General features: G+C 70.0%; 106 protein-coding genes and 2 tRNA genes (2 of these 108 running past the window's edge). 88 read left to right on the top strand and 20 right to left on the bottom strand.

Translation table 11 applies throughout. From position 1 onward, the window contains the following. Positions 1-1,673, top strand: the 3' portion of a protein-coding gene (locus OR600_RS07995; RefSeq protein WP_265590967.1) for an ABC transporter family substrate-binding protein. It extends 91 nt beyond the left edge of the window; 1,673 of the gene's 1,764 nt are visible here — the last part of the coding sequence; the start codon falls outside the window, past its left edge; the stop codon is at positions 1,671-1,673. Between the two features lie 68 nt (positions 1,674-1,741). Then, on the top strand, positions 1,742-2,224 hold the full coding sequence (locus tag OR600_RS07990) for a hypothetical protein (RefSeq protein WP_135978238.1): 483 nt from the start codon (positions 1,742-1,744) through the stop codon (positions 2,222-2,224). 508 nt (positions 2,225-2,732) lie between these two features. Here OR600_RS07990 and OR600_RS07985 read toward each other — a convergent pair. Next, on the bottom strand, positions 2,733-3,053 hold the full coding sequence (locus OR600_RS07985; RefSeq protein WP_135978239.1) for a hypothetical protein: 321 nt from the start codon (positions 3,051-3,053) through the stop codon (positions 2,733-2,735). 227 nt (positions 3,054-3,280) lie between these two features. On the opposite strand from OR600_RS07985, the gene OR600_RS07980 reads away from it, so the two are divergent. Next, complete coding sequence (locus tag OR600_RS07980) at positions 3,281-3,814, top strand: DNA-3-methyladenine glycosylase family protein (RefSeq protein ID WP_265590966.1); 534 nt, start codon at positions 3,281-3,283, stop codon at positions 3,812-3,814. Beyond that, positions 3,811-4,308, top strand: a complete 498-nt coding sequence (locus tag OR600_RS07975) for a methylated-DNA--[protein]-cysteine S-methyltransferase (protein WP_135978241.1) — start codon at positions 3,811-3,813, stop codon at positions 4,306-4,308. The genes OR600_RS07980 and OR600_RS07975 overlap by 4 nt, the downstream gene beginning before the upstream one ends. Positions 4,309-4,310: 2 nt before the next feature. Here the strand turns inward: OR600_RS07975 and dcm are convergent, their stop codons facing one another. Beyond that, positions 4,311-5,447, bottom strand: a complete 1,137-nt coding sequence (gene dcm, locus OR600_RS07970) for a DNA (cytosine-5-)-methyltransferase (RefSeq protein ID WP_265590964.1) — start codon at positions 5,445-5,447, stop codon at positions 4,311-4,313. A 4-nt stretch (positions 5,448-5,451) separates the two neighbouring features. Between dcm and glsA the strand changes: the two genes are divergently transcribed. The 5 genes from glsA to OR600_RS07945 all read left to right on the top strand — a co-directional run bounded on the left by glsA (position 5,452) and on the right by OR600_RS07945 (position 10,228). Continuing rightward, positions 5,452-6,330 carry a glutaminase A gene (gene glsA, locus OR600_RS07965; protein ID WP_265590963.1) on the top strand — a complete coding sequence of 293 codons (879 nt, stop codon included), beginning with the start codon at positions 5,452-5,454 and terminating at the stop codon, positions 6,328-6,330. Between the two features lie 89 nt (positions 6,331-6,419). Continuing rightward, positions 6,420-7,577 (top strand): hypothetical protein, encoded by a 1,158-nt coding sequence (locus OR600_RS07960; RefSeq protein WP_265590962.1) that lies wholly within the window; start codon positions 6,420-6,422, stop codon positions 7,575-7,577. 61 nt (positions 7,578-7,638) lie between these two features. After that, on the top strand, positions 7,639-8,787 hold the full coding sequence (gene nagA / locus OR600_RS07955) for an N-acetylglucosamine-6-phosphate deacetylase (protein ID WP_251173753.1): 1,149 nt from the start codon (positions 7,639-7,641) through the stop codon (positions 8,785-8,787). A 182-nt stretch (positions 8,788-8,969) separates the two neighbouring features. Then, positions 8,970-9,194 carry a hypothetical protein gene (locus OR600_RS07950; protein WP_135978246.1) on the top strand — a complete coding sequence of 75 codons (225 nt, stop codon included), beginning with the start codon at positions 8,970-8,972 and terminating at the stop codon, positions 9,192-9,194. 167 nt (positions 9,195-9,361) lie between these two features. After that, positions 9,362-10,228, top strand: a complete 867-nt coding sequence (locus tag OR600_RS07945) for an alpha/beta hydrolase (protein ID WP_135978247.1) — start codon at positions 9,362-9,364, stop codon at positions 10,226-10,228. Between the two features lie 32 nt (positions 10,229-10,260). On the opposite strand, the gene OR600_RS07940 is transcribed toward OR600_RS07945, so the two are convergent. Beyond that, a complete protein-coding gene (locus tag OR600_RS07940) occupies positions 10,261-12,075 on the bottom strand; it encodes an elongator complex protein 3 (RefSeq protein ID WP_265590961.1) in 1,815 nt (604 codons plus the stop codon). A 165-nt stretch (positions 12,076-12,240) separates the two neighbouring features. Here OR600_RS07940 and OR600_RS07935 point away from each other — a divergent pair, with 165 nt between their 5' ends. Further along, complete coding sequence (locus OR600_RS07935) at positions 12,241-13,050, top strand: class I SAM-dependent methyltransferase (protein ID WP_135978248.1); 810 nt, start codon at positions 12,241-12,243, stop codon at positions 13,048-13,050. Positions 13,051-13,447: 397 nt separating this feature from the next. Here OR600_RS07935 and OR600_RS07930 read toward each other — a convergent pair whose 3' ends face one another. Further along, a complete protein-coding gene (locus tag OR600_RS07930) occupies positions 13,448-14,848 on the bottom strand; it encodes an ATP-dependent DNA helicase (protein WP_265590960.1) in 1,401 nt (466 codons plus the stop codon). A 668-nt stretch (positions 14,849-15,516) separates the two neighbouring features. Between OR600_RS07930 and OR600_RS07925 the strand changes: the two genes are divergently transcribed. After that, entirely contained in the window at positions 15,517-16,158 is a 642-nt protein-coding gene (locus OR600_RS07925) for a MerR family transcriptional regulator (RefSeq protein ID WP_265590959.1), read from the top strand. Continuing rightward, positions 16,142-16,999 carry a hypothetical protein gene (locus tag OR600_RS07920; RefSeq protein WP_265590958.1) on the top strand — a complete coding sequence of 286 codons (858 nt, stop codon included), beginning with the start codon at positions 16,142-16,144 and terminating at the stop codon, positions 16,997-16,999. The genes OR600_RS07925 and OR600_RS07920 overlap by 17 nt, the downstream gene beginning before the upstream one ends. 77 nt (positions 17,000-17,076) lie before the next feature. On the opposite strand, the gene OR600_RS07915 is transcribed toward OR600_RS07920, so the two are convergent. Together OR600_RS07915 and OR600_RS07910 are read right to left on the bottom strand one after the other, a co-directional pair. Beyond that, positions 17,077-17,928, bottom strand: coding sequence for a class II fructose-bisphosphate aldolase (locus OR600_RS07915; protein ID WP_265590957.1), 852 nt, complete (start codon positions 17,926-17,928; stop codon positions 17,077-17,079). Positions 17,929-17,990: 62 nt separating this feature from the next. Continuing rightward, positions 17,991-18,932 (bottom strand): 1-phosphofructokinase family hexose kinase, encoded by a 942-nt coding sequence (locus tag OR600_RS07910; protein ID WP_135978253.1) that lies wholly within the window; start codon positions 18,930-18,932, stop codon positions 17,991-17,993. 258 nt (positions 18,933-19,190) lie between these two features. Between OR600_RS07910 and OR600_RS07905 the strand changes: the two genes are divergently transcribed. The 7 genes from OR600_RS07905 to lacB all read left to right on the top strand — a co-directional run bounded on the left by OR600_RS07905 (position 19,191) and on the right by lacB (position 25,149). Continuing rightward, positions 19,191-20,000, top strand: a complete 810-nt coding sequence (locus OR600_RS07905; RefSeq protein ID WP_135978254.1) for a DeoR/GlpR family DNA-binding transcription regulator — start codon at positions 19,191-19,193, stop codon at positions 19,998-20,000. A 638-nt stretch (positions 20,001-20,638) separates the two neighbouring features. Then, positions 20,639-21,139: a PTS sugar transporter subunit IIA gene (locus OR600_RS07900; protein ID WP_135978255.1), complete on the top strand. Its 501-nt coding sequence runs from the start codon at positions 20,639-20,641 to the stop codon at positions 21,137-21,139. Between the two features lie 128 nt (positions 21,140-21,267). After that, positions 21,268-21,573, top strand: coding sequence for a PTS sugar transporter subunit IIB (locus OR600_RS07895; protein WP_135978256.1), 306 nt, complete (start codon positions 21,268-21,270; stop codon positions 21,571-21,573). A gap of 40 nt (positions 21,574-21,613) precedes the next feature. Next, positions 21,614-23,134, top strand: coding sequence for a PTS transporter subunit IIC (locus OR600_RS07890; protein WP_135978257.1), 1,521 nt, complete (start codon positions 21,614-21,616; stop codon positions 23,132-23,134). A gap of 235 nt (positions 23,135-23,369) precedes the next feature. Further along, the gene (locus OR600_RS07885) at positions 23,370-24,134 is read left to right on the top strand and encodes a DeoR/GlpR family DNA-binding transcription regulator (protein ID WP_135978258.1); all 765 of its coding nucleotides are present in this window, start codon (positions 23,370-23,372) and stop codon (positions 24,132-24,134) included. Positions 24,135-24,174: 40 nt separating this feature from the next. Then, positions 24,175-24,603: a galactose-6-phosphate isomerase subunit LacA gene (gene lacA / locus OR600_RS07880; RefSeq protein ID WP_135978259.1), complete on the top strand. Its 429-nt coding sequence runs from the start codon at positions 24,175-24,177 to the stop codon at positions 24,601-24,603. A gap of 27 nt (positions 24,604-24,630) precedes the next feature. Then, complete coding sequence (gene lacB / locus OR600_RS07875; RefSeq protein ID WP_135978260.1) at positions 24,631-25,149, top strand: galactose-6-phosphate isomerase subunit LacB; 519 nt, start codon at positions 24,631-24,633, stop codon at positions 25,147-25,149. Positions 25,150-25,289: 140 nt separating this feature from the next. Here the strand turns inward: lacB and OR600_RS07870 are convergent, their stop codons facing one another. Next, entirely contained in the window at positions 25,290-26,303 is a 1,014-nt protein-coding gene (locus tag OR600_RS07870) for a LacI family DNA-binding transcriptional regulator (RefSeq protein WP_251173748.1), read from the bottom strand. 262 nt (positions 26,304-26,565) lie between these two features. Here OR600_RS07870 and OR600_RS07865 point away from each other — a divergent pair, with 262 nt between their 5' ends. From OR600_RS07865 to OR600_RS07840, 6 genes are read left to right on the top strand one after another with little or no spacing between them, the layout of a single operon-like run. Further along, positions 26,566-26,871 carry a PTS sugar transporter subunit IIA gene (locus tag OR600_RS07865; protein ID WP_265590956.1) on the top strand — a complete coding sequence of 102 codons (306 nt, stop codon included), beginning with the start codon at positions 26,566-26,568 and terminating at the stop codon, positions 26,869-26,871. 35 nt (positions 26,872-26,906) lie between these two features. Then, positions 26,907-28,700 carry a lactose/cellobiose PTS transporter subunit IIB gene (locus tag OR600_RS07860; protein WP_265590954.1) on the top strand — a complete coding sequence of 598 codons (1,794 nt, stop codon included), beginning with the start codon at positions 26,907-26,909 and terminating at the stop codon, positions 28,698-28,700. Beyond that, positions 28,700-30,109, top strand: coding sequence for a 6-phospho-beta-galactosidase (gene lacG / locus OR600_RS07855; RefSeq protein WP_204406696.1), 1,410 nt, complete (start codon positions 28,700-28,702; stop codon positions 30,107-30,109). The genes OR600_RS07860 and lacG overlap by 1 nt, the downstream gene beginning before the upstream one ends. A 33-nt stretch (positions 30,110-30,142) precedes the next feature. After that, complete coding sequence (locus tag OR600_RS07850; protein WP_251164313.1) at positions 30,143-31,195, top strand: aldose epimerase family protein; 1,053 nt, start codon at positions 30,143-30,145, stop codon at positions 31,193-31,195. A 13-nt stretch (positions 31,196-31,208) separates the two neighbouring features. Next, positions 31,209-32,402 (top strand): galactokinase, encoded by a 1,194-nt coding sequence (locus OR600_RS07845; RefSeq protein WP_265590953.1) that lies wholly within the window; start codon positions 31,209-31,211, stop codon positions 32,400-32,402. Beyond that, positions 32,393-33,943, top strand: coding sequence for a UDP-glucose--hexose-1-phosphate uridylyltransferase (locus OR600_RS07840; RefSeq protein ID WP_135978267.1), 1,551 nt, complete (start codon positions 32,393-32,395; stop codon positions 33,941-33,943). The genes OR600_RS07845 and OR600_RS07840 overlap by 10 nt, the downstream gene beginning before the upstream one ends. Before the next feature lie 175 nt (positions 33,944-34,118). Here OR600_RS07840 and OR600_RS07835 read toward each other — a convergent pair whose 3' ends face one another. After that, on the bottom strand, positions 34,119-34,883 hold the full coding sequence (locus tag OR600_RS07835) for a DeoR/GlpR family DNA-binding transcription regulator (RefSeq protein ID WP_135978268.1): 765 nt from the start codon (positions 34,881-34,883) through the stop codon (positions 34,119-34,121). A 348-nt stretch (positions 34,884-35,231) separates the two neighbouring features. On the opposite strand from OR600_RS07835, the gene OR600_RS07830 reads away from it, so the two are divergent. The 8 genes from OR600_RS07830 to OR600_RS07795 are packed head-to-tail and all read left to right on the top strand — an operon-like array spanning position 35,232 to position 42,290. After that, positions 35,232-35,663, top strand: coding sequence for a PTS sugar transporter subunit IIA (locus OR600_RS07830; RefSeq protein ID WP_135978269.1), 432 nt, complete (start codon positions 35,232-35,234; stop codon positions 35,661-35,663). Between the two features lie 46 nt (positions 35,664-35,709). After that, a complete protein-coding gene (locus tag OR600_RS07825) occupies positions 35,710-36,192 on the top strand; it encodes a PTS sugar transporter subunit IIB (RefSeq protein ID WP_135978270.1) in 483 nt (160 codons plus the stop codon). A gap of 51 nt (positions 36,193-36,243) precedes the next feature. Further along, entirely contained in the window at positions 36,244-37,086 is an 843-nt protein-coding gene (locus tag OR600_RS07820) for a PTS mannose/fructose/sorbose/N-acetylgalactosamine transporter subunit IIC (RefSeq protein ID WP_135978271.1), read from the top strand. Then, positions 37,086-37,967 (top strand): PTS system mannose/fructose/sorbose family transporter subunit IID, encoded by an 882-nt coding sequence (locus OR600_RS07815; protein WP_135978272.1) that lies wholly within the window; start codon positions 37,086-37,088, stop codon positions 37,965-37,967. The genes OR600_RS07820 and OR600_RS07815 overlap by 1 nt, the downstream gene beginning before the upstream one ends. 35 nt (positions 37,968-38,002) lie before the next feature. Then, on the top strand, positions 38,003-39,523 hold the full coding sequence (locus tag OR600_RS07810; protein ID WP_135978273.1) for a sulfatase: 1,521 nt from the start codon (positions 38,003-38,005) through the stop codon (positions 39,521-39,523). Continuing rightward, entirely contained in the window at positions 39,520-40,656 is a 1,137-nt protein-coding gene (locus OR600_RS07805) for a radical SAM/SPASM domain-containing protein (protein ID WP_265590952.1), read from the top strand. The genes OR600_RS07810 and OR600_RS07805 overlap by 4 nt, the downstream gene beginning before the upstream one ends. Further along, entirely contained in the window at positions 40,647-41,456 is an 810-nt protein-coding gene (locus OR600_RS07800; RefSeq protein ID WP_135978275.1) for a sulfite exporter TauE/SafE family protein, read from the top strand. The genes OR600_RS07805 and OR600_RS07800 overlap by 10 nt, the downstream gene beginning before the upstream one ends. Before the next feature lie 39 nt (positions 41,457-41,495). Then, positions 41,496-42,290, top strand: coding sequence for a sulfite exporter TauE/SafE family protein (locus OR600_RS07795; RefSeq protein ID WP_135978276.1), 795 nt, complete (start codon positions 41,496-41,498; stop codon positions 42,288-42,290). Positions 42,291-42,652: 362 nt separating this feature from the next. On the opposite strand, the gene OR600_RS07790 is transcribed toward OR600_RS07795, so the two are convergent. Further along, the gene (locus tag OR600_RS07790) at positions 42,653-43,648 is read right to left on the bottom strand and encodes a hypothetical protein (RefSeq protein WP_251164311.1); all 996 of its coding nucleotides are present in this window, start codon (positions 43,646-43,648) and stop codon (positions 42,653-42,655) included. A gap of 1,030 nt (positions 43,649-44,678) precedes the next feature. On the opposite strand from OR600_RS07790, the gene OR600_RS07785 reads away from it, so the two are divergent. From OR600_RS07785 to nagA (OR600_RS07755), 7 genes are all read left to right on the top strand, one after another. Further along, the gene (locus tag OR600_RS07785; RefSeq protein ID WP_135978278.1) at positions 44,679-46,463 is read left to right on the top strand and encodes a glycoside hydrolase family 35 protein; all 1,785 of its coding nucleotides are present in this window, start codon (positions 44,679-44,681) and stop codon (positions 46,461-46,463) included. 98 nt (positions 46,464-46,561) lie between these two features. Then, on the top strand, positions 46,562-47,053 hold the full coding sequence (locus OR600_RS07780) for a PTS sugar transporter subunit IIB (protein ID WP_135978279.1): 492 nt from the start codon (positions 46,562-46,564) through the stop codon (positions 47,051-47,053). After that, positions 47,050-47,955: a PTS mannose/fructose/sorbose/N-acetylgalactosamine transporter subunit IIC gene (locus OR600_RS07775; protein WP_135978280.1), complete on the top strand. Its 906-nt coding sequence runs from the start codon at positions 47,050-47,052 to the stop codon at positions 47,953-47,955. Before OR600_RS07780 ends, OR600_RS07775 begins: the two co-directional genes overlap by 4 nt. Further along, positions 47,942-48,796, top strand: coding sequence for a PTS system mannose/fructose/sorbose family transporter subunit IID (locus tag OR600_RS07770; RefSeq protein WP_135978281.1), 855 nt, complete (start codon positions 47,942-47,944; stop codon positions 48,794-48,796). Before OR600_RS07775 ends, OR600_RS07770 begins: the two co-directional genes overlap by 14 nt. A 117-nt stretch (positions 48,797-48,913) precedes the next feature. Next, positions 48,914-49,639, top strand: a complete 726-nt coding sequence (locus tag OR600_RS07765) for a GntR family transcriptional regulator (RefSeq protein ID WP_135978282.1) — start codon at positions 48,914-48,916, stop codon at positions 49,637-49,639. Between the two features lie 32 nt (positions 49,640-49,671). After that, positions 49,672-50,838, top strand: a complete 1,167-nt coding sequence (locus OR600_RS07760; protein ID WP_265590951.1) for an SIS domain-containing protein — start codon at positions 49,672-49,674, stop codon at positions 50,836-50,838. Then, positions 50,822-52,021: an N-acetylglucosamine-6-phosphate deacetylase gene (gene nagA, locus OR600_RS07755; protein WP_265590950.1), complete on the top strand. Its 1,200-nt coding sequence runs from the start codon at positions 50,822-50,824 to the stop codon at positions 52,019-52,021. The genes OR600_RS07760 and nagA (OR600_RS07755) overlap by 17 nt, the downstream gene beginning before the upstream one ends. Positions 52,022-52,074: 53 nt before the next feature. On the opposite strand, the gene OR600_RS07750 is transcribed toward nagA (OR600_RS07755), so the two are convergent. Next, entirely contained in the window at positions 52,075-54,510 is a 2,436-nt protein-coding gene (locus OR600_RS07750) for a glycyl radical protein (protein ID WP_265590949.1), read from the bottom strand. 118 nt (positions 54,511-54,628) lie between these two features. Between OR600_RS07750 and OR600_RS07745 the strand changes: the two genes are divergently transcribed. Beyond that, positions 54,629-55,597 (top strand): glycyl-radical enzyme activating protein, encoded by a 969-nt coding sequence (locus tag OR600_RS07745; protein ID WP_265590948.1) that lies wholly within the window; start codon positions 54,629-54,631, stop codon positions 55,595-55,597. Positions 55,598-55,670: 73 nt separating this feature from the next. Here the strand turns inward: OR600_RS07745 and OR600_RS07740 are convergent, their stop codons facing one another. Further along, a complete protein-coding gene (locus OR600_RS07740) occupies positions 55,671-55,793 on the bottom strand; it encodes a hypothetical protein (RefSeq protein WP_255533467.1) in 123 nt (40 codons plus the stop codon). A gap of 95 nt (positions 55,794-55,888) precedes the next feature. Then, on the bottom strand, positions 55,889-56,656 hold the full coding sequence (locus OR600_RS07735) for a GntR family transcriptional regulator (RefSeq protein WP_265590947.1): 768 nt from the start codon (positions 56,654-56,656) through the stop codon (positions 55,889-55,891). A 144-nt stretch (positions 56,657-56,800) separates the two neighbouring features. Between OR600_RS07735 and OR600_RS07730 the strand changes: the two genes are divergently transcribed. Together OR600_RS07730 and OR600_RS07725 are read left to right on the top strand one after the other, a co-directional pair. Then, a complete protein-coding gene (locus tag OR600_RS07730; protein WP_135978287.1) occupies positions 56,801-57,553 on the top strand; it encodes an N-acetylmannosamine-6-phosphate 2-epimerase in 753 nt (250 codons plus the stop codon). 54 nt (positions 57,554-57,607) lie between these two features. Beyond that, complete coding sequence (locus OR600_RS07725) at positions 57,608-59,914, top strand: pyruvate formate lyase family protein (RefSeq protein ID WP_251164309.1); 2,307 nt, start codon at positions 57,608-57,610, stop codon at positions 59,912-59,914. 50 nt (positions 59,915-59,964) lie between these two features. Here OR600_RS07725 and OR600_RS07720 read toward each other — a convergent pair whose 3' ends face one another. Next, positions 59,965-60,747, bottom strand: coding sequence for a GntR family transcriptional regulator (locus OR600_RS07720; protein WP_168354050.1), 783 nt, complete (start codon positions 60,745-60,747; stop codon positions 59,965-59,967). A 174-nt stretch (positions 60,748-60,921) separates the two neighbouring features. Here OR600_RS07720 and OR600_RS07715 point away from each other — a divergent pair, with 174 nt between their 5' ends. From OR600_RS07715 to pheT, 3 genes are all read left to right on the top strand, one after another. After that, positions 60,922-61,680 (top strand): DeoR/GlpR family DNA-binding transcription regulator, encoded by a 759-nt coding sequence (locus tag OR600_RS07715; RefSeq protein WP_265590946.1) that lies wholly within the window; start codon positions 60,922-60,924, stop codon positions 61,678-61,680. A gap of 338 nt (positions 61,681-62,018) precedes the next feature. Continuing rightward, positions 62,019-63,077 carry a phenylalanine--tRNA ligase subunit alpha gene (gene pheS, locus OR600_RS07710; RefSeq protein WP_265590945.1) on the top strand — a complete coding sequence of 353 codons (1,059 nt, stop codon included), beginning with the start codon at positions 62,019-62,021 and terminating at the stop codon, positions 63,075-63,077. Positions 63,078-63,126: 49 nt separating this feature from the next. Beyond that, positions 63,127-65,589 carry a phenylalanine--tRNA ligase subunit beta gene (gene pheT / locus OR600_RS07705; RefSeq protein WP_251173732.1) on the top strand — a complete coding sequence of 821 codons (2,463 nt, stop codon included), beginning with the start codon at positions 63,127-63,129 and terminating at the stop codon, positions 65,587-65,589. Between the two features lie 71 nt (positions 65,590-65,660). On the opposite strand, the gene OR600_RS07700 is transcribed toward pheT, so the two are convergent. Next, complete coding sequence (locus OR600_RS07700) at positions 65,661-65,819, bottom strand: hypothetical protein (RefSeq protein WP_265590944.1); 159 nt, start codon at positions 65,817-65,819, stop codon at positions 65,661-65,663. Between the two features lie 649 nt (positions 65,820-66,468). Here OR600_RS07700 and OR600_RS07695 point away from each other — a divergent pair. Together OR600_RS07695 and OR600_RS07690 are read left to right on the top strand one after the other, a co-directional pair. After that, entirely contained in the window at positions 66,469-67,173 is a 705-nt protein-coding gene (locus OR600_RS07695) for an ATP-binding cassette domain-containing protein (RefSeq protein WP_265590943.1), read from the top strand. Positions 67,174-67,175: 2 nt separating this feature from the next. Continuing rightward, the gene (locus OR600_RS07690) at positions 67,176-67,844 is read left to right on the top strand and encodes a hypothetical protein (protein WP_265590942.1); all 669 of its coding nucleotides are present in this window, start codon (positions 67,176-67,178) and stop codon (positions 67,842-67,844) included. Positions 67,845-68,467: 623 nt separating this feature from the next. Here the strand turns inward: OR600_RS07690 and OR600_RS07685 are convergent. Then, the gene (locus OR600_RS07685; RefSeq protein ID WP_135978295.1) at positions 68,468-68,929 is read right to left on the bottom strand and encodes a NanQ anomerase/TabA/YiaL family protein; all 462 of its coding nucleotides are present in this window, start codon (positions 68,927-68,929) and stop codon (positions 68,468-68,470) included. 240 nt (positions 68,930-69,169) lie between these two features. Here OR600_RS07685 and OR600_RS07680 point away from each other — a divergent pair, with 240 nt between their 5' ends. Further along, on the top strand, positions 69,170-69,994 hold the full coding sequence (locus OR600_RS07680; protein WP_135978296.1) for a hypothetical protein: 825 nt from the start codon (positions 69,170-69,172) through the stop codon (positions 69,992-69,994). Positions 69,995-70,085: 91 nt separating this feature from the next. Next, positions 70,086-70,823 (top strand): GntR family transcriptional regulator, encoded by a 738-nt coding sequence (locus OR600_RS07675; protein ID WP_135978297.1) that lies wholly within the window; start codon positions 70,086-70,088, stop codon positions 70,821-70,823. On the opposite strand, the gene OR600_RS07670 is transcribed toward OR600_RS07675, so the two are convergent. Further along, positions 70,820-71,926 carry a hypothetical protein gene (locus OR600_RS07670; RefSeq protein WP_265590941.1) on the bottom strand — a complete coding sequence of 369 codons (1,107 nt, stop codon included), beginning with the start codon at positions 71,924-71,926 and terminating at the stop codon, positions 70,820-70,822. The two genes, OR600_RS07675 and OR600_RS07670, sit on opposite strands and share 4 nt — an antisense overlap. A gap of 351 nt (positions 71,927-72,277) precedes the next feature. Next, positions 72,278-73,117 carry a DegV family protein gene (locus tag OR600_RS07665; protein ID WP_135978299.1) on the bottom strand — a complete coding sequence of 280 codons (840 nt, stop codon included), beginning with the start codon at positions 73,115-73,117 and terminating at the stop codon, positions 72,278-72,280. Positions 73,118-73,414: 297 nt separating this feature from the next. Here OR600_RS07665 and OR600_RS07660 point away from each other — a divergent pair, with 297 nt between their 5' ends. Next, a complete protein-coding gene (locus OR600_RS07660) occupies positions 73,415-74,614 on the top strand; it encodes an iron-containing alcohol dehydrogenase family protein (RefSeq protein ID WP_135978300.1) in 1,200 nt (399 codons plus the stop codon). A 204-nt stretch (positions 74,615-74,818) separates the two neighbouring features. On the opposite strand, the gene pyk is transcribed toward OR600_RS07660, so the two are convergent. Together pyk and OR600_RS07650 are read right to left on the bottom strand one after the other, a co-directional pair. Next, positions 74,819-76,264, bottom strand: coding sequence for a pyruvate kinase (gene pyk, locus OR600_RS07655; RefSeq protein WP_135978301.1), 1,446 nt, complete (start codon positions 76,262-76,264; stop codon positions 74,819-74,821). 111 nt (positions 76,265-76,375) lie between these two features. Beyond that, complete coding sequence (locus tag OR600_RS07650) at positions 76,376-77,374, bottom strand: 2-hydroxyacid dehydrogenase (protein WP_135978302.1); 999 nt, start codon at positions 77,372-77,374, stop codon at positions 76,376-76,378. Positions 77,375-77,735: 361 nt separating this feature from the next. Between OR600_RS07650 and OR600_RS07645 the strand changes: the two genes are divergently transcribed. From OR600_RS07645 to OR600_RS07465, 37 genes are all read left to right on the top strand, one after another. Continuing rightward, positions 77,736-80,411, top strand: a complete 2,676-nt coding sequence (locus tag OR600_RS07645; protein WP_251164306.1) for a cation-translocating P-type ATPase — start codon at positions 77,736-77,738, stop codon at positions 80,409-80,411. A 189-nt stretch (positions 80,412-80,600) separates the two neighbouring features. Then, positions 80,601-81,797: a ribosome small subunit-dependent GTPase A gene (gene rsgA, locus OR600_RS07640; RefSeq protein ID WP_251164305.1), complete on the top strand. Its 1,197-nt coding sequence runs from the start codon at positions 80,601-80,603 to the stop codon at positions 81,795-81,797. Between the two features lie 286 nt (positions 81,798-82,083). Further along, positions 82,084-82,803 (top strand): SAF domain-containing protein, encoded by a 720-nt coding sequence (locus OR600_RS07635; RefSeq protein WP_168354052.1) that lies wholly within the window; start codon positions 82,084-82,086, stop codon positions 82,801-82,803. Positions 82,804-82,817: 14 nt separating this feature from the next. Then, positions 82,818-84,128, top strand: a complete 1,311-nt coding sequence (locus tag OR600_RS07630) for a CpaE/TadZ family protein (protein ID WP_168354053.1) — start codon at positions 82,818-82,820, stop codon at positions 84,126-84,128. Next, the gene (locus OR600_RS07625; protein ID WP_135978307.1) at positions 84,128-85,438 is read left to right on the top strand and encodes a TadA family conjugal transfer-associated ATPase; all 1,311 of its coding nucleotides are present in this window, start codon (positions 84,128-84,130) and stop codon (positions 85,436-85,438) included. The genes OR600_RS07630 and OR600_RS07625 overlap by 1 nt, the downstream gene beginning before the upstream one ends. Further along, entirely contained in the window at positions 85,417-86,328 is a 912-nt protein-coding gene (locus OR600_RS07620) for a type II secretion system F family protein (RefSeq protein ID WP_135978308.1), read from the top strand. The genes OR600_RS07625 and OR600_RS07620 overlap by 22 nt, the downstream gene beginning before the upstream one ends. Then, entirely contained in the window at positions 86,325-86,960 is a 636-nt protein-coding gene (locus OR600_RS07615) for a type II secretion system F family protein (RefSeq protein WP_265590940.1), read from the top strand. The genes OR600_RS07620 and OR600_RS07615 overlap by 4 nt, the downstream gene beginning before the upstream one ends. A 48-nt stretch (positions 86,961-87,008) precedes the next feature. Beyond that, on the top strand, positions 87,009-87,224 hold the full coding sequence (locus tag OR600_RS07610) for a Flp family type IVb pilin (RefSeq protein WP_135978310.1): 216 nt from the start codon (positions 87,009-87,011) through the stop codon (positions 87,222-87,224). Beyond that, the gene (locus OR600_RS07605) at positions 87,188-87,706 is read left to right on the top strand and encodes a hypothetical protein (RefSeq protein ID WP_135978311.1); all 519 of its coding nucleotides are present in this window, start codon (positions 87,188-87,190) and stop codon (positions 87,704-87,706) included. The genes OR600_RS07610 and OR600_RS07605 overlap by 37 nt, the downstream gene beginning before the upstream one ends. Continuing rightward, on the top strand, positions 87,699-87,920 hold the full coding sequence (locus OR600_RS07600; protein WP_135978312.1) for a hypothetical protein: 222 nt from the start codon (positions 87,699-87,701) through the stop codon (positions 87,918-87,920). The genes OR600_RS07605 and OR600_RS07600 overlap by 8 nt, the downstream gene beginning before the upstream one ends. A gap of 64 nt (positions 87,921-87,984) precedes the next feature. Then, positions 87,985-88,395 carry a hypothetical protein gene (locus OR600_RS07595; protein ID WP_204408245.1) on the top strand — a complete coding sequence of 137 codons (411 nt, stop codon included), beginning with the start codon at positions 87,985-87,987 and terminating at the stop codon, positions 88,393-88,395. Further along, positions 88,367-90,421 carry a hypothetical protein gene (locus OR600_RS07590; protein WP_135978314.1) on the top strand — a complete coding sequence of 685 codons (2,055 nt, stop codon included), beginning with the start codon at positions 88,367-88,369 and terminating at the stop codon, positions 90,419-90,421. The genes OR600_RS07595 and OR600_RS07590 overlap by 29 nt, the downstream gene beginning before the upstream one ends. Further along, complete coding sequence (locus OR600_RS07585) at positions 90,418-90,894, top strand: TadE/TadG family type IV pilus assembly protein (protein WP_135978315.1); 477 nt, start codon at positions 90,418-90,420, stop codon at positions 90,892-90,894. Before OR600_RS07590 ends, OR600_RS07585 begins: the two co-directional genes overlap by 4 nt. A gap of 1 nt (position 90,895) precedes the next feature. Beyond that, complete coding sequence (locus tag OR600_RS07580) at positions 90,896-91,279, top strand: DUF192 domain-containing protein (protein WP_135978316.1); 384 nt, start codon at positions 90,896-90,898, stop codon at positions 91,277-91,279. After that, positions 91,276-91,950: an FHA domain-containing protein gene (locus OR600_RS07575; protein WP_135978317.1), complete on the top strand. Its 675-nt coding sequence runs from the start codon at positions 91,276-91,278 to the stop codon at positions 91,948-91,950. The genes OR600_RS07580 and OR600_RS07575 overlap by 4 nt, the downstream gene beginning before the upstream one ends. A 34-nt stretch (positions 91,951-91,984) precedes the next feature. Beyond that, positions 91,985-92,060, top strand: a tRNA-Phe gene (locus OR600_RS07570). A 539-nt stretch (positions 92,061-92,599) separates the two neighbouring features. Further along, on the top strand, positions 92,600-93,643 hold the full coding sequence (locus tag OR600_RS07565) for a glycoside hydrolase family 5 protein (RefSeq protein ID WP_251164071.1): 1,044 nt from the start codon (positions 92,600-92,602) through the stop codon (positions 93,641-93,643). Then, positions 93,643-94,524 (top strand): 16S rRNA (cytidine(1402)-2'-O)-methyltransferase, encoded by an 882-nt coding sequence (gene rsmI / locus OR600_RS07560; protein ID WP_135978318.1) that lies wholly within the window; start codon positions 93,643-93,645, stop codon positions 94,522-94,524. Before OR600_RS07565 ends, rsmI begins: the two co-directional genes overlap by 1 nt. A gap of 80 nt (positions 94,525-94,604) precedes the next feature. Next, the gene (metG, locus tag OR600_RS07555; RefSeq protein WP_135978319.1) at positions 94,605-96,248 is read left to right on the top strand and encodes a methionine--tRNA ligase; all 1,644 of its coding nucleotides are present in this window, start codon (positions 94,605-94,607) and stop codon (positions 96,246-96,248) included. Continuing rightward, the gene (gene rsmA, locus OR600_RS07550; protein ID WP_135978320.1) at positions 96,245-97,150 is read left to right on the top strand and encodes a 16S rRNA (adenine(1518)-N(6)/adenine(1519)-N(6))-dimethyltransferase RsmA; all 906 of its coding nucleotides are present in this window, start codon (positions 96,245-96,247) and stop codon (positions 97,148-97,150) included. Before metG ends, rsmA begins: the two co-directional genes overlap by 4 nt. Beyond that, positions 97,147-98,121, top strand: a complete 975-nt coding sequence (locus OR600_RS07545; RefSeq protein WP_135978321.1) for a TatD family hydrolase — start codon at positions 97,147-97,149, stop codon at positions 98,119-98,121. Before rsmA ends, OR600_RS07545 begins: the two co-directional genes overlap by 4 nt. 64 nt (positions 98,122-98,185) lie before the next feature. Beyond that, positions 98,186-98,905, top strand: coding sequence for a ComFC family protein (locus OR600_RS07540; RefSeq protein ID WP_135978322.1), 720 nt, complete (start codon positions 98,186-98,188; stop codon positions 98,903-98,905). 350 nt (positions 98,906-99,255) lie between these two features. Beyond that, positions 99,256-100,242 (top strand): substrate-binding periplasmic protein, encoded by a 987-nt coding sequence (locus OR600_RS07535; RefSeq protein WP_135978323.1) that lies wholly within the window; start codon positions 99,256-99,258, stop codon positions 100,240-100,242. 150 nt (positions 100,243-100,392) lie between these two features. Continuing rightward, the gene (gene hpf / locus OR600_RS07530) at positions 100,393-100,980 is read left to right on the top strand and encodes a ribosome hibernation-promoting factor, HPF/YfiA family (RefSeq protein WP_135978324.1); all 588 of its coding nucleotides are present in this window, start codon (positions 100,393-100,395) and stop codon (positions 100,978-100,980) included. A gap of 146 nt (positions 100,981-101,126) precedes the next feature. Further along, on the top strand, positions 101,127-102,242 hold the full coding sequence (locus OR600_RS07525) for a DegV family protein (RefSeq protein WP_204407703.1): 1,116 nt from the start codon (positions 101,127-101,129) through the stop codon (positions 102,240-102,242). Positions 102,243-102,301: 59 nt separating this feature from the next. Beyond that, complete coding sequence (locus tag OR600_RS07520; RefSeq protein ID WP_135978325.1) at positions 102,302-103,339, top strand: NAD(P)-dependent oxidoreductase; 1,038 nt, start codon at positions 102,302-102,304, stop codon at positions 103,337-103,339. Next, a complete protein-coding gene (locus OR600_RS07515) occupies positions 103,329-103,793 on the top strand; it encodes a ZIP family transporter (protein ID WP_265590939.1) in 465 nt (154 codons plus the stop codon). Before OR600_RS07520 ends, OR600_RS07515 begins: the two co-directional genes overlap by 11 nt. A gap of 49 nt (positions 103,794-103,842) precedes the next feature. Next, positions 103,843-104,409: a hypothetical protein gene (locus OR600_RS07510; RefSeq protein ID WP_135978327.1), complete on the top strand. Its 567-nt coding sequence runs from the start codon at positions 103,843-103,845 to the stop codon at positions 104,407-104,409. 33 nt (positions 104,410-104,442) lie between these two features. Continuing rightward, entirely contained in the window at positions 104,443-105,537 is a 1,095-nt protein-coding gene (locus OR600_RS07505; RefSeq protein WP_265590938.1) for an isocitrate/isopropylmalate dehydrogenase family protein, read from the top strand. A gap of 109 nt (positions 105,538-105,646) precedes the next feature. After that, positions 105,647-106,561 carry a SurA N-terminal domain-containing protein gene (locus tag OR600_RS07500; RefSeq protein ID WP_265590937.1) on the top strand — a complete coding sequence of 305 codons (915 nt, stop codon included), beginning with the start codon at positions 105,647-105,649 and terminating at the stop codon, positions 106,559-106,561. A gap of 25 nt (positions 106,562-106,586) precedes the next feature. Continuing rightward, positions 106,587-107,783, top strand: coding sequence for a 2-thiouracil desulfurase family protein (locus tag OR600_RS07495; RefSeq protein ID WP_444979514.1), 1,197 nt, complete (start codon positions 106,587-106,589; stop codon positions 107,781-107,783). 48 nt (positions 107,784-107,831) lie between these two features. Then, positions 107,832-107,907 (top strand) — tRNA-Thr (locus tag OR600_RS07490). Positions 107,908-108,199: 292 nt separating this feature from the next. Next, positions 108,200-109,252, top strand: a complete 1,053-nt coding sequence (locus tag OR600_RS07485; protein ID WP_265590935.1) for a macro domain-containing protein — start codon at positions 108,200-108,202, stop codon at positions 109,250-109,252. Positions 109,253-109,429: 177 nt separating this feature from the next. Next, positions 109,430-110,110, top strand: a complete 681-nt coding sequence (locus OR600_RS07480) for a vWA domain-containing protein (RefSeq protein WP_135978331.1) — start codon at positions 109,430-109,432, stop codon at positions 110,108-110,110. Positions 110,111-110,178: 68 nt separating this feature from the next. Then, on the top strand, positions 110,179-110,946 hold the full coding sequence (locus tag OR600_RS07475) for a copper homeostasis protein CutC (protein WP_168354055.1): 768 nt from the start codon (positions 110,179-110,181) through the stop codon (positions 110,944-110,946). A gap of 464 nt (positions 110,947-111,410) precedes the next feature. Then, positions 111,411-112,373, top strand: a complete 963-nt coding sequence (locus tag OR600_RS07470; RefSeq protein ID WP_265590934.1) for a DMT family transporter — start codon at positions 111,411-111,413, stop codon at positions 112,371-112,373. Further along, positions 112,363-113,007, top strand: coding sequence for an HAD family hydrolase (locus OR600_RS07465; protein WP_135978334.1), 645 nt, complete (start codon positions 112,363-112,365; stop codon positions 113,005-113,007). The genes OR600_RS07470 and OR600_RS07465 overlap by 11 nt, the downstream gene beginning before the upstream one ends. Here OR600_RS07465 and OR600_RS07460 read toward each other — a convergent pair. Beyond that, positions 113,004-113,038 carry the 3' end of a nucleoside/nucleotide kinase family protein gene (locus OR600_RS07460; protein ID WP_135978335.1) on the bottom strand. The gene runs 670 nt beyond the window's last position, so only the last 35 of its 705 coding nucleotides appear in the window; its start codon lies off the right edge, out of view — the gene reads right to left on this strand; the stop codon is at positions 113,004-113,006. The two genes, OR600_RS07465 and OR600_RS07460, sit on opposite strands and share 4 nt — an antisense overlap.

Here is a 113,038-nt window from a genome sequence, read left to right as displayed (position 1 = left end):
ACGCGGCCGGCGGCGGCAACGGCTCGGGCAACAGCGAGTCCTCGGCGGGCGTGCCCGCCACCACCCCCGCGGACAAGCTGCCCCTGCCCGAGAAGGGCAAGGTCTACATCAACGAGCAGCCCCGCGACAACATCAAGGACGGCGGCACGCTCACCTTGGCCATCTCCGAGATCGGCCCCGACTGGAACAAGGCCAGCGTGAACGGCAACACCGCCTATATGAGCACCCTGTGGAACAAGATGGCCCCACTTCTATGGCTCTGGTCCCCCGATGGCTCGGAGATCAAGCCCAACCCCGACTATGTGGAGTCGTGCGACGTCTCCGAGGAGTCGGGCAAGGAGGTCGTCACCATCAAGGTGAACCCCAAGGCGGTCTTTAACGACGGCACCCCCATGGACGTGGAGGCCTTCAAGACCGCGTGGATGACGGGCAACGGCAAGGACGAGCGCTTCACGCCCGCCTCCACCGACGGCGTGGAGCTCATCGAGAGCGTGGAGAAGGGCGCCGGCGACCACGAGGTGGTGATCACCTTCTCCACTCCCGCCTACCCGCCCCAGGCATTCATCGACGTCATGCACCCTGCCAACCAGGATCCCGAGGTGTATACCAAGGGGTGGGTCAACAACCCCCACAACGAGTGGCAGGCAGGCCCCTTCGTGGTGGACTCCTTTGACGATGCCCATGTGACCTTCAAGCCCAACCCCCAGTGGTGGGGCGACTCTCCCAAGCTCGACGAGGTCACCTACAAGCAGATGGACGCCCAGGCGGCCATCAACGCCTTCAAGAACGGGGAGACGGATGCCGCTGCCGCTGCTTATCTGGAGCAGTTGCAGAACTACAGCACCATGGAGGACGCCGAGATTCGCCGTGCCTTCGCTGACTCTTTGGCCTGCTACGAGCTGAACACTACCCGCGGCGCCCTGCAGGACATCGTCGTGCGCAAGGCCTTCTGCCAGTGCTTCGACCCCAAGATCGACCTCTCCATCTCCTACAAGGGCGTGAGCTGGGATGAGGACAGGCTCGGCTCCATCGTCATGTACCCGTGGCAGGCCGGCTACGAGAACAACCTGCCCGACGACGTCAAGAAGCTCGACGGCGCCTCTTCCGAGGACCGTGCCAAGGCCGCGCGCAAGACCCTCGAGGACGCCGGCTACGCCTTGGACGGCGACTACTACGCCAAGGACGGTGTGCAGGCGGCCTTCTCCTTGGACTCCTTTGGCGACTCCGCCACGGGCAAGAGCCTGGATGCCGCCGTGCAGAAGATGGCCAAGGATGCCGGCATCAAGATCGACATCAAGACCCACCCGGCCTCTGATTTCTCCAAGGTGGTGAACAGCGGCGACTTTGACATGATCGGCATCCGCTGGGGCGGCTCTCCCACGGGCTACGATTTTGGCTACCAGCTGTACGGCTCCGACTCACCGTCCAACTTCACCCATGCTGGCAGCCCCGAGGCGGACAAGCTGTTCAACCAGGTCCTCGGCGAGTCCGACAACAAGAAGCAGGTCGAGCTGTGCAACGAGGCCGAGAAGAAGGCCCTCGAGCTCTACGCCATCGTCCCCAACCAGAACGGCCCGGATGGCGTGGTGGTGAAGAAGGGGCTCGCCAACTACGGCCCTTGCCTGCTCCAAACGCTGCTGCCGCAGAACATCGGCTGGCAGAAGGAGAACTGACCGGCTCGCGCGGGGCGCCCGGCAGCTGGGCGCCCCGCGCGGGGGCTTTGCTTGAGAGGAGTTCCTTCGTGAGCCTCATAGACACTATCTGGGAGCTGATTCATCCCGATGAGCCGGAGCCGACCGGGGTCAAGTTTCCCTATCTGGACTCCTGCGACAGGATTTGGAAGGAGTACGTGCCCGAGAGGGGCCGCTCCAGCGCCCTGCAGGGCGAGCTTCTGCGCCAGGTGGAGCTCTTGCGCACCGAGGCCCGGGAAAACGGCAACCTCAACTGGGACGAGAGCTACACCGCGTCGTGCGACTTTATCGCGGAGCACTTGGTGGAGCAGAAAGGGCTGCCTCTTTCCATGCGAAACGACGTTTCCGGGGCCGTCAAGACCATCATGCGCTGCGGCTTCTACGCGGAGCGCTGCTTTACCGGGGAGGTTCCGCAGGAGGAGGTTGACGTTGCGCGGGCGTCGTGCGCCAGCGACGAGCCTTTCGACGTGATTTGCAACGCCATCGGAAAGCTCGACGAGTGGGCGGGAGACTCCATCGCCTACGAGGCCTGAGGGCTCGCGGGTCGTGCGGTTGTGCAGGGGAGGCGGCTGCGGCTGCCTCCCCTTTTGCATGCGGCGGCGGGCGACGGGCCGGCTGCGGGCGATAGGCCGGCTGCGGGCCTCTCCCCACCTGCGGTCCCAGCGTGACCCCTCTCTGCGCCTGAAAGCGATTGAGGGCGCCCTCAATCGCTTTCAGGCGGAAAGGGGCGGGCGGGAGAGGCGCGGTGTGGCGCGAAGGGCGTCGAGTGTGCGATTCTCTCGACCTGAAACGCGCTGGGTGCGTGATCCGGCCGCCCCTTGGCGCGAACCGCCCCCGATGCGCGACTTTCCTGGCACTAAAGGCCTCCAATGCGCGAGAAGGCCCCCAAATCGTGCATTGGAGGCCCTTTGCGCCAGGTTTGGCCGCGCATCCGTCGCCCTTTGCGCTAACGGCCTCCAATGCGCGATGGCCACGCCGCGAACCGCCCCCGATGCGCGACTTCTTGTCGACAAGGGGCCAAAACCGCGCATCGAGACCCCTTCACGCCTCAACGGTCGCGCATCCGAGGGCCTTCGTGCCAACGCTACCCGCCATCGCGCATTTGGGGCTCCTTGCGGCGGCTTTCCGCTTGTCGCAAGGAGCCCCATTGCTTGGAAGCGTCAAAAAAGGAGGGCGACCGTGGCCGCCCTCCTCGTTAAGGATGCGTTTGAGCTTTGCCTTCTCCTTGCGGCGGTTGTACGCCGTGTCCCCATGGGGGCCGCCGCGGCACACCCAGCCGTTGTGCTTGGGCATGTGGGCCCGCGTGACGTCCAGGGCACTGATGGTGCCCACAGGGATGGGCTTGCGCTTCTTCCTTGTCATGGTGACCACCTCCTCTCCTCGCCTGCTCCGAAACCCCCCTAGTATATACAGAACAGATGTTCTATACTAACCACAAAAGGAGGGAGTCATGTGCTTTGCCTATGGTGAGCAGGAGATAAACTACCTTCGCAAACGGGACAAGCGGCTTGGCCGCGTCATAGACCAGGTGGGGATTGTGCGTCGGGAGGTCGATCCAGACCTTTTTCGCTGCAGTGGTTCACCATATTGTGGGCCAGCAGATTTCCACCAAGGCGCAGGCAACGGTGTGGCGGCGGGTGCGCGAGAACCTCGGCGTCGTGAGCGCGGCAACCGTTCTCGGTGCGGGCGAAGAGCGCTTGCGGGGGCTTGGCCTCTCCGGGCGCAAGGTGTCTTATATCACGGACTTCGCCCGCCGTGTGCGTGATGGGTCGTTTGACATCGATGCAGTGAGCGCCATGGAAGACGGCGATGCCGTGGCGGCCCTTAGCTCCCTCAAGGGCGTAGGGGTGTGGACGGCCGAGATGATCTTGCTGTTCTGCCTGCAGCGTCCAGATGTGTTCAGCTACGGAGACCTGGCCATTCATCGGGGCATTTGCATGGTGTATCGGCATCGTGAGGTGGGACCGGAGAGGTTCGAGCGGTATAGGCGTCGCTTCAGCCCCTACGGGAGCGTGGCCAGCTTGTATCTCTGGGCTGTGGCCGGAGGGGAAGTGCCAGGGCTGTCCGATCCGGCCGTGTCGGCGGCAGTCAAGAGCGGGCGTGCAGAAAGGGGTGCATCATGATTTATGGGCACAGGTACGAGTCTCCGCTGGGAACCGTATGCATGGAGAGCGACGGCGAGGCGCTGTGCGGCCTGTGGTTTGCGGACCAAGAGGAAGCTGCGGCCAAGGGGGCAGATGAGGCGGCGAGGGAGGAGGAGACCCTGCCCGTCTTTGCTCAGGCAGACAGCTGGCTCGATGCTTATTTTACCGGGGAAGAGCCGGGCCCTGTGCCTAAACTCAGGCTGGAGGGTACGCCCTTCCGTCGGCGCGTGTGGGAAATCCTGCAAACCATTCCCTATGGACAGACCGTGACCTATGGGCAGATTGCGCGACAGCTGGCCGAGGAGCGCGGTATCGAGCGGATGAGCGCCCAGGCGGTCGGTGCCGCCGTGGGACACAACCCTGTCTCACTCATGATGCCGTGCCATCGTGTGGTGGGCGTTGGGGGAGAGCTCACGGGCTATGCAGGAGGCATCGAGCGCAAAGCGGCGCTGCTGGCGTTGGAGAGGGAGTAGGGCTACAGCCGCTTTGCCAGCTCCTCGCCCAGACGGTGCGGGATACCCACCACGAGCGCATTCCCCATGCAGAAGGCTCGATGCCCGTCTGTCATCCCGGTGTTGGTCCAACCCTTGGGAAACATTTGAATTTGGTCGAGTTCGTCCGGCACCAGCCTGCGGATGCGGCCGGAGTCGCCTCGCACAGCGTGCTTCATGCGACTGGCCCCCTTGCCACCTTCGCTTGTGAGAATGGTGCGGGCGGGCTTGTCCGTCGGGTCGGGCCAGGGCATGGAGCCCTCGGTATAGACGTAGGGGTGGCCGCTCTTGGACACACGGTCGATACGCTTGGCAGCGCGCCCGGCTTCCCATGCGGGGATCTTGTCCTCCTCGATAAAAAACTCTGCCGGGACCTCGGCGTCAGGAACGAGAAGGTCACCAAGGGTCATTCGATTGCCCTCATAGGTAGCGAACGTTTTGGCGGTGAACACCGTGCCGTTCTGCATGGCCCCGGCGTTCATGAATGGCGAGACGGTGAGGCCCCTTCCAAAGGTCTTGCTCACCTCATAGGGATCCTTGTCCACTGAGAACGACCCGCGACCGCCCACTGCGGGGAGAACCGGGAAGGCTTTGGCAAAGAGACCGCTGTCCATGACGCGGTCAGGGAGGTCCCAGGTCCTGTCGGCGAGCTCTCCAAAGATGTAGACGCGGCGGCGCTTCTGGGGCATTCCGTAGTCTGCGGCGTTAATCACCCGCCATTCAACGGAGTACCCCTCTTCGGCAAGGCACGAGAGCATGATGGCAAAATCGCGGCCACGTTGGTTGCCCGGGCTTTTGAGGAGGCGGTCGACGTTCTCGAGGAGGAGGTACCGGGGCTTCCTGAGATGCAGAAGCCGGTAAATGGACCACCAGAGCACGCCCTTCTTGCCCTCTATTCCCGAGGCTTGGTTCTTTGGGCGGGCAACGGAGTAGTCCTGGCAGGGAAACCCACCGACAAGCATGTCGAAGTCGGGAATCTCGGTTTTTCCTTCCTCAAGGTCGTTGAGTACCTGCTCGATGTCCCGGTTGACGCAGCTGCCCGTACCGAACCGCTCCTCGTAGCAACGCCAGGCAAATTGCTTCCGCTCCGTTCCCGGTGGCTCCCATTGGTTTGCCCACACGGTCTTGAAGGGACCGGACGAGGGGAGGGACTACATCCCCTATCTCGCCAACATCGACTCGTCCCTGTTCGGCCTCTCGGTGTGCCTGGTCGACGGCACCTGCTTCTCCCTTGGCGATGCGGCCCATCCCTTTGGCGTCGAGTCCATATCCAAGGTCTTCACGGCCGCCCTCATCCTCAAGCAGCTGGGGCCCGAGGCCGTGCGCGAGAAGATCGGTGCTGATGCCACGGGCCTTCCTTTCAACTCCATCATGGCCATCATCCTGGAAAACCACAGCCCCTCAACGCCGCTGGTGAACGCCGGGGCCATCTCGGCCTGCTCCCTCGTCGAGCCGACCGGCAACTTCGATGCCAAATGGGCGGCCATCCTGCAGAACTTCGAAGATCTCTGCGGGTCGCCCGTCTCTCTCATCGACGAGCTCTACCGCTCGGAGAGCGCCACCAACTTTGACAACCGCTCCATCGCCTGGCTGCTCAGGGACTACGGCCGCATCTACGACGACGTGGACCTCTCGCTCGACCTCTACACACGTCAGTGCTCCCTCGCCGTGACGGCCGAGCAGCTGGCCCATGCGGCCGCCACCATCGCCAACGGCGGCGTGTCGCCGACAGGAGGCAAGGAGGTCCTCTCGGCGGACCTCGCCCGCAAGCTCACGTCGCTCATCTGCACCGTGGGCTTCTACCAGTCCACGGGCGACTGGCTCTACCGCACCGGCATCCCGGCCAAGTCCGGCGTGGGCGGCGGCATCCTCGCCGTGGTGCCCGGCGTCATGGGCATCGGAGCCTTCGCCCCGCCCCTGGACGCGGCGGGCAACTCCGTGCGCGGCCAGGAGGCCGTGGCGGCGCTGGGGGAGGAGCTGGGCCTCAACGTGTTCCAAGGGTAGGGGCCTCTGTCGTGTCCGTGGGCCGTGACAAGGGCCCGCGCGGTCCGGGTATCTGCCCTGCAGTCAACCGTGCCCAGAGGAGGAACCCCATGCTCGAGAACGACATCGCCCAGCTCGTGCGCGAGAACGCGCCCACCGTCGCTTCCCAGATCCGCCGCCAGCCCAAGCTCTGGGAGAAGGTGCTCGACCTCTACCGCGAGGTGGAGCCCGACGTCAACGCCCTCGTGGGCCGCGCCCGCGCCGCCGCGGGCGTCCTCGGGGGAGACACCCCCGAGGACGGCGTGGACGGCACCCTGACCGTCGTCCTCACGGGCAGCGGCTCGGCCCTGGACGCCGCTGTGTCGGCCGCCGAGGGCCTGTCCGTGAGCGGCGTGGGCGGCTGCGACTACCTCTGCGCCGCCGCCGAGGACCTCGCCCGCGCTCCCAAGGACACCCTGCGCGATGCCGAGCATGTGCTGCTCGTGGCCCTCTCCTGCGGCGACGACGCCGCGCTCGGGCAGGCCGTGGCAGCGGTGCGCGCCAACGTCAAGGGCCTCTTCGTGCTGGGCCTCACCTGCGACCCGGCCGACGGCATCGCCAGCGCCGTGGTACCCGACGAGGACGGCCTCGTGATCGCCCTCCCCGACGTCGCCTCCGCCGCCGACGGGAGGGCCACCGCCGAGGCCTCCCTGGAGCCTGCGGACCTCGCCGGCTTCACCTGCCTCACCCTCATGGCCAATCTCTGCCTGGGCGCCGACGACCTGCGCGCCAAGGACAACTGGACCCGGATCGCCGTGCGCATGGGCGAGATGGTGGTCATGCGCGAGACCGCCCTCTCCTCCCTCGTGCTGGAGCCCTTCGACTCCCTGGTCTTCCTCGCCAGTGGCACCCACTTCCAGGGCGTCGCCCGCGAGGCCGTGGTGCAGGCCGCCAACTTCGCCGGCCTCGGCCGCGGCGGCGTCTCGCCCCAGGTGTCCCGCGGCGACCTCGTGAGCGCCGCCGGCGACGGCGACGTCACCCACGACGCCCTGGCCGTGGCCTTCATCGGCGGCTCCGACGACGAGAAGGCGTCCCAGGTGGCCTCCCTCAAGTCGCTCGACGGTGCCGAGAACGGCTGCACCCCCGTGGCCGTGCAGCAGGACGTGGCCCCCGTCTACCCCGGCCGCGCCTTCTCCTTCGACGGCTTCGCGGCCATCCCCGCCGCCTACCTTGCGCTGCCGTACCTCATGGCGGCCCAGGTGCTGCTCCTCATGGCCTCGGTGAAGTAACGTGGGGTGCGGGGCCCAGCGCCCCGCTCAGCGTCCGGCATCCCAGACCCAAGGAGACCCCATGGTAACCTACGCCATCCACGCCAACTCGTTCTTCCTGCCCGGCGGCCCCACCGGCCCCGGCTACCTCACCGTCACCGACGGCGTCTTCGGCGCCTTCTCCACCGACGCCCCCTCGGGCGTGGAGCGCATCGACGAGCGCGACCTCGTGGCCCCCGGCCTCGTGGACACGCACATCCACGGTTTCGACGGTCACGACGTCATGGACCTCTCCGCCGACGGTCTCGACGCCATGGCGGCCGGCCTCGTGCGCAACGGCTGCACGAGCTTCTTCCCCACCACCCTCACGGCGCCCACGGAGCGCATCGCCGAGGCCTGTTCCATCGCCGCTGCCCACGTGAACAAGCCCGGGTGTGCCAAGGTCCAGGGCATCTACCTCGAGGGACCGTGGTTCTCCGAGACGTACAAGGGCGCCCAGAACCCCGCCTACATGGGCAACCCCGACCTCCACGTGCTCGAGCACTGGATGGACTGCGCCGACGGCTTGGCCTTCAAGATCGCCCTCGCCCCCGAGAACGACGGCGCCGCCGAGTTCGTGGCCAAGGCCACGGCCATGGGCGCCGTGGTCGCCCTGGGTCACTCTAACGCCACCTACGAGGAGGCCCGTCGCGCCGTGGACGCCGGCGCCACGGTGTTCGTGCACACCTACAACGCCATGAGCCCGCTGCACCACCGCGAGCCCGGCATGGTGGGCGCCGCCCTCACCTGCCCCGGCGTCTACGACGAGATCATCTGCGACGGCAACCACGTGAACCCGGTGTCGGTGAACGTGGTCATGCGCGCCCGCGGCAAGGACCAGGTGTGCCTCATCACCGACTGCCTGGCCGCCGGCGGCATGCCCGAGGGCGACTACGTGATGGAGGGCCTGCCCATCACCGTCAAGGACGGCCAGGCGCGCCTCAAGGACGGCGGCAACCTCGCTGGTTCCATCGTGGGCCTCTGCCAGTGCGTGAGGAACGTGGTGGACTGGGGGCTCGCCACCCCGGCCGAGGCCGTGGCCATGGCCACCGTCAACCCGGCTAGGAGCGCGGGCGTGGACGACGTCTGCGGCTCCATCAAGCCGGGCCGCGCGGCCGACATGGCGTGCTTCACCTCCTCCATGGATCTGGAGGCCACCTACGTGGACGGCGAGGTGGCCTGGGAGGCCTAGGCGCCGTCCGGACCCCCGTTCCACCGTGGCGCCCCGACCTTCCCGGCCGGGGCGCTTTTCTTCTTTGATGGATGGGCCCTTGGGGCGAAAGACGCCCTTCTCGGCGGGTACCAAAGGCAGAACCGGGACCGCCGCAGGCGGACCACCACGAGCCCCGAGGGCTCCGACCGAAAGGACCTGTCATGGACTTCAAGGAGATGGCCGACAAGGTGGCCGACGGCGCCAAGGACCTGGCCGAGAAGGCCGCCGACGCCGCCAAGGACTTGGGCGAGGGCGCCAAGGACGTGGCCGGCAAGGCCGCCGACGGCGCCAAGGAGGGTGCCGACAAGGCCGCCGACGTCGCCAAGGACCTCGCCGACAAGGCCGGCGACGTGGCCAAGGGCCTGGGCGACAAGCTCAAGCACTAACCCCCGTGCCCCGACCTCATCATGGGCATGCGGCGCCGGACCCCCAGGGCCCGGCGCCTTTTTCATGGGCGGCGAGGGTGCCACTTGACGGTTCTGTGCGCCGTGCAACGCCGCCCCCGACAGGGCTACGAACCCCGTGGGCCATGGTTGCGAGGGAGATGACCGCGATGGAACGGGAGCACGGACGGACGGCGGGGGAGCGGCCCCCGGTGGGGCAGGGGCGGCACGACTGCCCGGTGGTCCTCGTCCACGGCATCGCCGCCCACGACCGCGGCATCCACCGCTCGCCCCTGTGGGGCCGCGTGCCCGACGCCTTGCGCGAGCACGGGTACGCGGTGTTCTTCGGTGACACGGACGCCTGGGGCTCCGTGCGCTCCAACGGCAGGAGGCTGGTCCGCACCGTCGAGGAGGTCCTGGCTGAGACCGGTGCCCCTCAGGTGGTCCTCGTCGCCCACTCCAAGGGCGGCCTCGACGTTCGCTCGGCCCTACTCGAGCCCGGCATGGCCGCCAAGGTGCGCGGGGTGGCGACGCTCTCGAGCCCCCACCGGGGCATGCGCTTCTGCAGCCTTCTCAACCGGTCGCGCTTCTTGCTGCCCCATGTGGTGTCGCATCTCGTCAACGGCTGGAGCCGCCTGCGGGGCGACCGCGCCCCCGACTCCATCCAGGCCCTGCGCGACCTCACCGTGGAGGGTGCCCGGGCCTTGGCCGACCTCGAGCTCGACGAGGGGCGCCGCGCCCTCCTCGAGGCCGTGCCCTTCCGCTCCTTCGGGTTCCGCAGCCGCCAGCGCCGCTACCCCAGGAACCACGTGGCGGCCGTGGTGCGCCACCTCGACGGCGAGAACGACGGCCTCGTGCCCCTCGGGGCCACGGCCCACGGGCGCCACGGGGTGATGACGGCCCAGGGGCGCATCGACCATGACGACTGCACCGACCGGGCCGGCCGGGACCTCGAGCTGATGGACGAGGAGGGGTCGACCTTCCGGTCGCCGGCGGAGTTCGTGGCAGCGGTGGTGGACGACCTCGAGGCGTCGTAGGGGAGAGACGGGGCCTGCCTGCAGCGGGAGGCCTATCCCCGCAGCCGCCGCCGTTGGTAGAGGCCGTGGTCCGAGAAGCCGATCCTCCGGTAGTAGGGGCGTGTCCCCACGGCGCTGATGACGTCCACGGCCCCGTACCCCTCTCGTGCCGCCTGGGCGCAGGCCTCCTCGACAAGGGCACGCCCCAGGCCGCGGTGCTGGGCGCCCGGCTGCACCTGGCCCAGCTCCGAGACCCGGCCGTATACGTGGAGCTCGCGGATCATGGCAACCCCGCCGCCATGGGGCAGCGACAGGCGGCAGAACCCGGCGATGCGCCCGTCCGGCGCCTGCCACGAGAGGAAGCGCTCCTCGGTGTCGGCCGTGGCGTAGGGGAAGGTGGCCAGCGAGAGCGAGTCTGGGTCCTGCTCGGCGCCTGCGATCTCGCGCTGGCGGATCTCGGCTACGGGGCGCCCCTCGGCGGCGAGGCGGTCCTCCACGGCCTGGCGGAGGTTGGCCTCGCGGCTGCCGGCCACGATGTCCTTGGCGGAGAAGTCGCGGATCATGCGGGAGATGCGCAGGTAGGGAGGGCAGGAGGCGACGTCGGCGGCCATGACGTCGATGAGCTCGTCGCGGGTGTAGGGGCGCCAGAGCCCGGCCCGCCAGTCGCGCTCCAGGGCGGTGCCGGCGATGAGGGTGCAGGGGTAGAGCTTCACCTCGTCGGGACGGAAGCGCCGGTCGCCCATCAGGCGGGCGAAGTCGGCCTTGTCCGCCTCGGGCGTGGCGCCGGGTAGGTTGGCCATCATGTGGGCGTGGACCTTGAACCCGTGGCGCCGGGTCAGGGAGAAGGCGCGGGCCACGCAGTCGGCGTCGGCGGAGCGGTCGCTGGCAAAGAGCCGGTCGCCGTCCAGGCTCTGCACGCCCAGCTGCACCTTTGTGGCGCCCAGCCAGCGCATGGCATAGAGGCTCTGCTCGCTCACCGCGTCGGGCCGCGTTTCCAGCGAGAGCCCCACGCAGCGGCAGGCGGCGTCCTCGTTGGCTCGATGGGCCGCCTCCACGCGGTCCCAGCCGGCCCGGTGCTCCTCGGCCAAGGCGCGCCAGCGCGAATCGGTGCCGTAGAGGCGCTTCCATGCGGCGTTGTAGGAGAGCTCGCCGGCAGCGACAGGAGCCTGCACGCCTGCGCACTCCTCGGCCCGGCGCTCCCCGACGGCCGAGAAGCCCCGCTCCCGGTAGAGGTCGCGCAGTCGCTGGCGCTCGGACTGGGCCGCCGCGCCGCAGCCATCGTTCAGGGCCTCGAAAAGCCGCGCGACAAACCAGCGGCGCCAGGGCAGCGGGTAGTCGTCCCACGTGCCGCCCAACACGATGAGCTCCACTTTGTCCACGGGGTGCCCCATGGAGTGCAGCGTGGCGATGCGGCCGGAAACCTGCAGGTAGGGGTCGAAAAATGCCTGTTCGGCCCGCTGGCAGGCCGGCTCGTTGGCAAGGTAGCTCTTGGGCATGCGCATGTCGCAGGGGCAGTAGCGGCAGCGGCCGGCGCAGGGCCACGGCTTGCAGATCACCGTGACCGTTGCCACACCCGATGCCGTGCGGCGGGGCTTTGCCCGCAGCAGCCTCACCAGGCGCTCCCGGCAGACGTCGTCCACGCCCAGGCGCTCCCAGTGGCCGGGGTCGGCCTCCTCCCGGGCTAGGAGGTAGGGGAGGAGCCGACGTTTGCTCAGGTGGCGCGAGGTGTCGGTCACGCCGGCGTTGCGGGAGCGGATGAAGCGCAGGAGCCAGCGCTCGTCGGGCAGGTCGTCGCGGCCCCGGAGCTCGGCGGCAAGGTCGAGGATGGCGGCCTCGGGGGAGGGGGCGTCCGGGTGTCTTCGGTCCAAGGCGGACGGCTCCTCTCAGGTGGGGGCGGGGTGGCGCCGGACCGGGCGCCGCGGCAGCGTGCCGGGTCCCGGTGCTGGTACGGTGGTGCGCAGAGCAGTGTATAGCAACGGGGCCCGGGAGCGGGCCATGGAGCGGGCCATGGGGCGGCGACGGCGGGAGGCGCGGTGGACGAGAGGGCGGCACGGCTGGCGGACCGGCTCACGGCCGGGTTCTACGCCCGGTACGGCGAGAGCTTCTCGACGACGCGCACGGGCGGCTGGCCGGGGTGGTCGCGGCTGGAGGGGCCGCTGCGTGCCGTGGCGCGTCGGGCGGCCGACGAGGGCCGGGCGCTCCGGGTGCTCGACCTCGGCTGCGGCAACCTGCGCTTCGAGCGCTGGTTGGAGGGCCTGCTGCCCTGCGCGGCCGTGGAGACCGTGGGCCTGGACCGCGAGCCGGGGCTGGCGGCGGGCGCTGCCGGCGACGGGGCGGGTGCCGGGTCGGATGGGCCGGCCGCGGGTCTCTCGGCGGAGGTCGTGGCGGCCGAGTTCGGCGACGGATGGGGGCTGCCGGCGGCGCTCGAGGGGGCCTTCGACATGGCGGTGGCCTTCGGGCTGCTGCACCATCTCACCGGCTTCCGCGGGCGCCGTGCCGTGATGGAGGGCCTGGCCCGGGCGCTGGCACCGGGCGGCGTCGCTGCGGCGTCGTGCTGGAGGTTCCTCGACGACCGGCGCCTGGCGGAGAAGGCCCGGGGGGCCACGGCCGACGCGCTGGCCCGGTGGCCGGGGCTCGCGGGGCGGCTGGGCCCGGGCGACGCGTTCCTCGGATGGCAGGGCGAGGAGGGCGTGTTCCGGTTCTGCCACGCCGTGGACGAGGCCGAGCTGGACCGCCTGGTCGCCGCCGCCACGGCCGCGGCCCCCGGCGTGCGCGAGGCGGGGCGCTTCTCGGCGGACGGTCGGTCGGGCGAGCTCAACCGCTACACGGTGCTGGCCCGCTGACAGACCGACAAACCACTCGGACACTTTTGTCCCAATGGTCGGGCACTTTTGTCCCACTGCCCGGGTTCTGGAGGGGTTTCGGGCGGTACCGCGGGGTGCTGCTGCCAAACGCGCGTCAATCGTTTGGTGGTTTCTCTCCTCCTCAAACGGCAAAAACCACCAAACGGCGTGCTGTTTGGTGGTTTAAATCAACTTATGCACCAAAAAGTACCAAACGACCGAGGGTCCCGGTGCCCGGGCGCCCGCTGCATCCGCCAGGCAGCGGGCGCCCGGATGCAACGGAGCCGCGAGCGGAGCGCGGGCGGTGACCGGGGGGGGGTGCGCCGTTGCCTCCCTCGACTGTGGGGCCGCCCTATGCTCCGGGCCCTGTCGGACGCATGATGCCGCGGGGCGCCGCTCAGCCCGGGAACGGCCCGCGCCGCGGCTTGGGCTTGGGACGCACCCGGGCGCATACCCGGCGCCGGCCCTTGGGGCGCCACTCGGTCTTGACCGTGTGCTCCGAGGGGTCCCATGCCTGGGAGGTCTCCCAGACCTGCCGGTGGAAGGCGCGCACCTCGGGGTCGACCTTGAGCCAGAGGGGGTCCACCGGCTGCGTGAGCGCGAGGTCGCCCACGGACCGCACCCGTGAGAGGGCCACGTAGAGCTGGCCGTTCTCAAAGCACACCGGGTCCAGGTTCATGGCGTCCAGCGTGAGGCCCTGGGTCTTGTGGATGGTCATGGCCCAGGCCAGCCGCAGGGGCATCTGGGTGAAGGTGCCGCGCTCCACCTCGCGGAGCTCGCCCTCGTCCTCGTCGTACTCGTAGTCCACGGCGCTCCAGGTGACGGGCTCCACGGCCACGGTGGCTCCGGAGTCCAGGCGCACCCGCACCGTTTTGGATCCCGAGAAGCCCACCACCTCGCCGCACGACCCGTTGACGAAGCGGTCCTGCGGGTCGTTCTTGCAGCACACCACGCGGGCGCCGCGCTTGAGGACCACGGTCTCGTCCACGGGGTTGCCGCACCCGAACTCGCCGCTGCGCTCGGAGCGGTACACGTGCTCCTGGCCGGTGAGGGCGGCGAGGCGCTCTTGGTTCACGCGGTCCACCACGCGGTTGGTGGCGGCCACGAAGGGCGCGCCGGGGATGGGGTCGTGGCGCGCCTGCTCCCAGATCCAGCGGCACGTGGCGCGGTCGCCCTTGCGCAGGTTGGTGAGGGCGTCGAGGAAGGCGGCGTCCTGCTGGCGGTGGCACTGGGTGAGCACGAAGGGGTGGAAGTCCCAGGAGGCCCAGGTGCGCCCCTGGAAGGCGAAGGGCCCGCGCCAGAGGAGGCCGTACTCGTCGCGCAGGGCGTCGAGGTCGTTGCCGGCGGTGACGGGCGGGAGCTGCGAGAAGTCGCCCACCACCACGAGCTGGGGCCGGGGCCGCACCTTGCGGAGAATCGCCGTGACGGCGTCGAAGACGTCGCACCGCAGCATGGAGACCTCGTCGATGACGACGACGTCCGCCTCCGAGACGGGCTCGCGCACCCTGAGGCGGCTGTCCCTGCCGAGGACCCCGATGCCCAGGTGGAAGGCCCGGTGCACGGTGGTGCCGCCGACGTTGACGGCGGCGATGCCGGTGGGGGCGCACACCACGACGTTGCGGCGGAGCTCCTTGAGGCGGCGTCGGGCCTCCTGGATCACGAATGACTTGCCGCAGCCGGCGCCGCCGGTGAGAAAGACGTTCTCGCCGGCCACGATGGCCTCGATGGCGGCCCGCTGGCACGGGTCGGCCGCGTCCGTCTCCGGTTCGTCGCGGGTGTTATCGGGCTCTGGCGCCATGGTTCCTCCGTCTCCCCTGGGCACGGCCGTTCCATCATAGCGCCAAAACGGAACAGGTGTTCTAACGACCGCGAGGTGGGCGCCCCGTGGCGGGGCCTTGGCGCCCCGGCCGATCCCGTGCGGCGAGGCAGCGCCGATGCGCGATGGCCCTGCGTCGAAAGGGGCCCGATGCGCGATGGCTCGGTGAGGCGGCTCCGATGCGTGACGGTTTCTCGTCGATGGGGCCCCGATGCGCGAAAAACGCCGGAAATCGCGCACTGGGTCCTTTTCGGGGTGTCCGGACCGCGCATCCGACATGTTTCGCGGAGTCGTCGCGCATCGGAGGCCCTTCGCCGCGCCCCGCCGGACCGGTGCGGGCCCGCGATGGACAGGGCGGCGCACCGGGATCCTCTCGGCCGTGTCTCCTCGCTCCGGAACCCGGTGGCGGCGTCGCGACGGCTGGGGAGCCGCGCCCCCCAACGCCCCCCAAGCCCCTGCTCATAGCCGCATCTACCTGCGAAAACGGTCCGCAGTTTTTACACAGCCCCTAATGAAGGGGGCACCGGGCCCCCGCCGAGAAGGAAGGGGCCGACATGGCTTCCAACGGAAGGAGGGGGCGCCCCACCCCCATGGACCCGGCTTGCTGTTCACGGATTGAACAGCTTGGCTGGGACCTGGGAGGCGTTGGCATGGACCAGGGCACGGTGCGGGGAGGATGGAGGATCTCGGAGGTCGAGCGGCTGCTCGGCCTCGGTCGCCGCGACATCCAGCGGGCCTGCTACGGGGGCCGCGGCGGCGTGGCCATCCTCGACCCCACCGACACCGCCTGGGGCAGGCGCACCTACGACGGGCACGACCTCGCGCAGCTCTTTCTCGTGGGGCAGCTGCGCCGTCGGGGGCTCAGCCTCCCGGAGGTCAAGGCGGAGTTCGAGGACAGCCGCGCCGCCGGCCGCACGGTGGAGGACATGCTCGCCGTGCAGGTGGCGCGTCTGCGCGAGCAGGCCGAGGAGGTCGCGGGGCGGTTGCTCCAGGCCGAGGCCCTCCTCGCCGCGGTGGGCGGGGATGTCGGGGCGGTGGAGGGCATCGTGGCCCGCCACGTGCGCGTGCAGGAGGCCCTGGACCCGGACCTGCCCTCCGGCGACGACGGTGGCCGTGTGCCGTCGCCGTTGGCGGTCCTCCTCGCCGCGCCGGGGCTCGTGGACGGGCCGGGCATGGCGTTGGCTGTGGACCTCTGGCTTGGGCCGGGTTCGTCGGAGGCGGTGCGAAAGGCGGCGGAGGCCGCCGCTACGAGAGAAGAGACGATTGGAGAGAGCGATGAGAAGAAACGTTGAGACACCGGTGGGGCGTCGGGCTTTCCTGGGGGCCCTGTGTCTCTCGGCCCTGGGTATCGCAGGGTGCGGGCGCGGCGGCTCCCCGGCAGGCGGCGACGCCTCCGGTGGTGGGCAGCCTGCGACCTCGGCCCCTGCCGAGGAGGAGCCCAAGACCTCCTCGGACCCCCATGTGCAGTACATCAAGAACTACAAGGGCAAGAACGCGGCGTCCGTGGGCTACACCGCGCTCAACACCTTTCGCATGGACACGCTGGGCGGCGCCTACATCCGCCTCGTCTATGTGGACCCGACGGGTGTCTTCGTCGACCCGGAGAACGAGGACCAGCTCAAGGAGTATGTGGTGTTCGACCAGAACCTGCCGCAGAACACCCAGGTGGACATCGTCTTCGAGACCGACGAGGAAGGCAGGGAATACGAGCACGTGGTCGACTGGCAGACCCATGAGCAGGTGGTGCTCGCCGTCAAGAAGGTGGGGGAGCCCGACCCCCAGCCGGTGAACATGACGCCCATCGACCCCGCCCCCGACGAGTACACCGCCTTCGTGCGCGATTATGTGGGCCGCAACCTGGCCGAATGCGGCTACGAGTCACTGGCGGGCAAGCTGACCGACGCCTACGGCCCCGGCTACGTCACGCTTGTGCCCGCGAGCGACGACGGCTCCTACATCGACGCCTCGGTAAAGGAGTCGCTCGCCCAGTACGTGGTGGTCTCCCAGGACGTGGCGCCCAACACGCAGTTCACCATGGAGCCCACCACGGCCACCAACGGCGAGGTCTACGACCTCATCAGCTCCCAGTCCCTCGAGACCGTGAGCCTGTCGGTGCGCCGCCTGGAGCAGTGAGCGCCTGAAGACACCGGTGGCCCGGTCGCGAACCGTCGCGACCGGGCCACCTTTCTCGGCGACTTTTCCCGCCCGTCTTAGGCGCGGCCGGTGGAGCCGAGGTTGTCCATGTGGGACTTCACGATGGCGCAGATGTTGGCCATGCCGTCCACGGCCGGCTTCTTGGGGTCGAAGACGTCGGGGTTCTTGCCCATGTAGTCCATGAAGCCCTTCATGTACACCTGGCGCAGCTCGGTGGCGTAGTTCACCTTGCACACGCCGTTGCGGATGGCCTCGGCAACCTGGTCGTCGGGCACGCCGGAGGTGCCGTGGAGCACCAGCGGCACGTCCACGCGCTCGCGGATGGCCTTGAGGATGTCCTGCTCGATGTGGGGCGTGCCGTGGTAGACGCCGTGGGCCGTGCCCACGCCCACGGCCAGGGAGGTGCAGCCGGTGTGGCGCACGAACTCCTCGGCCTCGTCGGGGTCGGTGAAGGGGTTGCCCTGGCCGGCGTCGGGGCCGTCGTCCTCCTTGCCGCCCACCTTGCCGAGCTCGGCCTCCACGGGGATGCCGATGGAGGCGCCCACGCGGGCCACGGCCTCGGTCTTGCGGATGTTGTCCTCGAAGGTGTCGTGGCTGCCGTCGATCATGACGGAGGTGTAGCCGGCGTGCATGGCGTTCATGCAGAGGTCGAAGTCGCTGCCGTGGTCCAGGTGCAGGGCCACGGGCACGTCGGCGTTCTCGGCGGCGGCGTAGACGAGGCCCACGAAGTAGTCGAGGCCGGCGTACTTTACGGTGCTGGGGGTGGTCTGCATGATCACGGGGGAGTTCTGCTCCTCGGCGGCCTTGATCACGGCCATGACGAACTCGAGGCTCTCCACGTTGAAGGCGCCCACGGCGTAGTGGTTCTCCTGGGCGTCGAGCAGCATCTCACGGGTGGTGACGAGCATGGCGGTTCCTTTCCGGTGCAGGGTGTCTGTCTTGTCTCGGCGGGTGGCCCGCCGTCGTTCTGTCACTCGCCGTCGGCGATCCGTTCGACGACGGTCCGGCCGCGGAGCTCCTCGGCCACGGCGGGGTCGAAGTTGCCGGTGGCGGGGGAGAGGCAGTTGGCCGTGGCGGCGGCCATGGCGAACTCGAGGGCCTGGGCCGCCCCCATGGAGCGCTCCATGGCCACGGCGAAGGCGCCCACGAGGGTGTCGCCGGAGCCGACGGGGTTCACGACGTCGATGCTGGGCGCGATGCCGCGGAAGGTGCCCTCGGGACAGGCCATGACGGCGCCGTCGGCGCCCAGGCTCACCACGACGAACTCGATGCCGGTGCCGTGGAGGGCGCGGGCGGCGGCCACCACCTGGGACAGGTCGTCGCAGGGACGGCCCGTGAGCTGGGCGAGCTCGTCGGCGTTGGGCTTGACCATGGTGGGCAGCGCGCGGACGCCCTCCTCGAGGAGGAGGCCCGAGGTGTCGAGGATGACGGGCCTGTCCTCGGCCTTCACGGCCGAGACGATGCGGGCGCAGGCATTGGCGCCGAGCCCGGCCGGCACCGAGCCGTCGACGGTGACCACGGCCGCCTTGCGGGCGAGGCGGCGCACCCTCACGAGAAGCTCCTCGAACTCCGTCTCGGTGACGGGGCGGCCGGGCTCCAGGAACTCGGTGGAGGTGCCGCTCGGGTCGAGGGCGTTGATGCAGGAGCGGGTCTCGCCGGCCACCTCCACGAAGTCGTGGGGCACGCCGTCGCGGTCGAGGAGGTCGCGCAGCAGGGCGCCCGCGTGACCGCCGGCGAACCCGCTGGCCACGACGGACGAGCCGCAGGCGGCGACGGCGCGGGCGGCGTTGAGCCCCTTGCCGCCGGCCACGTCGATGACCTCGGTCACGCGCTGGACCTCGCCCACGGCCACGGGCGCCGCGATGCGGTAGGCCTTGTCGATGGACGCGTTGGGTGTGACGGTGACGATCATGGGCTTCCTCCCGGTGCCTTGGGGGCCACGGCCTCTGTGCTTGTCGGCTGGAATGTACCGCGGCCCTGGGCGGGGGAGCCGGCGGCGCGCGGGGGCCGCGTCGCAACCAAACGAAATGCACCGGGGTTTCAGGGCCAGCAAAGCTTGGGTGGGTGCGGTCGTCTGCTTGCTTAGGAAGCAAAAAGCAAGTCGATTTCTTGCTAAAATGCAAGGCAAGGAAAGGAAAACGTCCACAGAACCTGCGCAAAGGAAAGAACCATGGCCCACCAGGAGTCGCAGCACGGCCGTTCGTTCGGAGAGGAGCGCCGTGCCGCCATCATGGAGCTGCTCGACCGCGAGGCCTCGGTCCAGGTGGCCGACCTCGCCGCGCTCTTCGGCGTGTCGCGGGTGACCGTGCGCTCCGACCTCGACGAGCTCGAGGCGGCCGGCCGGCTGCGCCGCACCCACGGCGGCGCCGTCTCGCTGTCCCGGGCGCTCACGGTCTCCATCCAGGACCGCAGGGTCAACGTGAACGTGGAGGCCAAGCGCGCCGTGGGCCGCGCCGCCGCCGACATGGTGGCCGACGGCGACTCCGTGCTGGTGGACTCGGGCACCACGGCCCTCGAGCTCGTGCGCGCCCTGGGCGGCCACAGCGACGTTACGGTGGTGACCTGCGACTTCACCGTGGCAGACCTCATCGACCGCTCCATGCCTTCCGTCGACGCCATCCTCCTGGGCGGCGAGCTCCGCAAGGGTCACCGCTACACCTACGGGCCCATGACCGAGCAGGCCCTGGCGTCGCTCCACCCTCAGATATCGTTCGTGTGCCCCACGAGCTATGTGCCCGGTCGCGGCCTCATGACCAACTACGCGCCCATGGCCCAGATCAAGCGGGCCATGATGGCGTGCGCCGCGCAGACCGTGGTGCTCATGGATGCCACCAAGGTGGACGCCCCAGGCCTCCTGCTGGTGGACACGCTGGTCGGGGTGGACGCCGTCGTCATGGACCGCGACCCCGACGGGTTGGTGGCGGCCGACCTCGCGGAGCAGGCCCCGGGCGCGCGGCTGGTCCTCACCGGCGAGGTCTGACCCCCTGTCCCATCACTCGGACACTTTTGTCCCACCATAAACCCGACAACCTTCGTCGCCCTGGTCGGGCACTTCGGGTGTCTGCGCGGTGTCGTTCGCACAGCAAAGCCGCACAGTGGGGGGGGACGAGCCGCAAGGGGGTCTTACTGTGCGTTCGCCAAGCCCCTCTCGACGCAAGAGGCCCTTGGCGAACGGTTTTCGGGGAACAAGGACCCCTTATCGAACGGCCTGCCGCACAGCAAGGGCGCCTTGCGTCGAGAGAGGCTTACTGAGCGGCCTTGGCGTGCGGGCCTGGGGCGCCGCCTACCATTGCCGGCCGGATGGGCGGGCCGGGCGCCCCTGTTGCGCGACCCAGTCTCTCTTCAACGGACAGACGGTAGGTTTTGGACGGCGAACGGGCGCCGCTTTGTTCGTCGGGCATCGAAAACGAACACTGAATTTAATGTTAATAATATACTACCTGTATATAGAGCTGTTCTATTAATCTGATTGCGTGTTAGAAAAATGTCCCCAATAAACATTGACTCCAGATACTGGACGGCCGAGGTCGGCGAACCTAGACTCCTCGGTAAAGACAAACAAAATCGAACGAAAACAAACGCCCGTCGAGCCGACCCATGACGCCGCAAGGAGGACCTATGAGTGCAGGGCAGTGCGACCTCTTCTCCCCAGACACCGTCTACCTGCCTGCCTCGGGTACCCGCGAGGGCGTCCTCAAGGAGGTTTCCGCCGACCTGCTCTCCAAGGGCCTCGTCACCGAGGGCTTCCTTCCCAACCTCCTTGAGCGTGAGCGCGCCTACCCCACGGGCATGGACCTCTCCGTTGTTGACCCGGGCCTCCCCAACTTCGCGGCGCCCCATACCGAGTGCGAGTTCGTGCGCGAGACGCGCCTTGTGCCGGTGCGCCTGGCAAGGCCCGTGCCGTGGGGGGATATGCTCGACCCTTCCCACGAGGTCGAGGTGTCGTTCCTCTTCATGATCCTCAACAAGGACATGGAGGCGCAGACAGGCATCCTCGCCCGCGTGATGGATTTCGTCAACGGTCTCGGCCCCCAAGGGCTGAGAGACTTCTTCTCCCTGAGCGACCCGGCAGAGATCAACGCCTTCCTGACCGAGAGGTTCCCACCGTCGGCCGGGTGATCCCCTGCTGCATCGCCGCACCACCCGCAAGCCGCACCACCTGCGGTGACGGATTCCTGTTCGGCGGTCTCCTCGTTTGCCAGCAAAACGGGCCGCAGCATGCGGCCCCGAAGAAAGGAAATATGACCATGATCAAGATTCTTGCCGCCTGCGGCGCCGGGGTGAACTCCAGCCACCAGATCAAGGGCGCCCTTGAGTCCGAGCTCGGGAAGCGTGGCTACGACGTCTCCTGCGACGCCGTGATGATCAAGGACATCACGGCGTCCATGCTCGATAACTACGACATCTTCGCCCAGATCGCCAAGACGGACTTCGGCTTCCCCGTGACCATCCCTGTCGTCGACGCCGGCCCCGTCCTCTACCGCATGCCGGCCATGGCGGCGCCCGTCTACGCCTCCATCGAGGCCGTCATCAAGGAGAAGGGCCTCAAGTAGGTAAGGACGCCCGCCAGCTCGGAAGAGAGGAGTTCGGCCCGTGGATGCCATCATCGGTTTCGCCAACGCCGTCTTCACGCCCGTCATCGACCTGGGTGCCGCCCCGGTCATGACCATCGTCCTCACCATCATCGCCCTCTGCTTCAAGGTGAGGTTCGCCGACGCCCTCATGGGCGGAATCAAGTTGGGTGTCGCCATCACCGGTATCGGTGCAATTATCAATATTCTCACCACATCGTTCGCCGGGCCGATGAACGCCTTCGTGCAGTCCACGGGTCTGCAGCTCACCATCACCGATGTGGGCTGGGCCCCGCTCGCCACGATCACATGGGCGAGCCCTTACACGCTCTATTACCTGCTCGTCGTGGTCCTGCTCGATGTGGTGATGATCGTGTTCAACCGGACCAACACCATCGACGTGGACGTTTTCGACATCTGGCACCTGGCCTTTGTGGGCCTCGCCTGCATGTTCTTCGGGCAGGCGGCCGGTGTCTCCGGGCCCCTCATGCTCGTGGTCTCCACGGTCCTCGTGCTTTTCATCGGCGCCCTCAAGATCGTCAACTCCGACCTCATGAAGCCCACCTTCAACGACTTGCTCGACGTGCCCGACACCAACCCCATGACCACCACGCACATGAACTACATGATGAACCCGGTGAACATGGTGTTCGACAAGTTCTTCGACCGCTTCCTGCCGTGGCTCGACAAGTACGACTTCGACGCCGCCAAGCTCAACTCCAAGATTGGCTTCTGGGGTTCCAAGTTCGCCATCGGCATCTACCTCGGCGTGTTCGTGGGTCTGCTGGGGCATCAGGACGCTAAGCAGATATGCACCCTCGCCTTCACGGGCGGCGTGTGCCTCGAGCTCTTCTCCATGGTGGGCGCCTGGTTCATCGAGGCCATCGAGCCCCTCTCCCAGGGCATCGCCAACTTCGCCACCAACAACAAGCACCTCCAGGGACGCACCCTCAACGTCGGCCTCGACTGGCCCTTCATCGCCGGTCGCGCCGAGATCTGGGCGGCCGCTAACGTGCTCGCCCCGATCATGCTCCTCGAGTCGCTCGTTCTTCCCGGCAACGGGCTGCTGCCCCTGGGAGGCATCATCGCCATGGGCATCACGCCGTCCCTGCTGGTGGTGACCCGCGGCAAGATGCTGCGCATGGTCATCATCGGCGCCCTCGTCATGCCGCTCTTCCTCTGGGCTGGGACCCTGGTGGCCCCCTTCGTGACCCAGATCGCCCAACAGGTCGGGGCCTTCCCCGACGGCGTGACGGGCATGATCAGCCAGACCACCATGGAGGGGCCTGTTGAGAAGTTCCTCGCCTACCTCATCGGCAACGCCACGTCCGGCGACATCACGTTCGTCCTGGGATCCGTGGTGGGCCTGGTCGCCTACACGCTGCTTTTCATCTGGTACCGCCACGAGATGATCAAGCGTAACTACGAGTACGCCAAGCAGGGGAAGTGCCAGCCCGAGACGCTGCTCACCGGCAAGTACACCGAGGGGCTCAAGGCGGCCGCCGAGAAGGCCGCCGAGGGCCAAGGCGACGCCGACGCGTGATTCGCGATCGGCCCGCGTGCCCTTCCCGTTCCCCTCGGCTGTCCCATCACCCGGACACTTTTGTCCCACCGCCGGTCGAATGGGCGGGGAGACAGGTGGCCGGGTGTTCCTGTCACCGCCCTCCACGGCTTCGCCATAGGTGGGCGACGTCCCATGCATGTGTTTGATTTTGTGCGATAGTGGTTGACCGAACAGAGCAGAACAGATGCGAACATTCGACGGGAGGAGGTCCCCCATGCTCAAGTCCGAGCGCCAGGATGCCATCCAGCGCCTGTGCGAGGCCCTGGGAACGGTCACCGTGCGCCAGATAGCGGAGGAGCTCCAGGTCTCCGACATGACCGTCCGCCGCGACCTCGAGGAGATGTCCGGCCAGGACCGCGTGGTGCGCGTCCACGGGGGGGCCCGCCGCGTCACCGGGGAGCGGGGTGCCGCCGTCCCGCGGGAGTACACCCACCGGGAGAAGCGCGCCCTGCACGTGGAGGAGAAGCGCGCCGTGGCCGCCCGCGCCGCCGTGCTCGTGGAGCCAGGCGAGACGGTCTTCCTCGGCGCCGGCACCACCATGGAGCGGCTCGCCCAGGTCCTGCCGGCGGGTCGCCTCCGGGTGGTCACCAACAGCCTCTCGGTCTTCGACCTGCTCCGCGACCGCCCGGACACCGAGCTCTGCCTCGTGGGCGGCATCTACCGCACGGCCACCGACGCCTTCGTGGGTCCCATGGCCGAGAAGTCCCTGGAGCCCCTGGGCATCGATGCCGCGTTCATCGGCTGCAACGGCGTCGTGGACGGCGCCGTGTCCACCTCCAACATGGAGGAGGGGCGCTTCCAGAACGAGGTGCTCGAGCGCTCGGACCGCCGCTACGTGGTCTGCGACTCCTCCAAGGTGGGGCGCCGTGACTTCTACGCCTTCTACTCCCTCGCCGACGTGGACGCCCTCGTGACCGACCGCCTCCTCGCCGCCGGGGAGGTCGAGGACCTCTCCGCGTACACGGAGGTTCTCAACTAGTCGTTCCAGGGGCCGGTCCCCTCAGAGAAAGGATGCACCAATGCGTATCGTCATCGGTTCGGACGCCGAGGGCATGGCCCTCAAGGAGATCGTCAAGGCCCACCTCCTGGAGTCGGGCCACGAGGTGGTGGACCACTCCGAGGAGCCCTCGGCCGACCTGGTGGACTCCACGGTGGCCGTGGGCCGCGACCTCCTCGAGCACCCCGAGAGCCTGGGCTTTGCCTTCGACCGCTACGGCGCCGGCAGCTACATGGCCGCCTGCAACATGAAGGGCCTCGTGGCCTGCGAGTGCTCCGACGAGCGCAGCGCCTTCATGACCCGTCAGCACAACAACGCCCGCCTCATCTGCATGGGCGCCGGCATCACCGGCCCCGACGTGGCCCGCGGCATCGTCGACGAGTTCCTGAGCGAGCCCTACGCCGGCGGCCGCCACCAGATCCGCGTGGACATGCTCGACAAGATGGCCTAGGCCACCCCGACCCTTAAGGAGACACCCATGATCATCGCCATCGGATGCGACCACATCGTCACCGACGAGAAGATGGCCATCGCCGACCACCTCAAGGCCGCGGGCCACACCGTCGTCGACTGCGGCACCTACGACCACTCTCGCACCCATTACCCCATCTACGGCAAGAGGGTGGGCGAGCTCGTGGCCTCCGGCGAGGCCGATGCCGGGGTCGTCATGTGCGGCACCGGCGTGGGCATCACCAACGCCGTGAACAAGGTGCCCGGCGCCCGCTGCTGCCTGGTGCGCGACATGGCCCCGGCCGTCTACGCCCGCGAGAACCTCGCCGCCAACGTGGTGGGTTTTGGCGGCAAGATCTGCGGCGAGTTCCTCATCGCCGACATCGTGGACGCGTTCCTCGGCGCCGAGTACCACGCCACCCCCGAGAACGACGCCCTCGTGGCCAAGATCGACGGCGTCTGGCAGGGCGACGCCGAGGCCCAGGCGGCCCCCGACTTCTTCGACGAGTTCATCGTCAAGTGGGACGAGGGCCACTACCACGACTGACGTCGCGTGACACCGGTGCCTGGCCCATCTGTCACTTCTCCAATTTTATGATTGAAGAAAGCGGCTGTCGGGAGGGGGACTCCCGGCAGCCGCTGCCATGCGTGGGACGGATGTGTCCGGGTGGCGGGACGGCCCGGACCTTAGCGCGCCGGCGGCGCGACGCTCTCCCTCTGGATGAGGGTGCCCGGCATGAGGCAGTGGGCCGGCGTGTCGCCCTGCGGTGCCGCCTCGGCCATGGCGTGCTCGAAGGCCCAGCGGCCCACGGCGCGGTTGTCGAAGCGCAGCGACGTGATGCGGTCGTGGGGCAGGACCGTCGCCAGGGAGTCGTCGACCCCCACCACCGAGACGTCTTCGGGCACGCGCCTCCCAGCGTCGTTGAGAGCATCCACGACGCCCAGGGCCATGGCGTCGTTGGAGGCGTAGATGGCCGTGCACTCGGGGATCGCCGCGAGGTGAGCCCCCGCCTCGTAGCCGCTCATGCCGCTCCAGTCACCCCGGAGCAGGGGAGGCGGCTCGACGCCCCGGGCGACGAGGGCCTCGCGCCACCCCTGCTCGCGAAGGCGCGACGCGATCGACTCCTCCTTGCCGGCCACATGGAAGACCGTGCGGTGCCCGAGGTCGAGGAGGTGGTCCACGATGGTGTGGGAGCACCCGAGCTGGTCGTTGTCCACGGTGGGGCAGAGGGGGTGCTCGAGGTTGGTGATGATGACCATGGGAAGGCCCGCGAGGGGCTTGAAGTCCAGGAAGTTCTCCGCCGGCCGCGTGAGGTTGAAGATCATGCCGTCCACCGGGAGCGCGGAGAGGCGCTCCGCCGCAGAGGTGAGCGTGGCGTGGTCAGTGCAGTCCATCTCGATAAGGGTGAGGGCGCAGCCCGCCTCGGTGGCGGCCCGCGTGATGCCGTCGAGGCGGAATATGTTGCCTGTGGCGGTGATGTTGTTGAACATGGCCAGGCCGACCGTACGGTAGCGCCCCTGCTTCAAGGACCGGCCCGCGAAGCTCGGACGGTACCCGAGGGTCCTCATGGCCTCACGCACCTTTGCGGCCGTCTCGGGCCGCACGGAGTCCGACCCGTTTGCCACGCGGGAGACGGTCTGGGCGGAGACGCCTGCCGCCCGGGCGATGTCGGCGAGGCTCGCGGGGCGGGGCCGTGCCATGGGAACCTCCAAGCGCATGTGGGGACGGGTGCCGGCAGGGGACTGACGACGCAACGGCAAGTGTAGCAGCCGTGGGTCACCATGCGGGACATTCCCTTCAGCTACCGTTTACCGACGAAATGTTAACGCTCACATTGCCAGGGTAGACCGCCCCGAGAGGTCGTGGCGATGCCTGCTAGGTTGGGTTGGTCGCAAAAATGTTAGCGATAACATTGTCTGTTGAGAGCCGAGGCCTGCGGGCCTTCGGGAAAGGGGAGCAACCATGAACCGTGAAGAGGTCACCGCCATCGGGTTCGAGATCGTCGCCTACTCCGGTGACGCCCGCACCAAGCTGCTCGAGGCCGTCAAGTGCGCCAAGGCCGGGGATTTCGAGGGCAGCCGCGCCCTCGTCGTCGAGGCCCAGGAGTGCCTCAACGACGCCCACAACGCCCAGACGGCGATGCTCTCGGCCGAGGCCGCAGGCGACCATGCCGACCTCGGTCTCATCATGGTCCATGCGCAGGACCACCTCATGACCACCATGCTGCTCCGCGACATCGTGGAAAGTCTCGTCGACATCTACCGCTAAAGCCCGTCAAAGGACATCCGTCCAGAGGGGGACCCATGGAAAAGATCATCGCGCTGGTCGAGAAAGGCACGCCCTTCTTCAGCGCCCTCGCCCGCAACAAGTACCTGAAGTCTATCCGTGACGGCTTCATCTCGGCCATGCCGATCATCATCTTCTCGTCCATCTTCCTGCTCGTTGCCGACGTGCCCGCCATCTGGGGCTTCCATTGGCCGGAGGAGATCTACGCGGCCATCATGAAGCCGTACACGTATTCCATGGGCATCTTCGCCCTGGTCGTGGCGGCGACGACGGCCAAATCCTTCACCGAGGCGCAGAACCGCTCGCTGCCCAAGAACAACCAGATCAACTTCGTGAGCACCATGATCGCCTCCATCGTCGGCTTCCTGCTGCTTGCCTCCGACAGCATCTCCATCGTCCTCGAGGACGGCATGGCGGTCGCTGGTTTCAACGGGGCCTTTCTCGCAGCCAAGGGCCTGCTCACGGCCTTCGTCTCCGCCTTCGTGGTCGGCGGCATCTACAAGTTCTGCGTGGGTCGCAACATCACCATCAAGATGCCCGAGCAGGTTCCCCCGAACATCTCCCAGACCTTCAAGGACATCATTCCTTTTAGCGCTGCCGTCGTGTTCTTCTGGGTCTTCGACATGGCCTTCCGCGCCGCTTTCGGCGTGAACTTCGCCGGTGCCGTCATCGAGGTCTTCCAGCCCGTCTTCACCGCCGCCGACGGCTACCTGGGCCTTGCCCTCATCTACGGCGCCATGTCGCTCTTCTGGTTCGTGGGCGTCCATGGCCCCTCCATCGTCGAGCCGGCCATCTCCGCCGCCCTCCTCGCCGGCATGAGCTCCAACCTCGCCGCCTATCAGGCCGGTGAGCACGCCGCCAGCGTCCTGACCCTGGGCGCCCAGTACTTCGTCGTCTGCCTCGGCGGCACGGGCGCCACCCTCGTGGTCTGTCTCATGTTCGCCTTCCTCGCAAAGTCCAAGGAGCTTCAGGCCGTGGGCCGCGCCAGCTCCATCCCCGTGCTCTTCAACGTCAACGAGCCCTTCCTCTTCGGCGCCCCCATGGTGCTCAACCCCGTGTTCTTCGTGCCCTTCGTGCTCGCCCCGGTCCTCAATGTGTGGCTGCTCAAGATCTTCGTCGACCTGCTCGGCATGAACGGTTTCCTCTACACCCTCCCGTGGACCTGTCCCGGCCCGCTGGGCATCGTGCTCGGCTGCGGTCTCGCCCCCTTGGCCTTCGTCTTCATGGTGGCTGTGCTCGCCCTCGACTTCTTTGTGTACTATCCCTTCTTCCGCATGTACGACAAGGTGAAGTGCGAGGAGGAGGCCAAGATCGGGGCCGAGGAGCTCGAGGAGCGCGCCGCCGCCAAGGGCGACGCCATGGGCAGGGCCTTCCAGGGCGAGGCGTCCGCCGACTCCGTGGCGCAGGCCGCCGTGACCCCGAAGGACCAGGCCGCCCTTGAGGCCGCCGCCGAAGGCGACAGCTCCCCGTTCGACGCCCTCAACGGCAAGAAGGTGCTGGTGCTCTGCGCCGGTGGAGGCACCTCCGGTCTCTTGGCCAACGCCTTGGCCAAGGCCGCGACCGAGCGGGGCATCGACCTCGAGACCGCCGCGGGGTCCTATGGCGCCCATACCGACATGATGCCGGACTTCGACCTCGTGGTCCTCGCGCCGCAGGTGGCCGTCAATGCCGCCGAGCTCAAGGCCGACACCGACCGGCTGGGCATCAAGAGCGTCGCCTGTGCCGGCAAGCAGTACATCGACCTCACGCGGGACGGCGAGAAGTCCCTCCGGTTCGTCTACGACATCCTCTTCTCCAAGGAGGGCGACTAATGAAGCGATTCCCCGAAGGTTTCATCTACGGCGGCGCCACCGCCGCCTACCAGTGCGAGGGCGAGACCCTCACCCATGGCAAGGGGAAGGTCGCTTGGGACGACTTCCTCGCCGAGAAGGGGCGCTTCCTCGGTGACCCGGCGAGCGACTTCTACAACCGCTACGGCGAGGACCTCGAGCTCTGCGAGCGGTTCGGCATCAACGGCATCCGCGTGTCCATAGCCTGGAGCCGCATCTTCCCCGAGGGTGCCGGGGCCGTGAATCCCGAGGGCGTGGAGTTCTACCACAACGTCTTCGCCGAGTGCCGCCGTCGCGGCGTGGAGCCCTTCGTCACCCTGCACCACTTCGACACCCCGGCCGCCCTCTACGACGACGGCGACTTCCTCAACCGCGCCACGGTGGATGCGTTCGTGGAGTACGCCCGCTTCTGCTTCGCCGAGTATGCCGACGACGTCACCTACTGGTTCACCTTCAACGAGATCTGGGCCGTGGCCACAAACCAGTACATCGAGGGCGTGTGGCCCCGCGGCCACCAGGCCCGTCTCGACCTCGCCTTCCAATGCGAGCACAACATGATGGTGGCCCACGCCCGCGCCGTGAACCTCTACAAGGAGATGGGATACGGTGGCAAGATCGGCATCGTCCACTCCCTGGAGTACAAGTACCCGGTCGACCCCGATAGCTTTGCCGATATCGCGGCGGCGAAGAACGAGGACGTGCTGCAGAACCAGTTCCTGCTCGACGCCACCTTCGACGGTGCCTACTCCGCCGAGTCCCTCTCTGTGGCCGAGCGCCTCTGCGCCGTGAGCGGGGGCTCCCTCGTCATCGAGCCCGGCGACATGGACGAGCTCGCATGCGCTGCCGAGCGCAACGACTACCTGGGCATGAACTACTACCAGAGCCGCTGGATCCGCGCCTACGACGGCCCCGACGTGCTGCACTTCAACGGCACGGGCGAGAAGGGCACGTCCCGCTTCTGCCTCGCCGGTGTGGGCGAGCGCGTGGAGCCCGACGATGTGCCGCGCACCGACTGGGACTGGCTCATCTACCCCAAGGGCATGTACGACCTCATCATGCGCATCACCATGCAGTGGCCCAACTACAAGGCGATCTACATCACCGAGAACGGCATGGGTTACAAGGACGAGCTGCGGGACGGCGTGGTCATGGACGGCCCGCGCATCGATTACATCCGCGAACACCTCGACTGGAACCTGCGGGCCCAGGAGGCCGGTGCCAACGTGCTCGGTTACTTCGTGTGGTCGCTCATGGACATGTTCAGCTGGAATAACGGTTACAATAAGCGTTATGGTTTGTTCTACGTGGACTTCGAGACCGGCGAGCGCATCCCGAAGGCGAGCGCCTACTGGTTTGCGGGGATCTCCGCCCGAGGCCAGCTCGACGTCTGATTCCCGTCCGCACCCCTGAGAAGGGAGGGTCCCATGGTGAACAAGGAGCCGTTCGGCCGTCTCCCCGACGGCCGCGAGGCCACCCGTTACGTCCTCGCCGGCCCTGGCATCACCGTGGGGGTCGTTGACCTCGGCGCCGCCGTGCAGTCGGTGTGGGTGCCCGACGCCCACGGCGTCTGGGCCGACGTGGCCCTGGGCTACGGTTCGGCGGCCGGCTACGCGGACGACGGCGTGCTCATGGGCGCCACCGTGGGCCCCATCGCCAACCGCGTGGCCGGCGCCGTGCTCGAGGTGGCGGGCCGCACCTGTCGCCTCGCTGCCAACGAGGGGCCCAACTGCAACCACACCGACACCTCGGCGTCGGCCCTGTGGAAGCGCGTCTGGGATGCGGAGGAGGGCCCGGACTCCGTGACCTTCTCCACTGTGGCGGAGGACGGCGAATGGGGCCTGCCCGGTAGGCGCACCTTCTCGGTGGCCTACTCCATCGCGGGCCCGGGCGCCCTCTCCGTGCGCTGGCGAGTGGAGACCGACCGCCCCACCTTCTGCAACCTCACGAACCACGCCTACCTCAACCTGGACGGTCACGGGGCCGGCAGCGTGCTCGGCCACCGGCTCACCCTCGCCTGCCCCGCGTTCACGCCGGCCGACGCCCAGAGCCTCCCCACGGGAGAGGTGGTGCCCGTGGAGGGGACGCCCTTCGACTTCACCGGGGGGAAGGCCCTGGGCGTCGGGGTGGACGACCCCTGCGACCAGGTGGCGTGGGGCCGCGGGTTCGACCGCAACCTCGCGGTGGGCGGCTGGGCCCCCGACGGCCGGCTGCGTCCCGTGGCCCGGCTCGAGGGGGAGTCGGGGCGGGTGCTCGAGCTCTCGACCACACTGCCCGGCGTGCAGCTCTACACGGGCAACTGGCTCGACGTCGCGGGCGCCAAGGACGGCGCGTCCTACGGCCCGCGCAGCGGCGTGGCCCTGGAGCCGCAGTACTTCCCCGACACGCCGCACCACCCGGCGTTTCCCGTCCCCGTCTGCGACGAGGGGCAGCCCTACGACGAGGGGGCCGTCTACGCCTTCTCGGTCACCCGACCCTGAGATGAGGAGAACCATGATCGACCCGCGCCGCATCGAGCGTCTCCAGGAGGTCTTTGACGCCGCCTACGGCTCCTCAGACGCGCCCCGCGTCCTCGCGGTGGCCCCGGCCCGCTCCGAGATCGCCGGCAACCATACCGACCACGAGGGGGGAGAGGTGATCGCCGGCGCCCTCGACCGCGCCATCGTGGGCGTGGCGGCCGCGAACGGCCTCGACGTCATCCGCGTGACGAGCGCGGGGTTCGACCCCGTGGAGGTCTCGCTCGACTCCCTCGAGCCCCGGGCCGACGAGCGCGTCACCACCGCCGGCATCGTGCGAGGCATGGCGGCGTGCATGGCCGCCACCGGTCGCGAGCCGGCCGGCTTCGACATCGTCATGGACAGCGACATCCCCGCCGGCGGCGGCCTGTCGTCGTCGGCGGCCCTCGAGCTCGCCCTCGGGCGGGCCATGGAGCTGCTCTGGGAGGGCCGCGAGGTGGGCGCCGTGGAGCTGGCGCGCATGGGCCAGGCGGCCGAGAACCGCTACTTCGGCAAGCCCTGCGGCCTCATGGACCAGCTCTCCATCGCCGTGGGCGGTCTCGCCAACCTGGACTTCGCCGACGAGGGGGAGCCCGGTTGCCGGAGCCTCGCCTTCGACTTCGCCGACCACGGCTACGCCCTCTGCCTCGTGGAGGTGGGCTGCGACCACGCGGCCTTCACCGACGAGTACGCCGCCGTGCCCCAGGAGATGCAGGCCGTGGCTGCCGCCTTCGGGGAGGCCCGTCTCGACGAGGTGGGCGCCGACGACTTCGACGCCGCCGTCCCCGCCCTCCGCGAGCGCCTCGGCGACCGAGCCGTGCTGCGCGCCCTGCACTACTGGCGCGAGGACTCCCTCGTGGCCGCGCGCTGGGAGGCCCTGACCGACGGCGACATGGACCGGTTCCTCGAGCTCACCCGCGAGTCCGGCGCCTCGAGTGCCATGTTCCTGCAGAACGTCTCCGCCCCCGGCGCCTACCAGCCGGCCATGGTGGCCCTGGCCCTGGCCGAGCGCCTGCTGGCCGGCCGCGGCGCCTGCCGCATCCATGGCGGCGGCTTCGGCGGGTCCATCCAGGCCTTCGTGCCCCTGGACGCCGTCGACGGATTCCGCTCCGCCATGGACGGCTGGCTCGGCGACGGCGCCTGCCAGGTCTACGGCATCTCCGAGGAGGGGGCGAGGGCCTCATGGCTGTGAGCCTTTCCGCCGATATCCGCGCCCTGGTCGACTACGCCTCGGGCTGCGGCCTCGTGGACCCGGCGGACGGGGCCTGGGCGCGCAACTCCCTGCTCGAGGCCGTGGGTGCCGACGGCTGTGCCCATGGCTGGTCCGACCTGCCCGAGAGCGACCTGCCCGAGGGCGACCTCGACCTCGAGGCGGTCCTCGGCCGCCTGGCCGACGTCGCCGTGGCCAACGGCCTCTACGAGGACACCGCCGGCGGCCGCGACCGCGCCGCCATGGCCGTGATGGGCCGGCTCGTCCCGCGCCCCTCCGTCGTGGACGCCGCCTTCCGCGCCGTCGAGGCCTCCGAGGGGCCGCGGGCCGCCACCGACTGGTTCTACCGCCTCTGCTGCGACGCCGGCTACGTGCGCCGCGCGGCCATCGCCCGCAACGTGGCCTGGGTGTCGCCCACCCGCTGGGGCGACCTCCAGATCACCATCAACCTTTCCAAGCCCGAGAAGGACCCCCGCGACATCGCCTCGGCAGGGGCCGCCCCCGCCGACGGCGACGTGTACCCGGCCTGCCAGCTCTGCGTGGAGAACGAGGGCTATCCCGGCCGTCCGGCCTCCTCGCCCTTCGGCGACCACCCGGCCCGCCAGAACCTGCGCATCGTCCCCGTGACGCTGCAGGGCGAGCCGTGGGGCCTCCAATACAGCCCCTATGCATACTTCGGCGAGCACTGCATCGTCATGAGCCGGGAGCACCGTCCCATGCACGTGGACCGCACCTCCATGGCGTGCCTCCTCGACCTGCTGGACCGGTTCCCCCGCTACTTCTTCGGCTCCAACGCCGACCTGCCTGTGGTGGGCGGCTCCATCCTGTCCCACGACCACTTCCAGGGCGGCCGCCACGTGTTCCCCATGATGGAGGCGCCGGTCGAGGAGGCCTTCTCCATGGAGGGGTGCCCGGGTGTGGACTGCGCCGTGGTGCGCTGGCCCCTGTCGGTGATCCGCCTGGAGTCCGACGACCGCGACGCCCTCCTCGACGCCGCCTGCCGCGTGCTCGACCGCTGGCGCACCTACGACGACCCCGCCGTGGGCGTCCTCTCCCGGACGGGCGCCGTGCCCCACAACACCGTCACGCCCATCGTCTACCGGGTGGGCGACCGCTACCGGGCCGACCTCGCGCTGCGCTGCAACGTGACCTCCGACGAGCACCCGCTCGGCGTGTTCCACCCCCACGAGGAGTGGCATCACATCAAGAAGGAGAACATCGGCCTCATCGAGGTCATGGGTCTCGCCATCCTGCCGCCGCGGCTCGTGCCCGAGCTCGCCGCCGTGGCACGCTGTCTCGTGGCCGGGACCGACCCCATGGACGACCCGGAGGCGGCGCCCCACGGCGAGTGGGCCCGCGGGCTGGCCGGGAGGTACCCGGGCCTGACGCCCGGGGAGGCGGAGTCCGTGGTGCGCGGCGAGGCGGGCGACGTCTTTGCCCACGTGCTCGAGGACGCCGGCGTCTTCAAGTGGGACGAGGCCGGCCGCGCGGCCCAGCGCCGCTTCCTGGAGGCGCTGGCCTAGGGCCGCCCCATGGCAGACGAGAGGAGACACCGAGGGGGCGCCCGTGTCGCAGGATGCGGGCGCCCCCTCTCGTTCTGCGCGTGTGACACCGGGGTCCGGCCCATCGGTCGCGTCCCCTGTCGTCGGGTCGATGATATGGCAGCGGGGTGTCCCGCCGACGCGACGGGGGCGGGTCTCAGGTGAGGACCGCGGTGTACTGCTCGGTGGCCGTGCGCACGGCCTCGGGCAGGCCGCCCTCGCTCACGACGGCCGTGAGGCCGTCGAGGGAGTAGAAGCTGTAGAAGTCGCGCCGGTCGAACTTGCTGGCATCGGCGAGCAGGTAGCGCTCGTCGGCGGCGTCCAGGGCCACGCGCTGGAGGGCGCAGGCGTCCATGTTGCTGGCGTAGGCCTTGTCCTCGTGGATGCCGTTGACGCCCACGAAGGCCTTGGTGACGCCCATGCGGGAGAGGGTCTCCTCGGCCAGGGGTCCCACCAGGGCCCCCGTGCCCGGGCGGTAGAGGCCGCCGAGCAGGAACAGCTCCATCCCCGAGCGCTCCTCGAGGACGGCGAAGATGGGGAGGCTGTTGGTGACCACGCGCAGGGTGAGGTCGGGCAGGTTCGCGGCCATGGCCTCCACCGTGGTCCCCGACCCGAGGAAGACGGTGTCGCCCTCGTCCACCAGGGTCGCGGCCCGGGCGCCGATCTCGCGCTTGGCCTCCCGGTGCAGCAGCTGGCGCTCGGTGCGCGTGCGCTCCCGGGACAGGGTGAGGCCGTGGGCCGGCGCCGCGGAGGTGGCCCCTCCCCGCACCCGCACGAGCCGCCCCGCCTCGGCGAGCTCGTCGAGGTCGCGGCGCACCGTCATCTCCGATATGTCCAGGAGCCGGGCGGCCGCGCGCACGGAGAGGTTGCGGTGTTCGTCGGTGAGGCGCACGAGGGCGTCTTGGCGCTCCGATTTGAGCATGGCTCCTCCGATGGTCGGCCCTGGGTCCCCGCGGGGTCTCTTCCATAACAATATAGAACATGGTGCGGAGCGGCGATGGGTCCCGTCAGCAAAGATTCGCACAATGGGAGGACCGGTGGGACCGGGGTCCCAAACAAGTTGTTAGGTATCCAAATACATTATCTACCTAGGGTTTTCTTTCAGATATACCACTTACCGACGAAAAACGACCGTCGGCCTCTCCAGAGGGTCATGGCGCCCCATGGTTTTTTGCGGGGGGCATAATAGGCACAGATTCAAACAAAAGCTATCTAATCCAAACAACACATCACAATTGGGAGACATCGCAACCAACGAGAAGGGGATCCGATGAAGGTAGGAGTCATCCTCGCCAGCCATGGGGAGTTCGCCCGGGCGGCCTTGGGCAGCGTCGAGATGATCGCGGGCCCGCAGCCCGACGTCCAGGCCCTGGCCCTGGGCGCCACCACGTCCCTCGAGGACTTCGAGGCGGCCTTCCGCGAGGCATGGGGGTCCCTGTCGTCTTCCTGCGACCACGTCGTGGTCCTCTGCGACATCCTCGGCGGCACCCCGTTCAACGTGGTGGCCCGGGCCAAGGCGGCGGGCCTCCCCCTCACCGCCTATGCCGGCCTGTCCCTGCCCGTGGTCATCGAGCTCCTCCTCTGCCGCGACCAGTGGGCAGACCCCGAGGAGCTGTCCCGGGCCGTCGAGGCCGCCGCTTCCCGCGCGTTCCAGGCCATCGAGGTGCCCGGCACCGACGAGGCCGACGAGGGCGACCTGTAGGTTCACCGAACCGGCGGCGCCAGCCGCCCGAAGAAGGGAGGGCTCCATGCCCATCAAGCTCGTGGACATCGACGACCGCCTGATCCATGGGCAGATCGCCACCACATGGATTCCTGAGTACGGTATCGAGCAGGTCATCATCGTGGACGACAAGGTGGCCTCCGACCCTGTGCAGAAGTCCGTGGCCGGTCTTGCGGTACCCCAGATCAAGGTGAGCGTCTTCGGTGTGGACAAGTTCATCGACGTGCTCAAGAAGACCCAGATCAAGCGCGACACCCTCGTGCTGTTCACCAACCCCGTGGACGCGGAGCGCCTGCGGGAGGGCGGCATGGACTTCGACTACCTCAACGTCTCGGGCATGCGCTTCAACCCGAGCCGCACCCAGCTCCACAAGAACATGTCCATCACCTCCGAGGAGCGCGCCGCCCTGGAGCGCCTCATCGAGGCCGGTGTGGAGGTGTGGATGCAGCCCACATGCCGCGACCCCAAGGTGCTCGTCTCCGAGCTCCTGGCCGCCCACCCCGCCTGATCAGCAATGGGCGTGCCCCGTCAGGCCCGTCCGTAGAGTAAGGAGCGTTCCATGATTCAAGCCCTGCTGCTCGCCGTGTGGGCGGGCCTGTGCACCTGGGACCAGTACGGTCCCCACCTGGGATTCCGCAAGCCCCTGCTCGCCTCGGTGGGCGTGGGCATCATCCTGGGCGACCTGCCCACCGCCATCATCATCGGCGCCACCATGGAGCTCATGTGGCTGGGCGTCAACAACATCGGCGCCTATGTGCCGCCCGACGTCATCTCGGGCACCATCGTGGGCTGCGCCCTGGGCATCATGTCCGGCGGCGACGTGGCCTCCGACACCGCCCTCGCCGTGGCCATCGGCATCCCCTGCGCCACCCTCGTCCAGCAGCTCAACATCCTGGTCATGACCACCAACATCACCTGGCTCCACAAGGCCGACAAGGCCGCCCTGTCCGGTGAGTTCGGCGCCGTGAACAAGTGGTTCTGGGCCGGCGCCGCCTCGTTCTTCCTCACCCGTGCCATCCCCGTCTTCATCGCCTGCGGCGTGGGCTCCTTCGTCATCGAGGACATCATGGCCTTCCTGCAGACCCAGGTGCCCTGGGTGCTCACCGGCTTCTCCATCGCCGGCGGCATGATGCCGGCCGTGGGCCTGGCGATGCTGCTCACCATGATGCTCAAGAAGGAGATGTGGATCTTCCTCGTCGGGGGCTTCGTGCTCGCCGCCTACCTGGGGGTCCCCACCATGGGCATCGCCCTTGTGGCCGTGGCCGTGGCCGGCTTCTACGACTTCGTGAGCGAGGGCTTCAAGCGGGTCGAGGACAAGCAGGCCGTCACCAAGGGCGTCCTGTCCACGGGCCCGGTCGTGACCGATCAGGACATCGAGGAAGAAGAGGAGTACGACCTCTAATGGCTGACAACACCTGCACCCGCGCCGCCGAGTCGCCCGTCGTCTCCCAAGGCCGCGCCATCACCCGCCACGCCCTCAACCGCACCTTCGTGCGCACCCTGGGCTGCCAGTTCGCCCACAACTACGAGCGCATGCAGAGCCTCTCGCTGGTCTACTGCTTCGCGCCGGTGCTCGAGGACCTCTACCGCGACCGCCCCAAGGAGGAGCGCGTCGCCGCCATGCAGCGCCATCTCGAGTACTTCAACACCCACCCGCTGGCCATCCCGTTCATCCTGGGCATCTCGGCCGCCCTGGAGGAGACGTGCGACGAGGACCAGAAGGAGACAGTGGTCGCCATCAAGACCTCGCTCATGGGCCCCTTCGCAGGCCTCGGCGACTCCCTGCTCAACCTCACCTGGACCCCCATCGCCGGCTCCATCGGCGCCTCCATGTGCCTGGCCAACGGGTCCATCCTCGGCCCCATCGTGATGTTCCTGCTCATCAACGCCCTGTACTGGCCCCTGCGCATCTTCGGGCTCTACGGCGGCTACGCCAAGGGCATGGAGATGGTGGAGCGGTTCGGCGTGGCGGTCTTCGAGCGCCTCGGCAACCTCGCCAACGTGCTCGGCGTCATGGTGGTGGGCGGCCTGATCCCCACCACCGTCAAGCTCGCCTGCGCCATCCAGGTGCCCCTCGGCGAGGGCGACCCCCTGGTGATCCAGGACCAGCTCGACAAGGTGCTCCCCTGCGCCCTGCCCATCCTGCTCACCTTCATCTGCTACCGCCTGCTCAAGCGCGGCCAGGGCAAGAACTCCGCCCAGATCATCATCGGCTGCATCGTGTTCGCCCTCGCCTTCGCCGCCCTCGGCTACTACGTGCCCGGCCTCGCCATCTTCGGCTAGGCCACCGTCACACCCCGTCCGTCAAGGAGCCCCCCATGCGCTGCGTCCTCGTTCTGCTCGACACCCTGCGCCGCAACAACCTGCGCTGCTACAACCCCGAGACCCGCGTGCAGACCCCCAACATCGATGCCTTCGCCGCCGAGTCCTGCACCTTCGACGAGCACTGGATCGGGTCGGCCCCCTGCATGCCGGCGCGGCGCGACATCATGTGCGGACGGCTGAACTTCCTGGAGCGCGGGTGGGGCCCCATCGAGCCCTTCGACGTGACCCTGCCCGCGCTCCTGCGCGACCACGGCGTCTACACCCACATCACCACCGACCACTGCCACTACATGCGCACCGGCGGCGAGGGGTACCTGCAGCTCTTCAACACTTGGGACTACCACCGCGGCCAGGAGGGCGACCCCTGGGTGAGCCGCATCGACGACCCCGCCAACATGCCGGGGACCTTCTACGGCCGCGTGCGTCGCCAGTACCAGCTCAACCGCGGCCGCTGGCCCCGCGAGGAGGACATGCCGAGCCCCCAGACGTTCCAGAGCGCCTGCGAGTGGCTCGACGACAACGCCGACGCCGACGACTTCTTCCTCATGGTGGAGGCCTTCGACCCCCACGAGCCCTTCGACGTGCCCGAGCGCTACATGGACCTCTACGGGGGCGGGGAGGGGCTCGACCGCGACTACTTCGAGATACCCCAGTACAAGCGGGTGAGCGAGGCCGAGGTCCCCGCCGAGGCGGTGGACTACGTCCAGCGCCGCTACGACGCCCTCGTCACCTGCTGCGACCACTGGTTCGGGACCTTGATGGACAAGCTCCGCGAGCGCGGCATCTTCGACGACACCCTCGTCATGCTCACCACCGACCACGGCTACTTCCTGGGGGAGCGCGACTTCCTCGGAAAGAACTACATGCCCCTCTACAACGAGCTCGCCCATCTGCCCCTGCTGGTGCACTACCCCGGCGGCGCCCGGGCCGGCGAGCGAGCCTCCCAGATCACCCAGAACATCGACGTCATGCCCACGGTGCTCGACCTGGCGGGAATCCCGGTGCCCGAGGAGGTGCAGGGCGTCTCCCTGATGTCGCTCGCCACGGACCCGTCGGCGCCCACCCGCGACTATGCCCTCTTCGGCTACCACGCCATGGACGTCAACATCACCGACGGGCGCTACACCTACATGCGGGCCCCCGTGCCGTCCAACGAGCCCTGCTTCGAGTATGCCGCCATCCCCACCACCATCCGCCGCTACCTCGGTGCCGACAGGCCCGCCGACATCGAGTGCGGACGCTTCCTGGCGCGGACCGACTGGCCCGTGTTCAAGGTGCCCGTGGACAGGCCCGGCATCATCGACCAGTCCGACGACGCCCTCAAGGAGGTGTCGGACACCAGGCTCTTCGACCTGGCCGTGGACTACGCCCAGCTCGACGACCTCACCTCCCACGACGACCCCGCCGCCAAGGAGGCCGAGGGGCGCATGGTGGGCCTGCTGCTGCGGGCCATGGACGAGTGCGACGCGCCGGCGGAGCAGTACGAGCGCCTCGGCCTGGGCGGGGCGGCATGAGGTACCTCAGCATGCTGGTGAAGCCCGCCTCGGCGGCGTGCGACATGGCGTGCTCCTACTGCTTCTACCGCGACCTCGCCCAGGGCAGGGAACGGGGGTGCCGCCCGGTCATGGACCGCCCCGTCATGGAGGCCGTGGTCTCGCGGGCCTTCGAGGCGGTGCCCGACGGGACGGTGGCCTTCGACTTCCAGGGGGGAGAGCCCACCCTGGCCGGTCTCGACTTCTTCGAGGCCTTCGTCGCGGAGGTGGAGCGCCGCCGCGGCGGCTGCCGGGTCTCCTACGCCATCCAGACCAACGGCCTCGCCCTCGACGAGCGCTGGTGCGAGTTCCTCGGGCGCAACCGGTTTCTGGTGGGGGTCTCGCTGGACGGGACCCGCAGCCTCCACGACCGCCTGCGCCCGGCCGCCGACGGCGGGGCCACGTGGTCGCGGGTGGCCGCGTCGCTGGGGCGCCTGCGAAGGCACGGGGTGGAGCCCGCGGTGCTGTGCGTGCTCTCCTCGGAGCTGGCCCGCCACCCCCAGCAGGTCTACAGGGGGCTTGCCTCCCTGGGGGCCCGCCACGTCCAGTTCATCCCGTGTCTGGGGCCCGCCGAGGGTGGGGACGGCTCCCCGCGGTCGGCCGAGATGGCGTCCCACGCTCTGACCCCCGGGCGGTTCGTCCACTTCTACCGGGGCTTCCTCGACGCCTGGGAGAGGGGTCAGGCCGAGGACGGCCCCATGGCGGTGGGGCTCTTCGACGACGTCATGGGCCTCTCCCTGGGGCGCAGGCCCAGGACCTGCGGCGCCCTGGGGGCCTGCGCCCCGCAGTTCGTGGTGGAGTCCGACGGGTCGGTCTACCCGTGCGACTTCTACGCCTCCGACCGGTGGTGCATGGGCAACGTGTGCTCCGACACCATCGAGGCCATGGCCGCGGGCGCCGTGGTGGAGGGCTTCTTGTCCCCCCCCCGCCGGGCCGACGGCGACGCCCCGTGCACCGACTGCGGCTTCGAGGGCATCTGCCACGGGGGGTGCCCCCGTCTCTCCACGGCCTTCGCGGCCGACGGGCGCTGCGGCTACCGGGAGTTTCTGGAGTACGGCTACGGGCGGCTGGCCCGGCGGGCCCGGGAGCGCGTGGGGAGGATGCCATGGGCCTGAACCCTGCCGACGGCCTCGTGGCCCTTGTGAGCCTCGTGGCCTCCACGGTGGGGGCCGTCTGCGGCGTGGGCGGCGGGATCCTCATCAAGCCCGTGCTCGACGCCGTGTCGTCGATCGACGTGGCCACGGTCAACTTTCTGTCGGGGGCCACGGTGCTGTCCATGACCGCCTACTCCGTGGCCCGGTCGATCCATGCGGGGTCGGGGTCCATGGACCTCTCCCGGGACACGCCCCTGGCCGTGGGGGCCGCCTTCGGGGGCCTCGCGGGCAAGCAGCTCTTCTCGGCCGTGAGCGGCCTTTTTGGGAATCCCGACAGGGCCGGGGCCGTGCAGGCGGCCGTGCTGTGCGCGGTCACGGCGGGGGCGCTCGCCTACACCCTCGCCAAGGACCGCGTGGCCACGCGCCATGTGGAGAGCCGTGGCGCCTGCGTCGCCATCGGCCTCGCCCTGGGCACCTGCTCGTCGTTCCTCGGCATAGGGGGAGGGCCCATCAACCTGGTGGTGCTGTTCTACTTCTTCTCCATGGACACCAAGCGTGCCGCGGCGAGCTCCCTCTACATCATTCTGTTCTCCCAGACGGTGAGCACCGCGGCGTCCCTTCTCACCCAGGACCTGTCGGCCGTGAACCCGGCGGTGCTGGCGCTCATGGCCGCCTGCGGCATCGCGGGGGGCGCCTTGGGACGCCGACTGAACGCCCGGGTTGACGCCCGCTTTGTGGACCGGCTGTTCGTGGCGCTCATGGTGGTCATCATCTTCATAAACGTGTACAACCTGGCGGCCTTCGGGGCGGTGCGTGGGTAGAAGCCGAGAGGCCCTGTCCCCTCCAACCGAAAGCGCCCCATGTATTGGATCATCTGGCCCGTCTGCCTCGCCGCCTGTCTCATAGGCTCCATCTGCGGCCTGGGGGGCGGTGTCATCATCAAGCCGGCCCTCGACCTGTTCGGGTCCATGGACGTGGCCCAGGTGAGCTTCCTGTCGGGGTGCACGGTGCTGGCCATGGCCCTCTACTCGGTGCTCCGGGCCCGGGCCAAGGGGACGCTCTCGGCCGAGGCCAAGGTGGACACCTCGGTGGCCGTCGGCGCCGTGGTGGGCGGCCTCGCGGGCAAGCAGCTCTTCTCGGCCCTTTCGGCGGCCTTTCCCTACCCGCGCATCGTGGGCTGCAGCCAGGCGGCGGCGCTCTTTGCCGTGTGCCTGTTCACCATCGCCTACACCGTCGTCAAAGACCGCCGCGAGATCCACGGCCGCAGGCTCTCGGGATGGCTCCCGGGGTGCGCGGTGGGCGTGGGGCTGGGTGCTGTCTCGGCCTTCCTCGGCATCGGCGGCGGCCCGCTGAACATCGTTGCCATGACGTTCTTCTTTGCCATGGCGAGCAAGGACGCCGTCCAGGCCTCGCTCTACATCATCCTGTACTCCCAGACCGCCGCCACGGTCATGGCCCTCGCCACCCAGGACCTCTCCGGCATCGACCCGGTGCTGCTGGTGGGCATGGTGGCCTTTGGCATAGCGGGCGCGGCCGGCGGACGCACCATCAACAGGCGCCTGTCCAACGCCACGGTGGACCGGCTCTTCATAGGGCTTCTCGTGGCGATCATGGCCATCACGGTGGCCAACTTCCTCGGCTTTGCGGCGATGTAGGGGCCGGCGGCGGTGTGCGGTTGGCGCCGGCGGGCGGCTCTCAGCGCACGAATGTGCGGCAAAGGCGCTCGAGTGCGCGGGATAATCACGCCAAAAGCCATTCGATGTGCGACGGGCCGGCGAATGCCGCCCAATGTGCGACAAGATCGCAGCGAACGGGCGCGGATGAGCGGAATCAGGCCCAAATCGCCCACTCGAGGCCGTTTGCCGCGGCCCGGCCGCGCACTGGACGCCTTTCGCCGGGGCGTCGCGCACTGGACACCCTTCGCCGCAGGGACTCGCGCACCCAAGGCCCTTCTCCGCAGGGAGCCGCACACCGGATGCCCCTTGCCGGGGCGCCGCGCACCCTCCCTCCCCCGCGATTACCACCATCGGTGACGGCCGAAGCAGGTCCCATGGAGGGAGCCGCGGCGTCGGGCCGACGACGGCGAGAGCGGGTCGGGCCTCCGACCGCGCAGGACGAGGGCGAGGTCGTCGACGAGCACGTCGGTCATGGAGGGGATGGAAAGGGTCTCCCTGGCCATGCCGACGAGGTCGTCTCCCAGGGCCCGCGCGGCCAGGCGTCGCCGGTCGTCGCTTCCTCGGCGCCGGGGGTCGTCGTGCCACCAGCTCGAGTCGTACTCGCAGGCGAGGTGTTTCTCCGGCCAGTAGAAGTCGTAGCGGATGGCCTGGTTCTCGGGGAGGTGGACCCGGGCGCGGGGCGTGAGCTCCACGCGGTGGTTGAGCAGCGGGCTGGGGAGTCCGGCACCCCCGGAGCGCCGCGGCGTCACGGCAAAGGTGGCGAACCCCGACTCCCGGGGCGACGCCGACCCGTCGATGACCCGGTCGGCGGCGCTGCGTGCGACATCCGTCCCAGGCGCCCCCGGGGCGAGGCTGTGGGCCGCCTGCCGGAGGGCGTCGCCGTGGGCCTGTGGGGTCCTTGTCCCAAAGCCGCAGTCGAGGTCGGCGCGCAGCTCGTAGGTGCCGCAGAGCTGGAAGGCCAGGAGCAGCGCCTGGGTTGCGTCGAGCTCGCGGCAGCGCAGCAGGAAGTGGAGGGCGGGGGAGACCACGTGGATGGGCTCCTCGCCGGGTCCGGTGCGCACGCGGCAGATGGCCCCGGGGAACAGCGGACCCGACCACACCGGGCAGTGCAGCCCAGGCCGCCGGCGCCGCGCTGCCGCGGATGGGACCAGCACCTCCACGGGGACGTCTTGCTCGGGTACGCCGAGGAGCGCCGACGTCACGGCAAGGCAGTCCCGGTAGCGCGGCTTGCTCTCCAGGGCACGGACCGCCCGGAGGGTGGGGAGGGAGGCGGAGAGGATCTGCGCACACTCCTCCTCCGAGTGCACCGGGGTGAGGGTCGCGTGCGAAAGGTACACGTTGCGCGCACTTATGCCAGCCAGAACCAACGCCATGGCCGGAGCCTATCAAGGGTCCCGGGCCTTTGGGGCGGAGGGGGCCGACGTCGTTACAATCCGGTAATTTAAGTTAAGTATCTGACATATACGGTCAGTAATATGTCGAGTTGCGGTCAGTTATCAGTCAGAATTCTACTGCGTGTTGTTGGGATTCGACGGACGGTGGCAACCGATGGGGAGGGGTCGTTGCGGGGTCTTGGGGCTCCCTGCGGAGAAGGCCCTGGGGGCACGGGGCGTCGCGCGGAGAAGGGCGTCCGGCGTGTGGCCTCTGCGGAGAAGGCCGTCCAATGCGCGGGTTCCAGGCGGTTCCCCGGCGAAGGGGCCTGGGTGCGCGACAAAATCGCAGCGAAAGGCCCCGAGTGCGCGATCCTGCGGCCAAGAGGCGTCGATGCGCGACCCAAGTGCAGCCAAGGGCAACGGGTGAGCGATTTCCGGTTCTTTTCGCGCATTGGGAAGGGTTCGACGAGTATTTCCCGCGCATTCGGACGCCTTCGCCGGGCACCCGCGCACCGGGGGCCGTTCGCCGCAGCCCCACAGCCCCCCCCCGCAGCCCCGCCCCCGCCTGGCCTCCCGGCTCTCTGCGCCAGGCCGTGCGTCGGCGCCCCTTCGCCGAGCCCCTTTCCGCCCGCGGCCGTCATGCCCGTCTCCCGCTGTCTATAACGTGCAACGCTAACGTGCAACGCCCCCGGCTCTTATCGGTCCGAAAAACAGATACCAGTAACTGAATAACAGCTTGGAAAATGGTTTATATAATTGCTGTACTCAGCAATTAACATGCAGATAAAACGTTGGCAATCCTTACAAATAAGAAGGATGCACCAAAGAAAATAGCTGGTAATCAGATTACTTTTACCGTAAGCGGTCTGTTTTCTGCCGTGGGCGGCTTGTCTTATGCATCAGACAGTAATGAGTTTCTCAATTGCATATACTACGACCGACTTCGAAATACATCATCTGGTAGTAACCAGTTATGAGAACCGTAGGGACCATCATGAGCCACACCTTCTCCGCAAGGGGGAGCAGCTTCCTGCTCGACGGCGAGCCGTTCCAGATCCGCTCCGGCGCCATCCACTACTTCCGTGTGCACCCGGCAGATTGGGCGCACTCGCTGCACAACCTCAAGGCCCTGGGCTTCAACGCCGTCGAGACCTACGTGCCGTGGAACCTCCACGAGCCCCATGAGGGCACCTTCCGCTTCGACGGCCTGTGCGACGTCGAGGCCTTCCTCGACGCGGCGGCCCGCGAGGGGCTCTACGCCATCGTTCGCCCGTCGCCGTTCATCTGCGCCGAGTGGGAGTGGGGAGGCCTGCCCGCGTGGCTCATGTACGGCCACGGCCGCCCGCGCAGCCGCGACCCGCGCTTCCTCGGGGCCGTCGCGGCCTACTACGACGAGCTCATCCCGCGCCTCGCGCCCCACCAGCTGGACCGCGGCGGCAACGTGCTCATGTTCCAGGTGGAGAACGAGTACGGCTCGTACGCCCAGGACAAGGGGTACCTCCGCACGATCTCGACCCTCATGTCGGAGCGCGGCCTCACCATGCCCTTCTTCACCTCCGACGGTCCCTGGGAGGCGTGTCTCTCGGCCGGCTCCCTCATCGACGACGGCGTTCTTGCCACGGGCAACTTCGGCTCGCGGCCCGAGGAGAACTTCGCCGCCCTCAGGCGCTTCCAGGAGGGGCACGGCCGCACCCAGCCCCTCATGTGCATGGAGTTCTGGGACGGCTGGTTCAGCCGCTGGGGGGAGGCGCCCACCCGCCGCGATGGCGGCGAGCTGGCCGACTGCGTGGGCCGCGCCCTCGAGATCGGGTCGGTCAACCTCTACATGTTCCACGGAGGCACCAACTTCGGGTTCATGAACGGGTGCTCCGCCCGCAAGCAACACGACCTGCACCAGATCACGTCGTACGACTACGGCGCGCCGCTCGATGAGCGCGGCAACCCCACCGGGCGCTACGACGCCCTCCGCGCCATGATGGCCGAGCGCTTCCCCGACGTCCCCCTGGGCACGCCCGCCTACAAGCCCACGCTGGCCCCGTGCGTCCTCGTGCGCGACGGCGTGGCCGGTCTCCTCGCCTCCTTGGACGCCCTCTCCGAGCGCCGGGAGTCCCTCGACACCCAGCCCATGGAGCTGCTGGGTCAGAACACCGGCTACGTGCTCTACCGCACGACCCTGCCCGCCTACGCCGACGAGGTGCGCCTCCGCGTCATCGACGCCTCCGACCGCGTGCAGGTCTTTTGCGACGGTGAGCTCGCAGCCGTGCAGTACCAGGAGGAGATCGGCGACGACATCTTCGTCTCCCCGCGGCCGGACGGATCGACCCTGGACGTGCTCGTGGAGAACATGGGCCGCGTCAACTACGGTCCCAAGCTGTGCGCACCCTCCCAGTCCAAGGGCATCCGTCAGGGCGTCATGGCCGACCTCCACTTCCTCCAGGGATGGGAGGAGTACCCCCTGCCCTTGGACGACATCTCGGCCCTCGAGTTCTCGGCCGAGGGGCCGCACCTTGCTGCCCCCGCGTTCCATCGCTTCCATCTTGCCGTCGACGAGCCCGCCGACACCTTCGTGGACATGGCCGGCTGGCACAAGGGCTGCGTCTTCGTCAACGGTTTCAACGTGGGCCGCTTCTGGGAGAAGGGCCCCCTCACCACCCTCTACGTACCGGGCGGGCTGCTCAGGCCCGGCGTCAACGAGCTCGTCGTCTTCGAGACCGACGGCCCGGGCGCAGGGGAGCTCGTTCTCGCGGACGGCCCCGTCGAGATCGAGACAGGGGCGTAGCACCGGCACGATCGCCGCGGACGGGGCCCTGGGTCCCGGGAGGCGGCGACCCGATAGTAAGCAGGCAGTCAACCCAGACAAGGAAAGGAGAGCGGCCCATGAACATCGTAGGAGCGAGGATCGACGGGCGACTCGTCCACGGACAGGTCGCCAACCTGTGGATCCCCATGCTCAGCGTCGACCGCGTGATCGTCATCGACGACAAGGTGGCGGTCAGCGACATCGAGAAAAGCGGCATTCGCATGGCCACCCCCAGCAAGGTGCGTCTCAGCGTCCTCGACGTGGAGCGCGCGGCCCGCCAGCTCAAAGCCGACCGCTACGCGTCCCAGCGCGTCCTCCTCGTGGCCAAGAGGCCCGGCGTCTACGTGGACCTCGTCAAGGCGGGGTTCCCGCTTGAGGAGCTCAACGTGGGCAACATGAGCCAGACGCCCACCACCACGCAGGTCACCAACTCCATCAACGTCGAGGAGGCCGACGTGGCCGCCTTCGACGAGCTCGACGCCGCAGGCGTCCATCTGGTCGCCCAGATGGTGCCCCAGAAGAAGGGTGAGGAGTTCATGGAGCTCCTCGAAGGGAAGGTGAACCGATGATCCAGGTTTGGCAGATCGTGCTCCTCACGCTCTACGCCGGTTATCAGATCCTCGACGAGCTGCAGATCTACTCCTCCATGAGCACGCCGGTGTTCGCCGGCCTGTTCGCCGGCCTCGTCATGGGCGACGTCGCCACGGGCCTGTTCGTGGGCGGCTCCATGCAGCTCATGGTCCTGGGCGTCGGCACCTTCGGCGGCGCCTCCAAGATCGACGCCAACTCGGGCACCATCCTGGCCACGGCCTTCTCCGTCGCCCTGGGCATGGACCCCCAGCAGGCCATCGCCGCCATCGCCGTGCCCGTGGCCGCGATCCTCATCCAGCTCGACGTGCTGGCCCGCTTCGCCAACACGTTCTTCGCCCACCGCATCGACGCCGCCATCGAGCGCTTCGACTACAAGGGCATCGAGCGCAACTTCCTCATGGGCGCCCTGCCCTGGTCGCTCTCCCGCATGATCCCCGTGGGCCTCGCGCTGGCCTTCGGCGGAGGCGTGGTGAGTCAGGTGGTGGAGGTCCTCAACGGCCCGCTCCTCTGGCTCGGCAACGGCCTCTCCGTGGCCGGCTCCGTGATGCCCGCCGTGGGTCTCGCCATCCTGCTCCGCTACCTGCCGGTGAAGAAGAACATCGCCTACCTGGTCCTGGGCTTCACCATCACCGCCCTGTTCACCACGCTCTTCGGCAACGTGCAGATCATCGGTGCCGGCCTCGACGCCATCTCGCCCTCCGGCGGCGTCTACAACAGCCTGCCCATGCTCGCCATCGCCCTCATCGGCTTCGGCTTCGCGGCCATGGCCTACCAGCGCTCTGAGGGCGCGCCGTCCGTGGCGGCCCCCGCACCCACCGCCCCCGCCCCCGCGGGGGAGACCATCGTCGAGGAAGGAGAGATCTGGGATGACGAGCTCTAACACCAACGGGGTGCAGACCCCCACCGCGCCGGGCAACCCAGGGCAGTACCGGATCACCGAGAAGGACCTCGCCCAGATCAACCGCCGCTCGCTCCTCGCCTTCCAGCTGGGCTGGAACTACGAGCGTATGCAGGGCTCCGGCTACCTCTACCTGGTCCTGCCGCAGCTGCGCAAGATGTACGGCGACGGCACGCCCGAGCTCAAGCGGGCCATGCAGGCGCAGGCGCAGTTCTTCAACACATCCAACTTCTTCAACACCATCATCACCGGCATCGACCTCGCGGTGGAGGAGAAGGAGGGCGTGGGCTCCCTCGAGACCGTGAACGGCCTCAAGACCGGTCTCATGGGCTCGTTCGCGGCCATCGGCGACTCCATCTTCGCCGCCCTGATCCCTACGATCTTCGGCGCCATCGCGGCCAACATGGCGCTGCAGGGCAACCCCACGGGCATCTTCATCTGGATCGCCGTCCAGATTGCCGTCATGGCCTTCCGCTGGAAGCAGCTGGGCTTCGCCTACCGCGAGGGGGCCAAGCTCATCACCACCATGCAGGGCAGGCTCTCCGCCCTCACCGACGCCGCCATCGTCCTCGGCGTGTTCATGGTGGGCGCCCTCGTGGCCACGGTCATCAACGTGCACGTGGGCATCGCCCCCCAGATCGGGGACGTGGCCCTGTCGGTGCAGAACTCCCTCGACATGATCCTTCCCAAGTTGATCCCCGCTCTCATCGTGTTCGGCGTCTACGCCCTGCTCGGCAAGGAGCGCATGACGAGCACCCGTGCCATCTTCATCGTGCTCGTCGTCTCCGTGGCCCTCTCGGCCTGCGGCGTCCTCGTCAAGTAGCGCGCGGCCCACGCCCCGCCCGGCCTCACGGGCCGGCGGGGCGGCCCGGGCCCGGCCGGCCTATCATCGGTGTCGGCCCGCGCCCGGGCCCTCGGACTGCGACGGAAGGCGGCACCCATGGCCACGGTCAAGAAGCAACCCCTCTACGAGCAGCTGGCCGACACCCTCTCCGACAGGATGGGCGTCGAGCTGGCCCCCGGGGACCTGCTTCCCTCGGAGCGCGAGATGTGCGGGCGCTACGGCATCTCGCGCACCACGGTGCGCCAGGCCATGGCCGAGCTGGAGCGCCGCGGCCTCGTGGTGCGCCGCCACGGCAAGGGCACGTTCGTGGCCGACCGCTCCGCCGATGCCACCAACCTCATGCAGTCCTACAGCTTCACCCAGCAGATGCGCGAGGCCGGGCGCGTGCCCCGCACGGATGTGCTCTTCTTCGGGCGCGTGGAGGCCACGGCCGAGGTCGCGCGGATGCTCGGTCTCAGGCTGGGCGACCCGACCTTCGAGCTGCAGCGCCTGCGGTCCGCGGACGCCGTGCCCATGATGGTGGAGCGCACCTACCTCCCGGTGGTGCCGTTCCTCTCGCTCTCCCTCGAGCTGCTCGAGGCCAAGCCGCTCTACGAGCTGATGGAGGGGGAGTTCGGCCAGACCATCCGGGTGGCCGAGGAGGAGTTCTGCGCCAGCCTGGCGCGGCCCGCGGATGCGGAGCTCCTGGGCGTGCCCGTGGGCTCGCCGGTGCTCGACCTCACCCGCGTCACCTACAGCACGGCCAACGAGGCGATCGAGTACACGCTCAGCGTCGCCCGGGCCGATAGGTTCAGATACAAGGTGTCCCACTGGCGCTCCTGACGGCGCGGTGGGACGGGACAGGAGATACCCCTATGTTCGAAAAGACCGACGAGGAGCTCAAGGCCCTCGGCGCCTACGACACCACCCGCGAGATCGCCCAGCAGCCTGACCTCTGGGAGGACACCTACAGGATCTGGTCGGGTGCCCGCCGCGCCGTGGACGCCTTCCTCGCCGAGGCGCGCGCCATGGCCGGCGGCCCCCTGCGGGTGATTTTCACCGGCGCCGGGACCTCTGCCTACGTCGGCGACACCGTGGCCCCGTACCTCACCCGCACCGGCGACACCGGCGCCTACCGCTTCTGCTCGGTGCCCACCACCGACATCGTGAGCGCCCCCCTGGACTACCTGGTCCCCGACGAGCCGTGCCTGCTCGTCTCCTTCGCCCGCAGCGGCAACAGCCCCGAGAGCGTGGCCGCCATGGAGCGTGCCCGCCAGGCGGTCTCCGACCTGCGCCTCCTCAACATCACCTGCGCCCCCGACGGCGCCCTGGCCCGTGCCGCCGAGGACGACCCGCAGGCCCTGAACCTGCTCATCCCCCGCGCCAACGACCGCGGCTTCGCCATGACCGGCAGCTACACCTGCATGACGCTCCTGGCCGCCCTTGTGTTCGACCGTGCGTCGGACGGCGAGAAGGATGCCTGGGTGCGCGCCGCGGCCGCCATGGGCCGCGAGGTGACGGCCCGCGAGGACGAGGTCGCCGCCCTGCTCGGCGAGGGTCCCTCGCGCCTCACCTACTTGGGCAGCGGCCCCCTCTCCGGCCTGGCCCGCGAGGCGCAGCTCAAGATCCTCGAGCTCGCCGCCGGCAGGACCGCCACCTCGTTCGACAGCTCCATGGGTTACCGGCACGGGCCCAAGTCCTTCGTGGACGAAGGCACGGTGCTCGTGACCTTCGTCTCCGAGCAGCCCTACACCCGCCGCTACGACCTCGACATCCTGGCCGAGGTGGCCGGCGACGGCATCGCCGCCCGTACCGTGGCCGTGCAGCAGGCCACGGGCCCGATCTTCGAGGGCGACGCCTTCACCTTCGCCGGGACCGGACCGCTCCCCGGCGCCTACCTCGCCCTGCCGTTCGCCATGGTGGCCCAGACGGTTGCCCTGCTCAACTCGGTGCGCCTGGGCAACACCCCCGACACCCCGAGCCCCTCGGGCACGGTGAACCGCGTGGTCAAGGGCGTCACCATCCATGAGCTGGAGCTCTGACGTGGGCGTCGGTGCGCCGCGGGGCGCCTACGCCGTCGTCGCCAAGGGGTTCTTCCTGCCCGGCGGCTACGTCGAGGGCGGCTGCGTGACCGTGGAGGGCGGCAGGTTCGGCCTGTACCGGGCCGAGGTGCCCTCCGGCATGGCGGTGCTCGACCTGGGCCGTGCCCGTGTGGCCCCCGGCTATGTGGACACCCACATCCACGGGTTCCTCGGCCACGACGTCATGGACGCCGACGCCGCCGGTGTGGGCGAGATCTCCCGGGGCCTCGCCCGCCACGGTGTGACGAGCTGGACCCCTACCACACTGACCGCCCCACCGGATCAGGTCGCGGCCGCCTGCCGTTCGGTGGCCGAGGCCGCGGCGGACGGGTCGACCGGGGGAGCGGCCGGTGGGGCGCACATCCGGGGTGTCTTCCTCGAGGGACCGTTCTTCACCGAGGCCCACAAGGGCGCCCAGAACCCCGGCTACCTCCTGGCCCCCAGCATCGGCCTGCTCGAGGCCTGGCAGGAGGCCTCCGGCGGCCTCGTGACCAAGGTGGCCGTGGCCGCTGAGGCTGAGGGTGCGCCGGAGTTCTGCGCCGCTGCCCGGGCCCTCGGCGTGAGCGTGTTCCTCGGACACTCCGACGCGAGCCTCGACGAGGCCTGCGCATGCGTGAACGCCGGGGCGTCCGGGTTCGTCCACACGTTCAACGGCATGAGGGGCTTCAGCCACCGCGATCCGGGCATGGTCGGGGCGGCCCTGGGGCTCCACGGCGTCTGCGCCGAGGTCATCTGCGACGGCCGCCATGTGGATCCCGCGGCCGCGCGCATCCTCGTGCGGGCGCGGGGCGCCGACGGTGTGGCGCTTGTGACCGACTGCATGCAGGCCGGCGGCATGCCCGACGGCGAGTACCTGCTCGGGGAGCTTCCCGTGGTGGTCTCGGACGGTGCCGCGCGTCTGGCCGAGGGCAGCCACAGCCTGGCGGGCTCGGTGCTTACCCTCGACCGTGCCGTACGAAACGTCCGGGACTGGGGCGCGGCCACCGACGAGGAGGCCGTGCGCATGGCCACCCAGACCCCTGCCGACGCCAACGGCATCGGCGGTATCTGCGGCCGCATCGCCCCGGGCCGAGACGCCGACTTCGTCGCCCTGGACGACGGCCTCCATGTGACGGCCACCTATATCTCGGGACAGGAGGCCTGATCGGCCTCCTTGGGACGGGACGGGGCACCCCGCCGGGGTGCCCCGTCTGCCGTCTAGAGCGTCTGCTCGGTGCGGGCGATGATGTCGTCCTGGGTGGCCCGGGACAGCACGTTGAAGAACGCGGAGTAGCCGGCCACGCGCACGATGAGGTCGCGGTGGTTCTCGGGGTGCTCCTGGGCGTCCAGCAGGGTCTCGCGGGACACCACGTTGAACTGCACGTGGTAGCCGTGGAGTCGGTTGAAGTAGGCCCTGAGCATGGACTCGAGCTTGATCTTGTTCTCGGGCCTCTCCAGCGTTGACGGGTTCACCTTCTGGTTGAGCAGCACGCCGCCGGTGATCTTCTCGGTGGGCAGCTTGGTGACCGACTTGAACACGGCGGTGGGGCCGTGGAGGTCGCGGTTGTGGGCCGGGCTGCAGCCCTCGGCGAGGGGCTCCCGGGCGTTGCGTCCGTCGGGCGTGGCCATGGTGCCCATGCCCTGGCCCACGTTGGCGCTGATCGAGCTTGTGCCGGCGTAGCGGATGCCGCCCACGGGCCCGCGGCCGTGGCGGGTGCTCGGGTACTTGGCCACCTCGTCGATGTAGGAGTCGTAGGCCTCCACCACCAGACGGTCCACGTAGTCGTCGTCGTTGCCGTACTTGGGGGCGTCCTGCTGCAGCATGCGCTGGATGCGCTGGTTCTCGGGGCTCTGGAAGTCGTCGAGGATGGCGTCCCACAGCTGCTGCGGGGTGATCCGCCCCTCCTCGAAGACCAACTTTTTCACGGCCGCCAGGGAGTCGGCCATGTTGGCGATACCCACCTGCAGGCCGCTGATGAAGTCGTAGACGGCGCCGCCCTCCTTGATGGTCTTGCCGCGGCCGATGCAGTCGTCGGTGAGGGCGCTGCACAGCACGTCGGGGACGTCGCGCTCGCTGGCCAGGTCGATGGCGTTCTCCATGATCACGGAGTAGCGGCACATCTCGCGGATGGTCTTGTCCCAGGCGTCGAGGAGCTCGTCGTAGCTGGTCATCTCGGTGAAGCGGCCGTGGTCCTCGGTGAATCGGCGGCCCGTGGTGAGGTCCACGCCGCCGTTCATGCAGCACAGGAGCAGGCGCGGGAAGTTGAGGTAGCTCATGCCGGTGCAACGGTAGCCCCACTTGCCGGGCACGGCGGTCTCCACGCAGCCGATGGCGGAGTAATCGTAGGCGTCCTCCCGGGCCACGCCCCAGTCGATGAAGCTGGGGATGATGACCTCGTCGTTGTTCATGGCCGGCATGCCAAAGCCCAGGCGCATGACCTCCACGCACTCGTCGAGGAAGGCCGGGTCGATGGACGCGTGGTAGCGCACGGTGAGGTTGGGCTGGGTGAGGCGGGTCTGGGCCACGGAGCGGAGCACCAGCCAGGAGAGCGGGTTCACGGCGTCTTGCGGCATGCCGTCCACCAGACGCTGGCCGCCGATGGTGACGTTCTGGTACATGGGGGAGCCGGCCGAGGAGAGCGTGTGGGCCTGGCTGCGCACCTTGTTGACGGTGAGGCTCTTGATCCAGAGGTTGGTGAGGAGCTCGAGGGCCTCGTCCTCGGTGATGCGCCCGGCGGCGAGGTCGGCCTCGTAGAAGGGGAGCAGGTACTGGTCCAGGCGGCCGTAGGACAGGGAGTGGCCGTTGGACTCGATCTGCAGGATCACCTGGAGGAACCACACGGCCTGGACGGCCTCGCGGAAGGTGCGGGCGGGCTCGTAGGGCACGCGCTCGCAGGCCTCGGCCATGGCGAGGAGCTCGGCAGCGCGGGCGGGGTCGGCCTCGGCGGCCTGGGCGCGGGCGAGCTCGGCGTAGCGGCCGGCGAAGCGGCGCACGGCGGCGACGACCTCGAGGACGGCGTTGTAGAAGACGCGCTTGTCGATGGAGGCCGGGTCGGTGAGGTCGAGCCCCGCGCTCAGCCTGCGGGCGCGCTCCTCGTAGCCGCGCAGGCCCTCGGCCAGTACGCGGCGGTGGTTCACGGCCAGGTGGGCGTCGCCGGCGTTGAGCTTGCCCTCCATGCCAAAGAGCCCGGTCTCCATGAAGACGGAGACCTCCTCGGGGAGCAGGGCCTCGCCCCGGGCGCGCAGGTTGTTGCCCTCCCAGAACGGGGCGATGGAGCGGATCTGCTCCTTGGTCTCCTCGGTGATGTGGAAGACGTCGCCGTCGCGCTTCTCGAAGAGGTCGAGCTCGTCGAGGACGAAGCCGAGGGTGTACTCGGGGAAGACCGGGGCGTTGCAGTTCTTGGTGGCCTGGTTGCCGCAGATGAGGGTCTCGGGCTCGATGTAGACGGTCATGGCGTCGAGGATGTGGGAGAGCATGAGGGCGCGGCGCATCGCGGGCGGCTGGGCCCTGGTCTGCTCGTAGGACTCCGTGCAGAGGACGGCGCGCTCGCCGTCGACGTAGGGGCGCTCGTCGAGCACAGCCTCGCGGAAGCGCCGCATGCGGGGCGTGAGCTCTCCGAAGTGGTCGAGCAGGGACTGCCGTTGGGACGTCATGGGTTCCTCCTGGGGGTGCGCCTGAAAGTCGCTTGATGCTTGCTACCATTGAGAGCATAGCCTAGTATCGCTTACGAAACAAGAATTACTTACGAACGAAAGAGATTGTGGAGCGCCCATGGGGATGACGGCACCGGTCTTCAACATCCAGAAGTTCAGCCTCGACGATGGGCCCGGCATCCGTACGGTGGTCTTCCTCAAGGGCTGCCCCCTGCGCTGCGCCTGGTGCGCCAACCCCGAGAGCCAGGCGGCCTACACGCAGCTCGAGTGGGACGCGCGCTCCTGCCGCGGGTGCGGCGCGTGCGCGGCCGCGAGCGAGGCCGTGACGCTGGCCTTTGACGGGGACGGCTCGCCCCGCGTGACGGTGGACCACCGGCGCCTGGCCGCCGAGGGCGGCCAGGGGGCCGTGGCCGACGCCTGCCGGTGGGGCGCCATGACGCCCGTGGGCGCGGACCGCGCCGTGGACGAGGTGGTAGGGGAGTGCCTCAAGGACAAGCCCTTCTACGAGGAGTCCGGCGGCGGCGTGACCTTCTCGGGAGGGGAGGCGCTGCTCTGGCCCGACTTCGTCGTGGAGGCGGCGGGCCGTCTCCACGACGAGGGGGTGCCGTGCGCCATGGAGACCACGGGTCACGGCGAGCCGGAGGTCTTCGGCCGCGTGGCGGGGGCGCTCGACCTCGTGCTCTTCGACGTCAAGCACTGGGACGACGCGTGCCACCGCGAGGGGACCGGCGTGGGCCTGGAGAGGATCGGCGCCAACCTGAGGCGCGCCTTCTCCTCGGGCGCCGACGTGCTCTGCCGCACGCCGGTGATCCCGGGCTTCAACATCGACGCGTCCCTGTCCGACGACGCGGTGGCCGAGACGGCCGACGGTCTGGCCGGGTGGGTCCTCTCGGCCTGGCGCGACGCCGGCCGCGGGGGCGACGGGCGCCCCCGGCTGCAGCCGCTGCCCTTCCACCAGTTTGGTGAGAACAAGTACGCGCTGCTGGGCCGCGACTACGGCCTGGAGGGGGTGGCCCAGCTGCGCCCCGAGGACGTGGAGCCGTTGGCGAGGGCCCTCCGCGAGCGGGGCGTGGACGCGTTCGTGTAGCGCGGGGGCGGGCCGCTCGCCCGACTCGCCGTCCATACAGCCCGGAGCTGATGAATCGCGCCGTACCCCGCCGCTACCGCGAGCGCAAGTGCTGGTAGAGCGCGATGGCGAAGGCGACGGCCCAGTAGAGCGCCCAGGCCACGAGGGCGATGGCGCCGATGCATACCAAGACCACGAGCAGGGAGAAGCCGTTCATGGAGCCCTCCTCGGCACGAGGGGTTTGCTACCGTTCAAAGTATACCCTGTCTAATGATTTTATTCCAGCCGCTCCGCCGGCCCGGTCGCCGGGCCCTACTCCGCCGGGCCCCAGCTCACGCCGTCGCGCTTGAGGTGCACGGAGAAGCGCGTGTGGTCGCCCGGGGCCACCACGTGGCTCATCTCGAACGGCCTGCCCCGGCCGTCGGCGGCCGTGCGCGTGATCCTGAACGCGGCGCTGCGGTACGCCCTGCCGAGGAGCTCGGCCTCCCGCCTGCCCAAGAGCACGCTCTCGTAGATCTCGGTGGCCTGGGCCGCCTCCACGCCCCAGCCGCCGGCCAGTGCCGCGTAGAGGGACCCGGTCACGTCGGCCTCGGCCAGGCCGGGGAAGAGCCGGCAGGGCAGGTAGCTCGTCTCCAGGGACATCACCACGTCGTCGGCCATGCGCAGGCGCTCCACCCTGAACACGTCCTCGCCGGCCGGCAGCCCCAGGGCGTCGGCCACGGGCTGGTCGGGCCGCTCCGTGGAGAACGAGAGCACCTGGTTGGCCGGCTCCATGCCGGCGGCACGCACCACGCCCGAGAAGTCGTACAGGCTGTTGAGCGTGCGGCGCATGGTGGCCGGCGCCACGAAGGTGCCCTTGCCGGCCCTCCGCGTGACCATGCCCTCGTCCACCAGGGAGGAGAGCGCCGCGCGCACCGTGGAGCGGCCCACGCCCAGGGCCCGGCAGATCTCCTTCTCGGTGGGCAGCGGGTCGTCCGGCGCCAGCACCCCCTCCGTGACGAGGGCACGCAGGGCCTGGGCGATCTGCTTGTAGAGGGGTTGGGCGGCGGTGGGGTCGACGGCGGCGACCAGGGCTTCCAAGGTATCCATGGCCCCATGGTATATCACCTCGTCCCTCCAAAACCCCCGTTGAAAATGTACCAAACATTTGCCATGATGGCCCTAGGGGGAGACGGCGCCCCGGGTTCCGGCCCGGGGGTGCAGAGACGAGCCCTTGGAGGAGCCATGTTCCACAGCCCGCGCCCCAACGTCCGCGACCTCGTCGACCCCATGGCGGGCGGCCTGATCGTGAGCTGCCAGGTCCAGCACGACGACCCCATCTACACGCCCGACATGGTGGTCAAGATGGCCGAGGCCGCCGCGTGGGCCGGCGCCGTGGGCATCCGCGCCAACAGCCCCGAGCAGATCCGCGCCATCAAGGAAGCCGTCGACCTGCCGGTGATCGGCCTCTGGAAGGTCTGGCACCCCGACACCGACGTCTTCATCACGCCCACCATGGCCGAGGTGGACGCCATCGTGGAGGCCGGCGCCGACATCGTGGCCCTCGACTGCACGTTCCAGACCACCCACGAGGGCACCAGCGCTGCTGACCTGCTGCCCCGGGTGCGCGAGCGCCACCCGGAGACCCCCGTCTTCGCCGACGTCTCCAACGCCGAGGAGGCCCGCCTGGCCGTCGTCAACGGGGCCGACATCGTGGCACCCACCCTCTACGGCTACACGGCCGAGACGGCCCACATCGAGGGTGCCGACTACCGTATGTTCGCCGGGTTCTGCCGCGACCTGGGCGACAAGGCCTACGTGATGATGGAGGGGCACCTCTACACCCCCGAGGACGCCATGAAGTGCGTGTTCCTCGGCGCCCATGCCGTGGTGGTGGGTAGCGCCATCACCCGGCCGCACCTCACGGCAAAGCGCTTCGTGGACCTGCTCGACGGCTACCGCGACAACTGGAGGGACGCCGAGCGCGCCAGCCACTGACCCGCCGCCCACCCGCGGCCCGTACCCCGCCCGCCGCTTCCGAGGAGGAGCACCATGGCCCGCACCGATGTCGAGGGCGCCCAGAACGTCGAGGTCTCGCGCCCCATCCCCTGCGAGAAGACCCCCGCCGAGCAGCTGGCGGTCATGGAGCGCTACACGGCCGTCCACCGCGACGCCACGAAGCGCGGCCTCTCGCGCCTCGAGCGCGAGGTCGCCTGCCTCGAGGTGATCTACCCGGTGCTCTTCCGCTCCATCGGCGACGACGACACCATCGCCGGCCGCCTTGACTTCCTGCCGCTGGGCTTCGGCTGCGTGACGTCGCTCGGCGGCGTGGGGCACTACTGCGTCTTCCACAAGCTCCGCGCCTTCAAGGAGCGGCTCGGGACCCCGGGGGAACGCGCCCGCGTGGACGCCCTGCTCGACTACTGGCGCGACCACGACGTCAAGGCCCTCTACTGCGACGAGGTGCTCGACGACGCCTGCGTGGGCCGCTTCATCGACTGCAGCTACCCCTTCATGGCCACGGCGCGCCTCTCGGGCATGATGCTCGACTACGGCAAGCTGCTGCGCCTGGGCGTGGACGGCATGGCCGACCTCGTGGCCTCGGGGGAGCGGGGAGACTTCCGCGACGCCTGCGGCCGCGCTCTCGACCTCTTCGGCGCCTGCATCGACCGCCAGGTGGAGCTCGTGGGGGAGGCCCTGGCCCGCTGCGGGAGTCGCGAGCAGGGCCGCGCCGCCGAGCTCCGCCTCATGGTCGACGACCTCCGCGCCGTGCGCCACGGGCCGCCCTGCACCTTCCACCAGGCGCTCCAGCTCTTCTGGCTCTACGCCCTCGTGTCGGGCTGCATCAACTACGGCCGCCTGGACGTCCTGCTCGGCGACTACCTCGAGGCCGACATCCGGTCCGGCCGCATCACCGAGGACGACGCCTACCGGTGGCTCCGCGGCCTCTGGACCATGATCGAGAACCGCCGCACCACCGTGAACGGTCGCATCGTCGTGGGCGGCTACGGCCGGCCCAACCCCGACGCGGCGGACCGTCTCTGCCGCATCGCCCTGCGCGTGTGCCGCGACTGCCGCTACGTGGAGCCCCAGTTCACCCTGCGCTTCTGCCGCGAGACCCCTGCCGACATCATGGACGCCGCCTACACCTGCATCGCCGAGGGCGCCACCTACCCCACGCTCTACAACGACGACGTCGAGGTGCCGGCCGTGGGGGCCGCCATGGGCGTGCCCCGCGCCGTGGCCGAGCAGTACGTGCCTTTCGGCTGCACGGAGTTCGTGATCCAGGGCAAGTCGGTGGGCACGCCCAACACCCTCGTCAACCTGCTCAAGATCCTGCAGATGAGCCTCCACGGCGGCGTGGACCCCCAGGACGGCGTGCAGAAGGCCGGCCCCGTGGCCGTGCGCCCCCTGGCGGAGCTCCGCACCTTCGAGGACGTCTGGGACAACTACACGGCCCTCCTCGACCACTACCTCGACCTCGCCGAGAGCTGTCAGACGGCCAGCTACCGGGTGATGAACCGCGAGGTGGGCTTCCTGTTCGCCTCCATGCTCACCGACGACTGCCTCGGCCGCGGCCGGGCCCTGCTCGACGGCGGCGTGGAGATCCTGGGCGGCACCTGCGAGACCTACGGCAACATCAACGCCTCCGACTCCCTCTGGGCCCTCAAGACCCTGGTGTTCGACGAGGGCCGCTACACGCTGGAGGAGGTTGTGGCCGCCTGCGACGCGGACTTCACGTCCGCCGACCCAGCCGAGGCCGCGCGCCTGGCCCGCATCCAGGCCGACCTCAAGGCCGCCGACAAGTACGGCAACGACCTCGAGGGGCCCGATGCCATGGCGGACCGCCTCTACGAGCACGTGGCCCGGGGCGTGCGCGACCGCGGGCGCGCCGCCGGCATGGGCTACCTGCTCATCGTCATCTCCAACAACCAGACCAACACCGACTGGGGCCTCCAGACCGCCGCGAGCCCCGACGGCCGCCCGGCCGGCCTCTACATGAACCCGGCCAACAACCCCCAGGCCGGGGCGGCGAGGAGCGGCCCCACGGCCATGCTCAAGTCGCTGGTCAGGTTCGACCCGGCGCTCCATGCGGGCTCCGTGCAGAACATCAAGCTCACGCCCCAGGCCTTCTCCAACCACCCGGGCAAGGTGCGCGCGCTGTTCGACACCTACTTCGCCCTCGGAGGCTGCCAGCTCATGGTCACCGTGGTGGACCGCGGCCAGCTCGAGGACGCCCAGCGCCGCCCCGAGCTCTACCCCGACCTGCTCGTGCGCGTGGCGGGCTACTCGGCGGTGTTCGTGGACCTGCCCCGCGAGGTGCAGGACGAGGTCATGAGCCGCATGCTGTGGGATTGACGGTGCGTGCCCGGGGGCGCCGGCGGCCGGCCGCGCCTGGGGCCTGTCGCCTAGGGCCTGTTGGGGAGGCGGTAGTCGTCCGGGGACCCCTTGCCCACGAGGTGCACGCCCAGGCGCGTGCTGTCGGCGGGCACGAAGGCCTCGGTGATGTCGAAGACCTCCCCCTCGGTGTCGCGCACGACCCGCACGATGCGGAAGGCCGCGCTGCGGTGCTGGCGCCCGAGCTTGGCGGCCACCTTCTTGGTGAGCAGCACCGCCTGGTAGTACTCGTCGGCGTCCCCCACCTCGACGCCCCAGCCCTCCTCGAGGACCCGGTAGAGCGACCCGGTGAGGTCGGCCTTCTCCAGGCCCTCGAAGCGCCAGCAGGGGATGTGCTCGATCTCGAGGGAGACGGCCAGGCCGTCGGCACGGCGCAGCCGCTCGATGCGGAAGATCGACGGGTGGTCCGTGGGGAGGTCGAGGGTCCGGGACGAGAAGCCCGCCGGGTAGGTGCGCTCGAAGGACAGGACCTCGGAGCGCGGCTTCATGCCCTCGGCCCTCACGGCGTCGGTGAAGTTGTAGACGCTGCCCAGCTGGCGACGCATGTATTGGGGGGACACGAAGGTGCCCACCCCCGACATGCGGTAGATCTCCCCGGAGGTGCGCAGGGTCTCGAGGGCCTGGCGGACGATGGAGCGCGGCAGGGAGAGGGCGTCGCACAGCTCGCGCTCGTCGGGCAGGGCATCACCCGGCCCCAGGATGCCGTCACGTATGACCTTTGAAACGGCCGTGGCCAGCTGCATGTCGAGGGAGGGGCCACCGGTCTTGTCGATGTGGGCGGCGATGCGATCCAAGGTATCCATGACACAATTTTATCTGAAACGGCATCCCGTGTCAGTATTATTTCAATGAATGCCAGGGGCCGCCTCGCCCTGGCTTCCAGTTGGGCTTCGTTCGAAACCCTGATAACATAGAAACGTTTTCAGAAGAGCGTTCAAAACCGACGTTCACAACCCAAGGAGGAGCCCATGGGAAAGCGCGACGCCCGCATCCTCGAGGTGCTCACGGAGCGCAAGCGCGTGGAGGTGGCCGAGCTCGCCCGGGAGCTCGGCGTGTCGTCGGTCACCATGCGCAAGGACCTCGACGAGCTCGAGGCCCGCGACGTCATCAAGCGAGAGCACGGCTACGCCCTGCTCGGCAGCCCCAACGACATCAACGGCCGCCTGGCCTACCACTACCAGACCAAGGGCGCCATCGCCCGGGCCGCGGCCGATCTCGTGGTGGACGGTGAGACGGTCATGGTGGAGTCGGGCTCGTGCTGCGCCCTGCTCGCCCTGGGGCTCGCCCAGGCGGCCCGCGGTGTCTCCGTCGTCACCAACTCCGCCTTCATCGCCAGCTACGTGCGTCGGGAGCCCGCGGCCAAGACCGTGCTGCTCGGCGGCGCCTACCAGAACGACTCCCAGGTGAACGTGGGGCCCATGGTGGCCCAGTGCGCCCAGAACTACTGCGTGGAGCGCCTGTTCATAGGCGTGGACGGCTACGTGCCCGGCCAGGGCTTCACCAACAGCGACCAGATGCGCGCTCAGGCCGTCGTGGACATGGCGGCCCAGGCCGAGCGCGTCGTGGTGCTCACGGAGTCCGACAAGTTCTCCCGCCGCGGCGTGGTGCCCATGCACCTGGGCGACAAGGTGGACTGCGTGGTCACCGACGACGGCGTGGACGACGCCGTGGCGGCCGCCATCGAGGCCGCCGGCGTGGAGCTCGTGCGGGTGCCCCGCTCCGACTGACAGGCGCCGGCCACCTCCCTCCTGTGCTATCCTGCTGCGAAGGCGATGACGGAGAGGGTGCGGCCCCGCGTGTCGTGCGGACAGAGAAGGAGCCCCAGGTTGAGAGGTTCCCACGCGCGACGAGGCCCCACGTTCACTCCACCAGCCGCGACCTGAACGGCGCCGACGCGCCCGGTAGGGGAGCCGTCAGGCCCACGGCACGGGCCCAAACGAGTGGTCGCTCGGGAGAGAAAACTCAAGCGTCAATCAAGGTGGTACCGCGGATTCCGTCCGTCCTTGGCCCAGTCAGCCAGGGGCGGTTTTTGTTTGGGCCGGGGGACCGGCCGGGAGGGAGAGACATGTCGATGATCGACGAGCTCGACCGCATTGCGGCCGAGGCCCGGGAGAAGGTCGCCCAGGCGGTCGACCTCGAGGCGCTGGACGCCGTGCGCGTCGCCGTGACGGGCAAGAAGGGCAGCCTCACGGCGGTGCTCCGCTCCATGGGCACCGTGCCCCCCGAGGAGCGGCCCCTCGTGGGCAAGCGAGCCAACGAGGTGCGCCAGGAGGTCGAGGGCGCCCTCGCCGAGCGCCGCGAGCAGCTGGCGGCCGACGAGCTCGCCGCCCGCATCGAGGCCGACGCCGTGGACGTGACCCTGCCGGGGCGCCGTCCCCACGTGGGCACCGAGCACCTCATCAGCCAGATCGTCGACGAGGTCGAGGACATCTTCATCGCCCTCGGCTACACCGTGGCCTCGGGACCCTACGTGGAGATCGAGTACTACAACTTCACGTCGCTCAACGCCCCGGCCGACCATCCCAGCCGCTCGCCGCGCGACACCTTCTACGTGGAGGACCCCACGAACCCGTCCGCGGGTTCGCCGGTGTCCGACGTGCTGCTCCGCACCCAGACCTCCCCGGTGCAGATGCGCACCATGGAGGCCGAGGAGCCGCCCATCTACATGATCAGCCCGGGCCGCGTGTTCCGCCCGGACACGGCCGACGCCAACCACCTGCCGCAGTTCACCCAGATCGAGGGCCTGGTGGTGGACGAGGGCATCACCTTCGGCGACCTCAAGGGCACGCTCGACCACATGACCCGCGAGCTCTTCGGCCCCGACCGCGCCACCCGCTACCGCCCGCACTTCTTCCCGTTCACCGAGCCCAGCTGCGAGCTCGACGTCTCCTGCGGCGTCTGCGGCGGCAAGGGCTGCCGGTTCTGCAACCACACAGGCTGGATCGAGATCCTGGGTTGCGGCATGGTCGACCCCAACGTCTTCGGCTACGCGGGCATCGACCCGGAGCGCTACAGCGGCTTCGCCTTCGGCATGGGCGCCGAGCGCATCGCGGCCCTGCGCTACGACCTCCCCGACCTGCGCATGCTCATGACCGGCGACATGCGCTTCCTCCGGCAGTTCTGAGCCCCTGGACCCCTTATGCAATGAGCGAGCTGCGAGAAAGGCAGTATCCATGCGAGTTTCCTACGAGTGGCTGAAGACCATGGTCGACCTGCCCGACGATGTGTCGGACCTGGTCGCCGAGCTTGTCCGCACCGGCACCGAGGTCGAGGCGGTGGAGCCGGTGGGCGCGGACCTCGACCACGTGGTCACCGGCCGCATCCTGTCCTGCGAGCCGCACCCCGACTCCGACCACATGCACGTGACCATGGTGGACGTGGGCATGCGCAACGTCGACGGGAACGGCGACCCCGCGCCGTTGCAGATCGTGTGCGGCGCGCCCAACGTGGCGGCCGGCGAGCATGTGGTGGTGGCCATGGTGGGCGCCGTCCTGCCCGGCGACGTCAAGATCAAGAAGAGCAAGCTCCGCGGCGTGGAGTCGTGGGGCATGAACTGCTCGGCCCGCGAGCTCGGCCTCTCCGGCGACCACGAGGGCATCATGGTGCTGCCCGACGACGCCCCCGTGGGCGTGCCCGCCGGCGAGTACCTGGGCGTCTCCGACGTGGTACTCGACTGCGAGATCACGCCCAACCGCCCCGACTGCCTGTCCATGACGGGCTTCGCCGTGGAGGTGGGCGCCACCCTGGGCGAGGACACCCACATCGAGCTGCCCGCCGTTCGCCACGAGGCCGGCCCCGCCACCAAGGACTCCGTGTCGGTGGCCATCGAGGACCCGGGTCGCTGCAGCCGCTACTGCGCCCGTGTGCTTCGCGGCGTCAAGGTGGGCCCGTCGCCCGAGTGGCTGGCCCGTCGCGTGACGGCCGCCGGCAGCCGCCCCATCAACAACGTGGTGGACGTCACCAACTACGTCATGTACCTCACCGGCCAGCCGCTCCACGCCTTCGACCTGGCCAAGGTCCCCGTGGTGGACGGCAGGCACGCCGTGGTGGTGCGCCCGGCCCGCGACGGCGAGCACATCGTGACCCTCGACGGCCAGGACCGCGAGCTCACGCCCGACATGACCGTGATCTCCGACGGCAACGGGGAGGCCATCGCGCTCGCCGGCGTCATGGGAGGGGAGAACTCCGAGGTGGAGGAGTCCACCTGCGACGTCCTCCTCGAGAGCGCGTGCTTCTCGCCCGGCCACACCAGCCGCACGAGCCGCGACCTCGGCCTCATGAGCGAGGCCTCCATCCGCTACGAGCGCAAGGTCGACGCCGCCGGCTGCGACGAGGCCGCCGCCATCGCGTGCGCGCTCTTCGAGGCCTGCTGCGGCGCCGAGGTGGCCCGCGGCGCCGTGGACGTGTACCCGGACCCCGTGAAGGCCGACACCGTCGCCCTGCGTCCGGCCCGCGTGCGCGAGCTCTGCGGCGCGGACATCCCCACCGACTTCATGGTGGAGAGCCTCGCCCGCCTGGGCTGCGTGGTGGTGCCGTCGCGCCTGGGCGCCTACCTGGACGTCGTGCCCCCCACCTCCCGCCCGGACCTCGAGCGCGAGATCGATTTCGTGGAGGAGGTGCTCCGCCTCTGGGGCATGGGCGAGGTCGAGCCCACCATCCCCGGCGCCGTCAACCACTCGGGCGGCCTCACCCGTCGCCAGCGCCTGGACAAGGCCGTGGGCGAGGCGCTCAGGGCCGGCGGCCTCTGCGAGACCCTCACCTACAACTTCGCCGAGTCGGGCGACCTCGAGCGCCTTGGTATGGTCGAGGACGGCCGCGGCCAGGCCGTGCGCATCCTCAACCCGCTGACGGCCGACCAGGGCGAGATGCGCCGCAGCATCGTGCCGGGGCTGCTGCGCTCCGTGGCCTACAACCTGGACCACGGCGTGGACGACGTGATGCTCTACGAGCAGGGCCGCGTCTTCTTTGGCAGCCCCGACGCCGCCCAGCCCGCCGAGCCCCGCTATGTCTCCGCCGTGCTCTGCGGCGCCTGGGGCCCCGACACCTGGGACAGCAAGCCCCTGCCGCTGGACTTCTTCGACGCCAAGGGCCTCGTGGAGGAGCTCTGCCGCCAGCTGAAGGTGGAGCGCCTGCGCTTCAAGGCCGCCAAACCCGAGCGCTACCCCTGGCTGCAGCCCGGCCGCGCCGCCGAGGTACTCTGCGGCAGGCAGCGCATCGGCTGGCTGGGCAACGTGCACCCGAGCTCGCTGGCGCGGTTCGGCATCGAGCGCGACGTCGTGGCCTTCGAGCTCGACCAGGACGCTCTCCTCGACCACGCCCAGGACCAGCTGCCCTACCGCGACATCCCCACGCTGCCCGGCGTGGAGCAGGACCTGGCCATCGTGGTGGACGAGGACATGGACTACGAGACCTGTGTCCAGCGCATCCAGAGCGCCGGCGGCAGGCTCCTAGCCGATATCCGCCTGTTCGACGTGTACCGCGACCCCGTACGTGTGGGGCCGGGCAAGAAGTCCATGGCGTTCGCACTCACGTTCCGCGCCCCCGACCGCACGCTGACGGCCGCCGACGTGGAGAAGGCCATGGAGAAGCTCGTGAACAAGATCTCCAAGTCCCTGGGCGCCGAGGTGCGCAGCTAGAGCGGCGTGGCAAACGCTTATAGGCAAACGCTTCCGGGTTTTTCTGCGCCTGAAAGCGGCTGAGGGCACCCTCAGCCGCTTTCAGGCGCAGTTTTTGCCATGGCGGAGTGCAGGTAGAGGTCACCACCTCGGGCGCCGTGAACACGGATAGTACTTACAGGGTGCTCGACATGCTCGCCATCCAGGGCCTTGGTGTGCAGGTGAGCCTTGATGGTCTTGAGAAGCGCCATAATGCTATCCGGGGGGTTCCGTGGGCTTTTGCGAGTGTTGAGCACTTTGTGAGAGAAGCTGTGCGCAGGGGCGCGCGCGTGGCCTGTGCCATGGCGCTGATTGACCAGTCGAGCGGCGAGGCCGAGGCAACCTGTGCACTGGCTCGCTCATGGGGTGTCTCTTCGTTTCGGTTGGCTTCCGTGCTGTCAGAAGGAAGAGCGGTGGGGCTGGAGGGCGAGCATCCGTGGCGCCCGTCATCTGTGCGTAGGCTTCTACGAAGCCTGCAGGAAAAGTTTGAAACTGAGGACTTCTCGGTTGTATTGGCCGACGAAGAGGCGGTGCCCAATGCCGAGGCGTTGGCCTACGGATGTGGGACAGGGGAGCGCCTCTGGTACGTGGAGCCTGACTTCTCTGTGCGACCATGCCCGCTTTTGCCGGAAACAATTGGCAATTTGTCGCGTCAAACCATTGAAACGGTCAGGCAGAACGGGGCACGCAAGATGAGGGCCATCGCTGACCCATCTCCGGAGCGGTGCGGAGGCTGCGACCGTGTGGACGAGTGCAAAGGTTGCAGGGCCGTGGGATGGGCAACTGCCCATGGAGAGAAAAGCGGTCGTTGCCTCTGGTGGGGCACCTGCTTCAAGAGTCTAGACGCTGAGGGGTGAGACCGTGCCATCTATCGACGTGTCCGACGTCTCGTTCTCCTATAGGACGCTGCTGCGCAAAAAACAGGTGTTTGATGGGTTCTGTCTGAACATCGACGGGGGCGTCTGCTGCCTTTTGGGCCACAACGGCGCGGGAAAGACCACGCTGCTCAAATTGATCTATGGGGTGCTCAAGCCGTCTCAGGGCGCCATCGCCGTGCATATGACCAGGATGGACGGCATGGCGCTGGTGACGGGGCCATGGGGCGTGGAAGAGCGTCTATCATCCCGCGAGAACCTGCGGTTCAGAGAAAAATACCTAGGCAACTCAGACGTTGTGGCTCAGGGAGAGCGATGGGCGCGGCGAATGGGGATTGCAAGCTACATGGACACGCCCTGTCGCGAGCTTTCCTCCGGCCTGTTTGTGCGGGCCGCCTTAGTGCTTGCGCTGTCAGAGTCGCCCGAGGTGCTGCTCCTCGACGAGCCCACCGCCGCCGTCGACCCCGAGACCCGGGTGGTGGTGGCTCAAGCCGCGGCTGAAATGGCAGATGTCGGGTCTGCGGTGGTGGTAGCCACCCACGACTTCGACCTCGCCCACAAGGTTGGGGGAAGGGCCGTCGTGCTTGACGAGGGATCTTTGGTTGACGGCTTCCCGCTTGCGGAATGCTCGCGCGATGAGCTTGAGAGCAGGTACTTTGCGACGGTGCGTCACGTGGGGGAGGGGAGCTGACTGTGGTCGGTGCGCTCTTTTATAAAAGTCTTATGTTTATAAAGAGATCTTTCAAAGAGACTGCTTGGATAGGGTTCGCATACGTCTGGTTTTTTGGGCTTCTGCTCGTAAAACCCTATTGGACGCTGGCCCCTTTGGTGGGGTCCCAGTCGCTAGAGCTCTTTCTTTATAGTGGTACTGTCCTGACCATCTCCATGCAGTTCTACTCTCTGATCGTGAGGGACGACATAAGGTCGGGCGTCCTGCAGCGCGTCTGCCTGGAGAGGCGCCCCCTGTTGAGCTATCTCATGGGCGCGGCCGCACTGCCGGCCATGACGGGGCTTGTATTTGGCATCTCGCTGGTCGCCGTCTACTGTGCGGTCGACGTCTCCGCGGCCTCCGCGCTGATGCAGAATAACATTATAAACGTTATTTTTCTCATATCAGGGATTGTGGCTCTCGCCGTGTCCTCGGCCCCGCCCTGGGGGCTCGTCTTCGGCGACTCCGACGACATGCAGATCGCCTACATCGCCACGGTGCTGGTCGTCCTCGCGGTGGCGGTGCTCGCCTTCCTGCCCCGCTTTGGGGTCCTCGGGGTGTCCGCCGGCCTGTGGGCGGCGTCGGCGGCCTTCTTCGGGGCCTTCCGGGTGCTGGCCCGCAGCCGCTTTCGCCCGACGGGGGAGGTCTCGTGAGGGGTGAGCGCGAGGCGTGCCTGTGCCGAACCACCCTGTTCAACGGGCGCCTTGCCACGTCCTGTGATGTGAGGGCTGGCGTATGGGAGTCTTTTTCAACCGGCTCGTTCAGGGCTTCTGGCAGATCATCTGGAGCGAGTCGCTGCGATCCTCTCGAAGTGACCGAGACTCTTTTCCTTTTGCAACAGAAAGAAATTGAGAAGAAGCTTGGTTGTTTAATTAACAACTTCGGCTGTGGCGGTGAGACTTCGGTCTCCATGCTCTTTGAGGAGAGTCGGGAGCGGGTTGCATTTGGGCTGGTTTCGGACAAGCGCAGGTGCTCGTTCTTGCGGTTAATTATTCACACGAAGGGCATGCCCCATTTTGTGCGGGATTGGGTTCTTCGCGAGTGCACACTCGACGAACTCCTGGCTGCTGCCAGCGGAGCGATTCGCCGGGCCGCTCTTGACCAAAATCGGGGCCTAGGCTGCCCACGAAGTGCGTTTCGCTGTCGAGAGACTCTGCCTCTTCGCCCCCCCCTCTGCGCCTGAAAGTCGCTGAGGGTGCCCACAACGGCTTTCAGGCGCAGGGGAGGGCAGGGGGGTGACAAACCAACCTGGTACCTTGTCTGCCTGGCGCAATCCCTAGTCGGCGATGCGGACCTTCACGCAGGCCTTGAAGAGCGGGGCCGGGGCGTCGAGGCTGCAGCCGGGCTTGTGGGCGTCGGCCGGGGCGGTCAGGCAGAACTCGCCGGCCTGGGTGACGACCCAGCTCTCCAGCTCGGGCTGCTCCACGAGGACGAAGTCGTTCTCCTCGTCGAAGGCGCCCTTGGGGGTGCAGTCCTTCATGCGGGCGATCCCCATGAGCTCCACGCCCGAGAAGACGTAGTGGATGTCGATGTGGTCGCGGTGCGCCTCGTAGTCCTTGGTGCCGGCGGGGGCGGTGTCGAAGCGCATGACGTTGGCGAAGACGTCGTCGCCGTCGATGTCGTTGCGGCCGAGCTCGAGGGTGGCGGGGTCCACGGTGCGGCACCAGTCCATGGCGCGCTCGATGCGCTCGGAGGTCACGGGGCCGAAGGCCTTGGCGTCGATGGATGCAGAGATCACGGGTGCTCCTTAGGTGGGGACGGAAACGGGCGTCTCTCTCTATGCCCCTCCGTGTCCCTCTCTAAGCGTCGCCCGGCACGCCGTCCGGCCGGGCGGCGACCCTGCATGACGCCCCTAGCCCACGGCGCCGCCCACGGTGGCCCGCGGCGCCCCCCCTGTCCGTGATCGGGGGCGACCGTCTTTGCACTATCCTGTGACTACACGCCTCTACCTGCAGTCTCGATCCCCGGGAGCCAGCCCATGCCCTCTTGGAACATCCACACCGGCCTCGTCGAGCACGTCCTGGCGCCCGGGGACGCCGCGACCCTCGGCATCCGCGACGCCAACCTGTTCCTCTTCGGCAACCTCGTGCCCGACATCTACGTGGGCTACATGGCGCCGGACGTCTCCCACACCCTCCGCTACATCGACACCCACTACGGCCAGCCCACGCACATCCCCGTGCCCGAGGTGGGCCGGTTCTGGGACGACTGGGTCGCCCCCGCGATCCCCCAGGGCGGCGTGGACGACGTGGTGCTCGGCGCCTGGGCGCACCTGCTCGCCGACAACCGCTACAACGCCTGCGTCCGCACCTTCAACGAGGCCCGCTCCATCCCCAGCGGCGAGCGGACTCGCATCGCCAAGCAGGGGGACTTCGACCTCTTCGGCCATTCCCTCGGCATCTCGTCCACGGTGGAGGTGACGCCCGCGCTCGTCGCGGCCGCCGCGCGCTTCCCCCAGTACGCCGTCGAGGCCGCGGACGTGGCGCGCGCCGCCGCGGCCGACCGCGCCATCGTGGAGGCCGCACGCCGGCCACCCGAGCGCACCACGTACGAGCTGCTGCCCCGCGACCTCATCCAGGAGGTCTTTGACTCCGTCGTGGCGGAGACCCGCGCAGGCCTCGCCGCCTACACGGCCGCCCTCCGCGAGGCCGGCTTCGACCCGTCGGCCCCGGCGCCGGAGCTGCCGCTGCACCGCCCCGACCTCTGGGTGGGGCCGGAGCCCGCCATACGTTTTGCCGGGGACCCCCAGGCCGGCGCCGCCGTCAACGACCCAGTGGAGGGTGCGGGGGCCCATGCCCGCTGACGGAGTCTGACGCGCGGTCCGGACGCTCCGGTCCGCTAAACTGTGACAGACCCCGTGCGTGCCCGGGCGAACGCTTTTGGGAGATGATTTCATGGCCGATTTCGAGAGGGACGACTCCAGCCTCCTGTACATCCAGGTGGCCGACTACGTGCGCGAGAAGATCTACAGCCACGAGTGGGGCGTCGACGACCGCATCCCCTCGGAGCACGAGCTCATGGCCATGCTGCACCTCTCCCGCGGCACCGTGCAGAAGGGTATCCGCGCCCTGGTGGACGAGGGGCTCCTCGTCCAGCAGCGCGGCCGCGGCACCTATGTGGTCCAGCCCATCATGGCCCGTCCCACGTCCAACTACCTGCTTTCCTTCGCCGAGTCCATGGCCTCCCAGGGCATCCCCTACGAGACGCGCCTCGTGGAGAAGCGCGTGGAGCCCGCCAACAAGGCCTGCGCCTGGGCCCTGGGTCTCGACCGCGGCGACCCCTACCTGTACGTGGCCCGCGTGCGCTCGGTCTTTGGGGAGCCGGTCATGTTCATTGAGAGCCACGTGTCGCTGGAGGCCTGCCCCGGCATCGAGGACGCCGACTTTGAGCACGAGGGTCTCTTCGAGGCGGCGGTGCGCACGAGCGGCCACGAGGTGGGCCGTTCCAACCAGGTCTACTCCGCCTGCGTCTGCGGCAAGCGCCGCGCAGAGTGGCTCGAGTGCGACGAGAAGTCGCCCGCCCTGCAGCTGGAGCAGACCGTGTTCCTCGACGACGGGCGCGCCTTCGAGTGGGGCTGCGTCTGGCTGCCCGCCAACCGCTGCGTCATCAGCGCCAGCACCGAGCGCGCCTAGGCGGCCCCGGGGCCGCCGGCCGTCGTGCGCGGGGCGTCGTCCCGGGCCGGGAGCCTGAGGTAGCGGCTGGGGTTCACGAGGAACCCGAGTTTCCACAGGCGGTCCATGGCCACGTTGACGGCCACCGGCAGCCCGTAGGCCACGGCCAGCGTTCCGGCGACGAGGAGGGGCGCCGGCAGCGACGCCGGGCCTGCCAGGTGGAACCACACCGCGAGGAACATCGGGTGCATGAGCCAGATGCCCTTGGTGTAGCCGTCGACGGCCGAGAAGAACCCCCACTGCCCGCGGCCCGCCGAGAAGATGCGCCCGTAGAGCGCCGTGGCCGCCCAGAGTCCGCCGACCGTGAGCAGGGCCTCCATCGCGGGTGCGGCCACGATCCCGGCCCGGGAGGCCCACAGCAGGGCGACCGCGGCCACCGCCCAGGCGCCCCAGAGCGCGCGGGGGCTCCCGAGGGCCGTCAGGGGGCGGCCGTCCCCCTCGGCCGCAGCGAGGGCCATGCCCCCGCAGAACCAGATGCCGTTGGCGCAGCCGTTGAGCACCACGTAGGGGAGGTGCGCCACCGCCTCCTGCCCGCCAGGCATGGACTGCGCGACGACCAGGGCGACCTTGAGGGCGGCCGCCACGGAGACCGTCAGGGCCGCCTGCCTCCGGGAGCGCAGGGTCGGGACGACGGCGTAGAGGGCCAGCGCCACGAGGAAGAAGCCCACGGGGATCACCGGCTCCACGAGCAGGGCGCGGCCGAGGGCGGCGGGCGAGAGGCCCGGGCCGGCGCCGGTCCAGCCGTCTACGAGGAGGGTGGGGACGGTGACCGCCGCGAGGGGGACGAGCATGTAGACGAGCTCGCGCCCCATGGAGACGAGCCACGAGCGGCCGCTGTCCACCAGCCACTGGCGCTGGTAGAGGTAGCCATACCCGAGGTAGAAGACCGGCAGCTGCACCGGCAGGAGGCAGCGGGTCCAGAAGTCGAGCGCGGGGCCCGCAGACAGGACATGGCGGGCGACGAGTGCGGGGACGACGCTGCCCAGGGCGAGGAGCAGCGAGGCGGTGGACTCCAGGTTGTAGATCCAGGTGGTGTCCGTCGCACGTGGGGACCTGCGTCTCATGATCGTCCCTCTACGTGGGCGGGAGAAGCCAGATGGAGCCCGGGCCTCAGCGGAGAGAAAGCAGAGAGAGATGAGAGAGAGCGCTGAAGCCCGGGCTCCTCCAAGGCGACGATGGGGTCCTGCAGTGCCGGGGGAGCGTGTGCAGGTCGTCCGCCTTGGTGCTTGTCTCGCTCATTCCCATAAGGGACACCAATATGCTAGATATGCCGGCGCCGTCACGTTTTGGACAGAGCGCTTGGACAAACCCAAACCCCGCCGCCCCCTGTCCCACCACCCGGACACTTTTGTCCCAATGGTCGGGCACTTCTGTCCCACATCGACGCGGCGAAGGCGCGGTCCGGGGCAGAGGGTTCAGTCGCTGAAGAACGCCACCGCGATCGCCCCGGGACCTGCGTGGGTGCCGATGGTGGGGCCCACCTGGTGCACCGGGAGCTCCTCCACAAGGTCCTCCCACAGCCAGCCGGCGTCCTCGATGTACTTGCGCAGGAGCGTGTCGTCCAGACCGGTGTAGCCCAGGGCCAGCGGGCGCGAGACGTCGATGCCGTTGCCGCGCTGGATCTCCTTCACCAGCAGGTTGTGGCCGTTCTTGGAGCCGCGGGCCTTGCCGATGACCTCCACGGCGCCGTCGCGCACTGCCACCACGGGCTTGATGGAGAGCATGCCGCCGACGGCCGCCGACGCCGCCGAGACGCGGCCCCCGCGCCTGAGGTACTCCAGGGTGTCGAGTAGGGCCACGAGGCGGACGTCGCCCTTCTCGGCGTTCAGGCGCTCGGCGACCTCCCCGGCCGAGAGACCCTCGTCCACGAGCTGCAGCGCGCGGTGCACGAGCACCGACTCTCCCACGGTGACGTTCCGGGAGTCGACCACGAACACACGGCTGTCGAAGCCCTCCGCGGCAAGGCAGGCGCTCTGGTAGGTGCCCGAGAGGCGCGACGATATGGTGATGCACACGACGTTGTTGCCGTCGGCCGTGGCCTCCTCGAAGGCCTGCGTGAAGGCGCCGGGGGAGATCTGGCTGGTGGTGGGGACCTGGTCGCCCTCCACGAGGAGCTCGTAGAAACCGTTGGCGTCGAGGTCGACGCCGTCACGGTACTCGGTCTCCCCAAAGGTCACCGTCATGGGGACGACGGTGACGCGTGGGTGGGAGGGGGCGATGTCCGAGGCGGAGTCGGTGATGATGCGGATGGCCACGGGGAGCCTTTCTGTCCGGTTCGCAGGCCGCGGCGGCGACCATACGGTTCACAGAGTGAACGGTCGTATTGTAGGCGACGGGCAGGGGCGTTCAGCTGCCGGTAAGGTCGTACATGGAATCGCCAGCCCCCGGCGGACCTGCCCGGCGCTGGCGATGAGGGTTCGCCTTCAGGTGCCTCGGCCGCAACTGACAGGTCTGTCAACAGGTGGTGACGGCTGAGCGCCACCTCGGCCGGGCGCCCCTACAATGGCCCCTACTTGACGGGGCCCGCGGGCCCGGACGAAGGGAGAGCCGTCATGGATCGAGCGAGGTCGGAGTTCCTGCCCTGCTACACCGTGGGGACCGACGCCTACGAGTCGGTGGCGTCGGTCGTGTCGCCCTACGGCACCCGTGCGGTGCTCATCGGTGGCAGGAAGGCCCTCGCGGCGGGGGAGGGGCGCCTGCGCGAGGCCCTCGCCGGCACCGGCGTCGAGGTCGTGGCCACCGAGTGGTACGGCGGCGAGTCGTCCCACGCCAACGCGCGGCGCCTTGCCGCCATGGAGGCCGTGGCCGGCTGCGACATGGTGTTCGCCATGGGCGGCGGCCGCGCCGTGGACTGCTGCAAGGAGGTCGCCGAGCTCGTGGCCAGGCCGCTCTTCACGTTCCCCACGGTGGCGTCCAACTGCGCCCCCGTCACGGCCATCGGCGTCTTCTACAAAGAGGACGGCTCGGCCGACGACTACTTCTTCCCCTCGGCCCCTCCCGCCCACTGCTTCATCGACCTCACGGTGCTCGCCCAGAGCCCCGACGAGCTGTTCTGGGCCGGCGTGGGCGACGCCCTGAGCAAGGGCCCCGAGGTGGAGCTCGCCAGCCGCGACCTTGTGCTCGAGGCCACCCCGGCCATGGGCAGGGCCATCGCGGCCACCTGTGAGGGGCCGCTCTTCTCGGACTCCGAGGAGGCCCTGGCTGCTAAGCGGCGCGGGGTGGTGACCGAGGCCTTCGAGGCCGTGGTGCTCGACATCATCGTGACCTGCGGCATCGTCTCCAACATGACCACCTCGATGGTGGACCCCGACCATGCCTACTACTACAACTCCTCCGCGGCCCACGCCTTCTACAACGCGTGGACGGGCATCTCGCCCGAGTTGGTGGAGGAGCACCCCCACGGCGCCGTGGTGGCGTTCGGGGTGCTGGTGCTCTGGGCCTTCGACGGGCGCATGGACGAGCTCGCACGCTACGCCTCCCTCAACCGCCGCCTGGGGCTGCCGGTGACCCTTTCGGCCATCGGCGCCACGGCCGAGGACGTGCCCGGTATCGTGGGGCGCGCCCAGGCCACCAACGAGTGGGGCCGCGCACCCTACGGCTACACGGCCGAGCGGTTTGGCCAGGCCGTCCTGGACGCTGACTTCTACGGCCGTGCCCTCGAGGCCGACGACCCCTTGGCCGAGGAGGCCGCCCGTATCCGCGTGGAGCGCCATGCCCCCACGCCCGAGACCGCGGTGCCCCGGCGCGCGTAGGGGGCGCGTGTCCAGGGGTCCGTCGCAGGGCCGTCGACGGGGTCGCCCGCCAGCGGCCTTTTCCGCGCCTGCACCAAGTAGCTAGTTGGCGCACCCTGCGGCCGGAAGACCCTCCCGGCCCCGCCCTGCCGCACAAAGAAGGCGCCGCCCCCGGGATGGGGGCGGCGCCTCGGCGGTGCGGGGTGTCTGCCTGCCTTAGGAGGCTTAGGAGACCTGGGCCACCATCATCATGTTGGTGCTGGTGATGTAGTCGCCCTGGCTCGGCGAGGTCTGCGGGTCGCCGGCGGTGACCACGGCGAGGTCGCCGGTGTCCACGCGGCCGTTCTTCTTCATCACGTTGAGGGCGTCGTAGATCGTGGCCGACAGCGTGCCCTGGGTGGTGGACTTGAAGGCCTCCACGCCCCAGTAGAAGGAGCACTTGCGGATGGTGATCTCGGACGGGGACACGGCGTACACCGGCAGCTTCGGGCGGAAGTTGGAGACGATGCGCGCGGTGCGGCCCGTGGCGGTGGGGGCGATGATGCAGATGGCGCCGCAGCGGTCGGCGGTGGTCACCGAGGCGAAGCCGATGGCGCCGTTGACGTTGCGCACGCCGCCGCGGTCGAAGTAGCGGTGGCGCTCCTCGAGGAAGTGCTCGGTCTCGGTGCACACGGAGGCCATCATCTTCACGGCCTCCACCGGGTACTTGCCGGCAGCGGTCTCACCGGAGAGCATGACGCAGTCGGTGCCGTCGAGCACGGCGTTGGCCACGTCGGTGACCTCGGCGCGGGTCGGGCGCGGGTTGCGGATCATGGAGTCGAGCATCTGCGTGGCGGTGATGGCCGGCTTGTAGGCCTCGTTGCACTTGCGGATGATGGCCTTCTGGATGTGAGGCACCTTCTCGGGGGGAATCTCCACGCCCAGGTCGCCGCGGGCCACCATGATGCCCGAGGAGACCTCGAGGATCTCGTCGAAGTTGGTGACGCCCATGGCGCACTCGATCTTGGGGTAGACCGAGACGCGGGGGCAGCCATGGTCGGCGCAGAGCTGGCGGATGACGCGCACGCCCTCGGCGTCGCGGATGAAGGAGGCGGCGATGGCGTCGATGCCCATCTCGCAGCCGAAGGCGATGTCGGCCTTGTCCTGCTCGGTGACGGCGGGCAGGCCCACGTTCACGTTGGGGACGTTGACGCCCTTGTGCTCGCCCAGCTCGCCGCCGTTGGTGACCACGCAGTAGATGTCGTTGCCCTCCACGTGGTCCACCTCGAGGCCGATGAGGCCGTCGTCGATGAGGATGACGGAGCCCTTCTTGACCTCGGAGGGCAGGGCCTTGTAGTCGAGGGAGAAGCGCTCGGCGTTGCCGGCCACGTCGTCGTCGGTGGTCACGACCACGTGGTCGCCGGTGGCCAGCATGACCTTCTTGCCGTCCTCGAGCAGGCCGGTGCGGATCTCGGGGCCCTTGGTGTCGAGGAGGATGGCCACGTTGGCGCCGAGCTCGTCGGAGATGCGGCGGACGCGCTCGATGCCGGCCTTGTGGTACTCGTGGGAACCGTGGGAGAAGTTGAAGCGGGCCACGTTCATGCCGGCCTTGATGAGCTCGCGGAGAACGTTCTCGTCCTCGGTGGACGGGCCCATGGTGCAGACGATCTTGGTCCTTTTGGTCTGTTGCATGTCATTCCTTCCGGTTCAGACCTGGCGCTCCGGCTTTTCTTCTCTTCCTGCGCAGCGCCTACGAAAAAACACCTTCCCGGGTCTTACCCGGGAAGGAGGGTGACTGCTCGGTTAGCAGACGACGTTGGGCTTGGGGAGCTGGTCGACGGTGCCGTTGACGTAGGCCATGGCGTTGTCGAGGGTGGTGTGGGCGATGGCGTCCAGGGCCCCGCGGGTGAAGAAGGCCTGGTGGGAGGTGACCACCACGTTGGGGAAGGCGCAGAGGGTGGAGGTCACCGACTCGAAGACCGCGGAGGAGCGGTTCTTGAAGACGTTGGGCCCCTCCTCCTCGTAGACGTCGATGCCGGCGGCGCCGATCTTGTGGGAGCGGATGCCGCGGATGAGGGCCTGGGTGTCCACGAGGCCGCCGCGGCCGGTGTTCACGAAGACCACGCCGTCCTTCATCTTGGCGATGGCGTCGTCGTCGATCATGTGGTAGTTGCTCTCGAAGAGCGGGCTGTGGAGGGAGATGAGGTCGGACTGGGCGAGCAGCTCGTCGAGCTCGACGTACTCCACGATGCCTTCGAGGGAGGGGTTGGGGTACGGGTCGTAGCCGAGGACCCTCATGCCAAGGCCGGCCACGATCTTGCACATGGCGGCGCCGATCTTGCCGGTGCCCACGATGCCCGCAGTCTTGCCGTGGAAGGTGGTGCCGAGGAGGCCGGAGAGGGAGTAGTCGTTCTCGCGGACGCGGTTGTAGCCGCGCACGATGTGGCGGTCGGCGGCGAGGGCGAGGCCGAGGGCGAACTCGGCGATGGCCTCGGGGCTGTAGCCCGGGACGCGCAGGACGCTCATGCCGAGGTCGCGGGCGACGTCGAGGTTGACGGCGTCGAAGCCGGCGCAGCGCATGAGGACGAGCTTGATGCCGAAGCCGGCGAGGATCTCGAGGGTCATGGCCTTGATGTCGGAGTTCACGAAGCCGCAGACGGCGTCGTAGCCGTTGGCCAGGGTGGCGGTCATGGGGTTGAGGTCGGCTTCGAGGAAGTCGATGGTGATGTCGGGGTAGTCCTTGAGGGCGTTCTCGAAGGACGACTTGTCGTAGTCGAACGTGTCGTAGAACAGGATCTTCATGGGATGCCTCTCTCTCCTAGGCCTTGCCCTCGCAGGGTCGAACTCGATTATTCCAACAGGCTATTCTAGGTGCCTCCGGTCCCTCCCTTTTATGGGAATCCCACACAACATGAGAAAAGTTGCCCACGCTTCTGCATCATCTATCTGGACTTTTTCTGATTGCCTGACAAAAGGACCGGGACCGTTGCCGGGGGTCCGGTGGAGTCGGCCACCGGGGGTCGACGGAGGGGGGATGCTGGGTAGAATCGTCCCCGTCGTGTCATGCCGCCGCCATGGCAGCCTTGGTGAGCCCTTGCCCCTCCTGGGGAATTATGATCGGGCACCGATCTGGCCGCGGCCGAAAAACCAGGAGGGAAGAGATTTGAAACCGTACCTGCAAACCGCCGACGAGGTGGCCCAGGGCCTCTCCACCGACGTGGAGGCCGGCCTCACCGACGCCGAGGTGGCCAAGCGCCTCGGCCAGTACGGGCCCAACAAGCTCGACGAGGCCAAGAAGGACCCGCTGTGGAAGCGCTTCCTGGCCCAGCTCGCCGACCCCATGATCATCCTGTTGCTCGCCGCCGCGGTCATCAGCGCCGTGGCCGGCGCGGCCCAGGGCGAGTCCGACATCGCGGACGTCGTCATCATCCTGTTCGTCGTGGTGGTCAACGCCGTCCTCGGCGTGGTCCAGGAGTCCAAGGCCGAGGAGGCCTTGGAGGCCCTCCAGCAGATGGCCGCCAGCACCTCCAAGGTGGTGCGCGACGGGAAGATCGTGGACGTGCGTTCCGAGGAGCTCGTCCCCGGCGACGTGGTGGTCCTCGAGGCCGGCGACGCCGTGCCGGCCGACTGCCGCGTGGTGGAGAGCGCCAGCCTCAAGGTGGAGGAGTCCGCGCTCACCGGCGAGTCCCTGCCTGTGGACAAGATGGTGGACGCTCTGCTCGCCGAGGGCGACGACGTGCCCCTGGGCGACCGCAGGAACATGGTCTATATGGGCTCCACCGTGGTCTACGGCCGCGGCCGCGCCGTCGTGGCGGCCACCGGCATGGACACCGAGATGGGCAAGATCGCCGACTCCATCAACGAGGCGGTGGACGAGCAGACCCCGCTCCAGCGGAAGCTCGCCGAGCTCTCCCGCATCCTCACGATCGGCGTCATCGGCATCTGCATCTTCATCTTCATCGTCGACTTCATCAAGCACGGCGCCGAGTTCATGGCCGACCCGCGCCTCGTCATCGACACCTTCATGGTCGCCGTCTCGCTCGCCGTGGCGGCCATTCCCGAGGGCCTCGTGGCGGTGGTCACCATCGTGCTGTCCATCGGCGTCACCAAGATGAGCCGCGAGTCGGCCATCATCCGCAAGCTCACCGCCGTGGAGACCCTGGGCTGCACCCAGGTGATCTGCTCCGACAAGACCGGCACCCTCACCCAGAACAAGATGACCGTCGTGCGCCACTCCGGCGCCGACGAGGACGAGCTCGTGCGCGCCATGGCCCTTTGCAACGACGCCCAGTGGGTGCTCGCCGAGGAGTCGGCGAAGGGCGAGCCCACCGAGGCCGCCCTCGTGGCCGACGCCGCCAAGCACGGCCTGCCCAAGACCGACCTCGACGCCGAGTACGTGCGTGTGGGCGAGGCACCGTTCGACTCCGGCCGCAAGATGATGTCCGTGGTGGTGCGCACTGCCGAGGGCGAGATCACCCAGTACACCAAGGGCGCCCCCGACGAGGTGCTCAAGCGCTGCACCAAGGTCGTCACCGCCGACGGCGTGGCCGACCTCACCGACGACGTGCGCGACGCCATCCTTCAGGAGAACAAGGCCATGGCCGACGACGCCCTGCGCGTGCTCGCCGCGGCCAGGCGCTCCTGGCCCGAGGCCCCGGCGTCCGAGGACGCCGACCACCTGGAGCAGGACCTCACGTTCGTCGGCCTTTGCGGCATGATCGACCCGGTGCGCCCCGAGGTGGGCCCCTCCATCGTCGAGGCCCACGGCGCCGGCATCCGCGTGGTCATGATCACCGGCGACCACATCGACACCGCCGTGGCCATCGCCAAGGAGCTCGGCATCGTGACCGACCGCTCCCAGGCCATCACCGGCGCCGAGCTGGACAGGCTCTCCGACGAGGAGCTCGCCGAGAGGATCGGCGACTACGGCGTGTACGCCCGCGTGCAGCCCGAGCACAAGGTCCGCATCGTCGAGGCCTGGAAGAAGCAGGGCAAGATCGTGGCCATGACCGGCGACGGCGTCAACGACGCCCCGTCCATCAAGCGCGCCGACATCGGCGTGGGCATGGGCATCACCGGCACCGACGTCACCAAGAACGTCGCCGACATGGTGCTCGCCGACGACAACTTCGCCACCATCGTGACGGCCGTGGAGGAGGGCCGCCACATCTACGACAACATCCGCAAGGCGATCCAGTTCCTCCTCTCCAGCAACATCGCCGAGGTCATCGCCGTGTTCGTGGCCACCATGATCGGCTTCGTGATCCTGGAGCCGGTGCACCTGCTCTGGATCAACCTCATCACCGACTGCTTCCCGGCCCTCGCCCTGGGCATGGAGAAGACCGAGCCGGGCATCATGGGCCGCAAGCCCCGCGAGGCCTCCGACGGCATCTTCGCCGGCGGCATGGGCGTCGACGTGGTCTTCCAGGGCGTGGTGATCTCGCTGTTCACCCTCATCAGCTACTTCATCGGCGTGTCCCACCAGTTCGGCACCGTGGACCTCGGCTTCATCGCCTCCCATCCCGAGGCCGGCGTCGAGGGCATGACCATGGCTTTCCTCACGCTGTCCATGGTGGAGATGTTCCACTCGTTCAACATGCGCTCCCGGCGCCAGTCCATCTTCAAGCTGGGCAACCACAACCGTTGGCTCTGGGGCTCTTTCGCCCTGTCCCTCGTGCTGACCTTCGTGGTCATCGAGGTGCCCCCGGTGGCCCAGGTCTTCGGCTTCGCCGAGCTCGACGCCCCCAACTACCTCATGGCCATGGGCCTTGCGTTCCTGATCATCCCGATTATGGAGCTCTACAAGCTCTGCTGGCGCGTCCGCGACAACGCCGCCTAGGGGCCTAGCCTCCTGGGGCCGCGTGGCCTGCATCAGCGGTAGCAGTTCGAAAGGGGGTGTGCATCGAAGGATGCACACCCCCTTTCTCAGGCGCCGCCCCGCATCCCCCCGGTCGGGCGCCCGAGGTGCCCCACGGGGGATGCGGGCATATATCCTTGGTGCGGACCGGCGACGACGGCAGGGGGGACCATGGCGAAGCGGAGCAAGAGGCGGCAGGCCCGGGGCGGCCGCCGCGGCAACGGGCAGGAGACCGTCCTGCCGGACGTCTCCACGTTGGCGGACGTCCCGGGCTGGGGCGACCTCGCGCCTACGCCCCTGCAGGATGAGGCCTTCGCCGCGTGGAGGGGCGCCTCGGAGGACCCCGACGGCCTGGAGGAGGGTTGCGTCTGCCGTCTCGACCGCGGATTTCCCGCCGTCCTCACGGCGTCCGGTCCCGTGCGCGCCGAGCACGCCGTGCGCATCGCCAAGGAGGCGGACGCGCTCAAGCCGGCCGTGGGCGACTGGGTGGCGCTGCGCCGCCCCGCGGGCCACGACATGGCCGTGATCGAGGAGGTCCTGCCCCGCAAGAGCGAGGTCGCGCGGTGGCGCGGCGGATCCCGGGGCGAGCGCCAGGTGCTGGCCGCCAACGTGGACGTGGTGCTCTGCGCCCAGGCCGAGGGGCGACGCGGCATCTCCCTCGACCGCGCCGCCCGCGCCGCCACGGTGACGGCCGACTGCGGTGCCGCCTGGGCCGTCGTGCTCACCAAGGCCGACTGTGCGCCGTCGCCCGAGACGCTCGCGGCGGACGTGGCGGCCCTGAGGGCCATGTTCGGCCCCGGCACCCCCGTGGTGGTGTGCGCGAGCCTCCTCGAGGACGGCGGGGAGCCCGAGCAGGACGCGGGCCTCGAGGCCCTCCGCGCCGCGGTGGAGGGGGCCGGCGGCTCCTGGGGCGTGGGCGCGGTCCGCGCGCTCGTGCCCGAGGGGCGCACGGGCATGGTGCTCGGCGAGTCCGGGGTGGGGAAGTCCACCCTGCTCAACGCGCTGCTCGGCCACGAGGCCCTCGAGACCGGCGCCGTGAGGGAGCGCGACGGCGCCGGCAGGCACACCACGGTCACGCGGCGCATGGTCAGGCTGCCCGGCGCCGGCGTCATCATCGACTGCCCCGGCCTCAGGAGCCTGCCCCTCGTAGGCCACGAGCGGGGCCTCGCCAAGGTGTTCCCCGAGGTGGCGGTCGAGGCCGGCAGCTGCAGGTTCAGGGACTGCACCCACGGGTCCGAGCCCGGGTGCGCCGTGGTGGGGGCCGCCTCCCGGGGCGCCTTCACGGCGGAGGCGTTGGACGCCTGGCGGTCCCTGGCCGCCGAGATGCGCGAGAGCGCCGGGACCCTCGACCCCGACGTGCGCCTCTGAGCGGGGCGTCCCGGTCGGGCCCCTCTCCCACAAAGCTCGTCCCGAACAGGCCCGGGGGTCGCCCCCGGGCCTGTTCATGTATGGGGACGGGTTGTGGATCTTAGGCAACCGGTTGCGTTGCCGCGTGGCCGTGTCGGCGCTTTCGTGCAGCGCGTCTGACGGAGGGCGTCGGGTCCCGGTCAGGCGGATGTCAGAACCAGGGCAAACGGATTTGCAGGTACATGCCGATTTCCTCGAGCCGGTGGCCCATGATTGGGGTCGACCGGGACCAGTGGAGGAGGCGGGTATGTCCAAGCGATTTCGAATTGTCGCAGCGAGCGCGTTCGCCGTGCTCGCGCTTCTCTCCGCCCTGGCCTACGGCGAGCAGGTGCGCGACCAGGCGGAGTCCCGGCGCAACGAGGCGCTGGAGCGCTACGGCGGGGAGGTCGCGCAGGTGGTCGTCGCCACGGAAGCGGTGTCTGCGGGTGACGAGCTCGGTGCCGCTAACTGCGCCCTCGAGGAATGGCTCGTCGACCTCGTCCCCGAGGGCGCGCTCACGTCGCTCGACGACGTCTCCGGGGTCCCGGTCGCCTCGCCGCTCTCCCGCGGCATGCCGGTGTGCGACGTGCACCTCTCCCGGGGCGGCGAGTCCGTGGCCGTGCCGTCGGGCAAGGTGGCGGTCACCGTGCCCGTGGGCGATCGCACGGGGGTGCCGGCGGAGGTGGGCGCCGGGACGGTCCTGGCGGCCTTCCGGTGCTCCGACGGGACGACCCGCCTCCTGGCCCGGGACGTGTCCGTCCTGGCTGCCTCGGGGCAGCGCGGCGGCCAGGGAGGGTCGCTCACGCTCGCGGTGCCGGCCGACGACGTGGCCCCAGTGGTCACGGCGAGCGCGGACGGGACCCTCCGCCTCGTGCGCCCCGCCGACGACGTGGGGGACCTCTCGGCGAGCGCGGCGCCCCGGGCCGTGGGGCCCGAGGATGCCGGCGGCGCCGGCGATGGGGACATGGACGCGCCCGAGGGCGCTTGAGGAAGGGGGTCGCCATGGGTGCGACGTGGCTGGTGTGTGCCGGCGAGGGGGAGCGCGCCGAGGTGTGCGCCCTGGTGGGGCGGCTCGTACCGGGGTGCCAGACGATAAGGTCGGGCGACCCCGTGCTCGCGCGCTCGTTGGCGTCGGGCCTCGACCCGGCGCCCTGCGTGGCCGTGGGGGCGGGACTGCCGGTGGACCCGGTGAACGTGGCGGCCGCCGTGGCCGCCGACGGCCGGGCTCCCCGGGTGGTGCTGGCCGTCCGCGGGGCGTCCGGGTCGCTCGTGAGCCGTGCGGCCAAGGCCGGGGTGACCGAGGTGCTCGACCCGCGTGAGGGGGTGGAGCCGGCCCCTCGGGAGGCAGCTGTGGGAGGGGGTCTCCCAGAGTCGCGGCCGGAGGGGCCGGCAGCGCCCCCTGCGGCCGACGGGCTCGACGAGCCGGACTGCGTGGCGGCGGACACACCCGGGGAGGACGGCGACGCCCGCGGGCGCGTCCGATCGCTCCCGGCCGGCCACGGGCGCCTCGTCTGCGTGGCGAGCGGGAGGGGCGGCGTGGGCAAGAGCTCCGTCGCGGCCCTCATGGCCCTCGCCTGTGCCCGCTGGGGCCTCAAGGTGGCCCTCGTGGACCTCGACCTCACCTTCGGCAACCTGTTCGGCTACTTCGGGCTGCCGGGTCCCGCCGACCTCACGCCGGTCTCCGACGGTGCGACGGGGGCCGCGCTCGACCGCTGCGGGGTGCGCGTGGCCGAGAACCTCGTGCTGTTCGGCCCGTGCGAGCGGCCAGAGTACGCCGAGGCCGTGGCGCCCCGCGCCGCGGAGCTCCTCGGGGCCCTGCGCGACAGGTTCGACCTCGTGGTCGTCGACACGTCGTCGGCCTGGGGCGACGAGGTGGCCGCCGCGGCCCAGGGGGCGGACCGCCTCGTGATCGTGGGCGACGAGCGCGCGGGCGCCATCGGGTCGCTCGCCCGGGCCGCGGCCCTGGCCGTGCGCCTCGGGGTGGCCCGGACGCGCCTGGTGCGGCTCATGAACCGCTGCGACCCGCGCCGCCGCGACGAGGAGTTCATGACCCGGGCGTCCATGGGGCTCGAGGGCGCGCGCTCGTTCAGGACGCTCGAGGGGTCGCTCGACGTCGCCGAGCTCCTGAGCGCCGGCCACGCGCCCGACCTCGCGGGGCTGGACAACGACTTCTCCACGTCCTGCGCGTCGGTGGCGGCCAAGCTCCTCGCCGACCTCGGGTGCCTGCCCGACTGCGAGGGCGCGCGCAAGGCCCGCGACGCCAAGGTGGTGCGCCGCCGCTCGGTGTTCAGCTTCGCCAAGGCGGCCGGCTGATGGGCCTCCTGGGGCGGGTGCGCTCCCAGGGAGGGGGCGCGCCCGCGGGGGACCCCGAGGGCCCGGTCCGCGAGTCCCTGCGTCGCGACCTTGTCGACCGCCTTGGCCTCGCCGACGTGGCCCGGCTCGTGCGCGAGGAGGAGCCGGCGCGCGCCCGGGAGGAGCTCTCCGTGGCGTGCGACGCGCTGCTCAACGGCGAGGGCTACGGGAGCCTCTCGCCCGAGGCCCGGGGGCGGGTGCGGCGCGAGGTGCTCGACCAGATTCTCGGGCTAGGGCTCCTCCAGCCGCTCATGGACGACCCGTCGGTCACCGAGATCATGGTCAACGGCACGCAGTCGCTCTACTTCGAGCGAGACGGCCGCATCGTCGAGGCGCCCCGCGTGTTCGAGTCGCCCGACCAGATCATGCTCGTGGTCGACCGCATCCTCGCCCCGCTCGGGCGCCGCCTCGACGAGTCGTGCCCCATCGTGAACGCCCGCCTCGCCAACGGCGACCGCGTGAACGCCGTGATCGCGCCCGTGGCGGTGGACGGCCCGGCCGTGACCATCCGGCGCTTCACGGGGCGCATCGGGTCCCTGGACCGGCTCGTGGAGCTGGGGTCGGTGCCGGCCTGGTACGCCACGCTGCTCTCGTGGGCCGTGCGCCTCCGGCAGGACGTGGCCGTGGTGGGCGGCACGGGGTCGGGCAAGACCACGCTCCTGAACGCCCTGTCGCTGGAGATCCCGGCCGGCGAGCGGATCGTCACCATCGAGGACTCCGCGGAGCTCGCCTTCGACCCCAGCCTGCACGTGGTGCGCCTGGAGGCGCGCGGCGCGTCCATCGAGGGCACGGGGGCGGTGACCATCCGCGACCTCGTGACCAACGCCCTGCGCATGAGGCCCGACCGCATCGTCGTGGGGGAGGTCCGTGGGGGCGAGGCCGTCGACATGCTCCAGGCGATGAACACCGGCCACGACGGGTCGCTCACCACCCTGCACGCCGGCAGCGAGCACGAGGCCGTGGTGAGGCTCGTGCTCATGGCCCGCCTCGGCATGGACGTGCCGGCCTCCCTCATCGAGGAGCAGGTGGCGAGCGCGCTCGACATCGTGGTCATGGGCAAGCGCCTGGCGGGCGGTGCGCGGCGGGTCACCTCGGCGAGCGCCGTGGGGCGCGCGCCGGGCGGCACCGTGGCCCTGGAGCCCCTGGTGGCCTACGACGAGGTGTCCGACCAGTGGGAGCTGGTGCGCGAGCCGGCCTTCGTGGCCGAGGGCCTCGCGGGCGGCCTCCTGGACGAGGGGGAGGTGGCGGCATGGCGCTCGAGCTTGGGTTGACGGCTGCCGCGGCGTTCGCGGCCGCGGCCTGCGCGATCCCCGGCAGGCGGGGCGTGGGCCCCCGGGCCCGCGTGGGGCGCCTCCTCGCTGTGGTGGGAGGGTCCCGCCCGGTGCGGGCGGCCCTCTCGGCCCCGTGGGTCCCCGCGGGGTTCGGGCTCGCCGTGGGGCGCGTCCTGGCCTCCGGGCGGGTCCGCGGCGCCGACGGCGCCCGGGGCGCGGTCGCCCTCGCGGGGCCGGCGGCCGCGGCGGCCGGTGCGGCGGTGACCCTGGACGCCGCCGGGGCGCTCCTGGGGCTCGCCCTCGGCTGGGGCGCCTTGGCGGCGTGGGGCGCGGCCGAGGGGCGGCGGGCCGCGCAGGAGGAGGCCCGGGCGGTCCCCGACGCGTACCGCTCGCTTGCCAGCGGTCTGGCGTCTGGCCAGACCATGGCCCAGGCCATGACCTACGTTGGCCGCCACGGCCGGGGGACCGTGGGCGAGGCGTTCCTCCGGGGGTCGTTCGAGCTCGACTGCGGGTCGTCCGTGGCCCGGGCGCTGGACGTGGCCGCCTCCGGCGTGGCCGACCCGTCCATGGGGCTCCTGTCGTGCGCGCTGGTCATCTCGCAGCGCACCGGCGCCCCCATGGCGGGGCTCCTCGAGCGCTCTGCGGCGCTCGTGGAGGAGCGCGAGGGCCTCGCGGGCCTGCTCCGCACCAAGACGGCCCAGGTGCGCCTGTCGGCGGCCGTGGTGATGGTGCTGCCCGCGCTGCTCGTCGCGGCCCTCGCCCTGATCTCGCCCGACTTCAGGGCGGGCTGCGCGACGCCCGTCGGCGCCGGGTGCCTGGCCGTGGCCGTGGGCCTGGACCTCTGCGCCCTGGCGGCCATGAGGGCGATCATGGCGCGGGTGGAGCCGTGAGCCCGTGGCCGCCGCTGGCCGCCGCCGCGGCGTTCGGGGCGGCGTGGGCGCTCACGGCGGGAGGGCCGGCCCTGCCGGTGCGCAGGGCCGGGGCGGACCCGCTCGCCCGCGCCGTGCGCCGCGTCGCGGGGCTCGCCCCGGTGCGCCGCATGGGGGAGGCGTCCCGTGCCGCGGCCGAGCGACAGGCGGCCACCCAGGAGATGCCGGAGCTCTTCGACATCCTCGCCCTGGGGCTCCATGCCGGGCTGTCGTTCGACGGGGCGATGGCCCTCTACCTCGAGCGGCACGACACGGTGCTGGCCGCGCGGCTCGGGCAGGCGAGGCTCTCGTGGTCGCTCGGCCTCGAGACCCGCGCGGACGCGCTCCGGCGCGTGGCCGACGAGCTGGGGAGCCCGGCGCTGCTCCGCTTCGCCGACGCCGTGGCCGAGGCCCTGGAGTTCGGCGTCCCGCTGGCCGCGACACTGGAGCGGCAGTCGGGGGCCGTGCGCCGCGACCGCCGCCTGCAGGTGGAGGAGGAGATCGAGCGCGTGCCCGTGAAGATGCTGCTCCCGCTGGGGGTCCTGGTGGTCCCTGCCATGCTGCTCGCCGTCCTGGGCCCGCTCATGGCCCAGGCCCTCGGGTCGCTGGGGTGAGCGGGTGCGGCAATAGATGCAAGCCGATTCGTGTGGAAAGGGGTCGACATGGTGAGGGATCTGCTGGTGACTGTGGCGTGCGGGGTCAGGGCGTGGGTGCGCGGGGCCGCGGGTGCGGCCGCCGAGGAGCGCGGCCAGGGGACGACGGAGTACGCCATCCTCGTGGGCGTCCTCGTTCTCATCGCCATCGTCGCGGTCATCGCGTTCAGGGGGAGGGTCGAGGAGCTGTGGAACTCCATCGCCCAAGGCATCAACTCGCTCTGACGGCCGCCCTCGCGGCCCTGGTCGCCGGCTGCCTCTGGGTCGCCGCGGCGCCCCGGGTGGACGGCGCGGCGGGCGGGGGCGCGGAGACCGGGGCCGCGCCGGGCGAGGCCGGGGGACCGGGCGGGGGCGCCGGGTCCGCGGGCGTGCCGGAGACGGGAGGGGCGGCCGACGCGGGCGCCTCCGTGGCGGCTGCCCCCTCCGTTGCGGCCGCGCTCGAGGCGGCCGACGACGTCCCTTGGGAGAGCGAGGAGGTGCCGTCGGATCTTACCGACGCCGCCGGGGACGAGCTCGGGGGCCTCCGCGACCGGGGGTTCTCCCTCGTGCACGGCGGCTACCTCGACCTCCTCGGGAACGTGTGGGGCTGCGTGGCCCAGGGTGCCGACGAGGTGGTGGTCTGCGTGGTGTCCGAGACGGCTGGGGGCACGTCGGTGGTGAGCCGTCTGACGTTGGGGGTGGACCGATGGGAGGAACTCTGTGGCTGAGCGCGGCGGGCGGCCGCCCCTCGCGGAGGAGCGCGGGCAGTCGACGGTGGAGTACGCCCTCGTGCTCGGGGCGTTCCTGGCCATGGCGGTGGCCCTCGCGGCGCTCTGGCGGTTCCTCGGCCAGGGGGTGGCGGCGGACATCGCCGCCAGGGCGGCGTCCCACGGGCTGGGCGCGGGCACGGTGGCCGCGCTTCAGGACGTCCTGCTCTACTGAGCGGGGCTCCTGGACAGCGCGCGCCCTCGCGGAGGAGCGCGGCCAGTCCACGGTGGAGGCGGCTGTGACGCTGCCCTGCGTCCTGTTCTGCGTGGCGCTGCTCGCCCAGCCCCTCTGCATCCTGTACACCCGCTCGGTCATGGCCTCGGCCGCCTGCGAGGGAGCGCGCCTCCTCGCCACGGCCCCGTCCTCGTCGGAGGACGACGTCCGGGCCTTCGTGCTGCGGCGCCTGGCGGCGGTGCCGGCCGTCGGGATCTTCCACGAGGGGGACTGGGAGGTGGAGCTCTCCGGCGCGCGCACGGCCGAGGTCGCGGTGCGCGTCGAGGGCGCGGTGGCGCCGCTGCCGCTGTTCGGCCCCGTCGTGCGCGCGCTCACGGGGGAGAGCCTCCTCGAGGTCTCGGTGGAGGCGAGGGAGCGGGTCCGTCCGTCGTGGTTGGGGGGTTCCTATGCAGATTGGGTCTCGATCTGGTCGTGAGGTCGGCCTGCGGTGGGGCATCTCCGCCTTCGTGGACGACGAGGGCGGTCACACCTCGGTTGCCGTCGCGTGCGCCCTGCTCGTGAGCCTGGCCCTCGTCTTCTCGCTGGCGCAGGTGCAGTGGATGGCGGCCCGGTCCGCCGACGTGCAGGCCGTGGCCGACGCCTGCGCGCTGTCCGGGGCGAGGGCCGTGCGCGCCTTCTCCACGGTGGCCCAGGTGGTTGACGCGACCGTGCTCTCCCTGGGCGTCTGCGGGCTTACCGTGCTGGGCGCCGGCATCGTCACCGGTCTCGTCCCGGGTATGGGGGCGGCCGGCGTCTCCGTCGCGGACGCCGGCCGCTCCATCCTCCAGGGGCGCAGGGAGCTCGCGTCGTCGGCGTCAGAGGGGCTCAAGGCCCTCGAGGCCGCCCTGCCCGCCGCCGTGGCCTCCAACGGTTGGGCCACGGCGGGGGCCAACGGCGCCGGGTCGGTGCGCTACGCGGGCGTGGCGCTGGCGTTCCCCGCGGAGTCCCGCTCCGTGTGGACGCAGGTGGGCGACGTCGATGACGCCGCGCTGGCCGGGGCCGCTGACGACGCCGCGGGGCTCTCGGACGAGGCCGCCGAGCGCCGCCGGGAGGCCGACGCCGCCCTGGAGGCCGGCTGGCGGGCGGACTGCGTGGACGCCCCGTCGTGCCTCTGGGGGAGGGCCTCCTCGCTCGCGGGGCTGCCGGCCGGCGAGAACCCGCGCCACCTCCATATGGAGGGGTGGAACTTCGGGGTCCCGCTGCTCCGGGCACGGGCCTACTACGCGGCCCGTCTCGCCGCGGAGGCGCCCGACGGCGACGGTGCGGCCGCCCAGGCCGACTCCGCCCGGCGCCGCGCCTACTACGCCTACGCGCTGGCGGAGGTCCGGTCCGGCGAGTACCGCGAGAACGCCGACGGCACGGTCGTGGTGCGGCTGCCCCGCCTCGCCCACGACGCGGCGACCACCCGGGCGAGCGACCTGTTCGACACCGTCCGCTGGCCCTGCACGTCGGAGGGCGGCTCGTTGAGGCTCCACGCCTTCGACGGGTGCCCCGGCGCCCGGGGGCAGCGTATGGACGACGCTACCGTGGCCCAGGGGGAGGCGGGCGGGTGGCAGGTGTGCCCGGACTGCGACATGGGCCTGGTCTCGCTGTCGCGGGTGGCGTCCGCCTCCACCAACACGTCGAGCGGTTTTGAGCACTACTGGCGACTGGTCTGCGACGCCGCCGAGGCCTGGGAGCCGGCGAGAAACGCCTGCGCGGAGCTGGACGGACGCCTCCGCGAGGTGGCGGAGGGCGGGGCCGACCTCTTTGAGCGTGCGCTCGCCCAGCTCGCCGTGGCGCGGCCCAGGCTCTGCCCGCCTGGTGCCTACGGCTGCATTGGGGTGGTCGCCGCGGCGGGCTCGGCCGTGCCGTCGGGGCTCGCGGGCCCCTTTGCCGGGGAGGCCTCGCTGCCGGGCCGGGTCGCCATGGCCGCGGCCACGCTCGCCCCCGACGACACCGAGCGGTCGGGGATGCTCAGACGGTTCTTCGACGGGGCGTCGGGAGGCTCGGGAGGGGGCGTGGCCGGCGTGCTCGGCGGGGTCACGGCGCTCTGGGGGCAGCTGCTCGAGGGGTACGGCGACGCCTACGGTGCGGTGGCCGACGCCGCCAGGCGGCTCTTCGACGGCCTCGACGCCGTGGGGGCCGGCGGCGTGGCCCGGTGGCTGGGGGACCGGCTCTCTCAGGTCGTGGCCGCGGCCGGGCTCGAGCCGGCGGACCTCCGGCTCCGCAAGCCCGTGCTCTGCCACACCCAGGAGGTGCTCGACAAGGACGGCTCCACTGACGCGGCGTGGATCCGCCGGGGCATCCAGGCGCTGCCGGCCGACGGCACGCCGGCCGAGATGCTCGCGGCCTTCGGGCGCCAGGTGGCGGACGTCGCGGGCGAGACCGAGGTGGACCTCGGCGAGCTCTCGGTCCCGGGGCTCCCGTTCAAGATCCCCGTCAAGGTACGCCTGTCCACCCTCCTGGGAGGCGCGTCGTGACCGGGCGGGCGGCACGGCTCCTCCGGGAGGAGCGCGGCCAGGCCGTGGTGGAGCTCGCCTGCGTGGTGCCGGTGGTGCTTGCCTGCGCCCTCGTCGCCGTGAACCTGGGCGTCTACATCGAGCGGTGCGCCCGGTTCGACCGCGTGGCCCCTGACATGGTGCTCGCCCACGGCATCGCGCCGGCCGACGAGCAGGACGCCTCGTCCGCCGTCCGGCAGGTCAGGGAGGCCGTGGAGGAGGCCATGGGCGACCCCGGCCTCGAGGTCGACGTCCGCGTGGAGCGCCTCGACCCCGAGGAGGACGGCCTCCTGCCTGCGCTCTCGCCGGGGCGCGTGCGCTTCGTGTGCTCCATGGGGTTCCGACCCCGGCCGTCGACGTTCTCCGTGGCAGGCGCCGTCTGGACCGCGCCGGCGCTGCTCGTCCACGAGCGCTCCCTGGTGGTGGACATCGGGACGCTCGCGGGAGGTGTCTGACGTGGTGCCGGCCGAGGTGCGCGTGCGCGGCCCGGGAGGGGAGCGGGTGATCGACGCCCTCGTCGTGGGCGGCTTCCGGGAGCGGCTCGTCGGGCTCATGGGGGACTTCCCTCCGGGCGCGTGTCCGGTGCTGGCGTTCCCCGCGTGCCGGTCGCTCCACACGGTGGGCATGGGGAGCCCCGTGGACATGGCGTTCGTGGGGCCGGACGGCGCCGTGGCCCTGTCGAGGAGGGCCGTGCCCCCGTGGCGGGCGGTGTCGTGCCCCGGGGCCGCCTGGGCGCTGGAGCGGGTCGCGGCGGACGCCCCGTGGCCCGGGGAGGGCGACGGTGTGAGTCTGTGCGTTCAAACGGGCCGGGAGGCCCCGAGAGATAGGAGAGGGTCATGAACATGACGGTGGTCGAGGGCGGTTGCGCCCAGGGGCAGGGACACTGTCACGGCGGGGGCGCCCACGGGTGCGGTGTGCCGGGCGTCAAGGTGTGCCCGCAGTGCGGCGCTTCCGCCTTCGAGGACATGGACGTGTGCTACGGGTGCCTCCACCGCTTCGGCGCGGCGGTGCCTGCGGCGGGAATGCCATACCCGCCGGCCGAGGCGGCCGCGTACGGCGCGGGGCTCGACTTGCGGTGGGCCGTGGAGGGGCCGCTGGCCGGGCTCCCCGCCGAGTGGGACGGCCCGCTCTACGACGACTTCGACCCAGCCGACGCCGAGGTGGACGAGGCCGACGAGACGGGCGACCTGTCCGAGGTCGCGCGCAGCCCGCGCTGGGGCCTGGTGATGGAGTGGCGCGGCATGAGGGCGCCCGTGGCGCTCCCGGCCGGCGGCCTCTCCATCGGCCGGGCGTCCGACAACGACGTGGTGCTCAAGGACGCCTCGGTGTCGCGCCGCCACGTGGTCGTGGCACCCGACGAGGGAATGGTGCTCGTCCACGACGCGGGGGCCACGCACCCTGCCACGCTGGATGGGGAGGAGGTCGTGGACTCCGTGCCGTGGCTGCCGGGAAGCGTGCTCGAGATATGTGGCGCGAGGTTTTCGCTCGAGCTGCTTGACCCCCGGAGGTGACGTGTTATAGTTATCGGGCGCTCGAGGCGTTTTTGGCTGGGTAGCTCAGTTGGTAGAGCAGCGGACTGAAAATCCGCGTGTCAGGGGTTCGACTCCCTTCCCCGCCACCATAAACTCGCAGGTAGTCGGATTGTCCGGCTACCTGTTTCTTTTTGAGTGGGACCGCTATCCTGACGGATAGCGGTCCCACTGGTATGTTGGGTGCCCCGCGGCATCCCCAGGAGGGGCGGGATAGGCCTTCGAGTGGGGTATGACTGCTGAATGGAGCTTGCGTAGAGGCAAAGGGGTGGAGCACCCACTTCATATTGCAGGTGGTCCCATGCTCATCGCGGCCATCGTGAGGTGCTCAGGGGCGGTATCGGTCGCCCCTCGAGCTGGCTCAGAAGTTGACTGTGTTCGCGGTCCTCCTGCTCGCAATAATGCTGGCACCTGTAACCCAAGCCTTTTAGTTGCGACGCCGCCGTGGCGCATGGGGGACGCGATCGCGCCACCGTGGTGCACAGTTTGGGCTTATCGGGGCATTTTCCGCACCCCCGTGGTGCGATCCGGGAAGGTTGCACCATCCTGACGCGATTGAAAGGTCTTTCCCGGCCTGGGAATGATAGCGTGGAGAACGTCGACGTACGCGCCCTGCAAGGAGGATCTGCCGGTGGATCACGCGATGCTGCACGGGGTCAACCTCGCCGGTTGGCTGGTGCTCGAGCCCTGGGTAACCCCGTCCCTGTTCGCCTCGTCGGGGGCCTTCGACGAGAAGGGCCTCGAGGCCGCCCTCGGGCACGACCGCTATGTGGAGGTCGTGGCCGGCCACCGGTCCGCCTTCATCGGCGAGCGCGACTTCCGCCAGATCGCCGACCGCGGCTACAACGCCGTGCGCATCCCCGTGCCCTGGACGGTCTTCGGCAAGGACGGCCCCATGCCCGGTGTGGACGAGGGCTGCATCGAGTACGTGGACCGCGCCTTCACCTGGGCCGAGGCCGCCGGCCTGCAGGTGCTGCTCGTGCTCGCCGCCATGCCCGGCGGGGACGACGACCCCGAGGCCCTGAGCAACGTCATCGCCATGGGCTCCACCCTGCGTGACCCCGTCATCGAGGTCGTGGCCCGCCTCGCCGAGCGTTACGCCGAGCGCGACTGCCTCATCGGCATCGAGCCCCTCGACGAGCCCGTGGCCCAGCGCCGCCGCGGCCTCTCGGTCACGCCCGGCGTGCCCATGCACATGCTCCGCAACTTCTACCGCGACTGCTACGAGGCCGTGCGCGACCGCGCCGGCGACCATCCCGTGGTGGTGTTCTCCTGTGCCGGCCGCCCCGACATGTGGAACCTCTTCATGGCCCAGTCCCGCTACCGCAACGTGTGGCTGGACCTGCACCTCTACCACTACAACGACGTCGTGGACGCCTCCGGCCCCTCCGGCACGCGCCGCCTGGTGGAGCGCTCCTCCGACGCCATCGCCCGCGCCCGCCGCAGCGGCCTGCCCGTGGTGGTGGGGGAGTGGTCGAGCTCCCTGCCCGTGGGTGCCGGCACCCCCACGCCCGAGGGCCTCAAGGCCATGGAGCGCGTCTACGCCGCGGCCCAGATCCAGGCGTTCCGCGACGCCTCCGGCTGGTTCTTCCAGACGTGGAAGACCGAGAACAAGCTCTCGGCCTGGGACGCCCGCGTGGCCCTCTCCTCCTTCGAGCGCGGGATGTTCGACTGATGCCCCAGGACGACCCCCGGCCCTCCGGCGCCGGCGTGCTCTCGCTGGTGGGCACTCCTATCGGCAACCTGGGCGACCTCTCCGGCCGCGTGCGCGACACCCTCGCCGCCGCCGACGTCGTGCTCTGCGAGGACACCCGCGTCACCGGCCGGCTCCTCTCGGCCATGGGGCTGCGCCGTCCCCTGGAGCGCTGCGACGAGAACGTCATCGCCTCCCGCGTGCCCGCCGTCCTGGAGCGCCTCTCCTCCGGCCAGCGTGTGGCCTTTGCCTCCGACGCCGGCATGCCCACGGTGAGCGACCCGGGCCGCAGGCTCGTGGACGCCGCGCTCGACGCCGGCCTCCCCGTGGAGGTCGTCCCCGGCCCCAGCGCCGTGACCTGCGCCGTCGCGGCCTCGGGCCTCGACTGCTCACACTTCTTCTTCGAGGGGTTCCTGCCGAGGAAGGCCGGCGCCCGCCGCGAGCGCCTCGACCTCCTCGCCCGGGTGCCCGGCGCCGTGGTGCTCTACGAGTCGCCCCACCGCGTCGCCGCCACCCTCGCGTCCGTGGCCGAGGCCATGCCGGGGCGCCGCGTCGCCCTGGTCCGCGAGCTCACCAAGCTCCACGAGGAGTGCCTGCGCGGGACGGCCGCCGAGCTTTCCGCCACCGTCGCCGAGGCGGAGGCCCAGGGGCGCCCCGTGCGCGGCGAGTGCGTGGTCGTCGTCGAGTCCCCCGCCGCCGACGCCCCGGCCCCCGAGGCAGAGGCGGCCCCCGAGCCCCGGGCACTGGCCTCGGGGCTCCTCGCCCGGGGGATGTCGCCCTCGGCCGCCGCCAAGGAGGTCGCGCGCCGCTGCGGCCTGGCCCGCTCGGCCGCCTACGACCTCGTGGTGTCCCTCAAGGCCTAGGCGCCGCGCCCGCCGGTCCCGTCGGGCTACAATGGCCCGAGGAAACAAGCTTAGGACCCCACCGAGAACGGACGCGCCCCATGGACACCGTGCAGCCCTCGTACTACATCACCACCCCCATCTACTACGTCAACGCGGCCCCGCACCTGGGGACCTCCTACACCTCGGTGCTGGCCGACGTCCAGGCGCGCCTGCGCCGCGCCACCGGCCACAACGTGATGTTCCTCACGGGCACCGACGAGCACGGCGAGAAGGTCGCCGAGGCCGCCGCCGAGCACGGCATGACCCCGCAGGAGTGGTGCGACTCCCTCGTGCCCGCCTTCAAGGAGCTCCTCCAGCTGCTCGACGTCACCAACGACGATTTCATCCGCACCACCGAGCCCCGCCACGCCGAGGCCGTCCGGCGCCTCATGTCGACCATCAAGGACAACGGCTACATCTACAAGGGCTCCTACGACGGCTGGTACTGCGTGCCCGAGGAGACCTACTTCACCGACACCCAGGTCCGCCACGCCGACGAGGGGCGCGGGACCGAGGGCGAGCACCTCTGCCCCGACTGCGGCAGACCCCTCCAGCGCGTGCAGGAGGAGAGCTGGTTCTTCAAGCTCAGCGCCTTCCGGGACCGCCTGCTCGAGCTCTACCGCGACAACCCGCACTTCGTGGAGCCCGAGATCCGCCGCAACGAGGTCGTGAGCTTCGTGGAGGGCGGCCTCAAGGACCTCTCCATCAGCCGCACGAGCTTCGACTGGGGTATCGAGCTGCCCTTCGACGACGGCCACGTCACCTACGTCTGGTTCGACGCCCTCATCAACTACCTCACCGCCGTGGGCTACGGCGCCGACGAGGGGGAGTTCGCCTACCGCTGGCCCGCCCAGGCGCACCTCGTGGGCAAGGACATCATCCGCTTCCACTGCGTGATCTGGCCCGCCATGCTCATGGCCGCGGGGCTCCCGGTGCCCGAGGAGGTCTTCGCCCACGGCTTCCTCACCGTCAAGAACGAGGAGACCGGCGCCACCGAGAAGATGTCCAAGAGCCGCGGCAACGTCGTCTCGCCCGCCACCGTGGTGGACCTGCTCGGCGTGGACGGCTACCGCTACTACTTCATGACCGACGTCAAGCCCGGCACCGACGGTGGTATCTCCTGGGGCCGCATGGAGCAGGTCTACAACACCGACCTCGCCAACTCCTGGGGCAACCTCGTGAGCCGCACGCTCAACATGAGCGCCAAGTACTTCGACGGGAGGACCCCCGCCATGTCCGAGGGCTGGGACACCGTCGAGAGCCCGCTCTCCCAGGTGGCCTCCGGACTCGTGGACCGCTACCTCGAGGCCATGTACCGCTTCGCCTACGACGAGGGCGCCGCGGCCGTCATGGAGCTCGTGCACGCGGCCAACCACTACATCGAGGACATGGAGCCCTGGAGCCTGGCCAAGGACCCGGCGCGCGCCGACGAGCTGGCCTTCGTCATCGGCTCGCTCGTGGAGGCCATCCGCGTCTCGGCCCATCTGCTCGCCCCGCTCATGCCCACCACCTCCGCCGAGGTGCTGCGCCGCCTGTCCGCCGGGGACGAGGTGGGCACCTGCGACCTCAAGGCCGCCTGCGCCTGGGGCGGCTTCGCCCAGGGCGCCCCGGTGACCAAGGGCGACGCGCTGTTCCCGCGCCTCGTGGCCGAGGGCGCCGCCCAGAAGGGCGACAAGGCCAAGGCCGCCAAGGGGGGCAAGTGAGCTTCTCGCCCCTGGCAAGCCCCGGCGCCACCCGCGCGGTGCTCGAGGCCCACGGCCTGGCCACCAAGCACCGCCTGGGCCAGAACTTCCTGGTGAACGACCACGTCATCGGCAGGATCCTCGACCTTGCCGAGCCCTCCCCCGACGACCTGGTCTTCGAGGTGGGCCCGGGCATCGGCACGCTTACCTGCGCGCTGCTGCCCCGGGCGGGGGCCGTGGTGGCCGTGGAGGCCGACCGCTCCCTCGCCCCGGTGCTCCGGGCCACGTGCGCCGCCTGGCGCGACAGCTTCGCCCTCGTGCTCGGGGACGCCCTCCGGGTGGGGGCCGACGACCTCCGCCGCGCCGCCGCCTCCCTCGGCCTGGCCGGCGTGCCCACGGACCCCACCATGCTCGTGGCCAACCTGCCCTACCAGGTGGCGGCCACGGTGATCCTGGATACTCTGCAGCAGATGCCCTCCGTGGGGCGCTGCGTGTGCATGGTGCAGAAGGAGGTGGCCGACCGCATCTCGGCCGTGCCGGGCACGAAGGCCTACGGCGCCTACACCGTCAAGCTGGGGCTCTACGCGGAGGTCACCGGGCGCTTCGAGGTGGGCCCGGCCAACTTCATGCCTCCCCCGCACGTGGACTCCTCCGTGGTGCGCCTGGACCGCGTGCGGCCCTGCGACCCCGCCACGGGCGAGCCGCTCACGGACGCCCAGCGCGCCCTCTGCGCCGGGGTGGTGGACGCCGCCTTCGCCCAGCGCCGCAAGACCATCCGCAACTCCATGGGCGCCCGCGGCTTCGACAAGGACGCCGTCGACGCGGCCCTCGCCGCCGTCGGGATCCCGGGCACCCGCCGTGCCGAGACCCTCTCCGTGGCCGACTTCGTCGGCCTGGCCCTCGCCCTCGAGGAGGCTTCATGAGCGCCATAGACGACCTGCTCGACGACGGCGAGCTCTTCCGCGACCAGAAGGGGCGTCCGCGCCCATGGCCGCGCCCCCTCGCGCCCCTGGCCGACACCCACGGCCACCTCACGGTCTTCCGCGGCCACGACCCGGCCCGCGCCGTGGCCCGCGCCGCCCTGGCCGGCGTGCGCCTCCTCGTGGTGCCGGCCGACCCCACCGAGGACGCCACGGACGCCCGGGCGTTCCTCCGCTCCCTCGACGGGTGGGTGGAGGGTGCGCGCTCCCTGCTCGCCGCGGCCGCAGCGGAGGGGCTCGTGCCGCCGGCGTTTCCCGGCGCCCCCGACCTCTGCGACAACGTGCGCGTGGTGGCCGGCATCCACCCCTACGGCGCCGCCCGGGCAGACGACGCGGCCATGGCGAGCCTCTCGGAGCTCCTGGCCGACCCCCGCTGCGCGGGCGTGGGCGAGATAGGCCTCGACTTCACCTGCGACGTGCCCGTGGACGTGCAGCGGGACGTCTTTTGCCGCCAGCTGCGGTTGGCCCGCGAGCTCGCCGTGCCCTGCGAGCTGCACATCCGGGACGACCGCGACGACCCGGCGGCCGCCGCCCACGCCATGGCCCTCGAGGTCCTCGACGAGGTGGGGGTGCCCGAGGCCGGGGTGGACCTCCACTGCTACACGGGCGACCCGGCCGTGATGCGCCCCTTCGTGGAGCGCGGCTGCCTCGCGGCCTTCGGCGGCGCCGTCACCTTCAAGCGCTCCGACGAGATCCGCGACGCCGCCTGCGCCTGCCCCCTCGGGCAGATGCTCACCGAAACCGACTCCCCCTACATGGCGCCGGTGCCCCTGCGCGGCTTGGAGTGCGAGCCGGCCATGGTGTGCCTCACGGCCCGCTGCCTCGCCGACGTGCGCGCCGAGTGCGGCGTCTCCGACCCGGCCGAGACCTACGCCGCGCTCTGGAAAAACGCCGCCCGGCTCTTCCCCCGCTGACCGCCCCTCCCTTTTCCGCTAGAATCCACACCACCCCCTCCCACCTGCCGAGGGGGTGGTGTGCATGGACGTCTCCGCAGGCCTCGCGGGTGCGGCCGAACTGGCCCGGGACCTGCTCTGGCCCGCCCGCTGTGCCGGGTGCGACGGCCCCGGCAACTTGCTCTGCGATCGCTGCCGGCTCAGGCTTCCTTGGATAGACCAGCGCTTCTGTTGCCCCGTGTGCGGTGCGCCCGGGGGCTGGCTCGTGTGCACGGAGTGCGACGGCTCGTGGGAGACAGAGGCCTCCGTCTCGGCCTTCTCCTTGGAAGGGCCCGCCTCCCGCATGGTCAAGGTGTACAAGGACGGCCACGAGCGCCGGCTCGCCCCGGTGCTGGCCGCCGCGTGCGCCTGCGCTCTCGACGAGGCCTCGGCCTGGGACCGCGGCCGCGTGGACCCGGGTTCGCTGGACGCCCTGTGCTTCGTGCCCTCCACGGCCGAGGCGTTCCGGCGCCGCGGGTTCGACCCCATGGCCGACGTCGCGGCGTGCCTCTCCGCCATGGAGGGCGTCCCGCTGGCCGACGCGCTCTTCCGTGGCCACGCCGCCGACCAGCGCTCGCTGGGGAGGGGGGAGCGGGCCGCCAACGTGGCCGGGACGTTCTCGTGCGCCCAGGACGTGTCCGGCTGCCGCCTGCTCCTCGTGGACGACGTGGTCACCACCGGCGCCTCGGTGCGCGAGGCGGCCCGGTCTCTGCTCGCCGCCGGCGCCGCGGGCGTGTGGACCGTTTCCGTGGCCCGCACGTGGTGATTATCGGACAGCGTTCAGCCGATGGTATAGTTCCTAACGTCTTTGCCGGGTCTGTGGTTGCGGGCGCCACTCACAGGGCGTCCTAGTCCATGGCAGACGAGGCCAAAGGGATCCACGTAAGCCGCCGCGTGCGCGCGGCGGCGATCACGGCTCGTCCTAGAAGTAAGCCGCACCTCCCGTCAACCGTCTGCGGGGCCCCATGGCCTCCCGGGGGAGAGGGCGGGTAGTGAAGGCGCCGCGGCGTCCGAGCGAGAGCCCCCGTGCGCGAGTGTGGGGTCGAAGACCAGGTCAGCCGGCAGAGACGGCCCGGGGCCCACGACCCGGGTACTTGACAACGACAGGAGGAGCCCATGTCCCCCGCCCGATCCAAGGCCCTTGGGGCCGTCCTCGCCCTCGTGTTGGCGACACCCCTCGGCGGATGCCAGGCGCCGGTCACCACCACCGTGGACGAGGCCCAGGCCCTGCGCAGCGCCCAGGCCCAGGCCCAGGTGTCGGTGGCACCCCCCGTCATCCAGCGGGACGGGGTGCTGAGGGTGGCCGTGCTCGCCAGTGCCGGCACGCCCCATGTCATGGAGGCCGCGGACGGCACGCTCCAGGGCATCGACGTCGACGTGGCGGCGGCCCTCGCCCAGCAGATGGGTCTCTCCCTCGACCTCGTGTGCGCCCCCTCCGTCGAGGACGCCTCGGCCCAGGGGGCAGACGTGGTACTGGGGGTGGGCGCCCAGGACGGCACCGGCCTGTCGGTGGTCTCCAGCTACATGGAGGAGGCCGTGGGGGTCTTCGTGGGCGACGACCAGGGCCCCTTCGACCTCCAGGACGTCCTCGGCCGTGGGGTGGCCGTGGTCCAGGGGTCCCCGGCCCAGCTCGCCCTGGCCTCCGTGGACGTCCTCGCGACGGCGGGGCGCCCCTACGACGACATCGACTCGGCCTTCGAGGCCCTGGAGCAGGGCGAGGTGGCCTGTGTCGCGTGCTCGGCCTACGAGGGGGCCTACGTGGCCCTCGAGCACCCCGCCGTCGACCTCCTCGGCACCGTCGACGTGCCGAGGTCCGTGGGGGCGGGGGTCGACCCGTCCAACGACGCCCTGGTGGCCGCGGTCCAGGAGGCCCTGGACGCGGTGGGGTCGAACGGCGTCCTGAGCGTCATCCGAAGCCGGTGGGTGGGCGACCTGCCCGTCCTCGGCGCCGACTCCCTCATCGAGCTCGCGGCGTCCGGCGGCCTTGCCGACGCCTCGGGCTCTGCGACGGACCCAGGCTCCGACGGTGCCTTCTCGGTGCCGTCCCCGGGGTCGGGCGACGGGTCCTCGGCCGGCTCCAACGCCGTCACGTCCATCGGCTGACCCTTCGCCGCCCCATCGGGCCCGCCGGCCGTGTTCTTCTGCTGTCGACGATATTTTCATGGGAGTTTCAGAAGTAAACGGGTATAGGAACCGCAGCAACACGGCGGCCCGGCCGCTAAGACCCTGGCAACCTACGAGAAGGGATCCACCATGGCAATCACCGTCTATGGACGCAAGATCCAGGTCACCGACGCCCTGCGCGACCACGCCGAGCAGAAGGTCGGCGACGCCCTCAAGGTCTTCGACATCAAGCCCCTCACCGCCGACGTCGCCCTGCGCGTGGAGCACTACAAGAGCGGCATCAACGAGCACATCTGCGAGGTCACCGTGCGCGTGCGCGGCACGGTCATCCGCGTCTCCAGCGCCGGCGACGACATGTACGCCGCCATCGACGAGGCCGCCCGCATGGTCACGCGCCGCATGCGCAAGTACAAGACCAAGGTCGTCGAGCGCCGCCAGCGCGCCGGCCGTGCGGAAGGCATGGAGACCGTCCAGGCCAACACCGCCTTGGAGGCGGAGGTGCTCGGCGACGAGGCCGAGGCCGACGAGGAGCTCGTGCGCACCAAGTACATCGAGTACACCAAGCTCACCGAGGAGGATGCCCTCGTTCAGGCCGACCTCCTGGGCCACGACTTCTTCGTCTTCCGCGACATGGTCACCGGCAACGTCCATGTGATCTACCACCGCAGGAACGGCGGCTACGGCATCCTCAAGCCCGAGGACGAGCGGGAGGGTTGAGTCCCTCGCCATCATCGGCGGCACCGGCGGGCGCCGACCCCACGAGGGGCCGGCGCCCGCATCCGTGGGGGTCTTGGGCCGCCGTCGCCCCGGCGGCGCCCAACGGGTAAAATCAAACGCTGTTTGCCTATGAACGGGAGGGCCCTGTGACCACCGACAACGCTGATACCGTCCCCACCAAGGGGCAGGCCAAGGCCGAGGAGCGCGCCCGCAAGGAGGCGGAGCGCCAGGCCCGCAAGGAGGCCGACGCCCGGGCCGAGGAGCGCCGTGAGGCCGATGAGCGGGCCCGCGAGGAGCACGTGCGCCGCTTCCGCAGCAGCCGCAACAACGTGCACATCATCGTCGACTCGTGCGGCGACTTCGACCCTGCCATCGCCCAGGCCCTCAACGTCGAGGTGGTCGGGTTTCCCTATGTGGTGGACGGCGAGGAGCGCACCGACGACCTGTTCCAATCGGTGACGGCCAAGGAGTTCTACGACTCCATGCGCCGCGGCACCTACCCCACCACGAGTGCCGTGACCCCCGGCCACTACTACGAGGTCTTCAAGCGCGCCGCCGAGCAGGGCAAGCCCACCATCTACCTCGGGTTCACCGAGGCCCTCTCCTCGTCGGTGCGGGCCGCCGAGGAGGCCGCCCAGATGGTGCGCGACGAGCACCCCGGCTTCCGGCTGGCCGTCGTGGACAACCGCTGCCCCTCGGCCGCGGCCCAGCTGCTGGCCATCGAGGCCGTGCACCAGGCCAACCTCGGCGCCTCCTTCGACGACCTCGTGGCTTGGGTGGAGGAGGCCCGCAACTTCATCCACGGCTTCTTCACCCTCGACAGCTTCGACGCCCTGGCCCGCGGCGGCCGTATCCCCGCGTCGGCCGCGAGCCTCGGCGGCAAGCTCGACATCAAGCCGGAGCTCTCCTACGACCCGTCGGGCGCCCTCACCTTCAAGCGCATGTGCCGCGGCCGCAAGAAGGCCATCCGCGCCATCGTGGAGGACTTCCGCGACGCGAGCGACGGCGAGCGCTCCATGCCCGTGGGCATCGTCACCGCCGACGCCGAGAAGGACGGCGACTGGCTCGAGGGGCTGCTGCGCAAGGAGAAGGGCTGCGAGGACATGATCGTGGTACGCAGCTCGGTCTCGCCGGTCATCGGCAGCCATGTGGGCCCGGGTATGGTGGCCCTCGTCTTCTGGGGCCGCGACCGCCGCGAGCACGGCTCGCTCTCGGAGCGCATCGCCTCCAGGGTGGGCGGCCGGCGCACCAAGGACCGCTGAGCCCGACCGGCCCCGTCGCCTTCGAGGGGGCGGGGCCCGATTCCCAAGAGAGGTACTGGATGAGAAAGATCGAACGCATCGGCTTCGTGGGCTGCGGCATCATGGGTGCCCCCATCGCCCGGCACCTCCTCGAGGCCGGCTTCGCCGTGACCGTGTGCACCCGCACCCCCGAGAAGGCCCGTCCCCTCCTGGACGCCGGCGCCCGGTGGGCCCCCACCCCCGCGGCGGCCTGCGAGGGTGCCCAGGCGGTCTTCACCATGGTGGGCATGCCGGAGGACGTCGAGGAGGTGTACCTGGGCCGCGACGGTCTCCTGGCCGCCGCCGAGCCGGGCACGTTCCTCGTGGACCTCACCACATCGCGCCCGGAGCTCGCCCGGGAGCTCTCCGAGGCCGCCTCGGCCATGGACGTCACGGCCTTCGACTGCCCGGTCACCGGCGGCCAGGAGGGCGCCGAGGCGGGCACCCTCACCCTCATCGCCGGCGCCACCGAGGCCCAGGCGGCCCCGCTGCTGGGCGCCCTGGAGGCCTTCTCCAGCCGCATCTTCTGGTTCGGGCGCCCCGGCGCCGGCCAGGCGGCCAAGCTCTGCAACCAGGTCTCGCTGGCGGGCGCCATGGTCGGCGCCTGCGAGGCCGTGGCGTTCGCCCGCGCCCAGGGCCTGCCCGTGGGGGAGGTCTGCGAGATGGTGGGTTCCGGCATGGGCGCCACCCGCGCCCTCGGGGCCTTCGCCGCCAAGATGGAGGAGGGCGACTGGAAGCCCGGGTTCAAGGTGTGCCACATGGCCAAGGACCTCGGCCTCGCCGTCGAGGCCGCCGACGACGAGGGACTCGCGCTCCCCGGCGCCGAGACCGTGGGCACCCTGTACCGCACCCTGGCGGCCGTGGGCGGGGCCGACCTCGGCACCCAGGCCCTCGAGGTGCTCTACGAGGAGGAGGCCGACGCCGCGGCGGCCGGCCTCGACTGGTCCCACGCGGCCCTGGACGACGAGGGCGACGGCGACGGCTGCTGCGGCGGCCACCATCACGGCGACGGCTGCTGCGGCGGCCACCACCACGGCCACGACGGCTGCGGCTGCTCCGGGGAGGGCCATGGGCACTGACGGCTTCGCCATGGGCACTGACGGCTTCGCCATGGCGGTGGTGGGCCTCATGCTCGCCATCTTCGGCATCGTGCTGGGCTTCGGCATCGGCAGCCGCCTCGCCGAGGACGTGACCGACCGCAAGACCTACTGGAAGTACAACGCCGTCGCCTACGCCGCCGGCATCCTCGTCTCGGCCCTCGTCTGGGCCACGGGCTGGTCGGTGCTCGCCTTCGGCACCGTCGGCTGCCTGGGCGGCGTGATCGCCGGCCTCAAGATGGGCTACGGCGAGGCCGTGGGCCCGTGGGTCACCCACGACCGCTTCTTGGGCCTCAACACCAGGAAGGGCCGCCACCCCCGGCCCAAGAGGACCGCCTCCACCGGCACCGGTTGGGCCAGACGCAGGCCCGATGGGGAGGGGGAGTCCGACGAGCCCGAGCTCATGTCGGTCTCCGACCCCGAGAAGCGCCGCTGACAGATTGCGGGGCGCCGGCACCGAGGCGCCCAGAAAGGAGGGCCTACCCATGGCCGACAACGACATCGAGAAGCTCATCGAGGACCTCTCCGCCCCCGGTAGGCGCGCCCGCCAGGACGCCGCCCACGCGGTGGCCGCCCTCGCGGCGGAGGACCCCGCGGCCGTGGCGTCCCACGTCGAGGAGCTCTGCGACGCCCTCGAGCGCCCCGAGGCCCAGACCCGCTGGGAGGTGCTCTCCGCCCTGACCTCGCTCGCCGCGGTGGACAAGGAGGCCTGCGCCGCCGCCGTGGAGAGCGCCGAGGCGTCGCTCTTCGACGAGGACTCCTCCATGGTGCGCCTCGCCGCCTTCCGCCTCATCGTCCAGGCCGGTCTCGGGGGCGCCGAGGAGGCCGGGCGCGTGTGGCCCGTCCTCGACGAGGCGGTCCAGTGCTTCCACGGCGATCCCGAGTACCGCGACATGCTCGTGGCCCTCGTGTCGTTCGCCCAGGGCCCGGCGCCCAAGGACGTCCGCGACGCCCTCGCCGAGCGCGTCTCGTTCGACGCCGAGAAGTCCACGCTACCCTACATCAAGGCCTACTCCCAGGAGATCGTCGAGGCCGCCAAGGCCGACCGCTGACGGTCCCGCGGAGCAGAGAGAGAGGAGAGTCCCGTGACCCACGACGTCACCCTCATCCCCGGGGACGGCATCGGCCCCGAGATTGCCGCGGCCATGGAGGAGGTCGTCGCCGCCACCGGCGTCGACGTCCGATGGAGGCGCGAGCGCGCGGGGGCCCAGGTCTACGAGGGGTGCGGCACGCCGCTGCCCGACTCGGTGCTCGAGGCCGTCGCCGAGACGAAGGTCGCCATCAAGGGCCCCACCGCCACCCCGGTGGGCTCCGGGTTCCGCTCCATCAACGTGGCCCTGCGCCGCGCGTTCGACCTCTACGCCTGCGTGCGGCCGTGCCTCTCCATGCCCGGGGACGGCAGTCGCTACCGCGACGTGGACCTCGTGGTGGTGCGCGAGAACACCGAGGACCTTTACGCCGGCGTGGAGTTTGAGGCCGGCACCCCCGAGGCGGGGCACATCATCGCCTCGGTGAACGAGCGCACGCCCGGAGCCATCAGGCCCTCCTCGGCCATCTCGGTCAAGCCCATCTCGCCCGAGGGCTCCGAGCGCATCGTGCGCTATGCCTTCGAGTACGCGCTCAGCCGCGGCCGCAGGAGGGTGTGCTGCGTGCACAAGGCCAACATCATGAAGGCCACCGACGGCCTGTTCATGCACGTGGCCGAGCGCGTGGCCGAGGACTATCCCGACATCGCCTTCGAGTGCCGCATCGTGGACGCCTGCTGCATGGGCCTCGTGTGCGACCCGGCGGACTTCGACGTCCTCGTGCTGCCCAACCTTTACGGCGACATCGTGAGCGACCTCTGCGCCGGCCTCATCGGCGGCCTGGGGCTCGCCCCCGGCGCCAACATCGGCAGCGAGTGCGCCATCTTCGAGGCCACCCACGGCTCGGCGCCCGACATCGCCGGCAAGGACATGGCCAACCCCACGGCCCTGATTCTCTCGGCGGCCATGATGCTCGACCACCTGGGGGAGCCCGGCGCCGCCGACGCCGTGCGCGACGCCGTGCGCGAGGTGCTGGCAGAGGGAACGAGCGTCACGGCCGACATCTGCCGCGCCCTCACCGACTCCGCCGAGGGGGCCGTGGGCTGCGCCGCGTACGGGCACGCCGTTGCGGAAGCCGTCAGGGCACGTGTGTAGGGTTGTGGTTCCCCTCGCATTTAAAGAGAGTTTTTGGTTTCCTATACAGAACCTGTCAAAATCATCGCATTGCATCGATGCACATGACCGAGGAGAAGGGATCCGTCTCATGGCAGACGAGAAGAAGGGCGACCTGTCGTCCCTGGGCGACGACAAGGGCGGCAAGGCCAAGGCCCCCAAGAAGCCGGCCGAGAAGCGCTTCACCGTGCCGGTGTTCGCGGTCTGCGTCGTCGCGGCGGCCGTGATCGGCGTGCTCGTGGGCAAGTTCCTGCTCGGCGGCTTTGCCGGCGGCGCCGTGACGGGCAAGACCACACTCTCCGAGGGCGAGCTCGACAGCACCGTGGGCTCCTACGTCTACCAGGGCCAGACCCACGCCATCACCGCGCGCCAGGCCCTCGGGGCCGCCACGGGCGTGGACGCCGCCAAGCAGGACGACGGCACCTACACCATGCCCTCCGCCGACAACGTGCTCGACTACGCCCGCAACCAGGTGCTCGCCGTGGCCGTCAAGGCCGAGGGCATCGAGGTCTCCGACGAGGACATGGCCACCTACGCCAAGGACACCCTGGGCACCGACGACTATGCCAGCCTTGCATCCACCTACGGCATGAGCGAGGACGAGGTCAAGGAGGTCGTGCGCCAGTCCGCCGGCGTCAAGCGCCTTTACGACAAGGTCGTGGGCACCGACGACTCCGCCCAGGCCCCCGAGACCCCGGCCGAGCCCGCCGAGGGCTCCGAGGACGCCGCCACCGCGGACTACGGCAAGTACATCGTGGGCCTGCTCGGCGACGAGTGGGACGCCGACAAGGGCACCTGGGCCCGCGAGGACGGCCCGTACTACGCGGCCCTCAAGGACCAGAGCTTCTCGGCCGACTCCGCCACCTACGACCAGGCCATGACGGCGTATTATGTGGCCTACCAGCAGTATTCGCAGCAGGCCAGCAGCCAGTCGGCCACGTGGAGCCAGTACGTGAACGGTCTGCTCGCCAACGCCTCGATCTCCATCGGGGAGCTGGTGTCGTAAGGCCGCGCCTCCGATTGGCTGACCCATGGACATCCTGGTGAGCAACTGTCTTCTTGGCGCCCCCTGTCGCTATGACGGGGGCGCCAAGCCCGTTGACGGGGTCATCGGGCTCTGCTCGCGCCCGGGCGTCACCGCGCACCCGGTGTGCCCGGAGTGCGCCGGGGGGCTGCCCATCCCGCGCCCGCCGGCCGAGATTCGCGACGGCCGCGTGTGCCTGGAGTCTGGCCAGGACGTCACCGATGAGTTCGAGGCCGGCGCCCGGGCCACGCTGGAGACGGCGCGGCGCGTGCGGCCGGCCTTTTGCGTGCTCAAGGCCAAGAGCCCCAGCTGCGGCAGGGGCCGTGTCTACGACGGCACGTTTTCCGGCAACCTTGTGGCAGGCGACGGCATCGCCTGCGACCTGCTCGTGAAGGAGGGGTTTTTCGTGACAGACGAGAAGACGGTCGAGCGCTGCCATCCCACCATGGAGCATCCCGTGGCCATCTGCCTGGGCAGCGGCCTAGGGTCGGTGGCGAGGCTCGTGAAGCCGGTGCGCCGCATCCCGTACGCCGACATCGACGGCTTCCCCGCGGGGGCGCGCCCCGTGGCGGGCCATAGCTTCGAGGCCACCGTGGGCACGCTCGACGGCGTGCCGGTGGTGGTCTACCCGGGCCGCGTGCACCTGTACCAGGGCTACTCCGTGCGCGAGGTGACGAGCCTCGTGCGCCACGCGCACCACCTGGGCTGCCGTGACATCGTGTTCGCCGCCGCGGCCGGCGCCATCGACGGCCAGGCGCCGCTCGGCCTGGGCCTTGTGAGCGACCAGCTCAACCTCACCGGCCAGAACCCCCTCGTGGGCGACGAGGCCCTGCGTGGCGTGGACAACGCCTTCGTGGACATGAGCGACGCCTACACGCCGTACCTGCGCCAGGTGGCCAAGGCCGTGGCCGGGGACCAGGGTGTCGAGCTCTCCGAGGGCGTGCTGGCGGGCATCTCCGGCCCGAGCTTCGAGAGCCCGGCCGAGGCGCGCGCCATGGCGCTCTGCGGCGCCAGCTACACGGCGATGTCCGTGGTCAACGAAGTGGTGCTGGCCCACGCCCTGGGTATGGAGGTGCTGGGCGTCACGCTGTCGGCCAACAAGGCGGGGGCGCCCGGCGTCTCCCACGAGACCGTGCTCTCCTATGCCGAGGGCCACGGGGCGGATTTCGAGGCGCTGCTGAGGGGCGTGCTCACCAGGCTTTGACGGCCGGGGTTGAAATTCCGGGGGTGAGCCCGTATACTACGAGGTCGCGCCAGTTTAGCTCAGTTGGTAGAGCACCGCTCTCGTAAAGCGGGGGTCATCGGTTCAAGTCCGATAACTGGCTCCAGGGAAATCGCAGGTCGGAGGGTGTGTCTGCCCTCCGACCTTTTTTCTGGCACGAGTTTGCAGCGGTTTGCACATGCCGCGCTGGCCGTTTGGTACTTTTCTCTGGGAGTGGAGCCCTAAAACCACCAAACGAGTGCCCGTTTGGTGGTTTACATGAATCCGTGAATGAAAAACCACCAAACGACCTCGCCCGGGGCATGCCGGGTGCCGGGGGGGGGGGTTTCCGGGTCCTGCTCCGGCGCCCACAATCTGTCACCATGCAAACCAGCCCCATGCCGTCCGAGAGGAGCCCCATGCCGTTCCAGCTGCGCCATGGCGATCTGACAGAGACCCCGGCGGACGCCCTGGTGAACGCCGCCAACGAGCGGCTGGCCCCCGGTGGGGGCGTGTGCGGGGCCATCTTCGAGGCGGCCGGCCCCGCCGAGCTCGACGCCGCCTGCCGTGCCGTGGCCCCGTGCCCCACGGGATCGGCCGTGGCCACCCCGGCCTTCAGGCTGCCGGTCGGGCACGTGATCCATGCCGTGGGCCCGCGGTGGCAAGACGGCCGCCACGGAGAGCGGGAGCTCCTGGCCTCGGCCTACCGGTCGGCCCTCGCCGTGGCGTCCTCGCTGGGCGACCGGTCGGTGGCCTTCCCCCTCATCTCCGCCGGAATCTATGGCATGCCGCGCGAGACCGCCCTCGAGGTGGCCACCGAGGCCATCACCGGCTATCTCGCCGACACCGACGACTCCCTCGAGGTCTCCCTCGTCCTTCTCGACGAGCCCGCGGCCCTGCGTCGGACCCTGCCCCCCGGCCTGACGGCCTACCTCGCCGAGCAAGGCGTCGACGTCGGGTCGTCGCCGGACCTGGACCGCTCCATGGCCTCCGGGGACACGGGCGCCTTCTTTCCCCAGGCGGCGCCCGCGATGCCGCAGGCGGCCCCCTGCGCGACTCCCCGGGACGCCGCAGTGCCGCCGAAGCGGCGGCACTCCGTCAAGGACCTGCTCTCCCGGCGCCTCGCCTCCCTCGACAAGGGCTTCTCTGATACGCTCCTCGACCTCATCGACGAGCGCGGCCTCGCCGACTCCGCCGTGTACCACCGCGCCAACATGAGCCGGCAGCACTTCTCCAAGATTCGCTCCAACCCCGACTACCGCCCGGGCAAGCCCACGGTCCTGGCCCTCGCCGTGGCGTTGGAGCTGCCCCTGGCCCAGGCCGAGACCCTCCTTGCGCGCGCCGGCTACGCGTTCAGCCCGTCGTCGGCCGCAGACGTCATCGTGCGGTGGTTCATCGAGGAGGGCCGCTACGACATCTTCGATATCAACGAGGCCCTCTACGCCTACGACCAGCGGTTCCTCGGCGCCTGACCGCCCGCATCAACAAGGCAATATGCGAAGTGACAGATGGGCCAGGCATCGCTGTCACAAGGCACCGCTGTCACACGTTGCCGCGGCGCGATGTCGCCCGGCAGGTTACCTCCGCCTGACCGGGGCCCCGTAGGCTGTGCTCAGTCGACGGGGCGCCGCCCCAGAAGGGAGCCAGTCATGAAGGGTCACAACGAGGAGCTCGTGTTCGTCATCGACAAGAGCGGGTCCATGTCCGGGCTCGAGGCCGACACCGTGGGAGGGTACAACTCCGTGCTCGACCGCAACCGCACGGGGGAGGGGAGCGCCTGGGTCACGTGCGTGCTCTTTGACACGGGGTTCGAGGTCGTCCACGACCGCGTACCCATCGAGACCGTCGAGCCGCTCAGGCGCTCCGACTACGTCCCCGGCGGCTGCACCGCGCTGCTCGACGCTGTGGGCCGCACCATCGAGCGCGTGGCCCTTGTGCAGAGCCACTTGCCCGACGGCTTCAGGCCCGACCACACCACCTTCGCCATCATCACCGATGGCGAGGAGAACGCCAGCGGCAGCTTCACCTATCCCATGGTCAAGGAGATGATCGAGGGCAAGGAGCGCGAGGGCTGGGAGTTCCTGTTCCTGGGGGCCAATATCGACGTTGCCTCCCACGCCGCGTCCATGGGCATCCGGCCGGCCATGGCCACGAGCTACTCGGCCGACGAGACCGGCACCTGGGCGGCGTTCGACTCCTTTGCCGTCGCCGTGGCCCAGGCTAGGTCCTGCGGTGCGGTGGACGGCTCTTGGTCAGCGCCCACCAAGGCCGACGAGGGTCGCCGCCGTGGTGGTGGAAGGGGCCACGGTCGCGGGCGCTTCTGTCGGTAGCGGGCGGTGCCGTCGCACGGCGGGTCGGCTACCCTTGGGTGAACGCCTGCATGCCGAGAGGAGCCGCCGTGAGCAGTGCCGCGCCTGACCGTCCCATAACCGTCGAGGTCTGCTGCGGGGGTGTCGCCGACGCCCTTGCGGCCGAGGAGGGCGGCGCCGGGCGCGTGGAGCTCAACGCGGCACTGCCCCTAGGCGGCCTCACGCCGACCGTGGCCGCCGTGGAGGCGGTGCGTCGGATGACGGGGCTGCAGGTCGTGGCCATGGCCAGGCCCCGCGCCGGTGGCTTCTGCTACGGGGATGCCGACTGGTCCCAGCTCCTGGCCGAGGTGGACGCCCTGCTTGCAGCCGGTGCCCACGGGGTGGCGTTCGGCTGCCTGACGCCCGAGGGCGCCGTGGATGTTGCACGCGTCCGGGAGGTGGTGGGCCGGGCCCATGCAGCGGGGGCGGAGGCCGTCTTTCACCGGGCCTTCGACCTGGTGCCGGATGCCGACGGGGCCACGGCCATCCTCGCCGGTGTGGGGGTGGACCGCCTGCTCACGGGCGGCCAGGCGCCCACGGCCCCGGAGGGCGCGGGGCTCATCGCCCACCTGCAGGCTGCGTGGGGAGGGCGGGTGCAGGTCCTGCCGGGATCCGGCGTGCGCCCGGGCAACGCGGCGGCCCTCGTGGCCGAGACGGGCGTGGGGCAGGTGCACTCGTCCTGCTCGGGATTCGTGACCGCTCCCGGCGCCGCGGCGGTGGCCCACGGTGTGGACTTCTCGGTACCGGGCTGCGGGCCGGAGCGGCTGCCCTGCGTGGACCCGGGGACGGTCCGGGAGCTGGTGGCCGTGCTGCGGTAGGGGTTGCGGGGGCGGCGTGGCGCGCGGTTTTGCGCGAAGGGCCTTCAGTGCGCGGTTCCGCTGGCATCAAGCACCGCCATTGCGCGGAAAACGGGCTTCTCGGGCCTCAAATCGCGCACTGACGGCTGTCGGTGCCAGGCTTATCGCGTATCGAGGACCTCTCGTGCCAAATCTTGAGGGGCCTTCGTGCCAGTGGCGTTGCGCATCGTGGCTCTCGTGTCGCCGCCCGGTGCATTCGCGGCGCTTACGCCTTTCGCGTCCGTCGCTGCAGCGGGCGGGGCGGGTGCGTCCCGCTCCCACCCGCCCACCTCGCACATGCTGCCTACCACGCACGCGCCCGCCCAGCACATCAGCATCGCAACATGCGAAGTGACAGATGGGCCAGGCACCTCTGTCACGCCGTGTCGTCGCGGGTCCCCGCTATACTGGGACGTCGACCTCGCACCCCATGTACAAGGAGGACCATGGCCCTACCCGCAGGCTTCTTCCGTCGCGCCGTCTCGTCGCCGACGGCGGCCAAGCTCATGCTCGTGGCCTGTGCCGTCATCTGGGGGTCATCGGCGTTCATGATGAAGGACGCCACCAAGTCGCTGCCGGTCTTCTGGCTCCTCGCCATCCGCTTCGGCATGGCCGCCGTCCTCATGCTCGTCGTCTTCTCCAAGAACGTCCGCGCGCACCTCGACCGCCGCACCATCGGCGTCGGGCTGCTTCTCGGCCTGTGGGAGTGGGGCGGCTACGCGGTGCAGACCGTGGGCCTCACCATGACCACCCCCGGCAAGAGCGCCTTCATCACCGGCAGCTACGTCGTCATGGTCCCCTTCATCGCCTGGGCCATGGGCATGGGCCGACCCCACCGCTGGGACCTCGCGGCGGCCGCCGTGTGCCTGGCAGGCCTCGGCTTCGTGGGGCTCGACGGCGGTGGCCTCGTCAACTTCGGCGACGTCCTCACCGTGGTGTGCGCCCTGCTCTTCGCCCTGCAGTTCGTCGAGGTGGCGCGCTGCGGCGGCGAGCTCGACATCTGGGCCCTCACGGCCTGGCAGTTCATCGCCATGTTCGGCCTGTCGGCGCTGCTCGCGGTCTTCGAGCCCGTCCCGTCGCCGGCCACCTTCACGCCGCCGCTGGTCCTGCAGCTCGTCTACTTCGGCGTCGTGTGCTCGTTCGTGAGCCTCGCCGCCATGAACTACGCCTTCACCCGTGTGCCGCCGGCGGAGGGCTCGCTCCTCGCCTGCCTGGAGTCGCCGGCGGGCGTCCTCTTCTCCGTCGTGGCCGGCCACGAGATTCTGTCGGGGCGCCTGACCCTCGGCTTCGCCCTGATATTCACCGCCGTGCTCATCTCCAACGGCTGGCCCTGGTACCGCGAGCGCCGGGCCAAGGGTGCCGAGCAACCCGAGCAACCCGAGACCCCTGGGAGGAACCATGCGTCCTGAGACCATCGAGGCCGTCTGCTTCGACTTCGACGGCACCTTGGCCGACACCGAGCCCCTCGGCATCGAGCTCGACCTCGAGGCCTACCGGTCCCTCGGGCTCGACGTGCCGCTGGAGGAGGCCCACACCGTCTGCGGCACCGACGGCAAGGCGTCCGTCGAGGCCATCCTCGCCAACCACGGGCGCCCCGACCTGACGGCCGAGAACTTCGAGGCCCGGCGCCGCCCCAGCTCCCAGATCTACCGCTCCATGGACATCGCGGTCTTCCCCGGGGCCTTCGAGTGCGTCCGCTCGCTCAGGGCCGCCGGCGTCAAGTGTGCCGTCGTCTCCACCACGGCCGCCTGCGACCTCGCCTACGGCCTGTCGCGCATCGGCGCCATGGACTGCTTCGACGCCATGGTGGGCGGCGACATGGTGGAGCGCCGCAAGCCGGCACCCGACCCGTACCTGCTGGCCCTGTCGTTCCTGGGGGTGGACGCCTCCCACGCTATCGCTGTGGACGACTCCCCGGTGGGCATCGCGAGCGCCAAGGCCGCCGGCCTCCACGTCGTGGCCTTCACCGGCTCGCAGATCCGGCAGGACACCTCCGCGGCCGACGAGACGCTGGCCGCCTGGCCCCTCGACCTGGGGCTCTAGAGCTCCTCGGCGGGCGTGAGCCGCAGCTCGA

The sequence above is a fragment of the Granulimonas faecalis genome (assembly GCF_022834715.1).
In the GTDB taxonomy this organism is placed as follows: Bacteria; Actinomycetota; Coriobacteriia; order Coriobacteriales; family Atopobiaceae; genus Granulimonas; species Granulimonas faecalis.
This window is presented reverse-complemented; position numbering and strand designations above follow the sequence as displayed.

What these genes read in the sequence shown, in the direction of transcription:
- OR600_RS07985 (WP_135978239.1), bottom strand. Translation starts at nt 3,053, where the DNA reads ATGACAAGGAAGAAGCGCAAGCCCATCCCTGTGGGCACCATCAGTGCC.
- OR600_RS07975 (WP_135978241.1), top strand. Translation starts at nt 3,811, where the DNA reads ATGATTTATGGGCACAGGTACGAGTCTCCGCTGGGAACCGTATGCATG.
- OR600_RS07960 (WP_265590962.1), top strand. Translation starts at nt 6,420, where the DNA reads ATGCTCGAGAACGACATCGCCCAGCTCGTGCGCGAGAACGCGCCCACC.
- nagA (WP_251173753.1), top strand. Translation starts at nt 7,639, where the DNA reads ATGGTAACCTACGCCATCCACGCCAACTCGTTCTTCCTGCCCGGCGGC.
- OR600_RS07950 (WP_135978246.1), top strand. Translation starts at nt 8,970, where the DNA reads ATGGACTTCAAGGAGATGGCCGACAAGGTGGCCGACGGCGCCAAGGAC.
- OR600_RS07945 (WP_135978247.1), top strand. Translation starts at nt 9,362, where the DNA reads ATGGAACGGGAGCACGGACGGACGGCGGGGGAGCGGCCCCCGGTGGGG.
- OR600_RS07930 (WP_265590960.1), bottom strand. Translation starts at nt 14,848, where the DNA reads ATGGCGCCAGAGCCCGATAACACCCGCGACGAACCGGAGACGGACGCG.
- OR600_RS07925 (WP_265590959.1), top strand. Translation starts at nt 15,517, where the DNA reads ATGGACCAGGGCACGGTGCGGGGAGGATGGAGGATCTCGGAGGTCGAG.
- OR600_RS07920 (WP_265590958.1), top strand. Translation starts at nt 16,142, where the DNA reads ATGAGAAGAAACGTTGAGACACCGGTGGGGCGTCGGGCTTTCCTGGGG.
- OR600_RS07915 (WP_265590957.1), bottom strand. Translation starts at nt 17,928, where the DNA reads ATGCTCGTCACCACCCGTGAGATGCTGCTCGACGCCCAGGAGAACCAC.
- OR600_RS07910 (WP_135978253.1), bottom strand. Translation starts at nt 18,932, where the DNA reads ATGATCGTCACCGTCACACCCAACGCGTCCATCGACAAGGCCTACCGC.
- OR600_RS07905 (WP_135978254.1), top strand. Translation starts at nt 19,191, where the DNA reads ATGGCCCACCAGGAGTCGCAGCACGGCCGTTCGTTCGGAGAGGAGCGC.
- OR600_RS07900 (WP_135978255.1), top strand. Translation starts at nt 20,639, where the DNA reads ATGAGTGCAGGGCAGTGCGACCTCTTCTCCCCAGACACCGTCTACCTG.
- OR600_RS07895 (WP_135978256.1), top strand. Translation starts at nt 21,268, where the DNA reads ATGATCAAGATTCTTGCCGCCTGCGGCGCCGGGGTGAACTCCAGCCAC.
- OR600_RS07885 (WP_135978258.1), top strand. Translation starts at nt 23,370, where the DNA reads ATGCTCAAGTCCGAGCGCCAGGATGCCATCCAGCGCCTGTGCGAGGCC.
- lacA (WP_135978259.1), top strand. Translation starts at nt 24,175, where the DNA reads ATGCGTATCGTCATCGGTTCGGACGCCGAGGGCATGGCCCTCAAGGAG.
- lacB (WP_135978260.1), top strand. Translation starts at nt 24,631, where the DNA reads ATGATCATCGCCATCGGATGCGACCACATCGTCACCGACGAGAAGATG.
- OR600_RS07870 (WP_251173748.1), bottom strand. Translation starts at nt 26,303, where the DNA reads ATGGCACGGCCCCGCCCCGCGAGCCTCGCCGACATCGCCCGGGCGGCA.
- OR600_RS07865 (WP_265590956.1), top strand. Translation starts at nt 26,566, where the DNA reads ATGAACCGTGAAGAGGTCACCGCCATCGGGTTCGAGATCGTCGCCTAC.
- OR600_RS07860 (WP_265590954.1), top strand. Translation starts at nt 26,907, where the DNA reads ATGGAAAAGATCATCGCGCTGGTCGAGAAAGGCACGCCCTTCTTCAGC.
- lacG (WP_204406696.1), top strand. Translation starts at nt 28,700, where the DNA reads ATGAAGCGATTCCCCGAAGGTTTCATCTACGGCGGCGCCACCGCCGCC.
- OR600_RS07850 (WP_251164313.1), top strand. Translation starts at nt 30,143, where the DNA reads ATGGTGAACAAGGAGCCGTTCGGCCGTCTCCCCGACGGCCGCGAGGCC.
- OR600_RS07845 (WP_265590953.1), top strand. Translation starts at nt 31,209, where the DNA reads ATGATCGACCCGCGCCGCATCGAGCGTCTCCAGGAGGTCTTTGACGCC.
- OR600_RS07840 (WP_135978267.1), top strand. Translation starts at nt 32,393, where the DNA reads ATGGCTGTGAGCCTTTCCGCCGATATCCGCGCCCTGGTCGACTACGCC.
- OR600_RS07835 (WP_135978268.1), bottom strand. Translation starts at nt 34,883, where the DNA reads ATGCTCAAATCGGAGCGCCAAGACGCCCTCGTGCGCCTCACCGACGAA.
- OR600_RS07830 (WP_135978269.1), top strand. Translation starts at nt 35,232, where the DNA reads ATGAAGGTAGGAGTCATCCTCGCCAGCCATGGGGAGTTCGCCCGGGCG.
- OR600_RS07825 (WP_135978270.1), top strand. Translation starts at nt 35,710, where the DNA reads ATGCCCATCAAGCTCGTGGACATCGACGACCGCCTGATCCATGGGCAG.
- OR600_RS07820 (WP_135978271.1), top strand. Translation starts at nt 36,244, where the DNA reads ATGATTCAAGCCCTGCTGCTCGCCGTGTGGGCGGGCCTGTGCACCTGG.
- OR600_RS07815 (WP_135978272.1), top strand. Translation starts at nt 37,086, where the DNA reads ATGGCTGACAACACCTGCACCCGCGCCGCCGAGTCGCCCGTCGTCTCC.
- OR600_RS07810 (WP_135978273.1), top strand. Translation starts at nt 38,003, where the DNA reads ATGCGCTGCGTCCTCGTTCTGCTCGACACCCTGCGCCGCAACAACCTG.
- OR600_RS07805 (WP_265590952.1), top strand. Translation starts at nt 39,520, where the DNA reads ATGAGGTACCTCAGCATGCTGGTGAAGCCCGCCTCGGCGGCGTGCGAC.
- OR600_RS07800 (WP_135978275.1), top strand. Translation starts at nt 40,647, where the DNA reads ATGGGCCTGAACCCTGCCGACGGCCTCGTGGCCCTTGTGAGCCTCGTG.
- OR600_RS07795 (WP_135978276.1), top strand. Translation starts at nt 41,496, where the DNA reads ATGTATTGGATCATCTGGCCCGTCTGCCTCGCCGCCTGTCTCATAGGC.
- OR600_RS07785 (WP_135978278.1), top strand. Translation starts at nt 44,679, where the DNA reads ATGAGCCACACCTTCTCCGCAAGGGGGAGCAGCTTCCTGCTCGACGGC.
- OR600_RS07780 (WP_135978279.1), top strand. Translation starts at nt 46,562, where the DNA reads ATGAACATCGTAGGAGCGAGGATCGACGGGCGACTCGTCCACGGACAG.
- OR600_RS07775 (WP_135978280.1), top strand. Translation starts at nt 47,050, where the DNA reads ATGATCCAGGTTTGGCAGATCGTGCTCCTCACGCTCTACGCCGGTTAT.
- OR600_RS07770 (WP_135978281.1), top strand. Translation starts at nt 47,942, where the DNA reads ATGACGAGCTCTAACACCAACGGGGTGCAGACCCCCACCGCGCCGGGC.
- OR600_RS07765 (WP_135978282.1), top strand. Translation starts at nt 48,914, where the DNA reads ATGGCCACGGTCAAGAAGCAACCCCTCTACGAGCAGCTGGCCGACACC.
- OR600_RS07760 (WP_265590951.1), top strand. Translation starts at nt 49,672, where the DNA reads ATGTTCGAAAAGACCGACGAGGAGCTCAAGGCCCTCGGCGCCTACGAC.
- nagA (WP_265590950.1), top strand. Translation starts at nt 50,822, where the DNA reads ATGAGCTGGAGCTCTGACGTGGGCGTCGGTGCGCCGCGGGGCGCCTAC.
- OR600_RS07750 (WP_265590949.1), bottom strand. Translation starts at nt 54,510, where the DNA reads ATGACGTCCCAACGGCAGTCCCTGCTCGACCACTTCGGAGAGCTCACG.
- OR600_RS07745 (WP_265590948.1), top strand. Translation starts at nt 54,629, where the DNA reads ATGGGGATGACGGCACCGGTCTTCAACATCCAGAAGTTCAGCCTCGAC.
- OR600_RS07740 (WP_255533467.1), bottom strand. Translation starts at nt 55,793, where the DNA reads ATGAACGGCTTCTCCCTGCTCGTGGTCTTGGTATGCATCGGCGCCATC.
- OR600_RS07730 (WP_135978287.1), top strand. Translation starts at nt 56,801, where the DNA reads ATGTTCCACAGCCCGCGCCCCAACGTCCGCGACCTCGTCGACCCCATG.
- OR600_RS07725 (WP_251164309.1), top strand. Translation starts at nt 57,608, where the DNA reads ATGGCCCGCACCGATGTCGAGGGCGCCCAGAACGTCGAGGTCTCGCGC.
- OR600_RS07715 (WP_265590946.1), top strand. Translation starts at nt 60,922, where the DNA reads ATGGGAAAGCGCGACGCCCGCATCCTCGAGGTGCTCACGGAGCGCAAG.
- pheS (WP_265590945.1), top strand. Translation starts at nt 62,019, where the DNA reads ATGTCGATGATCGACGAGCTCGACCGCATTGCGGCCGAGGCCCGGGAG.
- pheT (WP_251173732.1), top strand. Translation starts at nt 63,127, where the DNA reads ATGCGAGTTTCCTACGAGTGGCTGAAGACCATGGTCGACCTGCCCGAC.
- OR600_RS07700 (WP_265590944.1), bottom strand. Translation starts at nt 65,819, where the DNA reads ATGGCGCTTCTCAAGACCATCAAGGCTCACCTGCACACCAAGGCCCTG.
- OR600_RS07680 (WP_135978296.1), top strand. Translation starts at nt 69,170, where the DNA reads ATGCCCTCTTGGAACATCCACACCGGCCTCGTCGAGCACGTCCTGGCG.
- OR600_RS07675 (WP_135978297.1), top strand. Translation starts at nt 70,086, where the DNA reads ATGGCCGATTTCGAGAGGGACGACTCCAGCCTCCTGTACATCCAGGTG.
- OR600_RS07670 (WP_265590941.1), bottom strand. Translation starts at nt 71,926, where the DNA reads ATGAGACGCAGGTCCCCACGTGCGACGGACACCACCTGGATCTACAAC.
- OR600_RS07660 (WP_135978300.1), top strand. Translation starts at nt 73,415, where the DNA reads ATGGATCGAGCGAGGTCGGAGTTCCTGCCCTGCTACACCGTGGGGACC.
- pyk (WP_135978301.1), bottom strand. Translation starts at nt 76,264, where the DNA reads ATGCAACAGACCAAAAGGACCAAGATCGTCTGCACCATGGGCCCGTCC.
- OR600_RS07650 (WP_135978302.1), bottom strand. Translation starts at nt 77,374, where the DNA reads ATGAAGATCCTGTTCTACGACACGTTCGACTACGACAAGTCGTCCTTC.
- rsgA (WP_251164305.1), top strand. Translation starts at nt 80,601, where the DNA reads ATGGCGAAGCGGAGCAAGAGGCGGCAGGCCCGGGGCGGCCGCCGCGGC.
- OR600_RS07635 (WP_168354052.1), top strand. Translation starts at nt 82,084, where the DNA reads ATGTCCAAGCGATTTCGAATTGTCGCAGCGAGCGCGTTCGCCGTGCTC.
- OR600_RS07630 (WP_168354053.1), top strand. Translation starts at nt 82,818, where the DNA reads ATGGGTGCGACGTGGCTGGTGTGTGCCGGCGAGGGGGAGCGCGCCGAG.
- OR600_RS07625 (WP_135978307.1), top strand. Translation starts at nt 84,128, where the DNA reads ATGGGCCTCCTGGGGCGGGTGCGCTCCCAGGGAGGGGGCGCGCCCGCG.
- OR600_RS07620 (WP_135978308.1), top strand. Translation starts at nt 85,417, where the DNA reads ATGGCGCTCGAGCTTGGGTTGACGGCTGCCGCGGCGTTCGCGGCCGCG.
- OR600_RS07610 (WP_135978310.1), top strand. Translation starts at nt 87,009, where the DNA reads ATGGTGAGGGATCTGCTGGTGACTGTGGCGTGCGGGGTCAGGGCGTGG.
- OR600_RS07590 (WP_135978314.1), top strand. Translation starts at nt 88,367, where the DNA reads ATGCAGATTGGGTCTCGATCTGGTCGTGAGGTCGGCCTGCGGTGGGGC.
- OR600_RS07575 (WP_135978317.1), top strand. Translation starts at nt 91,276, where the DNA reads ATGAACATGACGGTGGTCGAGGGCGGTTGCGCCCAGGGGCAGGGACAC.
- rsmI (WP_135978318.1), top strand. Translation starts at nt 93,643, where the DNA reads ATGCCCCAGGACGACCCCCGGCCCTCCGGCGCCGGCGTGCTCTCGCTG.
- metG (WP_135978319.1), top strand. Translation starts at nt 94,605, where the DNA reads ATGGACACCGTGCAGCCCTCGTACTACATCACCACCCCCATCTACTAC.
- OR600_RS07545 (WP_135978321.1), top strand. Translation starts at nt 97,147, where the DNA reads ATGAGCGCCATAGACGACCTGCTCGACGACGGCGAGCTCTTCCGCGAC.
- OR600_RS07540 (WP_135978322.1), top strand. Translation starts at nt 98,186, where the DNA reads ATGGACGTCTCCGCAGGCCTCGCGGGTGCGGCCGAACTGGCCCGGGAC.
- OR600_RS07535 (WP_135978323.1), top strand. Translation starts at nt 99,256, where the DNA reads ATGTCCCCCGCCCGATCCAAGGCCCTTGGGGCCGTCCTCGCCCTCGTG.
- hpf (WP_135978324.1), top strand. Translation starts at nt 100,393, where the DNA reads ATGGCAATCACCGTCTATGGACGCAAGATCCAGGTCACCGACGCCCTG.
- OR600_RS07520 (WP_135978325.1), top strand. Translation starts at nt 102,302, where the DNA reads ATGAGAAAGATCGAACGCATCGGCTTCGTGGGCTGCGGCATCATGGGT.
- OR600_RS07515 (WP_265590939.1), top strand. Translation starts at nt 103,329, where the DNA reads ATGGGCACTGACGGCTTCGCCATGGGCACTGACGGCTTCGCCATGGCG.
- OR600_RS07510 (WP_135978327.1), top strand. Translation starts at nt 103,843, where the DNA reads ATGGCCGACAACGACATCGAGAAGCTCATCGAGGACCTCTCCGCCCCC.
- OR600_RS07500 (WP_265590937.1), top strand. Translation starts at nt 105,647, where the DNA reads ATGGCAGACGAGAAGAAGGGCGACCTGTCGTCCCTGGGCGACGACAAG.
- OR600_RS07495 (WP_444979514.1), top strand. Translation starts at nt 106,587, where the DNA reads ATGGACATCCTGGTGAGCAACTGTCTTCTTGGCGCCCCCTGTCGCTAT.
- OR600_RS07485 (WP_265590935.1), top strand. Translation starts at nt 108,200, where the DNA reads ATGCCGTTCCAGCTGCGCCATGGCGATCTGACAGAGACCCCGGCGGAC.
- OR600_RS07480 (WP_135978331.1), top strand. Translation starts at nt 109,430, where the DNA reads ATGAAGGGTCACAACGAGGAGCTCGTGTTCGTCATCGACAAGAGCGGG.
- OR600_RS07470 (WP_265590934.1), top strand. Translation starts at nt 111,411, where the DNA reads ATGGCCCTACCCGCAGGCTTCTTCCGTCGCGCCGTCTCGTCGCCGACG.
- OR600_RS07465 (WP_135978334.1), top strand. Translation starts at nt 112,363, where the DNA reads ATGCGTCCTGAGACCATCGAGGCCGTCTGCTTCGACTTCGACGGCACC.